This is a genomic window from Burkholderia sp. AU45388, assembly GCF_030481585.1.
Lineage (GTDB): Bacteria > Pseudomonadota > Gammaproteobacteria > Burkholderiales > Burkholderiaceae > Burkholderia > Burkholderia sola.
The window spans coordinates 57,672-171,659 of record NZ_JAUJPV010000013.1; the positions used below are offsets into that span (position 1 = coordinate 57,672).

A 113,988-nucleotide genomic window follows, 5' to 3' on the forward strand; every position below is an offset into this window, starting at 1 on the left:
GATCGCGCTGCATACGCAGATGAAGCTGTTCTACCGGCCGAAGGCCGTGCAGCCCGCGCGCGACGAGGACTGGACGCTGCCGATGACGCTGCGGGTGGATGCGGCCGCGCACAAGCTGGTGTTCGACAACCCGACGCCGTACCACGTGACGGTGGTCGACGTGAGCGCGGGCGCGCAGAAGACGCCGGTGCCGATCGAGCCGGTGATGGTGAGCCCGATGAGCACGGCCGACGTGCCGTTCAAGGCCGCGACGCCGGCGACGCTGTTCGTCACGCATATCGACGATTACGGCGGCCAGGTGGCGGTCGAGTATGCGTGCGACGCGGGTGCGTGCAAGAGCGTGAAGAAATGAGCGCGGGCATGCGCGATCGGATGGCGCCGGCGGCTTGGTTGCGCTGGGTCGTACTCGCGCTGCTGATCGCGGCCGCGCAGCCGGCGTGGGCGCTGCGCTGCCTGACGAACAGCGGCGCGACGTCGTTGACCGAGCCGATCGGCGGCGTGGCGTCGTATCCGACCGACGCGCCCGACGGCTACGTGATCTGGGTGTCGCCGGTGCGCACGACGTCCGGATATTGCTACAAGGATCTGGGGGACGCCGGCAGCCTGAAGGTTGTCGACAACGTCTACTTCTACGCGAATCCGAATCGCACGGACCCTGTCGCGTGGGGGCTCGAGATCGGCATCCGCTACAAGGGCGTCGATTATTTCGACAAGACCAGCAATCGCGGCGGCGGGGTGTTTACCGGCTATGCGGTGCCGCCGTGCAGCCGGTACGACTTCGACCGCGGGCGTTGCCAGCGCACGAACATCAGCATCGACTACCAGGTCGTCGTGCGCAAGAAGGGCAACTGGGTCCAGCCGCCGAGCGATATCTACACGGTGTTCCAGTTCGACGGCGAGTTCGGGCTGAATGCGTTCGGCACGAGCTTCCAGTACCGGCTGAGCGGCCTGCGCAACCTCAAGCCGACGCCGTGCTTCGTCGACGTGCTCGTGACGCCCGAACCGGGCATCGTCAATTTCGGGCAGGTGCAGGCGGCCGGTAACGGCTTCATGCCGGCGGTGCCGCGCAAGCGGTTCTCGTTGTCGTTGACCAAGAAATGCAACGTCGCGGTGCGGGTGGACGGGTATTTCGAAACGAGCTTTCCGGTCCAGAACGGCTTGCTGGTGCCGGCGAAGGACAGCAATTTCGGGATTGGCATCGAGGATGGCCAGGGCAAGGCCATTCCGTTCAACCAGCAGTTCACGCTGGCTCAGTTCGCGTCCAACGTGATGAACCAGAGCGTGCCGATGGACGCGGTGCTGAAGTCGTTCGGCCCGCCGAAGATCGGACGATTCGATGCGACGGCGACGATCCGGTTGTTCATCTACTGACGGCGGGGGGGCGCGGCGGCATGCGTGCCGTCGGATCGCGGAAACAGCTTGCCGGCGTCACGCAAGCCGTGCGGATCGCGCGGCCGGCGTCGCGCGTCGATGCAGGGCGGGGCCGACATCATGGACCTCGGCCGTTTCGGCCGTCCGGCAATTTCCTTTGGCGCGGAAAGCTTGCCGTGCTCCGCGGACACCTCGCGTTCATCCCGTCCGTCAACGCGGACATTCCGGCAATTGATCAGACAAATCCCGACAATTCAAAGGGTCATCTCGTAATCGGATTGAGAATGATTTGCGTTTACGTTAAATTCCCTTATCTCGGAATTTGACGGAGCAGATCGATGGCGATGGCGGAAGTGCTCGACCGACCGACGGCGGCAGCGGCAAACCCGTTCCTCGGCAGTTATCCGGACTTGCCGGCGCGCGCCGCGCCGCGCGTGCGCCGGGCGTCCGAGCCCCGTGCGCAGGGCGCGCTGCTCGACGTGCTGATCTCGCATCGCGCGATGCTCGTCAACGTCGCGCGCGGCTTCGTCGGCTGCGCGAGCCGCGCGGAGGACATCGTGCACGACGTATTCGTGAAGCTCGTCGAATTCCCCAATCAGGACGCGGTGCGCCAGCCGGTCGCGTACGTGACGCGGATGGTGCGCAACGCATCGATCGACGCGTGCCGCCGGCAAAGCCTCGAAAACGTCTATCACACCGAAGAGGACGACGGCTTCGACGTGCCGTCGCCCGAGCCGACGCCGGAAGCCGCGCTGATGACGCGCGACACGCTGCGGCGCGTGTGGGCCGCGCTCGACGACCTGCCGGCGCGCAGCCGGGCGGCGTTCGAGATGGTGCGGCTGCGCGAGGAGACGCTGCAGACCGCGGCGCGCGCGCTGAACGTGTCGCAGACGCTCGTGCATTTCATGGTGCGCGACGCGGAGCGCCACTGCGCGGAATGCCTCGACGCGTGCCACCGCGGCGTCGCCTGCCCGGTGTTCCTGGGCGGTCGCGCACGGCGGCGGTAAAAAAACGCGCCGCCCAACCGTCTATCAGACAGGAGCGGCCGAATGCGCCGCTTCGCTTCCTTCAACCGCCCAGCGATTTCCGATCATGACGCAAGCCCCGACGCCTTCCGCCGACACCGACGATCTCGTCTATACGGTCGTCATCAACGACGAAGAACAGTATTCGATCTGGCCGACGTTCCGGCCCGTGCCCGCCGGCTGGCGGGAAGTCGGCGTGAGCGGCCCGAAGGCCGACTGCCTCGCGCACATCGAAACCGTCTGGACCGACATGCGCCCCGCGAGCCTGCGCCGCGCGATGGACGGCGAGCGCGCGACGCGCGCGTCGTGACCCGTTGCGCCGCATGTGCGGCGCGTCACCTGAAGAGGACGTTGCATGACCCTGCTTTCGTTGCCGACGCTCGACGACCTGCGTATCGAGCCGGGGCTGCCCACCGTCGTGTCGCCGCGCGGCAACGACGGGATGTCGATCGACGACGTCGCGCCGCTCGCGCGCGAGATCGCGGCCGACACGCTCGAACGGGCGGGCGGCGTGCTGTTCACGGGCTTTCGCGTGCCGTCGATCGACACGTTCCAGCAATTCGCGGCCTCGTTCGGCGATCCGCTGATCGGCTATGAATACGCGTCGACGCCGCGCAGCCAGGTCGAGGGCGCGGTCTACACGTCGACCGAATACCCGCCGCACCGCGCGATTCCGCTGCACAACGAGCAGTCGTACACGCGCGAATGGCCGCTGCGGATCTGGTTCCACTGCGCGCTCGCCGCGCCGAAGGGCGGGGCGACGCCGATCGCGGACAGCCGCGCCGTGTACCGCGCGCTCGATCCGGCGCTCGTCGCGCGCTTCGAGAAACGCGAGCTGCTGTACGTGCGCAATTTCGGGCAGGGGCTCGATCTGCCGTGGCAGCAGTCGTTCGGCACCGACGAGCCGGCCGAGGTCGAGCGGATGTGCGCGGCGCGCGGCATCGAATGCGCATGGCGCACGGACGACGACGGCGAGCTGCTGCTGCGCACGCGGGAACGCTGCCAGGCCGTCGCGCGTCATCCGCGCACGGGCGAGCGCGTGTGGTTCAATCAGGCGAACCTGTTTCACCTGTCGGCGCTCGACGACGACATGCAGGAAGCGCTCGTCGACGCGGTCGGGCTCGAGAACGTGCCGCGCAACGTGTATTACGGCGACGGCGAACCGCTCGAGGCCGATGCGCTCGCGCAGATCCGCGGCGTGCTCGACCAGCAGCGCATCGTGTTCCCGTGGCGCACCGGCGACGTGCTGATGCTCGACAACATGCTGACCGCGCATGCACGCGACCCGTTCGAGGGGCCGCGCAAGGTCGTCGTCGCGATGGCGCAGAGTTACACGGTCCCGCGCGACCGAACGGAGGATTGATGACGCGTAGTACCGCCGCGCTTGCCGCGCGCGGGCTGTCGGTGGGATATCGCGACCATGTCGTGATCGACGGGCTGGACCTGTCGATCGCGGCCGGCCGCGTAACCGCGCTGTGCGGACCGAACGGCTGCGGCAAGAGCACGCTGCTGCGCACGCTCGCGGGCCTGCAGCCCGCGCGTGCCGGCCAGGTCGACGTGAACGGCAAGCCGCTCGCGTCGTTTCGCCGTCGCGCGCTCGCGCGCGAGCTGACGATGCTCGCGCAGTTCAACCAGATTCCGTCGGGCCTCACGGTGCGCGAGCTCGTCGCGTACGGGCGCTATGCGTACGGCGGCTTCCTGCGCGGCCTGTCGCGGGCCGATCATGCGGCGATCGACGAGGCGCTCGACACGAGCGGCCTCGCGGGCGACGCGGAACGCGACGTCGGCGCGCTGTCGGGCGGCGAACGCCAGCGCGCGTGGATCGCGATGGCGCTCGCGCAACAGGCGCCGATCGTGCTGCTCGACGAACCGACGACCTATCTCGACATTCATCACCAGCTCGACATCCTCGATGCGCTGCGTGCGCTGAACCGCGCACGCGGGCTGACGATCGTATGGGTGCTGCACGACCTGAACCAGGCGGCCGCGTACAGCGACGAGATCGTGCTGATGCGCGCGGGCCGCCTCGTCGCGCAGGGCACGCCGGACGCGATGCTCGATCCGGCGCGACTGCGCGCGGCGTTCGGCGTCGAGATGCTGAAGCTCGCGCATCCGCAGACGGGCGCGCCGATGTGCGTGCCGGCCTACGGGCCGTCGACCGACGGCGCGCCGCCACAGGCGGCCGGCGTCTTCGACCGGGATCTCGCCGTATGACGACGTTCGCGATGCGCAAGCGCCTCGCGGCGACGGGCAGGGGCGCGGCGAAGGGGCGGGCCGGCGCGATCGCGTTCGGCCTCGTCGCGCTGATCGCGCTGCTCGCGGCGCTGCGGATCGCCCCCGATCTGCGCGTGTGGTGGGCCGCGGCGCCCGGCAGCGATGCCGCCGCGCTCGCGCACGTGTTCCTGTTCGACCTCAACCTGCCGCGCGTCGCGGCCGCGCTCGTCGCGGGCGGCTGCCTCGGCATCGCCGGCGCGCTGTTCCAGTCGCTCACGCGCAATCCGCTCGCGTCGCCCGACCTGCTCGGCGTGACGGGCGGCGCCCAGCTCGGGCTGCTCGCGGCGATGCTGGTGCCGGCGCTGGCGGGCGTCGCATCGGTGCCGCTGTTGTTCGTGTGCGGGCTCGCGGCCGCCGCCTGCGCGATCGTCGCGGCGGGCGGCTGGCGCGCGACGCCGTTGCGGCTCGTGCTCGCGGGCAGCGTCTGCATGCTGCTGTTCGCGGCGCTGTCGACGCTCGTGCTCGCGTTCTTCGAGCAGAACATCGCGGGCGCCGCGCTGTGGACCAACGGCAGCCTGTACCAGCCGGGCGCGACGGGCCTCGCGCTCGCCGCGCGCTGGCTCGTCGTGCCGCTCGTCGCGCTGCCGTTCGTGATCCGGCCGCTGAATCCGCTCACGCTCGGCGACGATGCGGCGGCCGCGGCCGGCGTGCGCGTCGATGCGACGCGGCTCGCCGCGACGATCGTCGCGGTCGCGTTCACGAGCGTGGCCGTCAGCATCGCGGGCCCGCTGTCGTACGTCGGCCTCGTCGCGCCGAACCTGCTGCGCCAGGTGCGCGGCGCCCGCGCGGCGCGGCTCGGTGTCCTGGTGCCGCTGTCGGCGCTCGCCGGCGGTGCGCTCGTGCTCGTCACCGACAGCGCGGTGCTCGCGTCGGGCCTCGATGAGACGCTGTCGACCGGCGTCGCGATCGCACTGGTCGGCACGCCGCTGATGCTTGCGATGATCCGGCGCGGCGCCGCGTGGTCGGGCGTGCTGCACGCGGATGCCGAACGCGCCGCGGGCGGCGGCTCGACGCGGCTCGTCGGCTGGCTCGAACGGCCCGGCTGGCCGTTGCGCACCGTGCTGTTCGTCTTGGCGGGCGGCCTGGTCGTGTTCGTCGGCGTGTCGGCCGGCCCCGAATGGCTGTCGCCCGCGCGCTGGTCGGCCGCGCTGTCCGGTCACGACGCGCTCGCGCGGATGCTGATCGACCTGCGCATGCCGCGCCTGCTGTGCGCGCTGCTCGCCGGTGCGTTGCTGGCAGTCAGCGGCGTCGCGATGCAGAGCGTCGTGCGCAATCCGCTCGCGGGCCCCGAAGTGCTCGGCGTGACGCAGGGCGCGGGGCTCGTCACGCTGTTCGCGTTGTCGACGTGGCCGCTGATGGGCCATGCGACGCTTGCCGCCGCCGCGCTGATCGGCGGCGGGCTGTCGCTCGCGATCACGCTCGCGCTGAATCACCGCCATCGCTACGCGCCGCTCGCGGTTGCGCTCACCGGCATCGTGATCGGCGCGCTGTGGACCACGCTCGCGCAGTGGCTGATCACCCAGGAAAGCGTGCAGCCCGCGCGCTTCGTCGTGTGGCTCGTCGGCGGCACGTACGGCCGCAGCTGGGGCGAGGTGTCGATGCTGCTGCCGTGGTGCGTGCTCGCGGTGCCGGTGTTCGCGTGGCTCGCGAAACCGCTCGACATGCTCGCGCTCGGCGACGATCAGGCGGCCGCGCTCGGCCTGCCGGTGGCCGCGCTGCGGCCGCTCGCGCTGACGATCGCGACGCTCGCCGCGTGCGCGGCCGTCGCGGCGGTCGGGCCGGTCGGCTTCATCGGGTTGATGGCGCCGCACGTCGCGACGATGCTCGGCGCGCGCCGGCATCGCACGCGGCTGTGGCTCGCGGCGGCATGCGGCGCGCTGATCCTCGGCGTCGCGGATCTGGCGGCGCGCACCGTCGTCGCGCCGCGCGAAGTGCCGGCCGGCGTGCTGACCGCGCTGATCGGCGCGCCGTACCTGCTCGGGCTGCTGATTCTCGAGGGGCGCCGCGCCCGGCGCGCGGGGCGATGACGCCGGCGCTCGACGGCGCGCGCGCCACGCGCTTTTCGGCGTTCGCGCCGGAACCGTTCGCCGAGCACCTCGACGTCGTGTGGCTCGGCATGCCCGACGACGCGCATGCGCCGGGGCGCGTCATCGTGCCCGTCAGCGCGTTGCCCGCGCACCGCGACGCCGTGCTCGGCGCGATGGTCGACCATTACGGCGGCGATCCCGCGCAGCATGCGCGCGCGCTGATGTCGCAATGGAGCAAATACTATTTCGGCCGCGCGGCGCCGGCCGGCGTCGTCGCCGCGCTGACGCTCGGCCGTCCGCTCGACATGACGCCCGAACGCACGTTCGTCGCGCTCGACGACGGAATGCCGGCCGCGCTGTATTTCGCGAGCGATGCGCTCGGCGCGCCGTGCGACGAACCCGAGCCGCGCTATGCGGGGCTCGTCGCGCATCTCGGCGCGGTGATCGACCTGCTCGCGGCAATGGGCCGCGTCACGCCGCGCGTGCTGTGGAGCAACGCGGGCAACCTGCTCGACTATCTGCTCGATACGTATCGTGCGCTGCCGTGCGCGGCCGATCCCGTCCGCGATGCGGACTGGCTGTTCGGTTCGGCCTGCGTGCGCGGCGAATCGAATCCGCTGCGCCAGCCCGTGCGCGATGCCGTGCCGCGCTCGCCGCTGCTGCCGACGCCGTTTCGCGCGCGCCGCGTGTGCTGCCTGCGCTACGAAATTCCTGGAGAAACGCAACTGTGTGGAAGCTGCCCCCTGCTACTGACGATGGACGACGCGGCGCTGGCCGGGCAGGACGCGATCCGGTGACGCACGCCGGCCGCCGGCATGTGCTCGGCACGCTCGCGGCCGCGCTCGGCGCCGCGTGGTGCGGCGCGTTTTCCGCATCGGCCGCCGCCGCTTCCGTGGCCGGAGGTGCCGGCGGTGCGCAGGGCGGCGTGTCGCTGGCCGGCAATCCCGTCGTGTCGCAGGCCAGCGCGAGGATGCCCGTGAGGCCGCAGCGCGTGGTCGCGCTCGACTTCATGTTCGCGGAAAGCGTGATCGCGCTCGACCTCGTGCCGGTCGGGATGGCCGATACCGCGTTCTACCCGGGCTGGCTCGGCTACCGCAGCGAGCAGCTCGCGCACGTGACCGACATCGGCTCGCGGCAGGAGCCGGGGCTCGAGGCGATCGCGGCGGTCAAGCCCGACCTGATCATCGGCGTCGGTTTCCGGCACGCGCCGATCTTCGACGCGCTCGACCGGATCGCGCCGACGATCCTGTTCCAGTTCAGCCCGAACGTGTCGGAAGACGGCGTGCCGGTCACGCAACTCGACTGGATGCGGCAGATCTTCCGGACGATCGGCGCGGTGACGGGGCGCGACGCGCGCGCGCAGGCGGTCGAAGCGCAACTCGACGCCGGCATCGCGCGCAACGCGGCGCGGCTCGCGGCCGCGGGCCGCCACGGCGAGCGCGTCGCGCTGCTGCAGGATCTCGGCTTGCCCGATCGTTACTGGGCCTATACGGGCAACAGCACGTCGGCGGGCCTCGCGCGCGCGCTCGGGCTCGATCCGTGGCCGCGGAAGCCGACGCGGGAGGGCACGCTGTACGTGACGTCGGCCGATCTGCTGCGGCAGCGTGACCTGGCCGTGCTGTTCGTGACCGCGTCGGGGATGGACGTGCCGTTGTCGTCGAAACTCGATTCGCCTGTATGGCGTTTCGTGCCCGCGCTGCGTGAGCACCGGATCGCGCTGATCGAGCGCAATATCTGGGGATTCGGCGGCCCGATGTCGGCGCTGAAGCTGGCCGACGTGATGACCGATACGATGCTGAAGCTGCCGCGTTGAGCGCCGGGCGCGCTTCGAGCCGCGGACGACGCTGCATTTGACGGGCAGGGCGCGGCGACCGGCCTGACGACGCGCGGTTTCCGCCTTTCCGTTTCGCCATACGTCAGTCGAATTCCCCGCTGAAACGAAAATCGCCGACTCGCTGCCATCGCAGCGTGTCGGCGATTTTTTCGATCGACCGCGGTGTCGTGTTACGCGCTCAGCGCATCGACGCCATCCTGCGCACGCAGGCGTGCCGGTTGCGTGTCGCTGACGATACGCCCGTTGTCGAGCTTCAACAGACGGTCGGCGAGATCGAAATAGCGGTCGTCGTGCGTGATCACGATCACGGCCTTGCCGCGCGCGCGCAGCTCGGGCAACAGTTGTTCGTAGAACACGGCCTTGAACGACGGGTCCTGGTCGGCCGCCCATTCGTCGAACAGGTAGAACGGGCGATCTTCCAGGTAGGCGACGACGAGCGCGAGCCGCTTGCGCTGCCCGGTCGACAGCGCGCGCGTCGAAAACGCGCCGTCGACCACCTTCACCTTGTGGTCGAGCGCGAGTTTCGCGACGAGCGCGTTCGCCCGCGCATCGGCCTGCGCGCGGGACGGATCGTCGGGGTCGACGATGCCGAGCAGCGCATCGAACAGGTGGAAATCGTTGAACACCGCGCTGAAGCGCTGCCGATAGGCCGCGCGCTCGCGCCAGCCGATCGTGCGGCCGTCGACCTCGATCGTGCCTTCTTCGGGCTCGTACAGCCCCGTCAGCACCTTCGCGAGCGTCGTCTTGCCGCTGCCGTTGCCGCCGACGATGAACACGAGTTCGCCCGGCTTGATCGTCAAATCGATCGGCCCGATGCTGAACATCCGTTCGTCGCGCTCGTGGAAATACGCATGCGTGACGCCGCGCAGCGTGACCGCGCCGGCCGGCGGCACGTCGGGCGCATCGGCCGCGGGCGGCACCGTGCGCAGCGCGCCGAACTCGGCCATCACGCCTTCGATCCGCGTGAGCGACACGCGCGCCGCGTTGACGGTCGGCAGGTTGTTCAGCAGGCCGTCGAGCGGCACGAGCATGAACAGGAACACGACGACGTAGCCGGCGGCCGCGGCCGGGTCGGCATGCACGCCGAGCTGCGGCCAGAACGACGCGACGCCGAGGAATACGTAGAACAGGAAAATGATCCAGCCGACCCCGACCGCATACGCGCTGAACGCGCGGCGGCGGTGGTCGCGCACTTCGCCGATCGCGGCGCCGAGCTGGCCGTCGACGAACTGGCGGGCGCGCGCATCGTGCAGCTTCAGCTCCTTCGCGCCGGAGAACAGCGAGCCGAGATAGCCGAACAGGCGGTCCTGCGCCTGGCCGGCGGCTTCGAGCGCCGCGATCGCGCGGCGGTCGCCGGTGTGATAGCCGAGCGAGCCGGCGACGATCGCGGCCAGCGCCAGCAGGCACACGGGCCAGGACAGCCACGCGAGATAGCCGAGGCAGCCGAACACGATCGAGCCGTGCATGACCAGGTTCGGCAGCGCGAAGAACAGCATCGACACGTTGGTCGCGTCGTCGGTCAGCACCGACTGCACGGGCGCCGCGCCGATCCGCTCGATGTCGCGCAGTTCGGCCGCGCCGACGCGCCGCGCCAGATGCACGCGCAACCGCGCCATCGTGTCCTGCGACAGGCGGGCGAACAGCGTGCCCGACACGATCCGCGTGACGAGCGCGATCACCGCGCACAGTGCGAAGCGCCACGCGAGGGACGCATCGGCGGCGCCCGGTTGGGACAGCGCGCGGTTCAGCGTCGCGACGAGCAGCACGCTCGCGACACCGTTCAGCACGCAGGCGGTCAGCGCCAGCGTGAGCGACACGCGGCTTTCGCGCAGCAGCGCAAGGATCAGGCGCGCCGCGGGGCGGCCGGGGGAAGCGTCGAGGGACGGCGGGGAAGAAGGCTCGTGGGCGGCTGTCATCGGCAACGTCGGTAAAGGGAAGGCAGGCAATAACGCGAAAAACGGCAAATCCGGCGCGAAAGCGGCGGGCGGGGCGAACCCCGTTCCGGCTTTCCTCCCTGATAGACGAACGGGCCGCGCAAATATTTAGCGACATCGTCAAAAAAAAGCGGTCGCACGCATTTTGCGCACAAAGCGGTAAAAAATCGGCCGCGTCGTTCGTCACACCAGTGAAGCCGCCCCAAGCGGCCCCGAGACTTGGCCGAAGCGGCCGGACCGAAGGATTTCACGCACATGACGAGTTTCCCGACTGCGCTGCATCACCGAATCCGCGAACTGGCGCGCATCGCGCCCGACGCGCCCGCCATCGCGGTGCCTTTCCAGAACGACCTGCGCCTGTCGCGCGGTGCGCTCGACGCACGCGCATCGCAACTCGCCCGGCGCCTGCGCGCGGCCGGCGTCGGCGCCGAAGTGCGGGTCGGCGTGTGTGTCGAGCGTTCCGGCGACCTGTTCGTCGCGCTGCTGGCCGTGCTGAAGGCCGGCGGCGTGTTCGTGCCGCTCGATCCGCGCCATCCGGCCGCGCGCCTCGACTGGATCGTGCAGGACGCGCAATTGCGCCACGGCATCGTCGACGCCGCCGGCCGCGCGGCGCTCGGCACGCCGTTCGAACACGCGTTCGACGCAACGGAGAAGGCATCGGGCGTCGCGCAGAATCACGCGTTCGATGACGACATCGTGACCGTGCATCCGCGTTCGGCCGCCTACATGATCTATACGTCGGGTTCGACCGGCACGCCGAAGGCGGTGGTCGTCGAGCACGGGCCGCTCGCCGCGCATTGCGACGCGCTCGCGGCCGCGCTGCCGATCGAGGCCGGCGACCGTCTGTTGCATTTCGCGTCGGTCAACTTCGACGCCGCGCACGAATGCTGGCTCGCGCCGCTTGCGGTCGGCGCCGGCATCGTCGTGGCGCCGCCGCAGCCGTTCGCGCCGGACGCCGCGCATGCGCTGATGGTGCGCGAAGCCGTGAACGTCGCCGCATTTCCGCCGGCGTACCTGCGCGAATTCGCGGCCGTCGCCGCGCGCGACGGGGTGCCGCCGGCCTTGCGCGTGCTCGCGTTCGGCGGCGAAGCGCTGCCGCAGCAGGCGTTCGAATTCGTGCGCCGCACGTTCCCGGCAGTACGCCTGATCAACGGTTACGGGCCGACCGAAGCCGTGATCTCGCCGATGCTGTGGCCGGTCGAACCGGGCGAGACGCCGGTGCTGGCCGCCGACGACGCATTTGCGTCGCTGCCGATCGGCCGCGTGATCGGCCCGCGGGTCGCGCGCATCGACGGCGCCGACGCCGCTGGGGTGGGCGAGTTGCTGCTCGGCGGCGTGTGCGTCGCACGCGGTTATCACGGTCGCCCGGCGCTCACGGCCGAGCGTTTCATTCCCGATGCGGACGGTGAACCCGGCGCGCGCGTCTATCGCACCGGCGACCTTGCACGCCTGCGCGACGACGGCGCATACGATTATCTGGGCCGCCTCGACGATCAGGTCCAGGTGCGCGGCGTGCGCGTGGAGCCGGCGGAAATCGCCGCGTGCCTGCGCTCGCACCCGGCCGTGGCCGACGCGGCGGTGATCGCCGACACCGCCAATGGGCCGACGCGGCTGATCGCGTGCGTCGCGCTGCGCGCGGCGGCCGACGATGCCGCATTGAAGGCGCACGTGGCCGCGCAATTGCCGGCCGCGTGGCAGCCGCACCGGTTCGTACGTTGCGACGCGCTGCCTTATACGCTGAACGGCAAGCTCGACCGTGCCGCGCTGCGCGAGCGGATTGCCGCCGCGCGCGAAACGACGCAAGCTGCAGGCGAGGCGCCACGCACGCCGACCGAACAACAGATCGCGGATATCTGGCAAACGCTGCTGGGCCTCGACGTCACGCCGTCGCGCGACGATCGTTTCTTCGCGCTGGGCGCCGACTCGCTCGCCGCGATGCAGTTGCAGGCCGCGATCCGTGCCGCCGTGCGCGTGAATCTGCGGCTCGACACGCTGTTCGCCGATCCGGCGCTCGCCGAACTGGCCGAAACCGTCGATCGCGCGGAACGCGAGACCGGCGAACCGCTGGCCGCGATTGCCGCGCGCCGCGCGCCGGCCGATGCGGCCGCGGCGGGTGCGCCGTACGTCGATCGTGCGGCATCGCTCGCGCAGCAACGCTTCTGGGTGCTCGCGCAAACGCGCGACGCCAGCGCCGCGTATCACATCGCCGCGCACTGGACGATCGACGGCGTGCTCGACCGCGACGCGCTGCAGCGTGCGCTCGATCACGTGATCGGGCGTCACGAAGCATGGCGCACGACGCTCGTCGACAACGACGACGGCGTCGTGATGCAGCGGATTCACGCGCATCTGCCCGTGTCGATCGCCGCGGTCGACCTGCGCGAACAGCCGCCGGCTGCCCGCGACGCGCAAGCCGCGCGTCTTGCCGAGCGCGACGCGGCCGAACCGTTCGACCTCGCGCGCGGCCCGCTGCTGCGCGCGACGCTGGTCGCGCTCGCGGACGACCGTCACCGGCTGCTGCTGACCGCGCATCACGCGATCACCGATGGCTGGAGCTCGCGCTGCGCGTTCGACGAACTGTCGGCGGCGTACCGCGCGTATGCCGAAGGCCGCGAACCGTCGCTGCCCGCCTTGCCGATCCAGTACGCCGACTACGCGGACTGGCAGCGCGACATGCTGGCCGGCGGCGAGGGGGAGCGCCAGCTCGACTACTGGCGAGGCGCGTTGCGCGACGTGCCGGGCCCGCTCGCGCTGCCGGTGGATCGCCAGCCGGGCGCCGCACGCACGCTGCACGGCGCGCGCGTATCGGTGCGCCTGCCCGATGCGGTCGCGGCCGACGTGCGGCAACTCGCCCGCGACGCGCAGGCGACCGTCTTCACGGTGCTGCTGGCCGCGCTCGACGCGTGGCTGTCGCGCCTGACCGGCGAAACGGACGTCGTCGTCGCGGTGCCGGTCGCGCATCGCCAGCGCCCCGAAACGCGTGCGTTGCTGGGGCTTTTCCTGAATACGGTCGCGCTGCGCGTGCGCGTGGCGCCGACGCTGCCGTTCCGTGCGCTCGTCGACGCGGCGCGTACCGCGGCGCTCGATGCGGTCGCGCACCAGGACGTGCCGTTCGAGCGCGTCGTCGACGCGGTGAAGCCGCCCGTCAAGCGCGGCGACGAATGGCTGCGCGTGAAATTCGCGCAGCAATTCGACGCACGGCACGACAGCGTGCTGCCGGGCGCCACGGCGGTCGCGACGCCGGGGCCCGATCTCGCCGCGCGCTTCGATTTCGCGCTGGATTTCACCGACGACGCGAACGGGATCGAACTGGTCGCGGCCTATGCGACCGACTGCATCGATGCCGATACCGCGCGTGCCTGGCTCGACAGCTATGCGGCGCTCGTCGCGTCCGCCGCGCATGAGCCGCATGCGACGACGGCCGCGCTGCCGTGCGATGCATCGGCTGTGTCGCGCCAGCCGCGCGACGGCCGTGCACTGCGCGTCGAACATGCCGACGTCGTTGCCGCATTCGCGCGGCAGGCGGCCGCGTATCCGCATCGCGTCGCGCTCGCCGACGCATCGGCATCGCTGACGTTCGCCGAACTCGACGACGCATCGAACCGCATCGCGCGGGCGCTGACGCAACGCGGCGTGGCCGCCGAAGCGCCGGTCGTCGTCTGCATCGAGCGTTCGGCGCGTTTCGTCGTCGGCCTGCTGGGCGCGCTGAAAGCCGGCGCGCTGGCCGTGCTGCTCGACCCCGCGCAGCCGGCCGCGCGTCTTGCGGCTGCTGCTGCCGACTGCGGCGCGCGCTGGGCGCTCGTCGCCGAGCCGGCCGCGTGGCCGGCCGGCATCGACGCGCAGCCGCTCGACGTCGACGCGCTCGCGCAGGACGCGACGCTTGCCCATGCGGCCGGCGCGCGCGTCGCGCCGCACCCGGAACAGGGCGCGTACCTGATCTACACGTCGGGCTCGACCGGCACGCCGAAGGGCGTCGTCGTGTCGCACGGCGCGCTGGCCGACTACGTGCAGGGGATGCTCGACGAACTCGCGTTCGCGCCCGACGCATCGTTCGCGATGGTGTCGACCGTCGCGGCCGACCTCGGCCACACGACGCTGTTCGGCGCGTTGTGCGCGGGCCGCACGCTGCACCTGCTGCCGGCCGCGTGCGCGTTCGATCCGGACCTGTTCGCCGACGAAATGCGCCGCCGTGAAGTCGGCGTGCTGAAGATCGTGCCGAGCCACCTGCAGGCGCTGCTCGATGCGCGCGTGCCGGCCGACGTGCTGCCGCGCCACGCGCTCGTGACGGGCGGCGAAACGCTCACGTGGGCGCTCGTCGCGCGGCTGGCCGCGCTCGCGCCGGCCTGCCGCGTGATCAACCATTACGGGCCGACCGAAGCGACGGTCGGCGCGATCGCATGCGACACCGCGTCGATCGCCGCCGATGCGCGCGATCCCGCGAGCGGCGTGCCGCTCGGCCTGCCGTTGCCGAATGCGCGCGCGCTGGTGCTCGACGCGTTCGGCGCATGCGTGCCGGCCGGCGCGACCGGCGAGCTGTATCTCGGCGGCCCGGGCGTCGCGCGCGGCTACCTCGGCCGCCCGGCGCAAACGGCGGAGCGCTTCGTGCCCGATCCGTTCACGCCGGGCGCGCGGCTGTATCGCACCGGCGACCGCGTGCGGTTGCGTACGGACGGCCGCGTCGCCTTCCTCGGCCGTATCGACGATCAGGTGAAAATTCGCGGCTACCGTGTCGAGCCGGGCGAGGTGAGTGCGGCCGTGCGCGCGGCCGGCCCGATCGCGCAGGCCGAAACGCTCGCGATCGAGCACGATGGCCGCCTGCGGCTCGCGACGTTCGTCGTGATGCGCGACGGCGCCGCGTTCGACGAAGCGGCCTTGCGTGCCGCGCTCGCCGCGAAGCTGCCCGACTACATGGTGCCCGCGCAATTCGTCGCGCTCGCGCGTCTGCCGGTGACGGCGAACGGCAAGATCGATCGCGCGGCATTGCGCGAACTGGCCGTCGCGCCGGTTGCAGCCGCGTCCGGCGATGCGCCGCAAGGCACGATCGAAACGGTGCTCGCCGACGTCTGGCAGGCCGTGCTGAAGGCGCCGAAGGTCGGCCGAGACGACAATTTCTTCGAACTCGGCGGCGATTCGATCCTCGTGCTGCAAGTGATCGCCCGGGCGCGCAAGCGCGGCGTGCGCTTCACGCCGAAGCAGCTGTTCGACGGGCCGACGGTCGCCGAACTCGCGCGCATCGCGAAAACGGATGACACGGCCGTCGCCGCGCAGCAGCCGGCGAGCACGGTCGGAACGACACATGCAACACCGGCTGACACGCCGATCCTGACGCCCGCGCAACAGCGCTTCTTCGCGCTCGATATCCCGCGCCGTGGCCACTGGAACCAGTCGGTGTCGTTCGATGTGCGCGGCACGTTCGACGCGGACGCATTCGCACGCGCATTCGACGCATTGCTCTCGCATCACCACGCATTCCGCCAGCGCTTCGCGCGCGGCGCGGACGGCGCGTGGCACGCGAGCGACGCGGCGAAGCCGTACGACGCGCTGCCGTTCGTCGAAGTCGTCGCACGCGACGAAGCCGACGCGCTGGCGCGCTTCGATGCGCTGCAACGCCGTCTCGACCTCGGCAACGGGCCGCTCGCCTGCGCGTGCGCGGCACGGCTGCCGGACGGTTCGACGCGACTCTATCTGGCAATTCACCATGCGATCGTCGATGGCGTGTCGTGGCGCATCCTGCTCGACGACCTGGACACGGCCTATCGCGCCGCATGCGAACGCACGCCGCTCCGCTTGTCGCAGCCGGGCCTGCGTGCGGACGCCTGGGCCGCACGGCTCGCCCGCGCGGCGACGGAGCAGGCGTCGCCGTTCGCGGGCGAAGCCGCCTACTGGGCCGGCATGGCGCAGGGCGACGACATCGTGCCCGATCACGCCGACGCAGCGGCGACGAACGCCGATGCGGCCGTCGTCGTGCAGACGATCGACGCGGCATTGACCCGCGCCGCGCTCACCGACGCGCACGCGGCCTATCGCACGCAGACGATCGAGCTGCTCGGCGCGGCGCTCGCGCTGGCGCTGGCCGGCACGAGCGGCGCTGCATCGTGCCGGGTCGAACTCGAAGGACACGGCCGCGAAGCGCTGTTCGACGATGCGGATGCCAGCCGCACGATCGGTTGGCTGACGAGCCATTACCCGGTGACGCTGCCGGTCGAGGCGACGGCCCGCGACACGCTGTGCGCGGTCAAGGACACGCTGCGCGCGGTGCCGCACAAGGGGCTCGGCTTCGGCGTGCTCGCGCACTACGGCGATGCGGCCACGCGTGCGACGCTGGCTGCCGTGCCGCGCCCGCGCGTCACGTTCAACTATCTCGGCCAGTTCGACGCGCCGCGCGATGCGACGCTCGTCCCGCGTTTCGGCGGCACGGGTGTCGAGCGCGATCCTCAAGGGCCGCTCGGCAATACGCTCGCGATTCATGCGTACCTCGACACGGACGGCGACGGCGCGCGCACGCTGAAAGTGCATTGGGTCTACGGTGCGCCGCAATTCGAACGCGCGACGATCGACGCGTTCGCCGCACGCTTCGCGGCCGCGCTGCGCGAACTCGTCGACGCATGCGCGTCGCGCATCGCGCATCGCGGCGCCGGCGCGACGCCGGGCGATTTCCCGCTCGCGCAGGCCGCCGGACTCACGCAGGCCGCGATCGAACGCGCGCCGCTCGACTGGCGCGCGATCGACGACGTGTATCCGCTGTCGCCGATGCAGCAGGGCATCCTGTTCCATGCGTTGTTCGCGCCCGGCCACGCGAGCTACGTGAACCAGCTCGTCGCGACCGCGACCGCGCTGGACGCCGACCGGCTCGCGGCCGCGTTCGACGCGTCCGTCGCGCGTCACGACATCCTGCGCACGAGCGTGATGCCGGACGAGGCCGCGCCGCTGCAGTGCGTGCATCGTCACGCGCGCATGCCGGTCGAGCAGCTCGACTGGCGCACGCGCGGCGACACGCTCGACGCCGATTTCGACGCGTGGCTCGCGGCCGACCGCACGCGCGGGTTCGACTGGCGCGAGCCGCCGCTGATGCGGCTCACGCTGATCCGCGTGACGGACGATGCGTGGCGCGTCGTCTGGACGCGCCACCACGTGCTGCTCGACGGCTGGAGCACCGCGCGCCTGCTCGCCGACGTGCTGCGCGACTACCGCGACCCGGACGCCGTGTCGCCGTTCGCGAGCCGCCCGGCGCTGCGCTATCGCGATTTCATCGCATGGCTCGGCACGCGCGACCGCGACGCCGACGAGCGCTTCTGGACCGAGCGCCTGGCGCGGCTCGACGCACCGACGCTGATCGCTGAGCGCACGGCCGACCGCGCGGAGGCCGAGATGGTCACGTGGCGCGCGACGCTCGATGCCGATACGACGGCGCGCGTCGCGCAGACCGCCCGCGCGCTGAAGCTGACCGTCAACACGCTGGTGCAGGGCGCGTGGGCGCTCGCGCTGCAGCGGATGACGCACCAGCCGGCCGTCGCGTTCGGCGCGACCGTCGCCGGCCGTCCCGATGCGCTCGCGGACGTCGACTCGGTGCTCGGCCTCTTCATCAACACGCTGCCGGTCATCACCGCACCGGCGCCGCGGCAACGTGCGGCCGACTGGCTGCAAACGCTGCAACGCGAAAACGCGGCGGCCGCCGAACATGCGCACACGCCGCTCGCCGACATCCAGCGCTGGGCGCGCGGGTCGGGCGGCGCACTGTTCGACACGCTGGTCGTGTTCGAGAACTATCCGGTCGAGGAATCGGTGCGCGACGCCGATCCGCGCGCGCTGGCGTTGAGCGGCGTACGCAGCATCGAGGCGACCGATTTCGCGCTGACGCTCGTGATCGAGAGCGGCGCCGAACTGACGATCGACTACGGCTACGACACCGCACGCGTCGATGCGCGTCAGGTCGCGACCTGGCATCGCGCGTTTGCCTGCGCGCTCGATGCGCTGGCCCGTACGCCGGACGCGCGGCTCGGCACGCTGTCGATCGCCGACGAGGCGACCCGCGATGCGCTGGCGGCTGCGCAGGACACGGCGCAAACCTGGCCGGACGCGCAACGTCAGCCGCTGCATCTGCAATTCATGGACGCCGCACGCGCGACGCCCGACGCGACCGCACTCGAATACGCGGACGCTCACGGCCGCGTGCAGCGCTCGACCTATCGCGAACTCGACGCCGCTACGTCGCGCATCGCCGCCGCGCTGCGCCGGCGCGGCGTGCAGCCCGACACACCGGTCGCGCTGTGCGTCGAGCGCTCGTTCGACATGGTGATGGCGCTCGTCGGCGTGCTGAAGGCCGGCGCCGCGTACCTGCCGGTCGATCCAGACTATCCGGCCGAGCGCATCGCATACCTGCTGCGCGATGCGCGGCCGGCCGTCGCGATCACGCAGGCGCATCTGCGCGAGCAGGTCAAGGCCGCGCTGGGCGAGGGCGCCGACACGCCGTTACTGACGGTCGCGGATCTGCTGGCCGACGAAGCGGGCGAGATCGACGACGCAACCATCGCGATCGACGACGCGCAGCTCGCGTACCTGATCTACACGTCCGGCTCGACCGGCAAGCCGAAGGGCGCCGGCAACACGCACGGCGCGCTCGCGAACCGGATCGCGTGGATGCAGCACGCGTACCGGCTGACGCGCGACGACGTCGTGCTGCACAAGACGCCGTTCGGCTTCGACGTGTCGGTGTGGGAATTCGTGTGGCCGCTCGCAATCGGCGCGAAGCTCGCGATCGCCGCGCCGGGCGACCACCGCGACCCGGCGCGCCTGGCCGCCGCGATCCACGCGCACGGCGTAACGGTGCTGCATTTCGTGCCGTCGATGCTCGCCGCGTTCGCCGCGTATCTCGACGATTTCTCGGCCGCCGCGCAATGCGACAGCGTGCGCCTGATCGTCGCGAGCGGGGAGGCGCTGGCGCCCGAACTCGTCGCCAAGATGGCGCGATTGCTGCCGAACGCGACGCTCGTGAACCTGTACGGGCCGACCGAGGCCGCGATCGACGTGTCGCACTGGACCTGCGGCCCCGACGACGCGCAGGCGGTCGCGGTGCCGATCGGCCATCCGATCGCGAACCTGCAACTGCACGTGCTCGATGCCGCATGGCAGCCGGTGCCGGCCGGCGCGACCGGTGAACTGTATCTCGCGGGCGCGGGCCTCGCGCGCGGCTATCTCGGCCGTCCGGCGCTCACCGCCGAGCGCTTCGTGCCCGATCCGTTCGTGCCGGGCGCGCGCATGTACCGCACCGGCGACCTCGCACGCCGACGCGCGGACGGCGCGCTCGACTACCTCGGCCGCGTCGACACGCAGGTGAAGCTGCGCGGCCAGCGGATCGAGCCGGGCGAGATCGAGGCGCTGTTGCGCGCGGCGCCGGGCGTCAACGATGCGGTCGTGATCGTGCGCGACGAGCAACTGATCGGCTATGTCGCGCGCGGCGACGCCGGCCCGCTCGACCGTGCGGCGCTGCTCGACGCGCTGCGTGCGCAACTGCCGGCGTACATGGTGCCGTCGCAGTTGATCGAGCTCGATGCGTTGCCGGTCACGCCGAACGGCAAGTGCGACCGCCATGCGCTGCCCGCGCCGGTGCGCGAAGCGACCGAAACCGTCGAACTCGCGACCGATACCGAGCGCGCGCTCGCGGCAATTTGGCAACGCGTGCTGCACGTGGACGCGATCGGCCGCGACGGCGATTTCTTCCTGCTCGGCGGCCACTCGCTGCTCGCGACGCAGGCCCATGCGCAGGCGAACCTGCACTGGGGGCTCGCGCTGCCGCTGCGCACGCTGTTCGACACGCGCACGCTCGCGCGCTGCGCGCAAGCGATCGACGCGGCCTGCGCGGCACGCGGCGCGACCGATGCGGCGAGCGCGATCGACGCGCTGCTCGGCGAACTGGAAACCCAATAAGGACGACGGATGACGAAGGTTCAACCCGACTGGCTCGCGCTCGCGACGCGTTTCGCGCAACTGCCCGACGCGCAGCGCGCGGTCTTCATCGACAAGCTCGGCGCGGCCGGCATCGACTTCCGCGTATTGCCGATTCCGCCGCGCACGCCGCGCGGCGATCGCGTGCCGGCGTCGTTCGCGCAGACGCGGCTGTGGCTGCACGCGCGGCTGATCGATGCGCCGGACGCGTATCACATCACCGAGCGCCTGGCGCTGACGGGGCCGCTCGACGTGCATGCGCTGCGTCTGGCATGCGATGCATTGATCGCGCGCCACGAGGCGCTGCGCACGACCTTCGACGAAGCGCAGGACGGCGTCGCGCAGACGATCCACGCACCGCTGCGCTGCCCGTGGCGCGAAACCGATCTCGAAGCGCTGCCGGACGCGCAGCGCGCGGCGCGCGCCGAAGCGGTGGCAACGGCCGATGAAGCCGAGCCGTTCGATCTCGGCACGGCGCCGCTCGTGCGCGCGCACCTGGTGCGCTTCGACGCGACGCATCACTGGCTCGCGCTGACCGTGCATCACATCGTGTCGGACGGCTGGTCGTCGGGCGTGATGCTGTTCGAGCTTGCGGCGTTCTATCGCGCGTATGCGTCGGGCGAACCGGTGCCGCTCGCGCCGCTGCCGATCCAGTACGCCGACTACGCGCTGTGGCAGCGCCGCTGGCTCGATGCCGGCGAGCGCGACCGTCAGCTCGCATTCTGGCGCGAGCGGCTCGATCCGCAGCGCGGCGTGCTGACGCTGCCCGGCGCGTCCGCGCGGCCGGCCCGTCGCAGTGTGCGCGGCGCGCGTCATGTGTTTTCGCTCGACGCGCGTATCGGCGCGCAGTTGCGTGCGTTCGCGGCGGCGTCCGGCGCGACGCCGTTCGCGGTGCTGCTCGCCGCGCTCGATGCGCTGCTGGCGCGCGCGACCGGCGACGCGCGGATCTGCGTCGGCGTGCCGGCCGCGAACCGCGAACGCGCGGAAGTCGCCGGCCTGATCGGCTTCTTCGTCAACACGCTGGCGATCGACGTCGACGTGCCCGCGCACGGCGATTTCTCGTCGCTGGTCGCGCGTACGCAGCGCGCGCTCGTCGACGCGCAGATGCACCAGGACGTGCCGTTCGAGCAGGTGGTCGACGCGCTCGGCGTGCCGCGCAGCGCGAGCCACCATCCGCTGTTCCAGGTGATGGCCGCATACGGCGAACGCCGCGCGCTGCCGCCGCTCGGCGCGGCGTCGGCCGCGCTGCTGCCGTCGGGCACGCCGTCCGCGAAATTCGACCTGACGCTGTCCGTCGAGGCGACGCCGGACGGCACGTTCGACGCCGCCTTCATCTACGCGCTCGACCTGTTCGACGCGGATGCGATCGCACGGCTGGCCGCGCGCTTCGTCACGCTGCTGACCGATGCGCTCGCGCGTCCCGAGATGCCGATCGGCGATCTCGACTGGCTGCCCGCCGACGAACGCGCGCAGCTCTTCGCGTGGAACGCGCCGGCCGGCGCGACCGACGCCGAGCCGTTCGTACCGGTGCATGCGCGCATCGCCGCGCATGCGCACGCGCGGCCCGACGCACGTGGCGTCGCCGATATCGACCGCGCGTTGACGCGCGGCGAGGTCGATGCCCGTGCCGCACGTTTGGCGCGCCATCTGGTGGCGGCCGGCGTGCGGCCCGAGATGCGCGTGGGCGTCGCGCTGCAGCGCTCGGTCGACCTGCTCGTCGCGCTGATCGCGGTGCTGAAGTCGGGCGCCGCGTTCGTGCCGCTCGATCCGGCTCATCCGCGCGAACGGCTCGCGCAGATCGTCGGCGATGCCGCCATCGCGCACGTGCTGACCGACGCCGCGAGCGCCGCGTCGCTGCCCGAATTGCCTGAACTGCGCATCTGGCGCGCGGACGCAATCGATGCGCTCGACGAAGCCGCGCACGTCGCGCTGCCGGACGTGCTGCCCGGCCATGCGGCGTATGCGATCTACACGTCGGGATCGACCGGCAAGCCGAAGGGCGTGATCGTCGACCACGCGTCGTTCGCGCTGCATTGCGCGGCGATCGCCGAGCGCTACGGCGCGGGCGAGAACGACGTGTTCCTGCTGTTCCAGTCGGTCAATTTCGACGGCGCGCACGAAGGCTGGTTTTCGCAGTACATGTCGGGCGCCGCCGTGTCGGTGACGGCCGACGTGCTGTGGCCGCCCGCGCAGACCTGCGCGATGATGATCCGCGACGGCGTGACGATGACCTACGTGCCGCCCGGCTGCGCGGCCCAGCTCGCCGAATGGGCGCTCGCGCACGGTGCGCCGCCGACGCTGCGTTCGCTGACCGTCGGCGGCGAGGCGACGTCGCGCGAGGCGTTCGCGATGCTGCGCCGCGCGCTGCCGAACGTGCGCGTGGTCAACGGCTACGGCCCGACCGAAACGGTCATCACGCCGACGTTGTGGATGTTCCGCCCCGGCGACGATCTCGCGAAGCTCGGCGACGCCGCATATCTGCCGATCGGCACGCTGGTCGGCGCGCGCACCGCGCACGTGCTCGACGCGCGGCTGCATCCGCTGCCGGTCGGCGTGATCGGCGAACTGTACCTGGGCGGCGAGGGCATCGGCGTCGCGCGCGGCTACCTGGACCGCCCGGCGCTGACGGCCGAGCGTTTCGTGCCCGATCCGTACGGCGCGCCGGGCGCGCGGCTGTACCGTACCGGCGATCTCGTGCGGCGCCGCGCGGACGGCGTATTCGATTTCATCGGCCGCGTCGATCACCAGGTGAAGCTGCGCGGCCTGCGCATCGAACTCGGCGAAATCGAAGCGCAGCTCGCCGCGCACGACGCGGTGCGCGAAGCCTGCGCGGTCGTGCACGGGCAGGGCGCGCTCGCGCAGCTCGTCGCGTACGTCGAGTTGACCGCCGAAGCACAGGCGGCCGCGCAGCCGGTCGAAGCCGCGACGCTCGACGCGCACCTGCGCCGCACGCTGCCCGACTACATGGTGCCCGCGCAACTGATCGTGCTCGACGCGCTGCCGCGCAACGCGAACAGCAAGGTCGACCGGGCGCGGTTGCCCGCGCCGGTGCGTGTCGAACGCGCGTACGAAGCGCCGCACGACGGCGACGAAGCCGCGCTCGCGGCGATCTGGTGCGACGTGCTGAATCTGGAGCGCGTCGGCCGCGGCGATCACTTCTTCGATCTCGGCGGTCATTCGCTCGCGGCCGTGCGCGTCGCGACGCGCGTGGCCGAACGGCTCGGCCGCGACGTGCCGGTGCGCGCGCTGTTCGAGGCGCCCGTGCTTGCGCAATACGCGCGGCAAGTGGCCGATGCGCCGCGCGCCGCGCATTCCGGCGCCACCGCACCGGGCGTGGCCGTGGCCAAACCGGACGCGCACGGCGTGTGGCCGCTGTCGCCCGCGCAGCTCGGCCTGTGGTTCCTGTGGCGCGCGCAGCCGGACAGCGCCGCGTACAACATTCCGGTCGCGCTGCGCGTGCGCGGCCCGCTGGACGTCGATGCGCTGCGCGCCGCGTTCGCGGAGGCGGCGGCCGTGCATCCGGCGCTGCGTGCGCGGCTCGTCGTCCGCGACGGCGCGCTGCCGGGCCAGCGGATCGACGCGGACGTTGCCGTCGATCTGCCGGTAATCGACCTGTCGGCGCAAACCGATGCGCTGGCTCGCGCGGCCGCGCTGACCGACGCGGATGCGCTCGCCCCGTTCGACCTCGCGGCCGACGCGCCGCTGTGGCGCGCTCGCGTGCTGCGGCTCGGGGCGGACGATCACGTGCTGTCGGTGACGATCCACCACATCGTGTCGGATGGCGAATCGATCGAGCTGTGGCTCGACGCGGTGCGCGCCCGCTATGTTGCCCGCGTGCAACGCAGCGCCGCGCCGGCCGATCGAGCCGTCGAACCGGCCGCGCAACCGCTCGTGCTGCCCGCGCCGTGCCATCCGGCGCGCGTCGCGTACTGGCGCGATGCGCTCGCCGATCTGCCGTCGCGCGTATTGCCGCAGCGCGCCGACGCGCCGGCCGTGCCGCAATGGCGCGCGGCCCGCATCGCGTTCGAATTCGATGCGCCGCTGATTCGCGCCGCGCGCGACGCCGCGTCGGCCTCGCATGCGACGCTGCCGATGCTGCTGCACGCGGCGCTCAACACCGCGCTGTTCCGCGCGACGGGCGTGGCCGACCAGCCGGTCGGCGTGCTCGCGTCGACGCGCGAGCTCACGGGCGACGCGGCGCGTACCGCGCTGGGCCTCTTCATCAACTCGGTCGTCGTGCGCACGCGGATCGATCCGGCCGCGCGCCGCGCGGACGTGCTGGCGCAGGTGCGCGACACGGCGCTCGCCGCGTATGCGCATGCCGACGTGCCGTTCGCCGACGTCGTGGCCGCGCTGCGTGCGCCGCGCGCCGCGCGGGCCAATCCGCTGTTCCAGGTGATGTTCAACTACCTGCGTCCGACCGGCGCCGCCGCGCGCGACTGGGCCGGCCTGTCGCTGGCCGGATTCGACGACGTGCGCCATCGCGTCGTGTTCACGCTGGAGCTGGACGTCGTCGAGCATCCGGACGGCCGCGTGAGCGCCGCGTTTTCGTATGCGGACGAACTGCTCGCGCGCGATTTCGTCGAGACGCTCGTCGATCTGTATCACGACGAAGTCGCGCGTTTCGCCGGTGCGTCGCAGGCGGCGCTCGGCGGACCCGATGCGCACGCCGCCACGCACGCGGCGTCCGGCGCACGTACCAACGCCGCGACACCGCTCCACGCAAAGCCGTCGCATGCCGCCGCCGTGCTCGCCGCGCTGTGGTCGGACACGCTCTCGACGGCCGCCCCCGAGCCCGATGCGGACCTGTTCGAAGCCGGCGCGACGTCGTTCGACGTCGTGCGCTTCGTCGACGCGGCGAGCCGTGCCGGCCATGCGCTGACGGTCGCCGACGTGTTCGCGGCGCCGACGCTCGCGGCGCTCGGCGCGCGGCTCGATGCGCACGCGGAAGCGGGGCAGGAGGCGCGTCATGCTGGCTGAAGTGCGCCCGGACGGATTCACGATGCTCGATACCTACCGCCTCGCGTTCGCGGACGGCCTGTTCGCCGCGCGCGACGGCGCGGAGATCCGCGTCGCGCAGGGCGACGGGATCGGCGCGCAGTTGCTGCGCGCGCAGCTCGGCGACGACGGCGCGCTGCGCCTCGTCGCGTACAACCATCGCGCGGCGCCGGCCGACCAGCGGCGGGCGCTGCTGGCCGCACTGGCCGCGGCGTTCTCCGACAGCGCGCGCCACGCGGCGATCCGGCTCGACCCCGCCGCATGGCCGGCGGTCGCGCTCGACGCGCTGCGCGCGAGCGGCGTGCTGGCCGACGGCGGCCGCTGCATGCGCGACGGCTGGGCGCAACAGGCCGACCTGTGGCGCGCCGGCCCGCATCTGCCGTGCGCGACGCTGCCGACCATCACCGACGGCCGGCGTCATCCGCGCCGGCCGCCCGCCCCGCGCGGCGACGTCTATGCGCGCGACCTGCCGGCGCTCGGCGTGCGCTTCACGCTGCGCGGCTGGCAGCCGGCGGAAGACACCGAGCGGCTCGCGCGCTGGTTCGACGAGCCGCGCGTGCGCGACGGCTGGCCGGGCGCACGGCCCGCGCAACACAGCGCGCAAGGCGCGCAGGAAGCCGACCCGCACGTGACGCCGCTCGTCGGCTGTTTCGACGGCGAGCCGTTCGCGTATTTCGAGGCGTTCTGGCTGAAGGAGGACGCGCTCGCGCCGCACGTCGCGGCGCGCGACTACGACCGCGGGCTGCGGATGCTGGTCGGCGAGCCGCGCTGGCGCGGCGCGCACCGCGTGGCCGGCTGGCTGCCGTCCGTCGTGCATTACCTGTTTCTCGACGACCTGCGTACCGAAGCGGTCGGCTGTGCCGTTCCGGCCGGCCACACGCGGGTTGCCGACCATCTCGCGCGGCATGGCTTCGCGCGGCAGCGCCGTCTCGCGCTGGCCGACGCGCAGCCGCTGTGGATGCGCACGCTGCGCGAGACGTTCTTCTCCGGCCGTCACGTCTGACGGGCCGGATTCACCGATAAAGGGAGCTGAGACATGCAGAGAGAAACCGTATTCGACCTGATCGGCGTCGGCTTCGGGCCGTCGAATCTGGCGCTGGCCGTGCGCCTCGCGGAGCGCAGCGGTGCGCACACGCTCGCCCATTGCTTCATCGAGCGCCAGCCGGAATTCGGCTGGCATCGCGGGATGCTGCTCGACGACTGCCGGATGCAGATTTCGTTTCTGAAGGATCTCGTGACGATGCGCGATCCGAAAAGCCGCTACACGTTCATCAACTACCTGTTCGAACGCGGCCGGCTGAACGAATTCATCAACCTGAAGAACTTCTATCCGACCCGCGTCGAATTCCACGACTACCTGAGCTGGGTGGCCGACGCGTTCGACGATCGCGTCCATTACAGCGAGACCGTGCTGGGGATCGAACCCGTGCGCGGCGACGGCGCGAAGATCGACGCACTGCGCGTGCTGTCGCGCGACGCGGCCGGCCACGAGCGCCAGCGCGTCACGCGCGCGCTGTCGGTCGGCGTCGGCGGCACGCCGGCGATTCCCGATGCGTTCGCCGCGCTCGGCCGCGACCGCGTGATCCATTCGTCGACGTATCTGGCCGACATCGACCGGCTCGTCGCGTCGCCCGACGGCGAACGCCGCCGCGTCGCGGTGATCGGCGCGGGGCAGAGCGCGGCCGAGGTGTTCATCGACCTCGCGCGCCGCTTCCCGCACGTCGACGCGAGCCTCGTGATGCGCGCGGGCGCGCTGAAACCGGCTGACGACAGCCCGTTCGTCAACGAAATCTTCAGCCCCGAATTCACCGACGTCGTTTATGCGCAGCCGCACGACGCGCGCCGCGCGCTGCTCGAGCGCTATCGCGACACGAACTACGCGGTGGTCGACCGGCCGCTGATCGAGCAGATCTACGAAATGCTGTACCTGCAGCGCATCGACGGCACGCCGCGTCATGCGCTGCTCGCGAACACCGCGATCGAGGCCGCGGTGCGCACCGCCGACGGCCGCATCGAGCTGACGCTGCGCGACCGGATGAGCGGCGCCACGCGCGTCGAGCGTTTCGACGCGCTCGTGCTCGCGACCGGCTACCGCCGCGACACGCATTCGGCGCTGCTCGAAGGGCTCGCGCCGCACCTGGGCGATGCGCTCACGCGCGGCGAGGTCACGCGCGACTACCTGCTCGCGACGCCCGAGCACTTCGCGCCGCGCATCTACCTGCAAGGCTGCTGCGAAGACAGCCACGGCCTGTCCGACACGCTGCTGTCGGTACTGGCGCGCCGCGCCGACGAAATCTGCGCGTCGCTCGAAGACGGGATCGCGCCCAGGCATGACGAAGGCGCGGCCCGGGCCACGCACGAACAACGACCGAACAACGGGGTGAGCGCGGGCCGGATGGCCTTCGCTCTTTGACAAAGGCGCGGTCGGAGACCGCATGAAAAAGTGGAGCAGAAGAAGATGGAGTGGGCAACAGGCACGCGTTTGCGTGCGATCGCAGCCGCAGCAAGCGTGGCGTTCGGTACGGCAGCGGCAGGGCACGCCTATGCCCAGACGGCGCCGGCCGTGAACGCAGGCGCCGCGGCGTCGGCCAGCAGTGCACAAAATGGCGCGGCGGCGAATACGTCGACCGCCGCGCAGAACGGCACGCTGCCGGCGATCACCGTCAACGCGGCCTCGGAGGGCGACGGCACGGTCGGACTCGTCGCGAAGCGCAGCACGACCGGCACCAAGACCGACACGCCGCTCAACGAGATCCCGCAGACGATCAACGTCGTCACCGCGCAGCAGATCGAGATGACCGGCGCCACCGACGTGAACGCGGCGCTGCGCTACGTGCCGGGCTTCTCGTCGTACGGGTCGGACAACCGCTCCGACTGGTACGCGGCGCTGCGCGGCTTCACGCCGACCGCCTACGTGAACGGGCTGCAGGTGCCGAACACGATCAATCTCGCGAGCTGGCGCGTCGATCCGTACATGATCGACAGCATCAGCGTGCTGCGCGGGCCGACCTCGGTGCTGTACGGCGCGGGCGATCCGGGCGCGATCATCGACGTGCACACCAAGCTCGCCGACGGCGAGCGCGTGCGCGAGACAGGCGTGCAGATCGGCAACTACGCGCGCAAGCAGTTCATGATCGACGTCGGCGACAAGCTCGACCCGGACGGCAAGTATGCGTACCGGTTCGTCGGCGTCGCGCGCGACGGCAACGCGCTGACCGGCCCGAACAACGACCAGCGCGTCGCGCTCGCGCCGTCGTTCCGCTGGCGCCCGGACGCGGATACGTCGCTGACGCTGTCGGCGACCTACCTGCAGGACTGGGGCGACATCTCGTCGAACTTCATGCCCGCGCAGGGCACGGTGCTGCCGAACCCGAACGGCCAGATCAACAAGGACATCTACGAAGGCGACGGCAGCTTCAACTACTACCGCAAGAAGCAGTGGTCGGTCGGTTACCAGTTCGAGCGCAACCTGACGCCGGCCTGGACGTTCCGCCAGAACACCCGGCTGATGCACCTGTCGCTGGACAACGGCTCGGTGTTCGGCAACGGCTTCGTGGACGGCAGCACGACCGACGTGTCGCGCTGGGCCGGCGTGTTCCAGATGAACTACAGCCGCTTCGACATCGACAACAACCTCGAGGGCCGGTTCGCGACGGGCCCGCTGCAGCACACGCTGCTGCTCGGCTTCCAGTACAACCGGCAGACCGCGACCGACAGCGAATGGCTCGCCGCCGCGCCGCCGCTGAACATCTACAACCCGGTGTACCAGCCGGTCACGACGGCGGTGTTCACGCCCGACGCGACGTTCCGCACCAACACGTACACGACGATGAACACGTTCGGCCTGTACGCGCAGGACCAGGTCAAGTGGGACCGCTGGACGCTGACGCTCGGCGGCCGCGAGGACTGGGTCAACATGCGGCAGGACGACCGCGCGGCCGGCACGTCGACGAAGGCCGACGTGACGGCGTTCACCGGCCGCGTCGGCCTCACGTACCAGGGCGACTACGGGTTGTCGCCGTACGTCAGCTACGCGACGTCGTTCAATCCGCTGATCGGCGTGAACCTGCTCGGCGGCGGACTGCCGCAACCGACGCGCGGCAAGCAGATCGAAGCCGGCCTGCGCTGGCAGCCGCCCGGCAAGAACCTGATGCTGAACGCGGCGATCTACCAGATCAACCAGACCAACGTGCTCACGTCGGCGCTGCCGAGCCAGGACCCGACCGGCACGAAGTCGGTGCAGACGGGCGAGGTGCGTTCGCGCGGGATCGAGCTGAGCGCGACCGGCAAGGTCACGCGCAACCTGTCGGTGATCGCGTCGTACGTCTATCAGGACGTGAAGAACGTGCAGGCCAACGACGTCTCGCTGAACAACTGGCCGGTCGACATTCCGCGGCCGCGCCAGATGGCGTCGCTGTGGACCGACTGGACCTGGCACACCGGGCCGCTCGCCGGCTTCGGCCTCGGCGGCGGCATTCGCTACCAGAGCGCGTCGGCCGGTGCGGCCGACAACTCGTTGACGGTATCGAGCGTCACGCTGTTCGACGCGGGCCTGCATTACGACGTGCGTAACTGGCGCTTCGCCGTGAACGGTACGAACCTGTTCAACCGCCATTACATCAGCGGTTGCCAGTCGGCGAACGTCTGCGTTTTCGGGACCGACCGCACGGTGATCGCCACCGCGAAATACAACTGGTGACGTCGCGCGCCACGGCTCGCCGGCCGGCCCTCGCGGCCGGCGCGGGCCGCCGCAGCGCCTTCGTCCGCTTTTTTCCACGACGCATCCATGCCGAAGAAAAATCTCGTCTACATCCAGTCGCTGCGCAACGGCGCGGCCGATCGCGCCGGCCAGCCGGTCGCTTATCGAGGCGGCACGCGCTACATGAAGGCGCCGCTCGAATTCCTCGTCGAGCGCCTGAACGATTCGCCGCTCGGCGAACGTTACACGCTGCAGGGCGTGATCGTCGACGACGACGAAGGCTCGCCGGCCGATCGCGCGAAAGTGGCCGATTACGGTTTCGCGCGCACGCCGGGCCGCCCGTGGATCGTGCCGGAAGGCCTGACGGTGCAGGGCCGGCCGGTCGACGAACTGTTCTGTTCGATCCCGTCGACGTACCGGCGGCTGCCGCGCGACGCGCGTGAGCGCGTGGCCGGCAAACAGGCGTTCGAGCGCCGCCTGCTCGAGCGCCTGCTCGAACTCGACGCCGACATCGTCGTGCTCGACGGGCTGCTCGTGATCCTCGACGAACTCGTGCGGCCGGGCGCGCGCTTTCACCGGCGCATCGCGAACATCCACCCGGGCATCACCGCCGACGATTCGCCGTACCAGCGGCGCGGCGCGTGGGCGACGCTCGACGCGCTGCACGGCGCACGCGGCGAACGGGTCGACTGGGCCACCGGCACGACGTCGTCCATCGAGCCCGTGACGATGACGGGCGCGTCGTTCCACTACGTCGACAACGGTATTGATTCCGGCGAGGTGATCTGCGACGTGCTCGACACGCCGATCGCGCCGGACGACACGATTCTCGAACTGCGCTGGAACAACTTCCAGCGCAGCCTGTTTCCGGCGCTCGAGCGCGGGCTGCACGTGCTCGCCGATCGCCACGACGCGGGAGCACTGTGATGCAAGACACGCTGACGAAACCGGCCGGCGCCGCCGACGCCGTCGAAGATGAAGTGGCCGCCGCGCTCGACGGCGCCGTGCACGGGCAGGCGGCGGCCGTCGTCGAGCATGCGCTCGACGCATGGCGGCCCGACGACGCACCCGACGCGCTGCTCCCGACGCTGGTGGCGCTGTTCAACACCGACACGCGGCTCGACGCGGCGACGGTCTCGGTGCCGCTCGGCGGCGCCGATGCGGCGGCCGTGGCGTCGTACGTGGCGCGTGCGGTGCGCGAAGGCGTGATCGACGGCGCGCAGGTCGCGGGCGACACGCTGCGGCTCACCGTGTCGCGCACGACGTTCTGGCAGAATCCGCGGCCGTGGCTGAAGGCGCCCGCGTCCGGCGGGATGCCGCTGCGCTACGCGATCACGAACGGCCATCGTCATCCGGTGCGGCCGCCGTCGCCGGCCGGCGAGATCTATGCGCGCCCTATGCCGCAGGTCGGGATGACGTTCAGCCTGCGTACCGTCGACATCGACGCGCACGCGGACCTGTTCAGCGGCTGGATGAACCTCGACCGCGTCGCGCATTTCTGGGACCAGCGCGGCACGCGCGACGAGCATGCGGCGTATCTCGCCGAACGGCTGGCCGACCCGCACATGCACCCGATGATCGGCTATTTCGACGACACGCCGTTCGGCTATTTCGAGTTCTACTGGGCGAAGGAGGACCGCCTCGCGCCGTTCTACGACGCGCACGACTACGATCGCGGGCTGCACCTGCTGATCGGCGACTCGCGGTTCCAGAGCGCCGGCAAGCTGCATGCGTGGTGGAGCGGGGTGCTGCACTACATGTTCGTCGACGAACCGCGTACCCAGCGGCTCGTCGGCGAGCCGCGCGTCGATCACGTGCGGCATATCGCGTACATGCATCGGCTCGGGTTCTATACGCTGAAGGAATTCGATTTTCCGCACAAGCGCGCGGCGCTCACGGTGATCGAGCGCGAGACGTTCTTTGACACTTTCCGGTTGCCGTGAGAGGGCGGGCGCGCGGCGTCGGTGCGACGGCGTGCGCGGCCTGGCGATGCGCATGCATCGGCCGTCCGGTATATGGACCGCGCGGCCTGCGTCATGAAGAATGGATCGCTCCTCTCATCGACGACAGGCCGGCAGCATGAATCAGACATCCTCGACGGCGTGGGACGCAGCGGAGAATTCGCGTCCCGCCAAATTGACATATGCCAGCATATGTCTAGAATGGGCGCATCGTACTCCCATGGAGTGGCTCATGCGCACTGTTTCCATTTTCAAGAACGCCCGTAACCAGGCAATCCGCATTCCGAAGGACATGGAGTTCGAGGGCGTCACGGAACTCGAGATCCGCCGCGAGGGCGACACACTGCTGTTGCGGCCGGTCCGTCCCACGTGGCTGTCGTTCGCGAACGAACCGCTGGCCGATGCCGATTTCCTGGCCGAACGCCCGGCCGTCATCGAATCCGGTCGCTTCGACCTGTCCGGCGATGCCGATGCGCCGTCGGAGTCCCACCGGTGACCACGCTCTATATGCTCGATACGAACATCTGTTCGTTCATCATGCGCGAGCGGCCGCCCGTGGTGCTGTCACGGTTGCAGTCGTGCGTCCACGCGCAGCACCGGATCGTCGTGTCGGCCGTGACCTATGCCGAGATGCGCTTCGGCGCGGTGGGCAAGAAAGCGTCGCCGAAGCATGCGGAACTCGTCGCGGCCTTCGTTGCGCGGCTCGACGGCGTGCTGCCGTGGGATGCGGCGGCAGTCGACGCCACCGCCGCGATTCGCGCGGATCTCGCCGTGCGCGGCACGCCGATCGGCGCAAACGATGCGTCGATCGCCGGGCATGCGATCGCGGCCGGCGCGGTGCTGGTCACGAACAACGGCCGCGAATTCGGTCGTGTCGCGGGGTTGTCTGTCGAAGACTGGGCAGCTTGAGCCGGACGGGCTGTGGCGTCGTCATCTTGCCGGGGTGCGTCACGTCACACGTCGCGCGCGAGCGGAGCGGCAAGAAAAGCGCCACGGAACGCGTCGAGATACCGGTCCGCGTCGTCGTTGAATTCACCCGGCAACAGTGCGAACGCACGCGCCAGCAGATCCTGCCCGAGCATTGCGTAAATCGCGTCGTCGGATAACAGCGCGTGAATGGCGTCGTGCGTCTGCGGCAACGCGATCTGTTTCGCATCACGCGCCAGCAACGCCGCTGCCGCCAGCGCCGGCTGGAAACCATGCAGTTCTACGAGATCGGGCGCAACGTCCCAGATCCGCTCAGGATGTCGCGCGCGGTCGCGCCGGCAACGACGAATGCCGCGTCGAGCCGCGCGCAGGCCGTGCCGACCGCCTGCAGTAGCGCGACCGCCGCCGGCTCGAGCGGCCGGCGCGCGTCGATTTCAAGCGGGCGGGTGGGCGAGGTATCGGTCATGGATGTGTTCGGCGGCGGCAAGATTGCGGCTGTCTCTGGACGAGACGAGATCCGCGTAGATCAACAGCGGCGGCACGAGCGGTACGTCCTGCTCGCGCCAGTCGAGCGTCGGCGACGGCGGCCAGAACGCCTCGAGCAGCTCGACGTCGCCGTGCTCGTCCGGGCGCAGGCGGGCTTGCAGCAGCAGGCGGTTCGGCGCGGCGCCGTGCGTATAGACGGTGATCGTCGCGGGCTTCAGGTCGTGCGTGAGCAGATCGGCCGCCGCTTCGCCGCCGAGCCGTGCATCGAACACGGCGAAATCGAAGCCGCGCCACCAGTCGGGTGCGATCGCGGCAAACCGCCGGGCCGGCAGTTTCGCGCGCAGGCGGCTCGGGTACAGCGCGACCCATTCCTGCAGGAAGCGCGGCCAGTCCGGCATCAGCCGTTCGCCGTTGCGCCGCTGCGCGACGAGGCCGCGCGCGATCAGGTCGTCCATCGCGAGGTTGACCGTGCCGAGCGCGACGCCCGACGCGGCGGCGATCGCGCGGTACGGCTGCGCGACGAGGCCAGGCTGCGTCGCGAGCGCGAACATCACGGCGAGCCCTTTCGGCGTGGTCGCGCGCGACGCCTGACGGCGCGGCGTGCGGGCAGGTTTCGGCCGGCCCGAGATCATCACGGTGGCCTCCGGCTGGATCAGGCTCGCATTGCCGGCGGTATCGAGAAACGGGATATCGTGCTCGGTCAGGCGGGCGGCCAGTTCGGCAGAAAAATAAGGCGCGACCAGCATCAGCGGCCGCTCGCCCGGCACCGGCGTGCCGCCGCGGCGACGCAGCGCCGCGAGCGCGCCCTGCATCGAGTCGATGCTGATGCTCACGGCCACCGGCATCTCGAAGGTCTGCCCGGCGATGTCGAAGCGGATCATCGCGTCGGCGCGCGCCCGGTACGCCGCCGGCACGCGCACGGGCCGCGCATCGAAGCGCCGGGTCGCGCGCGCGAACGCGGCACAGGCCGCGTCGAGCACGTGCTGTTCCGACATCGGGAGGGAGGCATTCGCGGGCATCACGGAGAAGCGCTTGTTCATTGTTTTGTCAGCGTATACAAAAAATGTACAGCCGTCAAAAAAATGAACAAACTTTCTCAAGCCTTTGATGCGAAAGGGTTGTTTCGGGGCGATGAGTCGCAACCAACGATAACCTCCGTGTGAAAATTCGAGCCTGAACACAGAGTGTCGCGCGTAACGAACGCACGCGGCAGTCGTCCGGATGGGAGAGGCGATTCGACCGGCAATCAATAGTTGCTGCCGTGACGACTTTCTGTCTGTCCGGTTGCCGCTCAACACACTATCCTGTCTGCACCTTCCCCACCGCACTTCAGGAGACGACACCGTGACGCACAGCGTGATTCCCGCAGGCCTCGCCGACGAAATGATCGAGATCCGGCGCCGCATCCACGCTCATCCCGAACTCGGTTTCGAGGAATTCGCGACGAGCGACCTCGTCGCCGAGCAGTTGCAGTCGTGGGGCTACGTCGTGCATCGCGGGCTCGGCGGCACCGGCGTCGTCGCGCAGTTGAAAGTGGGCGAGGGCCGGCAGCGCCTCGGCCTGCGCGCGGACATGGACGCGCTGCCGATCCACGAAACGACGGGCCTGCCGTACCAGAGCACGATCGCGGGCAAGATGCACGCGTGCGGCCACGACGGCCACACGGCGATGCTGCTCGCGGCCGCGAAGCACCTCGCGCGCGAACGCCGCTTCTCGGGCACGCTGAACCTGATTTTCCAGCCGGCCGAGGAAGGGCTCGGCGGTGCGAAGAAGATGCTCGACGAAGGGCTGTTCGAGCAATTTCCGTGTGACGCGATCTTCGCGATGCACAACATGCCGGGCTTCCCGACCGGCACCTTCGGTTTCCTGCCGGGGCCGTTCATGGCGTCGTCGGATACCGTCGTCATCGACGTGCAGGGCCGCGGCGGCCACGGCGCGGTGCCGCATCGCGCGATCGATCCGGTCGTCGTGTGCGCGCAGATCGTGCTGGCGTTGCAGACGATCGTGTCGCGCAACGTGTCGCCGCTCGACATGGCGATCGTCACGGTCGGCGCGATCCATGCGGGCGACGCGCCGAACGTGATTCCCGATCGCGCGCAGATGCGCCTGTCGGTGCGCGCGCTGAAACCCGACGTGCGCGACCTGCTCGAAACGCGCATCAAGGAGGTCGTCCATGCACAGGCGGCCGTGTTCGGTGCGACCGCGACGATCGACTATCAGCGCCGCTATCCGGTGCTCGTCAACGATGCGGAGATGACCGCGTTCGCACGCGACGTCGCACGCGAATGGGTCGGCGAAACCAATCTGATCGACGGGATGGTGCCGCTCACCGGCAGCGAGGATTTCGCGTTCCTGCTCGAGAAACGGCCGGGCTGCTACCTGATCATCGGCAATGGCGACGGGGAGGGCGGTTGCATGGTGCACAACCCCGGCTACGACTTCAACGACGCGGCATTGCCGACCGGCGCGTCGTACTGGGTCAAGCTGGCCGAGGCGTTTCTGGTGTGACGGAGGAGGCGAGACATGCGGCACAGGGCCGACCATCGGCCCACTTAAGCGGGGCGAATGCAAAATGTACCGACATCTGTAGCCACGCCCGTCGAATGCTGTAGTCGCTACAAAGCAGCGCTCCATCTCGACAGGCTTCGTGCCGCGTCATGCAGGCACGACATCGATCGTTCAGAACGCTTCCCCACCGAACAGCGCCACGACCGCATCCGGATTCGACGGCCAGTACATGTGCATGTACGTCGCGACGATCGCCCCCGCGCGATAAACGGCTTCGCCGCTGCCGGCCGCGCCATCGGGCCGGATGGCGGTCGCGACCGGCGCCAGCGGCGTATCCAGTCGCGAATAATGAAACGTATGGCCGCGCATCGGCCCGGTGCGCGTATCGAGCTGCTGCATGCCGAGCGCCGCGAACCGGCGTTGCATCGTCGCACGCCCCGGCAGCAGGCCGAGCATCGGCGTGGTCGAGCCGTCCACGTCGGTCAGCGATTCGCACAGATACACCATGCCGCCGCATTCCGCGACGATCGGCCTGCCGGCTGCCGCATGCGCGCGAATCGTCTGAGCCGTCAGGGCATTCGCCGCCAGCGTCGCCGCATGCAGTTCCGGATAGCCGCCCGGCAAAAACAGCGCGTCGCAATCGTCGGGCACGGGTTCGTCGGCGAGCGGCGAGAAGAACCGCGGCTCGGCACCGAGCGTCTCCAGCAACGCGAGATTGGCCGGATAGATGAACGAAAACGCCGCATCGCGCGCCACCGCGATCCGCTTGCCGGCCAGCGCGCGCGGCAGCGGCGCGGCCACGTCCGGTTCCGCGAACGCGACGGCAGGCGGCAACTCGGCGAGTGCGGTTTGCGCGAGCACATCGGCCGCGCGATCCAGCCGTGCATCGAGATCGTCGATATCGGCCGGCTGATGCAGCCCGAGATGCCGCTCCGGCAGCGCGATGCCCGCATCGGCCGGCACGTGCCCGAGCCAGCGCAACGCGTCGGGCAACGCCTGTTGCAGCAATTCCGCGTGCCGCGCCGACCCGACGCGGTTCGCCAGCACGCCGTGAAACGGCACCTCGGGCCGGAACCGCGCGAGCCCGAATGCGATCGCCGCGAACGTCTGCGCCATCGCCTTCGCCGAAATCACCGCGACGACCGGCACGCCGAACGCGACCGCGAGATCGGCGCTGCTCGGCGTGCCGTCGAACAATCCCATCACGCCCTCGATCAGGATCAGGTCCGCGTCGCGCGCGGCGTCGGCGAGCAGCGCGCGGCAACCGGCCTCGCCGACCATGCCGAGATCGAGCGCATGCACGGGCGCACCGCTCGCGCGTTCGAGCAGCATCGGATCGAGAAAATCCGGTCCGGTCTTGAACACGCGCACACGGCGGCCGAGCCGACGGTGCAACCGCGCGAGGCCGGCCGTCACCGACGTCTTGCCCTGTCCGGACGCGGGCGCGCTGACGAACAGCGCGGGGCAGGCCGGCATGCTCAGAACTCCACGCCGCGCTGCGCCTTCACGCCTTGCTCCTTGTACGGATGCTTGACGAGCCGCATTTCGGTGACGAGATCGGCCGCATCGATCAGCGCATCGGGCGCGTGCCGGCCGGTGACGACGACGTGCACCGATTCCGGTCGAGCCGTGAGCGTCGCGAGCACTTCGTCGAGCGGCAGGTATTCGTACTTCAGCACGGTGTTCAGCTCGTCGAGGATCACCATCCGGTAATCGCCGCTTTCGATCATCCGGCGCGCCTCGTCCCAGCCCTTGCGCGCGGTCGCGATGTCGGCGTCGCGGTTCTGCGTGTTCCACGTATAGCCGTCGCCCATCGTCACGAAATCGCACTCCGCGACCGCGCCGAGGAAATCGCGCTCGGACGTATGCAGCGCGCCCTTGATGAACTGCACGACACCGAGCCGCATGCCGTGGCCGAGCACGCGCACGGCCATCCCGAACGCGGCCGTGCTCTTGCCCTTGCCGTTGCCGGTGTGGACGATCAGCAGGCCCTTTTCCTGGGTGGCGGCGGCCTGTTTCTTTTCATGGCCGGCGCGGCGGCGTTCGGTCATCCGTTGATGGGATTCGGCATCGGTCTTCATCGGGAGTCGTCCTGTCGAAAGCGGAATAAAGGTTCAGAGCGGGCCGGCGAGCGCAACCGTCACGCCGCCCAGAATGGATTTGGGGCCGAGCAGCCGGCCATGCGGCGCCGCGAGCTGCGCGCACGGCTCGGCCACGCCCGCGACGCCGAAACGCGCAAGCGCGGCCGCCGACGGAGCGCTCGACGCGCATTCGGAACAATTCGCAATCCGCGCCGCATCGAACGCGACGAGCGGCCAGCCGCGGCGCGCGCACAGCGTGCGCAGCGCACGAGCGCGCGCCTTGTCGGCGAGCGTCGCGACGAGCGCCGGTTCGGCGGCCGGACAGCGCGCGAGCGCGGCGCGGATCGCGGCATCGAGTTGCGCGGCCGTGACGCCCGCGCGGAAACCGACACCGAGCGCGACGCGCATCATGCGCGGCCACCGAGCGCCACACGCACCGCCGGATCGTCGGCGAGCGCCGCGACGCGGCCGATCACGACGATCGCCGGCGAACCGATACCGGTTTCGGCGACGCGCTCGACGAGCGTATCGAGCGTCGCGAGGACGTGGCGCTGTTCGGGGCGCGTCGCGTTCTCGATCGCCGCGCACGGCGTGTCGCCGGGCAGGCCGCCGTCGCGCAGCGCCGCGGCAATCGCGTCGAGCCGGCGGATGCCCATGTAGATCACGATCGTCATGCGGGTGGCCGCGAGCGTGCGCCAGTCGGGCTCGTCGGCCCCCGCGCCGTGGCCGGTGACGAAGATCACGCCCTGCGCGTCGCCGCGGTGCGTGACCGGGATGCCGAGCGCGGCCGGCGCGGCGATGCCCGCGGTGATCCCGTTGACGACTTCTGCCGGGAAACCCGCCGCACCGAGCGCGATCAGCTCCTCGCCGCCGCGGCCGAACACGAACGGATCGCCGCCCTTGAGCCGCGCGACGCTGCGGCCCGCGCGCAGGTGCGCGAGCATCGCGGCGACGATTGCCTCCTGCGGCGTCGACGCATGGCCGCCACGCTTGCCGACGTGCTCGATCAGCGCATCGGCGCGCGCGTGGCGCAGCACGTCGGGGTTCACGAGATCGTCGACGAGCAGCACGTCGGCCGCGCCGATCGCGCGCACGGCCCTGAGCGTCAGCAGGTCGGCGTCGCCGGGGCCGGCGCCGATCAGCCACGCGCGGCTCATCGCGCGCGACACGGCGCGCACCGTGTCGAAACCGTGAAGCAGGGAAGGCGGGCGGCACATCGGCGGCCGGCGGGCAGGCAGTGCATGTCGGAACGGGCAAAATCCGCGCGAGCGCGGGGGGAATGCGCACCCGATCCGTTCCCCGCGGATCGGGCGTTCGGCGAGCATCGCGCTCGCCCCTTGCGTCGGCCGGTATCCGGGCTGGCCGCTTGCCAGGCCGCAGCCTTCCCGCCCGGTCGAAGGGCAGTGGCATCGCGGGCGGCCTGGGCGCACGCGCGGGAAAGCGCGTGGCGCGGGCGGCGTACCGTTGCGGGGACAGCACAGGCCGGGCGGATATCCGCCTCCTGTTTCCCGTTTAACTGCATGCACGGAATGCGCATGCGAGCACCGAACGCGGCGCATACGATAGCACAGCGTGCATCGGGCGCGAGGCCGGCGAACCGCGCCCGTATCCGTCCGGGACGCAATCCTTGGGAGAGCCACCGCGCATCCGTAATATTGGTGTGCAATCATCTGGCCGGCGTCATGAGCAAGGCTCAGGCCTCGGGTGGCCGGTCGCACCAAGCTGACGAGAGCCATACCAAAATCGGCTCGCTCTGCCGGACCTGCAGGGCGATGGCCACTACCACTACATCGCGAAGTGCCGCGCCTATGGCGAACGTACGCAGATGGACAACCTCCAGTCGGGCCGGTTATGCACTCGCGATCGGCATGCTGGTCGTTTCGGCAGGATTGGCGCTGGAAGCGTGGCCGCTGGTCACGACGACCGTGCTGGCGCAATCGGTTGCCGGGCTGGGGACGCAAGTCGTGCAGCAGATCGACGTCGTGTTCGATTCGGCGGCCAGGACGCTTGCCGACGTGGATGCCTCGCCGTACGCGGACTGCTCGCCGCAGGATTTGCGCCTGTTGCGATCGGCTTCCGTGCGGTCGAAGTACGTCAAGGACGTCGGACGCCGGTCGGGCGCCGCTCTGCTCTGCACGACGATGCTGGGCATGCTGCCCAGGCCCTTTTCTCCGAAGCGGCAGCCATTCCGGCTGACCGACACGATGTCGGCCTTCTGGACCGTGCCGTTGTTGTCGAGCCCCGACACGCTGGGGCTCGTGGTCGCGGGAAGGCGGGCGAACCTGCTGATGGATCTGGACGCCTTCAGGGTACTGCCGCCGTCAGGCCTGCACTACTTGATCGGGCTCCGCGGCCACCCGACCGCGCGCGTCATCGGGCTCGATGCGCGCGGTGTCCCGGCGTACGTCGATGCCGGCCAGGTGCCGGGGTTTCGGGACGGCAAATCGTTCTGCTCGGCCCGCGTGCCGGTGTGCGCCATCGTCGTCGTGACGCCGCAAGCGCAGGCCAACGCCAGCCGGCACGCCGCCTGGCTGCTCGGGATCGCCGGCGGCGCGGCGGGCTGCTGCCTGGGGCTCGGGGCGCTGATGCTGCACCGACGCTGGGCCGCGCTTGCTGCGCAGATACGTCGAGCACTGGCAAACGGACAATTTGTCCTGCGCTATCAGCCGATCGTCGCGCTGGGCGCGTCGTCACGGATCGTCTCCGCCGAAGCGCTGATCCGCTGGATCGACGGGCCGGCCGCACCCGACGTGTTCATTGCCGAGGCAGAACGCGCCGGAATGATCGTGGACGTCACGGCCTTCGTCGTGCGCACCGTCCTGCGGGAGATGCGTGCGCTGTTCGACAACGCGCCGGACTTTCGCGTGACCGTCAACATCAGCGCGCCCGAGTTGCGGGACGGCAGCCTGATGGCGACGCTGGACAACTGCTGGCCGGCCGGATTGCCGCGCAAGCATGTCGGTTTCGAGCTGACCGAACGGTCGACCGTGGAACTGCCGGAAATTGTGCCGGCGCTTCGGCAATTGCGCGACCTCGGGCATCCCGTCTACATGGACGATTTCGGCACGGGCTACTCCAGCCTCAGCCTGCTTCAGCATCTTCCGATCGACTACATCAAGGTCGACCGTTCGCTGCTGCCGGCCACGCCGCAGCACGACCGCACCTCGATCATTCCGGAGATCCTGGCGATTGCCCGTCGGCTCGGGGTCGGCGTCGTCTTCGAGGGCGTCGAGACCCGTGAGCAGGCGCGCATGCTCGACATGCCGGGGCAGTCGGTCTATGCGCAGGGCTGGTATTTCGGGCGCCCCGATACGGTCGAAGCGCTGCAAGGCGCGATCACGGCGCAATCGCTGCGAACAGGCTGAGCATCGGACCGAAAACCCGGCCGCGACCCGCGCTCGCATGGGCTCCCGCACGGCTCGCCTTGACGCTCCCGGCCCCGCCGCCTACACTCGCACGCGTTTTGGTGCTCGCGCGCGCCGCTCCGGCGCGTGCAGTTAAACGGGAAACAGGGAGCCTGCCTGCACCGCAGTCGAGCCAACCTGTGCTGCCCCCGCAACGGTAAGCGAACGCGTCGCGCGCAAGCGCCACGCAGCGCCGCTTCGCCGCATGCCCCGCGCATGCGGACGACCGCCACTGGATGCCGCGCATCCGGGAAGGCGAAGCGGCGTGTTCGTCAGCCCGGATACCGGCCTAAACGTTGGGGTTCAGCGCCGCGGGGAGGCGGCGCATCGTCCACGGCCGCAGCCGGCCCGACGCCCGGTGTTCGATGCTTGCTCCGCCCATCTGCCGCCGCACGCACGTGCGCGACCGGCGCGGCGAACGGCAGGCGACGCGGGCGAGGCAGGCGGCAGCCGTGTTGGCATTCACGATGTCGACCGTTCGCAAGGAAGCACCATGCCCGATCCATTGTTCCGCCCGTCCCGCGGCTGTCCGGCCGGACTGCGCGGCGACCTTCCCGCGTACCGCCCCGTGAATGGCCGCGCCGCCCCCGACGCGACGATCCCGTCCTGATTCCCTCTTCGACACCGGACCTACCATGACCCTACGCAAGCTGCCCGTCACGATCGTCACGGGCTTTCTCGGCAGCGGCAAGACGACGCTGATGCGGCACATCCTGCAGCACGCCGAAGGCCGCCGCATCGCGGTGATCGTCAACGAATTCGGCGAGCTCGGCATCGACGGCGAAATCCTCAAGGGCTGCGGCATCGGCTGCGACGATGCCGACGGCGCCCAGGGCGAGGCCTCGGGCCAGTTGTACGAACTCGCGAACGGCTGCCTGTGCTGCACCGTGCAGGAGGAGTTCTATCCGGTGATGGAAGCGCTCGTCGAGCGCCGCGCGGACATCGATCACGTGCTGATCGAAACGTCGGGCCTCGCGCTGCCGAAGCCGCTCGTGCAGGCGTTCAACTGGCCGACGATCCGCAACAGCTTCACGGTCGACGCGGTCGTGACCGTCGTCGACGGGCCGGCCGCCGCGAGCGGCCAGTTCGCGGAAAACCCGCAGGCCGTCGACGCGCAGCGTCGCGCCGATCCGAACCTCGACCACGAATCGCCGCTGCACGAATTGTTCGCCGATCAACTGTCGTCGGCCGATCTCGTGATCGTGAACAAGGCCGACCTCGTCGGCGACGCCGAATTCGCGCAGATCGAAACCGCGATCCGCGAGGAAATCCCGCCGCAGGTGAAGATCGTGCGCGCGACGCGCGGCGAGCTCGATCTCGCGATGCTGCTCGGCCTCGAATCGGCGTCGGAGGACACGATCCACCTGCGTCACGACCATCACGGCTCGGCCGACGACGGCGATCACGATCACCATCACGACGATTTCGATTCGGTCGTGGTGTCGGGCGACGCCGGCACGCGCGAAGCGACGATCGCCGCGTTGCAGCGGGTGGTCGAAACGCACACGATCTATCGCGCGAAAGGCTTCGCCGCGCTGCCCGGCGCGCCGATGCGGCTCGTGATCCAGGGCGTCGGCCGCCGTTTCGACAGCTATTTCGACCGCCGCTGGCAGGACGGCGAAACGCGCGCGAGCCGCTTCGTGCTGATCGGCGAGGATCTCGACGCGGCCGCGCTGCAACGTGCGTTCGACGCCGCGTGCGCGGCCGAGCCGCAACAGGCGTAACGCACGATGCATCTGTTGCGCACCACGCCGGGCGGCTTCGTCGACGATACGCAAGGCGTCGTCCGGATCGACCAGCAGCCGGCCGACATCGTGATCCTGAGTTCGGCCGACACGACGCTGTCGCTGCTCGCGAGCGTCGTGCCGCACTTGCCGGCCGGGTTCCCGAGCGTGCGGCTCGCGAACGTCACGTTCCTGCGGCAGCCGGCGTCGGTCGATTTCTACGTCGACGACGTGCTGCGCCACGCGAAGACGGTCGTGATCGATCATCTCGGCGGCGAAGCGTACTGGCCGTACGGGATCGAGCAGGCCGTGTCGCTCGCGTCGAAGCGCGGGCAGCAGCTCGCGATGTTCTCGGGCGACCTGCAGGAGGATCCGAACCTCGTCGCGAAGAGCACGGTCGAGGCCGAGCTGTGCCGGCTGTGGTGGCGCTACCTGCGCGAAGGCGGCGTGCACAACGCCGACGCGCTGTTGCGCAGCATCGCGTTTCACACGCTCGGGTTCGGTGAAGCACCCGAACCGCCGCGCCCGCTGCCGGCCGCCGCGCTGTATCACCCGGCGCGCGACCGCGCGAGCGTCGACGACTGGCGGCCGCGCTGGACGCCCGACGCGCCGGTCGTCGCGATCCTGTTCTATCGCGCGCACTGGCAGGCCGCGAACACGGCCGTGTTCGACGCGCTGGCCGATGCGCTCGTCGACGAAGGATTGAATCCGCTGCCGATCGCGGTGACGTCGCTGAAGGACGCGGTGAGCCGCGAGGTCATCACGCAGCTGTGCGATACGCACGGCGTCGCGCTCGTGCTGAACACCACCGCGTTCGCGGCCGGCGCGATCGACAGCCCCGAGCACGACGTGCTGGCCGGCGACGCGCCGGTGCTGCAGGTGATCCTGTCCGGCGGCAACCGCGACGCATGGGTGGCCGACAACCAGGGCCTGCATGCACGCGACATCGCGATGCACGTCGCGCTGCCCGAAGTCGACGGGCGCATCGTCACGCGCGCGGTGAGCTTCAAGGGGCTCGCGTATCGTTGCCCGCACACCGAGGTCGACGTCGTGCGCTACCAGCCGGACGCGGAGCGGATCGCGTTCGTCGCGGCGCTCGCGCGCGGCTGGTGCCGGCTGCGTACGCTGGATAGCGCCGACAAGCGCATCGCGCTGATTCTCGCGAACTATCCGCAAAGCGAAGGGCGGATCGGCAACGGCGTCGGGCTCGACACGCCGGCCTCCGCGCTGCGCGTGCTCGCGGCGCTGCGCGATGCGGGCTATACGGTGGCCGACCTGCCGCCCGACGGCGACGCACTGATTGCCCAACTCACCGAAGGCGTGACCAACGATCCCGCCGTGCGCACGCTGCGTCCCGCGTTTCAGAGTTACGCGCTGGCCGACTACGTCGTGCGTTTCGCGCGGCTGCCGGCGGCCGTGCGCGACGCGCTGAACGAACGCTGGGGGCCGCCCGAAGCCGACCCGACGCTGCGGCAACAGCGCTTCACGATCGCCGGCTGGCGCGCGGGCAACGTGTTCGTCGGCATCCAGCCGTCGCGCTCGCGCGACGAGAACGACTATGCGAGCTACCACGATGCCGACCTCGTGCCGCCGCACGCGTATCTCGCGTTCTATTTCTGGCTGCGCGATGCGTATCGCGTCGACGCGGTCATCCATCTCGGCAAGCACGGCAATCTCGAGTGGCTGCCGGGCAAGAGCGTCGCGCTGTCCGACGCGTGCTGGCCCGACCTGACGCTCGGGCCGCTGCCGCACCTGTATCCGTTCATCGTCAACGATCCGGGCGAGGGCAGCCAGGCGAAGCGCCGCGCGCAGGCCGTGATCGTCGATCACCTGATGCCGCCGCTCACGCGCGCGGAAAACTACGGCCCGCTGCAGGATCTCGAACGACAGGTCGACGAGTACTACGAAGCGCTGATGGTCGATGCGCGGCGCGCGAAGCTGCTGCGCAAGACGATCCTCGCGACGATCGCCGAGCATCGTCTGCATGACGAACTGAGCGTGTCGCCGCCGCGCGATGCGGGCGACGAGGATGCGCTGCTCACGCGCGTCGATGCGTGGCTGTGCGAATTGAAGGAAGCGCAGATTCGCGACGGATTGCACGTGTTCGGCGCGTCGCCGGTCGAGCGCCAGCGGCGCGACACGCTGCTCGCGCTCGCACGCTTCCCGGTTGGCGACGGCAAGGGCGAACGGGCCGGCCTGATCGGCGCGCTCGCGCGCGATCTCGCGCTCGGCGACGATTTCGACCCGCTTTCGGCCGACTGGGCCGCCCCGTGGACGGGGCCGCGGCCGGCCGTGCTGCAAACGCTCGACGCGTCGCCGTGGCGTCATGCGGGCGATACGCGCGAGCGGCTCGAACGGCTTGCGCAGCATTGGCTGAACGCCGTGTGCGGGGCCGCTTCGGAAGATTCAGGCATCGACATGCCGCCGCCCGGCGAATGGCAGCATACGCTCGCGGTGATCGAACGCGTGCGTTCGACGCTGTTGCCCGCGCTCGACGCGTGCGGCGGCGAGGAAATGCGGCAGTTGCTGCGCGGGCTCGACGGCCGCTTCGTGCCGCCGGGGCCGAGCGGCTCGCCGTCGCGCGGCCGTCCCGACGTGCTGCCCACCGGCCGCAATTTCTACTCGGTCGATACGCGTGCGGTGCCGACGCAGGCCGCCTGGTCGCTCGGCCTGAAATCCGCGCAGCAACTGATCGAGCGCCATCTGCAGGATCACGGCGACTATCCGCGCGCGATCGGCTTGTCGGTGTGGGGGACGGCCACGATGCGCACGGGCGGCGACGACATCGCGCAGGCGTTCGCGCTGCTCGGCGTGCGGCCGAAATGGGCGCACGGCAGCCATCGCGTGACCGACTTCGAGATCCTGCCGATCGAGATCTTCGACCGGCCGCGCATCGACGTGACGCTGCGCGTGTCGGGTTTCTTCCGCGATGCATTCCCGAACCTGATGCACCTGTTCGATGCGGCCGTGCAGGCGGTCGCCGCGCTCGACGAGCCCGAGGCACTGAACCCGATCCGCGCGCGCATCGAGCGCGAACGGGAGAAGTGGGTCGCGCAGGGCGTGGCGCTCGATGAAGCACGGCGCCGCGCCGGCTGGCGCGTGTTCGGCGCGCGGCCGGGCAGCTACGGCGCGGGCCTGCAGGACCTGATCGACCAGCGCCGCTGGCAGACCGACGCCGATCTCGCGGATGCCTACCGTCAATGGGGTGGCCATGCGTACGCGCAGAACAGCGCGGGCGACGCGGCGCACGACGTGTTCGGCGAGCGGCTGGCGACGATCGACGTCGTCGTGCAGAACCAGGACAGCCGCGAGCACGACATCCTCGATTCGAACGACTACTACCAGTTCCAGGGTGGAATGACGGCGGCCGTGCGGCACCTGTCGGGGCAGCAGCCGAGCATCTATCACGGCGACCATGCGAACCCGGTCGCGCCGAAGATGCGCACGCTGCGCGAGGAAATCGCGCGCGTGATCCGCTCGCGCGTCGTCAACCCGAAATGGCTCGACGGCGTGAAGCGTCACGGCTACAAGGGCGCGGCCGAACTCGCCGCGACCGTCGACTATCTGTACGGCTATGACGCGACCGCCCGTGTGCTGTCCGATCACCAGTACGCGCTCGTCGCCGACGCGTACCTGTTCGACGACGCCACCCGCGCGTTCCTCGAACGGCACAACCCGAAGGCGCTGCACGGCATCTGCGAACGCTTCGTCGAAGCGATGCAGCGCGGGCTGTGGCAGCAGCCGGGCCACTATCGCGAGCGGATCGAAGCGATCTGGCTCGCCAGCGAACAACGTCAGGAAGGAGAACGGCGATGACCGATCCGACGACGCACCGCGCCCGCGCGGTTTTTCCGTTTGCGGCCCTCGTCGCGCAGGACGCGTTGCAGCAGGCGCTGCTGCTTGCCGCGATCGACCCGTCGCTCGGCGGCGTGCTCGTCAGCGGCCCGCGCGGCACCGCGAAATCGACTGCCGCGCGCGGCCTCGCAGAGCTGTTGCCGGAAGGGCAGTTCGTCACGCTGCCGCTGTCGGCGAGCGACGAGCAGGTGACGGGCACGCTCGATCTCGCGCATGCGCTGGCCGAAAACGGCGTGCGCTTCCGCCCCGGCCTGCTCGCGAGGGCGCATCTCGGCGTGCTGTACGTGGACGAAGTGAACCTGCTCGCCGACGGGCTCGTCGATACGCTGCTCGACGTCGCCGCGAGCGGCGTGAACATCGTCGAGCGCGATGGCGTGTCGCATGCGCACGACGCGCGCTTCGTGCTGGTCGGCACGATGAATCCCGAGGAGGGCGAGTTGCGTCCGCAACTGCTCGACCGCTTCGGGCTGATGGTCGAGCTGGAGAATTGCTTCGACGCCGCGCAGCGCGAACGGATCGTGAAGGCGCGTCTTGCGTTCGATCTCGATCCGGACGCGTTTCGCGCGCGTCACGCGGCTGCCCAGCGGGAGCTCGCGGAGCGGATTCATGCGGCGCGCGCGCGACTGCCGACGCTGGATTTCGACGATGCGGTCCACGCGCGCGTCAGCGCGCTGTGCATCGACGCGGCCGTCGACGGATTGCGCGCCGATCTCGTGATGCTGCGTGCCGCGCGGGCGCTGGCCGCGCTGGAGCAGGCCGACGCGGTGACGGTGTCGCATGTGGCGCGCGTGGCCGAAGCCGTGCTTCGGCATCGGCGCCATGCGGGGCCGCCGCCGTTGCAGCAGTCGCCGCAGCACGACGGTGAGCGCGACGATCGTGTGCGGCCGGATACACCCCGGCAGCCTGACAAGCGACAAGGCGACACCGACGACAAAGCGGCCGACGCGTCCGCATCGCAAGGCGACTGGGGCTACCTGCCGCCCGAACCGGCCGGGCTGCGCGACGTGAAAAGCGTGGTGCCGCTGCCGCTAAAAAAACGCTGAGCCATCGAGCCGGCGCCGCCGCGAACGGGATTCGCGGTCCTCGATGGCAGGCAGGCGCGGCCGCGCGCGTGCCGGGCACGGTGCGCGCCGGCACGGCCGTCGCGTGGCCGGCGACGCTCGCCGCGAAACGCGGCGGCCCGCTGCATCGCGAGCATCTGCGCTACGGCAAACGCGCGGGCGCGCCGCACGCGCTGCATTGCTTCGTGCTCGACTGTTCGGCGTCGATGTTGTCGCACGAGCGGCTCGCGCTCGCGAAGGGGCTGATCGTCGCGTATTTCGATCAGGCCGCGCGCGAGCGGGTCGAAACCGCGCTGGTCTGCTTCGGCGGCAACGGCGCCGCGCGGCGCTTCGGTCCGGCCGTGCCGCGCTGGTGGAATGCGCGCTGGCTCGAGCCGGTCGACGGCGGCGGCGGCACGCCGCTCGCGGACGGTATCGCGACCGCCGCGCGGCTGCTTGCCCGCGCCGCTCGCCGCGAGCCCGGCAAGCAGCGCTGGCTGTGGGTGCTGTCCGACGGGCGCACGCGCGAGATGCCGGCCAAACCCGCGGCGGCCGATCACGTCGTGTTCGTCGACTTCGACGATGCGGCCGTGCGGATCGGGCAGGGCGCGCGGCTCGCCGCGGTGTGGGGCGCGCAGTGGGTGACGGCCGACGCGCTGCGCACGGATCTCGCCGGCTGATGGCCGGCACGGCGGTGCGCTATGATCGGCGTTTGCGCTTCTGCCCACTGGAAACTCCCGCCATGCAAGTACTGGTCGATGCCGACGCATGTCCCGCCGTCATCAAGGACATGCTGTTTCGCGCCGCGCGTCGGGCCGAAATCCGCGTGACGCTGGTCGCGAACCAGTTTCTGCGTACGCCGCCGTCGCCGTTCATCAAGGCCGTGCAGGTGCCGGCCGGCTTCGACGTGGCCGATGCGCGCATCGTCGAGCTGGCCGAAGCCGGCGACCTCGTGATCACCGCCGACATCCCGCTGGCCGCCGCCGTGCTCGACAAGGGCGCGCACGCGCTCGACCCGCGCGGCAACTGGTTCAGCCGCGAGAACATCGAGGAACGCCTGTCGACGCGCGCGATGATGGACCAGTTGCGCAGCGCGGGCATCGACACGGGCGGGCCGGCGCCGTTCAGCGCGCGCGACGGCAAGACGTTCGCGTCGCAGCTCGACCGGTTCCTCGCGCGGCACGGCAAGCCGTAACGGCATGCGTCTGCGCGCGGCGAGGATGCGGGTTCGCGCCGACGCTGCTATCGTTGGACGAGAACCCCAGCACAGGAGCGCACGCGTGTCACTGACCCAACTTCTCGTTCCGACCTATACCCAGATGCTGCGCGCACTGTCCGCGTGGCTCGACAAGGCCATCGCGCACCGGCAGGCCGCGGGCGACGAGCCCGACGCGGCGATGACGCTGAGGCTCGCGCCCGACATGTATCCGCTCGCCGCGCAGGTGCGCTTCTCGTGTTTCCAGGCGATGGAGCCGGTTCACCGGCTGCGCGGCGAACCGCTGCCGGCGGCATTGATCGCGTTGCGCGAGGCCGGCTGGAACGCCGATGCGCAACCCGGCTCGCCGGCCGATGCGCAGGCGCTCATCGCCGGCACGCTCGCCTTTCTCGGCGAACTCGCACCGGATGCGCTCGATGGCGGCGCAACGCTGCCGATCCCGCTCGAGATGTCGAACGGGATCGCGTTCGACATGACCGGCGAACAGTACGCGCGCGACTGGGCACTGCCGCAGTTCTACTTTCACGCGATCGCCGCATACGCGATCCTGCGCCATCACGGCGTCGAACTCGGCAAGGCCGATTACGTGCCGCACATGCTCGCGTACGTGCGGCCGGGCACGATTCCGCAGGGTTGAGCCGGCCCCAGGCGGCGCGAAGCGACATGGCACGCGCTCTGTTCATCTGCAGCCGCAACCGGCTGCGCAGCCCGACGGCCGAAGCGGTGTTCGCCGCGTGGCCGGGCATCGAAACCGATTCCGCGGGCCTCGCGCCCGACGCGGACGTGCGGTTGTCCGCCGAGCAACTCGACTGGGCGGACATCGTGTTCGTGATGGAGCGCGCGCACAAAGCACGACTGTCGGCGCGATTCGGCGCGCATCTGAAGCACCGGAAGATCGTCTGCCTCGATATCCCCGACCGCTACGCGTTCATGCAGCCCGAACTCGTCGCGCTGCTCGAACGCAAGGCCGGGCCGTTCCTGCGCGGGTAATCGCCGCCATCCGTGCTCGAGCCCGGGCCGGGATCGACCTCAGCGAAGGGGCGGGCTCGCGAATGCGGAAAAACAGTCGAGCCGCAGCAGCTCGATGATCCTGCGTGTCGGCACGCTCGCCCGGAGCGTGTCGAGCCGGTCGACGGCGAACCACTTGCAGTGGGCGATCTCGTTGCTCGCGCGCGGTGTCAGGTGCGCCGGCACGTCGGCCACGAACACGTGATGCAGCTTCGTCAGCCCGCCGAACTGCACCGCGTAGTCGAGCGCGAGCCCCTCCAGCCGCGTTTCCTCCGCGAGCTCCCGCCGCGCGGCTTCGAGCGGCGTCTCGCCGCGCCGGATCGTGCCGCCCGGCAGCGACCAGCGCGCGGCGGTGCGCGCGACCAGCAGCACGCTGCTACGCTGACGGCACACGATCGTGGCGCGCTCCTTGATGACGGCGAGGGTATCCGGCCCGGTGCTCATGGTCTGGCAAGACAGGTGCTGAAGCGTGGAGAGAAGTGCACGCCGGCGGCCGTTGTCCGACAGCAGGCGGCGACGGCATGCAAGCCGCCGCGCCGATGTTACCGGCCGTTCGTGACAGTTCCGTGCACGGCCGTCGCGCCACGGACGGCCACTCACGCGTGCGTGTAGATCCCGCTGCGCGTCGGCTTCGCATGGCGCGAACGGCGGCGCGTGTGAACGGCACGCCGGTGACGAGGCGACGGCGCCGTGACATGCCGGCGTGCGGGCGCGGGCCGGGCGGTGGACGCGCTAGCGTGCGGCGCGGCGCCCGGCATCCCGGTTTGTCCTTCGCCGAAATGGAAAGTCTGGTTTTGCGCGTGCGCGACGCCCAGCATCGACGCCAGCACGAAGGCCGCCAGCCACAATCGTTTCATGAATATTCCGCCTCGTATCGTCCGGGATGAACGTGGGCCGCCAGCTTAACGAACGGCGGGGCGTCACCGCAACCGGCCCGCGTTCGGCGTCGTCGCTATTGGCGAGCAACGACGTGACCCGCGGGGCAGCGGGGTCCCTCCGGGGTTGACAATGCAATTCTTGAGTGTGAATATAAATTCACACTCAAGAATTATTTGTCGAATCCGGAGAAGCGGAGCGCAAGCGCCGGGCCACCGGAACTGGCAGTCCGATCGACCGGAACCAGGAGCGAGACGCATGGCGGAACACGAGCAGCAGGGCGCGCTGGCGGGATTGCGCATCATCGATCTGTCGCGGGTGCTGGGCGGCCCGTACGCGACCCAGATCCTCGCCGACCACGGCGCGGAGGTGATCAAGGTCGAACCGCCATCCGGCGACGAGACGCGCACGTGGGGCCCGCCGTTCGACGGCGACACCGCGTCGTATTTCCTCGGCGTGAACCGCAACAAGCTCGGCATCGCGCTCGACCTGACGCAGCCGGCCGATCGCGAGCGGCTGCTCGGCCTGCTCGAACACGCGGATGCGCTGGTCGAGAACTTCAAGATCGGCACGATGGAGCGCTGGGGGCTCGGGTTCGACGCGTTGCATGCGCGGTTTCCGCGCCTCGTTTATTGCCGCGTGTCGGGTTTCGGCGCGGACGGCCCGCTCGGCGGGCTGCCGGGCTACGACGCGGCCGTGCAGGCGCTCGCGGGGCTGATGAGCGTCAACGGCGAAGCCGGCGGCGCACCGCTGCGCGTCGGCGTGCCGATCGTCGATCTCGTCACGGGGCTGAACGCGGCGCTCGGCGTGCTGATGGCGCTGCGCGAACGCGACGCGAGCGGGCGCGGCCAGTTCGTCGAATCGACGCTGTTCGACTGCGCGCTGTCGATCCTGCATCCGCATACGCCGAACTTCTTCCATTCGGGCAACGCGCCCGTGCGCACCGGCAACGCGCATCCGAACATCACGCCGTACGACAGTTTTCCGACGGCGGGCGCCGACATCTTCCTGGCGGTGGGCAACAACGGGCAGTTCGCGGCGCTGTGCGACGTGCTCGGCACGCGCGACTGGCTCGACGATCCGCGATTCGCCGACAACCGCGCGCGCGGCCAGCACCGCGCCGCGCTGCGCACGCTGCTCGAAACGGCGCTGGCCGCGCACGACGGCGCGACGCTCGCCGAGCACCTGATGCGCCGCGGCGTGCCGTGCGCGCCCGTGCTCGGGCTCGATGCGGCGCTCGACCATCCGCATGTCGCGCACCGGCAGATGAAGGTCGAGCTGGGCCGGCATCGCGGCATCGCGTCGCCGATCAAGCTCGGCCGCACGCCGGCCACGTACCGGCGGCCGCCGCCCGCGCTGAACGAACATGGGGCGCAGGTGTTTGCGGGCGATAACGGCAACGACGGCCCCCGCCGCACCTGACCGGCATCGCCGCCGCCAGCCGTGCCGTACCGCGGCGCAGGGCCGTGCGCGCCGGCATACCCCCATTCGGACATCACGCCGGCCCGCGCATCGACCCGCATCGACCTGCGCACCGGCTGAAGAGGAGACGCATCATGCTCGCATGGATCGGCGCGATCGCCATCGTCGCGCTGTTCGGCCTGATCATCACGAAGCGGTTGTCGCCGCTCGTCGCGCTGATCGTCGTGCCGGTGGCCGCGTCGCTCGCGGCCGGTTTCGGGTTGCAGACCGGCAAGTTCATCGTGCACGGCGTACAGAACATCGGCCCGATCGCCGGGATGTTCGTTTTTGCGATTCTGTTTTTCGGGATCCTCACCGATGCGGGGATGCTCGATCCGATCATCGCGGGTGTGCTGCGCGTGATCGGCTGCCATCCGCCGCGCATCGTGATGGGCTCGGCGCTGCTCGCGCTGCTGATCCATCTCGACGGCTCGGGCGCGGTCACGTTTCTCGTCACGCTGCCCGCGATGATGCCGCTCTACACGCGGCTCGGAATGGATCGCCGCATCCTCGCGTGCGTCGCATCGATGGCGGCCGGCGTCAACTTCCTGCCGTGGGTCGGGCCGATGCTGCGCGCATCGGCCGCACTGCACATTCCCGGTTCGGCGATCTTTACGCCGATGATTCCGGTGCAGATCGTCGGGCTCGCGTTCGTGTTCGGCACCGCGTGGGTGCTCGGCGTGCGCGAGGCGAAACGGCTCGGGCTCGACCGTGCCGGCGCGGCCGCGCTCGCGATCGCGCCGCGCGAGCTGACCGACGCCGAACGCGCATTGCGCCGGCCGGGACGCTTCGGGATCAACGTCGCATTGACGCTCGTCGTGCTCGTCACGCTGGTGTCGGGCATCGTCGACCCGATGGTGATGTTCATGCTCGGCACGGTCGCCGCGCTGGTGATCAACTATCCGGACGTGCGGGCGCAGCGCGAGCGGATCGACGCGCATGCGAAGGCCGCGCTGATGATGGCGAGCGTGCTCCTCGCGGCCGGCGCGTTCACCGGCATCATGCCCGGCACCGGGATGCTGAAGGCGATGGCCGAAGTCGTCGTCGCGCACGTGCCCGTCGAGCATGCGCGCCACATGCCGTTCGTGCTCGGGCTGCTGTCGATGCCGCTCAGCCTGCTGTTCGATCCCGATTCGTTCTACTTCGGCGTGCTGCCGGTGCTCGCGGAGAGCGGCAAGCTGCTCGGCGTGCCGCCGATCCAGATGGCGCAGGCCGCGCTGCTCGGCCAGATGACGACGGGCTTTCCGGTGAGCCCGCTCACGCCCGCGACGTTCCTGATCGTCGGCCTGACCGGCGTCGAGCTCGCCGAGCACCAGAAATTCACGATTCCGTTCCTGTTGGCCGCCACCGTGCTGATGGTCTTCGCCGCGGTGATCGTGGGCGTGTTTCCGTTGTGAGCGCCCGGGACCTGCCGCTTCGTGCCGATGCGTCCGGCGCGCAATCCCGCGCAGGACCATCGTTCGAAGCGGAAACCCTGGCGCCCCCTGGCATTTTCTTGAGAGCGGCGCGGCCGCTCGGCTTTTTCCGGGAGAGCAATCCATGCAGTTCGACCTGACCGACGACCAGCGCGCGATCGAAAGCGCGATCGAGAAAATCTGCGCGCGCTTCGGCGACGACTACTGGCTCGAACGCGATCGCGCGGGCGGGTTTCCGGCCGATTTCCACGCGGCGCTCGCCGAGGCCGGCTGGCTCGGCATCGCGATGGACCCGGCCTACGGCGGCGCCGGGCTCGGGATGACCGAGGCCGCGCTGATGATGCGCGCGATCAGCGCGTCGGGCGCCGGCCTGTCGGGCGCGTCGGCCGTCCACATGAACATCTTCGGGCTGAACCCGGTGCAGGTGTTCGGCAACGACGCGCAGAAGGCGCGCTTCCTGCCGCCGCTGATCGCGGGGCGCGACAAGGCGTGCTTCGCGGTGACCGAACCCGACGCGGGCCTCGACACCACGCACCTGAGCACGCAGGCGCGCCGCGACGGCGATCACTACGTGCTGAGCGGGCGCAAGATCTGGATCTCGACCGCGCAGGTGGCGAACAAGATGCTGATCATCGCGCGCACGACGCCGCTCGACCAGGTCGCGAAGCCGACCGACGGGCTGAGCCTGTTCTATACCGACCTCGATCGTACCCGCGTCGAGGTGCGCGAAATCGACAAGATGGGCCGCAAGGCGGTCGATTCGAACATGCTGTTCATCGACAACCTGCGCGTGTCGCGCGACGACCTGATCGGCAACGAAGGCGACGGTTTCCGCTATCTGCTGCACGGGTTGAACCCCGAACGGATCCTGATCGCGGCCGAGGCGATCGGCCTCGGGCAGGCCGCGCTGCGCCGCGCGACGCAGTATGCGTGCGAGCGCGTGGTGTTCGGCCGGCCGATCGGGCAGAACCAGTCGATCCAGCATCCGCTCGCGCAGGCGTGGATGCAGCTCGAGGCCGCGTGGCTGATGGTGATGAAGGCCGCGACGCGCTACGACACGGGGCAATCGTGCGGCGCGGAGGCGAACGCCGCGAAATACCTCGGCGCGGAAGCCGCATTCCAGGCGTGCCAGACGGCGATCGCGACGCACGGCGGGATGGGGTACGCGAAGGAATATCACGTCGAGCGCTATCTGCGCGAGTGTATGATTCCGAGGCTCGCGCCCGTGAGCCCGCAACTGATCCTGTGCTACATCGCGGAGAAGGTGCTCGGGCTGCCGAAGTCGTACTGACCGTACCGCCCCGGCAGGCCGCCCGGCGCGCGGTTTCCCGTTCCGAATCAAGCGCTCGTCATGGACGTCAAACTCGTTGCCCGCACGCTCGACCTGTTCGAGCTGTTCGCCGCCGAACGGCGGCCGCTGCCGCTCACCGAACTCGCGCGCCTGCTCAACGTGCCGGCGTCGAGCTGCCTCGCGATGGCGCGCACGCTCGTGAGCCGCGGCTACTTGTACGAAGTGCGCAAGCGCGGCGGCTACTACCCGACGCGGCGCCTGCAGACGGTCGCCGCCGCGATCGACGCGACCGATCCGGTCGTCGACATCGTGCATCCGCACCTCGTCGCGCTGCGCGACGCGAGCCGCGAAACGGCCGTGCTCGGCAAGATCCAGGGCGCGTCGGTCACGTATCTCGACGTCGTCGAATCGGAGCAGGCGATCCGCTATACGCGCCAGCCGGGCGAGCTGCGGCCGCTGCACGCGAACTCGATCGGCAAGGCGATCTTCGCGGAACTCGCGAGCGACGCGCAGCAGGCGCTCGGCGCGCAACTGCCGTTCGAACGCTTTACCGACGCGACGGTGGCCGATCTCCCGGCGCTCGTCGCGCAGGCCGCGCGGTTTCGCGAACTCGGCTGGGCGGAGAACTTCGGCGAGAGCGCGCCCGAGCTGTCGGCGATCGCGGTCGCGCTGACGCTCGACGGCGACTGGTACGGGCTGTCGGTCGTCGGGCCGACCGAGCGGATCCGCCAGCATCGCGACACGCATGCGGCGCTGCTCGTCGACGCGAAGGCGCGGCTGCTGGCCGAACACGCGCGCGGGTAGGGCGGCGGCGCGCGCCGGCGGCGGCAGAGGGCCGTCGCCGGCGTGCGGTCCCGCCACGCCGGCAACGCCCCGCCGCGCGTCACGCGCGAGCGCGTCGCACCGTCACGACTTCACCCACACGCCGCCCGCGCTCGGGTTGTCGCCCTGCGTCCACCATTTCGCGCAATACTTCGCGCCCTGATACGTCACGCACGTGCCGCCCTGATAGGCGGTCGTCGCCGACCACGTGGGCGTGCCGCCGTTGATCGGCTTCCATACGGCCGCCTGGCCGGGCACGTCGCCCTGCGTCCACCACTGCGCCTGATACGTCGTGCCCTGGTAGGTGACCGTCGCGCCGGCCGTATAGACCTGGCCGGCCGCCCACGGTGCGCCCGGCTGCGGCGTGCCGCCGTCCGAGCCGCCGCCGTAGTTCGGGTCCTGCGTGACGCCCGCGCCCCACTTGCCGTCGAGCTTCTTGAAGATCGTCGCGAACGCGTACGGCTGCTGCGCGACGCCCGAGCAGGTCGGCGACGCATACGTGCCGCCGGACGGGCACGCCTGATCGCGGCCGACCGACCAGTTGCCGAAGAAACCGTAGCCGTTCGCGACGGCCGCGTTCAGCACGGTCTGCGCATTCGCGAGCGTGAAGGTTTCACCCTGCACGTCGTTGACGCCGATCATCGGCGTGACGCCGACCATCTGCCACAGCTGCGCGTTGGTCTTCGGCTGGCCGGCGGATTTGAACGCGGTGTCGAGCTGCGAATAGAGTGCCTGCGCGGCGCTGATCGCGGCGGCGCCCATGTCGATGTTCGCGGGGCCGTAATCCATCGCCATCACGTTGACCGCGTCGAACGTGGCCTTGTTCGCGATGGCCGCGTTGACGACGTTCACGCCGTCCTGCGTGAGCCCGGTCGGCATCGTCGGCAGCGTCAGCGTCACGTGCAGCGGCTTGCCCTTCGCCGCGTAGTCGGCCTGCAGTTGCGCGACCGCCTGGAAGTTGCGCGCGACCGCCGCCGTGTCCTGCTGCGACGCGCCCTCGATGTCGAAGTCGACATGCGTGAGGCCGTACGTGTCGATCACCGTCTGGTACGCGGTCTTCAGCGCGGGGACCGTCGAGCACGCCTGCATCAGCGGCGTGCCGTTCGCGCCGCCGAACGACACGGCGACTTCGCCGCCTTTCGCGCGGTAGCTGGCGATCGACGTGGACAGCGCGGTCAGCAGGCCGCCGCTCGCGCCGTTGCCGATCGGCTGCACGCCGCCCCACGACGGCACGCAGCCGTTGCCCGCGACCACGAACGCGAGCGTGAACTGCTGGATGCCCTGGCGCACGCCGATCTGGTCGACCAACGGCGTGGGATAAAGCGTCACGTCGACAAAGGGCGCATAGACGCCGGCACCTTGCGACACGCTCGCCATCGCGAGCAGACAACCCGCGGCAAACGCACGCGGAATGAAACGCGGCAACACATTGTTGTTCGTTCTGTGTTCTCCAAGTGGAAGAGGGATACGCTGGCCTGCGTATCGTCGCCGGCGGGAAAAGCACGTGTCCCGCCGGCGGCGTGCCTATCTTGGAGGATTCGCGTCGAATAGGAAACTTAGGTGTTCTTCTTTTTGTTATTCGATTCTCGATACGTAACGAACTTGCCGATTCGGTCGAATATCGAAACGCGCGGATGGCATTTTTTCCGATCGATCGCACGACGCCGCGCGGATGGACCGGTTCCAGCGAACCGGCGACGCGCCGGCATGTCGATGAACGGCTCGCTCGCACGCCTGTGCGTTCACATTCGTGCGAATGCCGCCGGATGCGGTAGGTATGCGCAACCCGGCGGGCGCAGCGGCGTTCAGCGATACCAGCGCGGCGTATAGACCCATTCGCGTGCGTTGCCGATCGCGAAGCGCCGCGTGGTCGACGAGCCGACGATCACCATCGTGCGCATGTCGACCTGGTCGCCGCGCAGCGCGCCGAGGGTCGTCGTCGAAAGCGTCGCGCCCGGCCGGCCGATGTCGCGGCCGAGCACGACCACCGTCTCGGCCGCGCGATGCGCGCGCACGATGTCGAGCGCCCGGTCGAGCTGCCACGGCCGCGCGCGCGAAATCGGGTTGTAGAACGCCATCACGAGATCGGCTTGCGCCGCGTGCCGCAGACGCGTTTCGATCGCGTCCCACGGCTTCAGGTTGTCCGACAGCGAGATCGCGCAGAAATCGTGGCCGAGCGGTGCGCCGGCCTGCGCGGCCGTCGCGAGCGACGCCGAGATGCCGGGCTCCACGCGCAGGTCGACCGCGGCCCAGTGCGGGTCGCGGGCTTCATCGAGCGCTTCGAGCACGGCCGCCGCCATCGCGAACACGCCGGGGTCGCCCGACGACACGACCGCGACGCGCCGGCCCTCGGCCGCCAGTTCGAACGCATGGCGCGCGCGCTGCATTTCCTCGCGATTGTCGGTGCCGTGCACGCGCTGGTCCGCCCGAAACGGGCCGGCCATGTTCACGTAGGTCGTATAGCCGAGGATGTCGGTCGCGTCCGCGAGCGCGGCGCGCGCGGCCGGCGTGAGCCAGGCGCCGCCGCCCGGGCCGAGGCCGAGTACCGTCAGGCGGCCGCGCGCGCGGCCGAGCGTGGCCGGATCGACCGGATGGGATGCGATCGCGCACGCGAGGCCGTTCGATGCTTCACGCAGTGTGTGGGCGACGCGTAATGCGCGGCCGAGCAGCGTGGCGGCGTCCGCGGGCGTGTCGCGATCGGGACCGCTATCGTCATCGACGAAACGCAGCGGCACGTCGAGCGTGTGCGCCGCTTCTTCCAGCGCGGGTTCGCCGATCGCCGACGCGGGCGCGACGATGGCCGCGAGCGCCAGCCGCGCGAGGCCCTGGGCGTCGAGCGTGGCTGCGATGCGCGCGGCCAGCGCTTCGTCTGCATGCACGACATCCGCCGCGACGCCGACCACCACGCTGCGCGGATGAATCACGAGTTCGTCGTGCGCGCCGCGCCACGCATCGGGCGTCACGCGAATCGCGTGTGCGGCCGCGGCATCGCGCGGCAGCGCGACGTCGTCGAGCCACGGCGCGGCGCCGTCGATGCGCGTCGACGCGCCCGCGAGCAGGTCGGACACGAAGCGCTTGCCCTGCGCGAGATCGGCGAGCGCATAGCCTTCCGGCGGATTGAGCACGCACGCGCCGAAGCGCAGTTCGCCGCTCGTCGTGATCGCCGGCGCGACGCCCACGCATTCGGCGATTTCGCGCGCGATCACGTTGACGCCCGTCAGCCCGCCGAGCAGCGGCACGACGGCCGAGCCGTCCTCCGCGACCGCGAGCACCGGCGGCTCGACGCCCTTGTCGGCGAGTGCGGGCGCGAGGCAGCGGATCACGATGCCGGCCGCGCACAGCGCGACGATCGGCGAGCCGCGCGCATAGAGTTCACGCAGATGCGCGCCGAGTTCGTCGAACGGCACGTCGGCGTCGACGCGCGACGCGAGACCATGCACGCGCGCGCCCGGGTAACGCGCCTGGATACGTCGCGCGGTATCGAGCGCGCCCGCGCCGAGTATCACGATCGCGGGCGGCGTCGTCATCCTTGCCATTTTTCCCCCGGCACGACGAGCAGCGAGAAATATGGCGACGCCATCGGATCGACTTCGTCGAGCGGCACGATGCGCTGGTTCGCCATCGTCGCGCGCTCGACGTACAGCGCGCGCTTCGCGAGCCCGAGTGCGTCGAGCACGCGCCGCACCTTGTCGAAGTTGCGGCCGAGCTTCATCACGACGGCCGCGTCGGCCCGCGCGAGCCGCTCGCGCAGTTCGTGCTCGGGCAGCACGCCCGACAGCACCGACAGGCTCTGGTTGCGATAGACGAGCGGCTGGCCGAGCACGGCCGTGCCGCCGAGCATCGCGCACACGCCCGGGATCACCTCGGTCTCGTAGCGCGGCGCGAGGCGGTCGTGCAGGTACATGTACGAGCCATAGAAGAACGGGTCGCCTTCGCAGATCACCGCGACGTCGCGGCCTGCATCGAGGTGCGCGGCGACGATCTCGGCCGCGGTGTCGTAGAAATCGGCGATCACCGTCTCGTAGCACAGCGGCGGCGGCAGTGCCTCGGTCGTCACCGGGTAGACGAGTGGCAGTTGCGTCTGCCCGTCGAGCAGGTGCGCCTCGACGATGCCGTACGCGTTGCCTTTCTTGCCCTTCGCGACGAAATACGCGACCACGGACGCCGCCTGCAGCACGCGCAGCGCCTTGATCGTCATCAGTTCGGGGTCGCCGGGGCCGACCCCGACGCCGAACAGCCGCCCACGCGCGCGCGTCATTCGACCTCCGTCGCGAGCGCATTCACCGCGGCGGCGGCCATCGCGCTGCCGCCGCGCCGGCCGAGCAGCGTGACGTACGGCACGCCGCGGCTGTCGGCGTCGAGCGCCGCCTTCGATTCGGCCGCGCCGATGAAGCCGACCGGGAAACCGAGGATCAGCGCGGGGCGCGGCGCGCCGGCGTCGATCATGTCGAGCAGGTGGAACAGCGCGGTCGGCGCGTTGCCGATCACGACGACGCTGCCCGCGAGATGCGGCCGCCACAGTTCGAGCGCGGCGGCCGAACGCGTGTTGCCGACGCGTTGCGCGAGGTCGGGCACCTCCGGCTCGCCGAGCGTGCAGATCACGCGGTTGGCCGCGGGCAGCCGCGCGCGCGTGATGCCTTCGGCGACCATTCTCGCGTCGCACAGGATCGGCGCGCCGGCCGCGAGCGCGGTCCGGCCGGCCGTGCCGGCGCCGGCGGAAAAACGCAGGTCGTACACGACGTCGACCATCCCGCTCGCGTGGATCACGCGTACCGCGAGTTTCTCGAGATCGGGCGGCACCTGCGACAGGTCGGCCTCGGCGCGGATCGTCGCGAACGACTGGCGGTAGATTTCCTGCCCGTCGCGAATGTAGTCAAGCATCGGTGGTGTCCTGGCTGCGCCGCGCGTCCATGAGTCGGACCGCGGCCTGGTCAATCGTCAGACGGCGCGCGAGCGGGGCGCCGAGGCCCGCGGCCGCGTCGCGCCGATAAAGGTCGTAGTGTTCGGGCGCCACCGCGACGAGCGTATGCGTGGCAGCGTGCGGCAGCGCGCAGTGGCGTTCGCAACCGGTCAGATGCACGTCGAGCGGATGGCCGATGCGCGCGGCAAGCACGCGCGCGTCGTGTTTCGTGTCGGCGCGCGCTTTCGCGCAGCCCGCGCTGCCGGTGCAGGCAACGAGGGTCGCCAGCGGGTCGGACGCCGCGCACACGAGGCCGAGCGACGCGAGGGCTTCGCGCGTCGCCGCCGCACGCTCGTTCGGCACGCCGTGCATGAACACCCCTTGCCACGGCGTCATCGACAGCGTGCCGTCGCCGTCGGCTTCGGCCAGCGCGGCGAGCCGCTCCAGTTGCGCCGCGTCGAGCCGCCCGAGCGCGAATTGCGCGCCGACGCTGCAGCGCGCCGCGTCGCGCGACGGGTATGCGCCGAAACGCGACGCGGGGTCGGCACGCGTGCGCCGCCAGCCGGCAAGCGTCGGATCGGCCGCGAGCGGGAAGGGCAGGTAGCGTTGCGCGCGCGCGAGCAGGGCGGGTTCGCCGCACGTCGACAGCAGCGCGCGCATCCGCGCGACGTCGGCCGGCGCGAGATCGAGGAACGCGAGCAACAGCGCGCGAACCAGTGCGACGCCTTGATCGATCGACACGTCGACCGACGCGGGCCGGTCGCCGTGCGCCACCGGCGGACAGCCGGCCAGCCCCGCCGCGAGACGTACCGCGCCGTCGCCGCGACGCCACGCGGCGAGCCAGATGTCGTGCGGATGATCGAGCGCCGCGACCGCTTCGCCGCCGTCGAGCTGGATCGAGAATTTCGGCGACAGTTCGCCGCGGCGCGGCTCGCTCGCGAGCATGTCGAGCAGCGGCACGGCGAGCGCACGGCTATCGACGAGCGCGGCCGCGTCGTGCCCGGCGAGCGGGCTGAGCAACACGTTGCGGACGTCGTCGCTCGCCGCGAGCGCGGCCGCATCGAAGGCGGTATTGTCGGCGCTCGTACGCGGGCCGAGCCCCGCGTCGAGCAGCGCGCGCGCGAGCGCATCGGCCGCGCCGTCGCGAATGCCGCGCAACTGGAGATTCGCGCGATTGGTCGCATCGATCTCGCCGGAGCCGTACCGGCGCGCGGCGGCGGCGATCGCGCGCGCCTGGCGCGCGTCGAGCCGGCCGCCTGGCAACTTGATCCGGCACAGCCCGCCGTCGGCGGCCGCGACCACGCGCACGAGCCCCGGGCAAGCCGACGGGCGCACGACGGGCGACGCAGGAATCGAATCGGGGGCGGAACTCAACGGGATACCGGAACAGTGTGGCGCCGCGGCCAACGCATCGGTACACCCCGCCCGACGCCGACTGGCACGCACGCACTTTCTGGCCGGCAGGTCTCCTGGCTGACAGGTCGGCGCCGCCTCCCGGCCTTCCCGGTGAAACCAGTGGCATGAGGGGGAGATCGGCTCGCTGTCTACAGTTGCGGGGGCAGCCACAGCGGCGCGCGGTGCGCCCTGTGTTCCCTCTTCGGCCCCGAGGGGCACCGGCGAACGAACGGCCGTAGGATACCCGATTTTCGCGGCGATCCTGCATCGGCGGTGTGCGCTGCAACGGTGTCGCAGCATGGCTGTGACGACCGGCGTGCGGTTGCGCGGATGGTACGATTGGCGGCTCGACATTCGATCGGCGCGACGCCCGGTATCCGCGATGATGAAACTCGGCAGGACGGAGCTGTTCGGCATCGGAATCGCACTGGCCTTGCTGGGCCTGCCCGCATGGATGATGCTCGCGGGCATGCTGATTCCGTTTGCGCCGTCCGCCGAATGGCCGAAGAATGTCGGGCTCGCCGGCCTCGCGGCGCCGATCGCGGCAGGTGGAACCTACCTGTTCAGGAAAGGCGGCGTGCGACCGCTCGCATGGCTGCTGCTCGGCTGGCTGCTGGTCGCGGCGATCGCCGGACTGTATCTGGCGATGGTGATGTGGATCGGCGGCACGCCGCGCGGCTGACCAGGAGCGTGGCGGCATCGTCCGTGGCGCCAATGCCGCGGCACGGAAACGGATCGATGCGCGGCAGCTCGGCGGCTGCGCATCGCTACACACGGTATGAAATCGAACGATGGGGAAGGGTGCATGACGGCGTGGCTGACGGTAGTGGGCATCGGCGACGACGGTTACGCGGGGCTCGGACGCCACGCGCGGCGCGCGTTGCTCGATGCGACGCATGTGGTTGGCGCGAAACGGCATCTCGACATGCTGCCCGCGCGGCTGCGCGCCGAGCGCGAAGCATGGCCGTCGCCGTTCGACCTGTCGGGGCTGCTCGCGCGCCGCGGCGCGCCCGTGTGCGTGCTCGCGAGCGGCGACCCGATGCTGTTCGGCGTTGGCGCGACGCTCGCCCGCGAGCTTTCCCCGGACGAATGGCGCGTCCTGCCGGCGCCGTCGTCGCTGTCGCTCGCGGCCGCACGCCTGGGCTGGGCGCTGCAGGACGTCGGTGCGGTCTCGCTCGTCGGGCGTCCGCTCGCGACGCTGGCCCGCCACCTGCTGCCGGGCCGGCGCCTGTTCGTGTTGAGCGCCGACGGCCGCACGCCGGCCGCGGTCGCCGCCGAACTTGCCGCCCGCGGCTTCGGGCCGACGCGCATCAGCGTATTCGAACATCTGGGCGGCCCGCTCGAGCGGCGGATCGACGGCCTCGCGCAAGACTGGAACATCGACGAAACCGCCGCGCTCAATCTCGTCGCGCTCGACTGTCGGGCGAGCCCCGACGCGCCGCGCCGCGCGCTCACGCCCGGGCTGCCCGACGACGCGTACCGCCACGACGGCCAGCTCACCAAGCGCGACCTGCGCGCGATGACGCTCGGTCGCCTCGCGCCCGCGGCCGGCGAATTGCTGTGGGACGTCGGCGCCGGCAGCGGCTCGATCGGCATCGAATGGATGCGCGCGCATCCATCCTGCCAGGCGATCGCGATCGAAGCGCATGCGGAACGGCAGCGCTTCATCGAACACAACCGCGATACGCTCGGCGTGCCGGGCCTGCAACTCGTTTCAGGCCGTGCGCCCGATGCGCTCGCGGGGCTCGCCGCGCCCGACGCGATCTTCGTCGGCGGCGGCGCGACCGCGCCCGGCGTGCTCGACACGTGCTGGGCGTCGCTGAAACCCGGTGGGCGGCTGGTCGCGAACGCGGTGACGCTGCAAGGCGAGATGGCGCTCGCCGCGTGGCGCGATGCGCACGGCGGCACGCTCACGCGCGTGTCGCTCGCGCACACCGAACCGCTCGGCCGTTTCGACACGTGGCGGCAACCGCTGCCGGTCACGCTGTACGACGTGCGCAAACCCGACACGACAGACGCAGCCGGCTCGTCGAATATGTCGAATCCGTCGAACCCAATGGACGCGTGATGCGCGACGAAACCCCCGAACAGCCCGCGCCGCTGCGCTTCGGCTACACGACCGGCAGCTGCGCGACCGCGACGTCGCTCGCGGCCGCGCGGCTGCTGCTGGTGGGCCACGCGGACGACGCGGTCGAGATCGTGCTGCCGAAGGGGCAGCGCGTGATGATGCGGCTCGAATTCTGCCGCGCCACGGCTGAAGGCGCTGAAGCCGGCACGATCAAGGATGCCGGCGACGATCCGGACGTCACGCACGGCGCGCTGGTCTTCGCGCGCGTCGCGCTCGCGGCGGCGTCCGGCGTGCGTTTTCATGCGGGGCCGGGCGTCGGCACGGTCACGCGCGCGGGGCTCACGCTGCCGGTCGGCGAACCGGCGATCAACCCGGTGCCGCGCCAGATGATGACCACGCACCTGGAAGCGCTCGCCGCCGAACACGGTTACACGGGCGGTTTCGACGTGACGATCGGCGTCGAAGGCGGCGAGGCGCTCGCGCTGAAGACGATGAACCCGCGCCTGGGTATCGTCGGCGGGCTGTCGATCCTCGGCACGACCGGCATCGTGCGGCCGTTTTCGTGTTCGGCCTATATCGCGTCGATTCATCAGGGTATCGACGTCGCCCGGGCGAACGGCATCGCGCACATCGCCGCCTGCACGGGCAACGCGAGCGAGGATGCGATGCGCGCGCACTACCGTCTGCCCGACATGGCGCTGATCGAGATGGGCGATTTCGCGGGCGCGGTGCTCAAGCACCTGCGGCGCGCGCCGGTCGCGCGTCTGTCGATGTGCGGCGGCTTCGGCAAGCTGAGCAAGCTCGCGGCCGGCCATCTCGACCTGCACAGCCGCCATTCGAGCATCGACCTGCCGCTGCTCGCGCAGTGGGCGGCCGAAGCCGGCGCGAGCGAGGCGTTGCAGGCGACGATGCGCGCCGCGAACACGAGCCAGGAAGCGTTGAAACTCGCGCAGGCCGACGGCGTGCCGCTCGGCGATCTCGTCTGCACGCATGCGCTGCGGGTGGCGCGCGACATCGTGCCGCCGTCGGTCGCGGTCGAGATGTTCGCGATCGACCGGCAGGGCCGTTTCGTCGGGGAGGCGCGATGAGCCCACGCATTCTGCTGCTCGGCGGCACCGGCGATGCGCTGAAAATCGCGCGCGCGCTCGGCCCGCATCACGTCTACAGTCTCGCCGGTCTCGGCAAGACGCCCGACGATCTGCGCTGCGACGTACGCGTCGGCGGTTTCGGCGGCGCAGCCGGGCTCACCGCGTATCTTCGCGACGCCGGTATCGGCCTCGTGATCGACGCCACCCATCCGTACGCCGCGCAAATCAGCGCGAACGCCGCGACGGCGACGCGCGACGCAGGCGTGCCGCTGTGGGCGCTGCGCCGCGCGCCGTGGACGCCGCAACCGGGCGACGACTGGCGGATGGTCGACGATTGGGCCGGCATCGAGGCCGCGCTCGCGCCGTTCAGGCGCCCGCTGTTCACGCTCGGCCGCGAGCCGCTCGCGCATCTCGATGCGATCCCGCCGCACCAGTTCTGGCTCGTGCGCTGCCTCGATGCGCACCCCGGCAACGCCCGCGCGCAGGTGCTCGCCGCGCGCGGGCCGTTCACACCCGACGGCGAGCGTGCGCTGTTCGCGCTGGCGGGCATCGACGTCGTCGTCAGCAAGAACAGCGGCGGCGCGGCCACCGTGGCCAAGCTCGACGTCGCGCGCGAACGCAGGCTGCCGGTCGTGATGCTGCGCCGGCCGCCGCTGCCCGATGCCGACCGCGCGTTCGACTCGGTCACGGCGCTCGTCGATGCACTCGATCCGGCCGCGCGCGCGTGACGCGACGCAGCGGGCCATCCCACGAATTGACGGAGAAATTTCGATGACGGTGTACTTCATCGGCGCGGGCCCCGGCGACCCGGAGCTGATCACGGTAAAGGGCCAGCGCCTCGTGCGCACATGCCCGGTGATCCTGTATGCGGGCTCGCTCGTGCCGGCCGCCGTGCTCGACGGCCATCGCGCGGAGCAGGTCGTGAACACGGCCGAGCTCGACCTCGATGCGATCGTCGCGCTGCTCGCCGCCGCGCACGCGAAAGGGCAGGACGTTGCGCGCGTGCATTCGGGCGACCCGTCGCTGTATGGCGCGATCGGCGAACAGATCCGCCGCCTGAAAGCACTCGGGATTCCGTACGAAATCGTGCCGGGCGTGACGGCCACGGCCGCGTGCGCGGCGACGCTCGGCGTCGAGCTGACGCTGCCCGGCGTCGCGCAGACGGTGATCCTCACGCGCTTCGCGGGCAAGACGACGATGCCGGAAGGCGAAGCGCTCGGCGCGCTCGCCGCGCATCGCGCGACGCTCGCGATCCATCTCGGCGTGCGCCATCTCGCGCGCATCGTCGACGAAGTGCTGCCGCATTACGGCGCCGATTGCCCGGTGGCGGTGATCTATCGCGCGAGCTGGCCCGACGAGGAACGCGTGACGGGCACGTTGGCCGACATCGTCGGCAAGGTGCGCGGCACGCAGATCGAGCGCACCGCGCTGATCCTGATCGGGCGCGTGCTCGACGCAGAAGGATTCGCGGATTCGACGCTGTACGCGAGCGCGGGCTGAACGCGCCTGCGCCGTGGAGCCGAGTATCCGGATGGGCCGCGACGATATTCCTGGCGCGAGCATGCCCGGGACGACAGCCTGCATGCAGGCGCCCGCGCCGCTAGCGAGCGGCGTCGCTCAGGCCCGCGCGACGTGCCGCGCCAGCTTCGGCGCAAACCCGGCCGCCAGCGCGAACAACACGGCACAGAGGCATGCCATCGCGATCCACGCGGGCGTCAGGTCCGCGAGATGCTGGCGCACGATGCCGGCCGCGAACGGAAACAAGCCGGCGATCAAATAGCCGACACCCTGCACGAACCCCGTCAGCGACGCGGCGTCGGCCGGCGTGGCCGCATGGTCGACCGTGACGATCAGCGACAGCGGAAACAGCGCGCCGATTCCCGCGCCGAGCAGCAGCGCGGCCGGCAATGCAAGTGCTTCCGGCGCGGCCAGCATCACCAGCAACCCGAAGAACAACGACGCAACCGCCGCATGCAGCGCGGGCCGGCGATCGGGCAAGCGATCGATCGTCGCGGAAATCGTGAGTCCCGCGACAACTTCCGCGAGCGTCACGCCGCCGAGCAGGCTGCCGGCCGCGGTCGGCGACCAGCCGAGCCGCATGTAGTACGGCGGCAGCCACGCGAGCACGAGCGTGTACGCGCCCGTCGCGATGCCGAAGAACAGCGCGAGCCGCCAGGCGCGCGGCGAACGCGACGGCCGTGCATTCGATACCGACGCCGGCCCGGCGGCAAGCGCGTCGCCGCCCCGGCTGGCCAGCGGCCAGGCCAGTGCGGCGAGCGCCGCCGGCAACGCCCAGCCCGCGAGCGCGGCGAGCCAGCCCCAGCGCGCCGCGGCGAACGGCGCGATGACGCTCGCGAGCACCGCGCCGCCCATGATCGACGTCGAATAGACGCCCATCGCGCCGCCGATGCGCGTCGCGAAATGCGCCTTCACGAAGCCGGGCAACAGCGCCTGCACCATCGCGATCCCGACGCCCGCGCAGCACGCGCTCGCGAGCAGCAGCCACGCATGCTGCGCACCGACGCGCGACGTGCAGGCCAGCCCGATCAGCGCGACGCCGAGCCACACGCCGACCGCGATCCCGGTGACGCGCTGCAAGCGCCGCGCGCTCAGCGCGCCGAGCCCCATCAGCAGGATCGGAATCGTCGTCAGCAGGCTGGCCGCGCCGTCGCCGATCTCCGTCGCGCGCTGGATCATGTCGAGCAGCGGGCCGACCGCGGCGAGCGCCGGCCGCAGGTTCAGCCCGACGAGCACGATCGCGGCGAGCCGCCATCCGGGGGAAGTGAAGCGATTCATTGCATGGCCCTCGATATCGATGCGCGGCTGCCCGCGGGGCGCCGCGCGTTTTCAGGTAAAGTATCTCGACATCAAGATAATCGCCGATTTATCTCGACGTCAAGATAACTGGCGAGCCGAGGAGGGTTAATGGATCGAGCCGAGCATGCGCTCGCGCAATGGCGCGCCGAGCGTCCGGATCTGGACGCGACGTCGATGGTGGTGATGGGGCGGTTGCAGGAAGCTGCGCTCGTGATCGCGCGCGACCGTCTCAATCCGCTGTTCGCGCGCTACGGCATGCAGCCGGGCGAATTCGACGTGCTCGCGACGCTGCGGCGCAGCGGCGCGCCGTTCGCGCTGACGCCAACCGCGCTGTACGACGCGCTGATGATGTCGTCGGGCGGGATGACCGCGCGCATCGACCGGCTGCAGAAGGCGGGCTGGGTCGAGCGGCGGCCGAACCCGGCCGACGGGCGCGGCACGCTCGTCGCGCTGACGGATGCCGGGCGGGCGCTGATCGATGAAGCGGTTGTTGCGCATATCGACAATCAGCGTGCGCTGCTGGCTGTGTTGTCGAGGGCGGAACAGGCGCAGTTGTCGAAACTGCTCGGAAAGCTGCTGGCGGGGCTGGAAGGAGCGACGCCGGAAGGGGGGGAAGGGACGCCGCGTTGAAGAATGCGTGATGGAAACGTACGCGGCGGGCAAAAAAAGCTATTCGTGAATTTTCGTGGATGTCGCTTGCCGACCCGAAGCGGTCACCGGATCAAATTATTTGTGAAGGACCGTTCGCGATCAATAGCGGCCGTTTCGCGCATATCGGGGGGCCGTGAATGGCCTCTGGCCTGCTCCTCATTGCCCAACGCCATCGCGAGCTTCGTTCGATCGAGCTCGCCTTCCCACGCCGATACCGCGATCGTCGCTACACCATTGCCCACGATGTTGGTCAACGCCCTGCATTCGGACATGAAGCGATCGATGCCGAGGGTCAGCACCATCGCGCTGACGGGAACGGTCGGCACCACGGACAGGCTCGCAGCGAGCGTGATGAATCCCGCGCCCGTCACGCCCGTCGATCCCTTCGAGGTCAGCATCGTGACAAGCAACAGCGTGAGTTGCTGCGCAAACGACAAATGTGTGTTGGTCGCCTGTGCGAGAAACAGCACGGCGAGGGTCATGTAGATGTTAGTGCCATCGAGATTGAACGAGTAACCGGTCGGCACGACGAGCCCCACCACGCCGCGCGGGCAACCCAGGCGTTCGAGCTTGTCCATCAGTTGCGGCAACGCCGCCTCGGACGTCGATGTACCTAGCACGATCAGCAATTCGTCGCGGATATAAGCGAGAAAGCGCCAGAGACTGAACCCGCACAGACGCGCGACGATGCCGAGCACGACAGCCACGAACACGAACGCGGTGAAATAGAACGTGCCGATCAGCTTCAGCATCGGCAGCAGCGAACCGATGCCGTAACGGCCTATCGTGAATGCCATCGCCCCGAAGGCGCCGATCGGCGCGAGACTCGTGACCATCCGGACGATGCGAAAGAATGCCTTGGACAAGGTTTCGATCATCTGCGTGACGGGCGCTGCGGGCCCGCCCATCAGTGCGAGCGCCGTGCCGAACAGCATCGCGATCAGCAGCACGGGAAGGATGTCGCCCTGAACCAGCGCGCCGAGAAACGTGTCGGGTATCACATGCGCTATAAATCCGGCGATGCCGTCGCCATGCGCCGCCTGCGCCGCATAGCCTGAAACGGCGCGGGCATCGAGCGTCGACGGATCGACGTTGAAGCCGTTGCCCGGCGCGATCACGTGCGCGGCCAGCAAACCGATCCCTAGCGCGAGGGTCGATGCGACCTCGAAATAGAGCAGCGCCTTGCCGCCGACGCGGCCGACTTTCTTCATGTCCTGCATGCCCGCGATACCCGTCACGACCGTGCAAAAAATCACCGGCCCAATGACCATCCGCACGAGTTTGATGAACAGATCGCCAAGCGGCTTCAATGCAATCGCCGCGTGCGGCGCGAAATGGCCGAGCAGCACGCCGGCGACGATGGCCGCAAGCACCTGCACATAGAGAATCGTGTAAAACGGTTTGCGCTTCATGTGTCTCCTCCATTTTCGAGGCAAAGGGATGCCCTTCCCTTCTTCGGTCGGAAGGGAATCGGCTTGGCTAAAGCAGGGAACCCGCTGCGTCGCGCGGCGGTTGGATGCTTACATCACTTGCGCCCAGGGATGCCGCGCAAAATGCGCCTGTTCGAACGCTTCGATTGTGGAGAGAGAGTCGAGCGTCAGATCGACGGTATCCATGCCTTCGATCACCATGCGCTTGTGGCGCGCACCAAGCGGATACGCATACTGCTGGTCCGACGCGGACCTCACCGTCTGCTGTTCGAGATCAATCGAGATCGATGTGCCGGGCGTTGCGATCGCCTCGCGCGTCAACGCATCGACGGCATCGCGATCCAGTTGCACGAGCAGCAGACGGTTATTCATCGCGTTGGAATAGAAGATTTCCGCGAAGCTCGGCGCGATCACCGCCTGAAATCCGTATTGCTGCAAGCCCCACACCGCATGCTCGCGGCTCGATCCGCAGCCGAAATTCGCGCCGCCGATCAGGATGCGCGCGTTCGCGTAAGCGCTCCGGTTCAGCACGCAGTCCGCGCGAGCTGCGCCTCGCCCGTCGAAGCGCAGGTCGTACAGCAGACCGTCGGCGAGACCTGTTTTGTCGATGATGCGCAGAAACTGCTTCGGCATGATCTGGTCGGTGTCGAGGTTGTCGATCGGCAACGGGGCGGCGATGCCTTCGATGATCGTGAGTCGCGTCATGATGCATATGCCTCCAGTGTGCGGACATCGGTGATGCAGCCGGTCAGCGCGGCAGCCGCCGCCATGGCCGGACTCATCAGATGCGTGCGGCCGCCGCGTCCCTGGCGGCCTTCGAAATTGCGGTTGGTGGTGGACGCGCAGCGTTCGCCGGCTTCGAGTATGTCGTCATTCATCGCAAGACACATCGAGCAGCCCGGCTCGCGCCATTCAAAGCCCGCATCGATCAGCGTCTTCGCGATGCCTTCCTGTTCGGCGGCACGACGCACGCTGCCCGAACCCGGCACGACCATCGCGCGCACGCCTGGCGCGACGCGCTTGCCGCGCACGATCGCGGCCACCGTGCGCAGATCTTCGATGCGCCCGTTGGTGCATGAGCCGATAAACACGCGGTCGATACGGGTGCCGGCAATCGGCCGGTTGGGGGCGAGTCCCATGTAGTCGAGCGCGCGGCGCAGCGAGGCCGCGGCTTCCGGGGTCGATTGCACGGTTTCGTCGGGGATCGGCTGATCGATGGCGACCGCCTGATCGGGACTCGTGCCCCAGGTGACGAACGGCGCGATGTTCCACGCGTCGAAGCGGTGTTCGACGTCGAAGTGTGCGCCCGTGTCAGACTGCAAGTCGCCCCAGTCTTCGAGTGCAGCTTCCCAGGCTGCTTCGTCGAGTGAAGGCGCGTGGGTGCGCACGTAGTCGAAGGTGGTCGCGTCCGGCGCGATCAGCGCGGCGCGCGCGCCCGCTTCGACCGTCATGTTGCACAAGGTCATGCGCGCCTCGGCCGACAGCGATTCAATTGTCGAACCTGCGAATTCCACGGCATACCCGCGCGCGCCTTGCGCGCCGATCCTGCCGACGATCCAGATGACGACGTCTTTTGACGACGTGCCGTACGGCAATGCGCCGTCGATCGTGATGCGCATGGTCCGCGCAAGCCGGTACACAAGCGTTTGCGTCGCGAGCACGTGCTCGACTTCCGACGTGCCGATGCCGAAGCCCAATGCGCCGAGCGCGCCGTAGGTGGTGGTGTGGCTGTCGCCGCACAGCACGACCATGCCGGGGCGGATCAGGCCGAGTTCCGGCGCGACGATATGTTCGATGCCTTGCAGCGGATCGTCCGCTGCAAAGAGCCGGATGCCCGCGCGCGCGCAATTGCGCGCCAGGTTCTGCGCCTGCAACAGCGACGCCGCATCGCGAATTACGCGCGGCGACTCCGCATGAGTGGGAATGATGTGGCTCACGACGGCGAGCTGCTGATGCGGACGGCGCACGGCGCGGCCACGTGCATCCAGTGCGCTGAACGCTTGCGGGCTGGTGTACTCGTTCATCAGATGCAGATCGACGTACAGCAGTACGTTTTGTTCGTCGATACGCGCGACGGTGTGCGAATCGACGAGTTTCTGGTAAAGGGTTCGGTTGGACATCGGCTTACTCGCTGAGAAAAGGCAGCACGCGTTCAAGCAACAACTCCGGCGCTTCTTCCGGAATGTAGTGGCCGCAAGGCAGGGCTTCGCCCTGCAGGTTCGTTGCATACGCCTGCCACTCGGCGAGCGGCTTGAAGCATTGCTCGATCACACCTTGCGCGCCCCACAACGCCATGAACGGGCAGACGATGCGCTGCCGTGAAGCGAGCGTCGCGCGATCGTGCTCAAGGTCGATCGTGACGCTCGCGCGGTAGTCCTCGCAGATGCCGTGCGCCGTTTCCGGATCGGACAGGCAACGCAGATATTGCGCGTAAGCGTCGGCCGCGAACGGCGCGAGGCCGGCGCTGCGCGCGCCGATCGTCTGTTTGAGATAGAGATCGGGATCCGCGAGGATCAGTGTCTCCGGAAACGGCGCGGGACGCACCAGCATGAACCAGTGCCAATAGGCGCGCGCGAAGTCGAAGGAAGTCTGCTCGTACATCGCGAGCGTCGGCGCGACATCGAGCGTCACGACGCGCGTCACCGCATCCGGATGATCGAGCGCCATGCGCGCCGCGACCCGCCCGCCCCGATCGTGGCCGATCACCGCGAAGGTCGCGTGGCCGAGACTACGCATCAGTTCAATCTGATCGAGCGCCATGCGGCGCTTCGCGTAGTTCGCGTGATCGGCAGCGCCCGGCGGCTTGCCGCTGTCGCCGTAGCCGCGCAGATCGGCGGCGATCACCGTGAAATGCTCCGCCAACGCGGGCGCGACCCTGTGCCAGATCGCATGCGTTTGCGGATGCCCGTGCAGGAGCAGGAGCGCGGGGCCGCGCCCGCCCTGTATGGCGTGAATGCGTACATCGTCGACAGTCGCCGACACGTTCCTGAAGCCTTCGAACATGGTTGTCTCCTGATCTTGATTCGAGTCTAATTGATGAATCATGCGATTTGGTTTCCTGAAATTCATTCCGGTCGTAACTTTAAGGAACGAATCAACAAACGATATGGAGCATTGAAATGGATGGTTTCTCGGACCTGAATCTGTTCGCGCTCGTGGCGCGGCATCGGAATTTGGCCGCTGCCGCGCGCGAACTGGGCGTGACGCCGCCCGCGATCAGCAAGCGGCTTGCGCAACTGGAACGGCGCCTCGGCGTGCGCCTGATGAACCGCACGACGCGGCGTCTGAGTCTTACGCCGGAGGGCGAGCTCTACCTGTCGAACGGCTCGCGCATTCTCGACGAGTTGTCGGAACTGGAGCATCTCGTCACGCAAAGCCGCGGCGAGCCGACGGGACTTCTGCGTGTGAATGCTTCGTTTGGATTTGGCCGGGCGCGCATTGCGCCGGCGGTGTCGGAATTCGTCGCGCGCTATCCCGCGATGAAGATTCTGCTGCATCTGACCGACCGCCCGATGAGTCTTCAGGACGAGGGCTTCGATCTCGGAATTCGCTTCGGCGAGGTGCCGGATGCGCGCATCAACGCGCGGCTCCTGCTCGAAAACAGGCGCGTGGTGTGCGCGTCACCCGGCTATGTAGCGCGGCATGGCGAGCCTTCCGTGCCGCACGATCTCATACGGCACGCGTGCATCGTGTTGCGCGAGAACGAGTCGGCGTACGGCACGTGGCATTTTTCCCGCGGCAAGCGGGCGGAGACTGTCAAGGTGGATGGCGCATTGTCCAGCAACGACGGCGGCGTCGTGCTGCATTGGGCGCTCGAAGGGCGCGGGATTGTCGTGCGATCGCAGTGGGAGATCGCGGAGCACCTAGCGAGCGGCGAACTCGTTTCGTTGCTCGCGGACTGGGCATTGCCGGACGCCAATATCCATGCGATCTATCTGGAGCGCAACCAGCTTTCGGTCAAGCTCAGGACATTTGTTGACTTCCTGGGCGAGTATTTGCGCAGGCCGGCGAACCTTGCGTGACACGCTATCGTTGTGAGCAGCGAACCGGGCTCACACGTGACGAATCTGACTTTCGGGTGACCGCTTTCGAAGGTTGATGGGACATCCGAACGACGCTTGATGGCCGAACACCGACAGCCTTCCCAGCTTTCCCCGAAAATTCGCGATGCCCACAAAAAGCCCGCCGCACAATGCGACGGGCGTCGCAGGTTGCAGGCGCAGGTGGTGTGCCCGCGTGACCAATCACCCCCGCGCCGGAATATTGAGCCCCCGCTCGACAGCCGGCCGCGCAACAAACGCGTCGAGCACCCGCTTGACGTGCCGGAATTCGCCGAACCCGACCAGATCGCCCGCCTCATAGAAACCGACCAGGTTACGCACCCACGGAAAGATCGCGATATCGGCGATCGTGTAGGTATCGCCCATCACCCACTGGCGGTTCGCGAGATGCGCGTCGAGCACGCCGAGCAGCCGCTTCGATTCGGCAACGTAACGGTCACGCGGGCGCTTGTCCTCGTAATCGCGGCCGGCGAACTTGTGGAAGAAGCCGAGCTGGCCGAACATCGGCCCGATGCCGCCCATCTGGAACATCACCCACTGGATCGTCTCGTAGCGGCCCGCGAGATCCTTCGGGATCAGCTGCCCCGTCTTGTCCGCGAGATAGATCAGGATCGCGCCCGATTCGAACAGCGGCAGCGGCTGGCCCTCGGGGCCGTTCGGATCGACGATCGCGGGGATCTTGTTGTTCGGGTTCAGCGACAGGAATTCGGGCGACAACTGGTCGTTCGTGTCGAAGCGCACGAGGTGCGGCTCGTACGGCAGGCCGGTTTCCTCGAGCATGATCGACACCTTGACGCCGTTCGGCGTCGGCAGCGAGTAGAGTTGGAGGCGGTCGGGATGCTGGGCCGGCCACTTTTGCGTGATCGAGAAGGCGGACAGGTCGGGCATGAAGGTTCGCTCGTCGAAGTGAATGATCCGCGCTGCGCCCGTGCCGCCTCGCTCACGCACGGTTCGCGACGCGGCGGCCGGGCGCAGCGCGCCGAAAGCGCCCACTGTAGCCGATCCGGGAAATCGATGCAGGGGTCGGCCGGCCGCCGACGAGTCGGCTCGAGAGCCGTGCTTGGCGTCGCGCCGATGCCGCCAGACACGACGCGTAGGGCGCCTCCGTTGGCCGACGGACCGCAGGCGGCCCCGCACATTTCGCCTCCCATCGAGATACGACGTCCTACACGTCTTGCAAAACAACCCCGCAACTGCCGACAAAGTCGAGCACCGCGCAATTCATCGACAAACGGAAGCTTTTTGTCAGGGAAAGTCCCGCCCCGCATCCGGCTGTTTTTTGTTGACCGACATCGTATAACACCGTCATGATTTCCTGACAAGAAAAGTCCCATCCACCGACCGAAGTGAGGAGACATGAACACCACCCCGATCGCTCGCCGCGTCCGCCGGATCGCACTCGCCCTGGGCTTCACGCTGTCGGCCGCCTCAGCCGTTGCCGCCCCCGTATCGCTGAACATCGTCGACGTCGCAGGCAATCTGCAACTGACGCAGAAGGCCATCGAGGCATTCAAGGAGAAGAACCCGACCCTCGTCGCGAACGTCACGTTCACGAACGCGCCCGCGCCGCAGTTGCCGGGCAAGATCAAGGCGATGCAGGCGGCGGGGCGCTCCGACATCGATCTCGTACTGACGGGCACCGACGCACTGGCCGCCGGCATCGAACAGAACCTGTGGCAAAAGCTGCTGCCCGACAACGCGGCCGCGTTCCCCGGCGTGCTCGACAAGTACGCGCCCGGCCCGCGCAAGATGCAGGATCTCGCGCAGGGCTACGGCCTCGAAGTGACCTACATGCCGGCCGGCCCGCTGCTCGAATACAACCCGGCGAAGGTCAGCGACCCGCCGAAGACGCCCGATCAGTTGCTCGCGTGGTGCAAGGCGCATCCGAACAAGCTGATCTATGCGCGCCCGGCGAACTCGGGCCCCGGCCGCACGTTCCTGATGGGGTTGCCGTACGTGCTCGGCGACAAGAATCCGCAGGACCCGATCAACGGCTGGGACAAGACCTGGGCGTTCCTGAAACAGTTGAACGACTGCGTGCCGTACTACCCGGGCGGCACGTCGGCGGTGATGAAGGAGCTCGGCGAAGGCACGCGCGACATGACGGTCACCGTCACCGGCTGGGATATCAACCCGCGCGCGCTCGGCATCGTGCCGGCCGAATTCAAAATCCAGGCGTTTGACAACATGACGTGGGTGAACGACGCGCACTACATGGTGATCCCGAAGGGCGTGCCGAAGGAAAAGCTCGACGTGCTGTTCAAGCTGATGAATTTCCTGCTCGAGCCGGCGCAGCAGGCGATGACCTACGACGACGGCTACTTCTATCCGGGCCCGGCGGTGAAGGGCGTGACGCTCGAGATGGCGCCCGCGCACAGCCAGGAAGTGATCAGGAAATTCGGCCGCCCCGAATACGCGAAGCTGCTCGCCGATCGCCCGCACGTGCAGCCGCTCAACGCGCAGGCGATGGTCGCCGCGTTCCAGAAGTGGGATCGCGAGATCGGCTCGCAGAAATCGAAGTGACGGCTGAACCGGCGGGCGCCGCGGCGCCCGCGTCGATGGAGTTCGTGGAATGAAGCACAGTTTCGAACGGTTGCGGCTCGACGGCGTGTGCCGCAGTTTCACCAATGCGCAAGGCGCGCAGGTCGCCGCGCTGAGCGGCCTCGACCTCGAGATCCGGCGCGGCGAGTTCATCGCGCTGCTCGGCCCGTCGGGCTGCGGCAAATCGACCGCGCTGAATTGCATCGCCGGGTTGCAGCCGCTCACGCGCGGCGGCATCTGGCTCGACGACACGCGCATCGACGTGCTGCCACCCGAGCGTCGCGGCTTCGGGATGGTGTTCCAGAACTACGCGCTGTTTCCGCACATGTCGGTGCTCGACAACGTCGGCTTCGGCCTCAAGATGCGCGGCGTGGCGAAGCAGGAAACGCGGCGGCGTGCCCAGCAAGCGCTCGAACTCGTGCAGCTCGTCGGTCACGAAGGCAAGCTGCCCGGGCAACTGTCGGGCGGCCAGCAGCAGCGTGTCGCGATCGCGCGCGCGATCGTGATCGAGCCGCCGCTCGTGCTGATGGACGAGCCGCTGTCGAACCTCGACACGAAACTGCGCATCGAGATGCGCGCCGAGATTCGCCGCATCCACACGCAGCTCGAACGCGCGACGATCTACGTGACGCACGACCAGGACGAGGCGCTGTCGATGGCCGACCGCATCGTCGTGATGAAGGAGGGCGTCGTGCAGCAGGTCGCGTCGCCGAAGGACGTCTACACGCGCCCGCACAACCTGCACGTCGCGCGCTTCATGGGCTATCGCAACGTGCTGCCGTTTACGCTCGAAGGGATGGCCGGCGACGGCGTTCGAGTGACAGCCGGTGGCGTACGCCTCGTCGGCGTGCCGATGGCCGGCTTCGATGCGAAGGACGTGATGGTCGCGCTGCGCCCGGACGACGTCGAGCGCGCGGAAGCCGGTGCCGACAATGCGTTCGACGCGACCGTCGAGACGGTCGAGTACGGCGGCCGCGACTTGCTGATCCGCGCGATCACGCCGTTCGGTGCGATCTGGGCGCGCGTGGCCGGCGAGTTCGCGCAAGGCGAGGCGCTGCGGCTGCGCGTGGCGCCGGCGCGCACGCTCGTCTATGCGGGAGACGCGCAATGAACGGTCCGCGCAAGCCGGCGCGCGAGGCGGCGTGTACCCCGGAGGCCGCATGAGCACGCTCGCGACCAGCGGCGCGCCGCGCGACGCGAAAGCCTGGCTCGTCACGCCGGCGCTCGCGTTCATTGCCGCGCTGTTCGTCTATCCGTTCGCGTACGGCCTCGTGCTGTCGTTCCAGCCGACGAACGGCGGCGGCGCGCTCGCGAACTACGTGCAGTTCTTCACCGACACCGCGATGTGGTCGACCGTGCTCGTCACGCTGAAGCTCGCGGTGCCGGCCACGCTGCTCAACGTCGGCATCGCGGTGCCCGTCGCATTCGCGCTGCGCCGCCATTCGCCGTACCAGAAGTTCGTCACGACGCTGCTCGTGATTCCCGTCACGCTCGGCACGGTGCTCGTCGCCGACGGGATGCTCACGTATTTCGGGCCGAACGGCTGGTTCCCGCAGGCGCTGCAGGGGCTGCACCTGTACACCGACGAAGTGCGCCTCACGCACAACTACTGGGGCGTGCTGCTGTCGCTGATCGTGTCGGGTTTTCCGTTCGCGTTCCTGCTGATGCTGTCGTACATCAGCGGCATCGACCCGACGCTCGCGCGCGCGGCCGCGACGCTCGGCGCGAACCCGTGGCAGCAGTTCCGCCAGATCTATCTGCCGCTGCTCGTGCCGGGGCTCACTATGGCCGCATGCCTGTCGTTCGTGCAGGCGTTCTCGGTGTTTCCGTCGGCCGTGCTGCTCGGCGCGCCGGCCGGCCCGACGCGCGTGATCTCGATCGCGGCGGCCGAAGCCGCGTTCGAGAGCTACGACTATTCGCTCGCGTCGGCGATCGCCATGGTGATGGGCTTCGTGCAGTTGCTGGTGGTCGCGTCGATGCTCGGCGCGCGCCGCTTCTTCTATACGGGCGCGGTGACGGGAGGCAAGGGCTGATGGCGACCGACAATCATGCCGCTCGCACGTGGCCGCCGAAGCACGATGCGCCCGATGCGCGGCCTGTCGATGCAAGGAAACCGCACCGGATGAAAAGCAACCTCGCCGGCCGCGCATGGAAGGCGCTGGTCTGGGGGCTGATGGCGTTCTTCCTGCTGAACGTGATGCTGCTGATCGCGACCGTCGCGGTGAACTCGGTCGCGACGCGCTGGTTCGGCACGCCGTTGCCGCAGGGCTTCACGCTGCACTGGTATGCGAAGGCGTGGGAAGACTTCCAGCTCGCGAGCGTGCTGTGGGTGACCGTCGAGGTCGTCGGCGCGGTCGTGCTGCTGTCGATCGCGCTCGGCGTGCCGGCCGCGTATGCGCTCGCGCGCGTGCAGTTTCGCGGCAAGCGCTTCGCGCTGCTGGTGTTCCTGCTGCCGCTGATGGTGCCGCCCGTCACCTACGGGATTCCGATGGCGACGGTGATGTACAAGATCGGGCTCGCGGGCACGCTGCCGGGCGTGATCCTCGCGAACCTCGTGCCGGCGCTGCCGTTCGTGATCCTCGTGATGACGCCGTTCATCGAGCAGATCGACCCCAATCTCGAAGCCGCCGCGCGCATCTTCGGCGCGAACACGTGGCGCTATTTCCGCTATGTGCTGCTGCCGCTGCTGGTGCCCGGCATGCTCGCGGCCGGGTTGCTCGTGCTGGTGCGCACGATCGGGATGTTCGAGCTGACGTTCTTCACCGCGGGCCCGAGCACGCAGACGCTCGTCGTCGCGCTGTATTACGCGGTGTTCTCGACCGGCGTGCGCGCGCCGCAGTCGATCGACGCGATGGCGATGATCTACATGGCCATCACGCTCGTGTGGGTCGTGATCGCATTGCAGTTCGTCAGTCCGACCCAGCTCGTGAGCCGCGTGAAGCAGGAGCGGCAGTAGGCGAGGGCGGCAACGGACGCGCCGCCGCCATGCAATTGGTTACAAATGGATACCGCGCACGACACGCGGACGTTGCAGACTACGCGGCGTTCACCCGATCGACGGATATCCATGAAGTTTCAAACGCTGTTGACACTCGCTGGCGCCTCGACCTTGCTCGCCGCCTGCAACCTGCTTCACGAGGGGCCCGGGTCGAGCGACGTCGACGCCGCGGTGCGCCGTGCGCTCGAAGCGGAAAACCACGGCGGGCTGAACGCGCTGTTCGGCCAGCCGTTGCCCGTGTCGGCCGACGTGATCTCGGCGAAACCCGACGGCGACTGCAAGAAGCTCGGCGATCGCACGTACTCGTGCGACGTCGTGGTCACGTGGCGCAACGCCGATTATTCGCCGTCGCGCGCGAACCTGACCTTCGTGAAGGCGGCCGACGGCGCGTGGCAGACGTCGGGCGTCGACGCGGCGCTCGTGACGGGCACCGCGAAATCGCTGATCGACCATATCGGCAAGGCATGGCCGGGCAATGCGGCGAGCGGCGCGTCGGCGCCGCAGTGACGCGCGGGCGGCGAGCCTTCGTTCCGTTCCCCCGGATAAACAGGCTCGGCCTTGCCGGCCGCGCCGCGGCGCTTCCCCTCCGATAAAAAGGGCGCGAGCACCGCACCTATCTCGTTTGAGCGCATCCTCGGTATGCAGGCAGGGTTATAGGGAAAACCCTTATCTCAAGGTATAATTCCGGCCATGAGAGAAAGGTCATACCATGCCTGAACGCTTCCAAACCCTTGAAAAATTTGTGTTTTCCCTCGTCGTGATGTCCGCCGTCGTGTGCTCGGCCTTCCTCGCGTACGAGCGTCACCCCGAGATCAAGATCGCACTGCATGAAGGCGAAGCGCTGATGCGCGAGAGCGCCAAGTATTCGGTCATCTGCTCGCCGTCCAAGGTCGATCCTTGCGTCGAGATGTCCGCTTACTGAGCCGGCTTTCCGCTTTTCGGCCTTGCGCGATGTCACTGCCGGTCTGAATACCCTGAAGTCGTCTCGTCACGTATTCGGAAACCCGCCGCAAGACAGCGCGAATGCACGACCCCGTTACGTGCCGCGTCGCTGGCGTAAGCAGTCCCGCGTTCCGTCGGCCCCGCTTCGAGCAATCGAGCGGGGCCGTTTCGTTTGCGTGTGTCACACGACGTGCTGCGGTTCTCCGCTGACAAATGCGGCGACGTTGTCGACGAGCTGATCGGCCAGCGCCTGCATCGCTTCGTCACTGGCCCATGCGACGTGCGGGGTCAGGATGAACGCCGGATGCGACAGGATCGCGTGAAACGGATGCGCGGCCGGCAGCGGTTCCTGCGTGACCACGTCGAACCCGGCGCCCGCGATCTGCCCCGACTGCAACGCGTCGACGAGCGCGCTTTCGTCGACGAGCCCGCCGCGCGCGGTATTGATCAGCAGCGGCCGGCGCGCCATCCGCGCGAACGCGTATGCGTCGATCAGATGCCGCGTCGCGAGCGTGAGCGGGCAGTGCAGCGTGATCACGTCGCTCACGCGCAGCAGCGTGTCGAGCGGCGCATGACCGTCGCCCGCCGCGTCGCCGTGCGCGGCGAACAGCACGCGCATGTCGAGCGCCCGCGCGATGGCGGCCACCGCGCGCCCGAGCACGCCGTCGCCGACGATCCCGATCGTCGAACCGGCCAGGTCGCGAATCGGATGATCGAAGAAGCAGAACTGCCCGCTGTCGAGCCAGCGCCCGGCGCGTACCGCGTCGCGGTACGCGACGAGGCTGCGGCGCAGCGCGAAGATCAGCGCGAACGTGTGCTCGGGCACCGTACGCACCGCGTAGCCGCGAATGTTGCTCACCACGATTGCGCGCGCCGCACACGTATCGAGATCGACGATATCGGTGCCGGTCGCGGCGATCGCGATCATCCGCAACCGCCGCGCGTCGGCGAGGGTCGTCGCGTCGAGCCGCACCTTGTTCGTCACGACGATGTCCGCATCGCGGATGCGCGCCGCGACTTCGTGCGCGGCCGTGCGGTCGAATGCCTGCGCCACGTGCGGAAACGGAAACGGCTTCAGCACGGTCTGCGGCGACAGCGTCGCGCGGTCGAGCCACACGATCTTCGCGGGAGAGGAAACGGAAAACATGGCGGGTCTCGCTGACAGGCGCCCGGTGGCGCGGAACGGATCCGATTCTGCCGGCGGCGCGCGCGCCGTCGTTTGACCGTTGCGCGAGCGCGCTTTCCCGGATGGAAAGGCTGACGCGCCACGCGTCGCCGACACCGCGCTCGCGCTGTCGCGCGCCTTTCCGTTTCGGAAAGGCGGGTTGACCATCGATCGATTTTCACCGGACGCGAACGCCGTCATGATCGCCGTCATCGACAACACGATTTCATCGGAGACAGTCATGACACGCCCCCTGGACGGCATCCGCGTGCTGGAGCTTGGCCAACTGATCGCCGGGCCGTTCGCGGGCCGGATGCTCGCCGAATTCGGCGCGGAGGTCATCAAGGTCGAGCCGCCCGGCGTCGGCGATCCGCTGCGCAAATGGCGGCTGCTGCACGACGGCACGTCCGTTTGGTGGGCCGCGCAGTCGCGCAACAAGACCTCGCTCACGCTCGACCTGCGCACGCCCGAAGGGCAGGACGTCGTGCGCCGCCTCGTCGCCGACACCGACGTGCTGATCGAAAACTTCCGGCCCGGCACGCTCGAAGGCTGGGGGCTGGGCTGGGACGCGCTGTCCGCGATCAACCCGGGGCTCGTGATGCTGCGCGTGTCGGGCTTCGGGCAGACGGGCCCGTATCGCGACCGCCCCGGCTTCGGCGTGATCGCCGAGGCGATGGGCGGCCTGCGCCACCTGACCGGCGAGCCGGGCCGCACGCCGGTACGCGTCGGCATCTCGCTCGGCGATTCGCTGTCGGCGCTGCACGGCGTGATCGGCGTGCTGCTCGCGTTGCGGCATCGCGAACAGCAGGGCGGCAACGGGCAGGTCGTCGACGTCGCGCTTTACGAATCGGTGTTCAACATGATGGAAAGCCTGCTGCCCGAATACGCGGCGTTCGGCGCGGTGCGCGAGCCGGCCGGCAGCAGCCTGCCGGGCATCGCACCGACCAACGCGTACCGCTGCCGCGACGGCCGGTACGCGCTGATCGCCGGCAACGGCGACAGCATCTTCCGGCGCCTGATGGAACTGATCGGCCGGCCCGATCTCGGCAACGATCCGGCGCTCGCGCACAACGACGGGCGCGTCGCCCAGGTCGCGCGCATCGATGCGGCGATCGGCGAATGGAGCGCACGCCACGATCTCGATGACGTGCTCGCCGCGCTGAACGACGCGCGCATTCCGTCCGGGCGCATCTACGACGTGGCCGACATCGCGGCCGATCCGCACTACCGTGCGCGCGACATGATCGTCGACGCCGCGCTGCCCGACGGCACGCCCGTGCTCGTGCCGGGCATCGTGCCGAAACTCGACGCCACGCCCGGGCGCATCGAGCGGCCGGCGCCCGCGCTCGGCGCGGATACCGATGCGGTGCTCGAATCGCTCGGCATCGATGCGGCGACGCGCGACGACTGGCGCACGCGCGGCGTGATCTGAAACAACCTCGGGGACGAAGACATGACCGGCCATCCGCAACGACTCCATATCCACGAAGTCGCGACCCGCGACGGTTTCCAGAACGAAGCGGCGTTCGTCGACACCGACGACAAGATCGCGCTCGTCGACGCGCTGAGCGCCTGCGGCTACGCGAAGATCGAGGTCACGTCGTTCACGTCGCCGAAGGCGATTCCCGCGCTGCGCGACGCGGAGGCCGTGATGCACGGCATCGCGCGCGCGCCGGGCGTCGTCTATACGGTGCTCGTGCCGAACGTGCGCGGCGCCGAGCGCGCACTGTCGTGCGGCGTCGACGAGGTCAACCTCGTGATGTCGATGAGCGAGAGCCACAACCGCGCGAATCTGCGGATGACGCGCGAGCAGTCGTTCGCGCAGTTGCGCGACGTGATCGACGCGGTGCGCGGCACGGGTGTCGCGATCAACGTGTCGCTGTCGACCGCGATGGGCTGCCCGATGGAAGGCGACGTGCCGGCCGAAACGGTGCTCGCGTGGATGCAGCGCTTCGCGGATCTCGGCGTGCACGGCTTCACGCTATGCGACACGACGGGCATGGCGTTTCCGTCGCAGGTGCGCGACTTGTCCCGCCGCGCCCGCGAGCGCTTCCAGGCGTTGCAGCTTACGCTGCACTTCCACAACACGCGCGGGATGGCGCTCGCGAACACGCTCGCGGCGCTCGACGCCGGCATCGACCGCTTCGATGCGTCGCTGGGCGGGCTCGGCGGCTGCCCGTACGCGCCGGGCGCGACCGGCAACGCCTGCACCGAGGAACTCGTGCACATGCTCGAACTCGACGGCTACGATACGGGCATCGATCTTGCGGCCGTGCTCGCCGCGTCGGTGCGGCTGCCCGCGCTGATCGGGCACGACGTGCCGAGCCAGCTCCTGAAGGCCGGGCGCCGCTCGGACCTTCATCCGCCGCCGCGCGCCGACGCCGGCGACATGCCCGCGCAACGCGCTTTCTCGTGAACGTCAACAGAAACAGGAGCGAATTCCATGGCGCTGATCGACCACCTCGATCATCTCGTGCTGACCTGCGTCGATCCGGAGCGGACGAAGCATTTCTACACCGAGGTGCTCCAGATGCAACTCGAAACCTTCGGCGCGGGCCGGCTCGCGTTCCGTTTCGGTAACCAGAAGATCAACCTGCACGTGCGCGGCGCGGAATTCGAGCCGAAAGCGCACGTGCCGGTGCCGGGCGCGCTCGATCTGTGCTTCATCGCGTCGGTGCCGCTCGACGACGTGATCGCACACCTGCGGCGCGTCGACTGGCCGATCGTCGAAGGGCCCGTCGAACGCACGGGCGCGACGCAGAAGATCCGCTCGGTCTACGTGCGCGATCCCGACCTGAACCTGATCGAAATCTCCGAACCGATCTGATCCGACGGCCGCGCGCGCACCGGCGCGCTGCGCGCCCGCCGCCACGGTCCTTCGCCGAAAGCGGACAGGCAGGCGCCGCGCCCGCCGATTCCGGATAGCCATGCGTGGCCGCGCTGCGGATAATGGCGCCACGGCGTCGGCGCGGCCGCCGCCTTCGCCGCGCGCACGGAATTCGCCCGCCGCGCGCATCCGCAACCCGATCCAGGCGCCTCCCGAATGACGATCCTCTATCGCGGCATGGACCGCACGGCGCTCGACGCCGCGTACCTGAACACGAAGGCCGTTCCCGATTTCCCCGCGCTGCTGGCGTCATGCCAGGCGCGCAGCGCGGCGCTGTACGCGGCGACGCCCGGCCGCCGCGACCTGCGTTACGGCGCGCGACCCGCGCAGCGCTTCGACTGGCTGCCGTGCGGACAGCCCGACGCGCCGCTGTTCGTGTTCATCCACGGCGGCTACTGGCAGCACTGCACGAAAGAGGATTTCGCGTATGCGGCGAGCGGGCCGCTCGCGCGCGGCTACGACGTCGTGCTCGCCGAATACACGCTCGCGCCGGTCGCGACGATGACCGATATCGTCGGCGAAATCGGCGCGCTGCTCGACCATCTCGCGGCCGACCCCGACGGCCTCGGCATCGCGGGGCGGCCGATCCACCTGAGCGGCCATTCGGCGGGCGGCCACCTGACGGCCATGCATCGCGCGCATCCGGCCGTCGTGTCGGCGCTTGCGATCAGCCCGCTCGTCGATCTCGAACCGATCGCGCTGTGCTGCCTGAACGACAAGCTGCAGCTCACCGCACACGAAGTCGACGCATACAGCCCGCTGCGTCACGTCGGGTCCGGCGCCCCGACCGTCATCGCGGTCGGCGACGCCGAACTGCCCGAACTCATCCGGCAAGCAGACGTGTACGCGACGGCGTGCGAAGCGGCCGGCGAGCGGGTCGCCCGCGCGTGGCTGCCCGGCATGCAGCACTTCGCGGTGCTCGACGATCTCGCGACGCCGGACGGCGCGATGCTCGCCGCGTTGCACGCCATCGCGCCGCGCTAGCCGCGTCATATCGTGCCGTATCGTGCGTGTCGTGCATATCGCACGCGCAAGGCCCGGGCGTATGATCGGCGTCAGGCCGGTGCGCTGACCGCATACCCGGCATGGCCCTCCAGGATCCCGACATGGTGAACCCGCTTCATTTCGATCTGCAGTCGCTGCGCGTGTTTGCGCTCGTCGCCGAGCACGGCAGCCTGACGAAGGCGGCCGAACACGGCCAGCTCACGCTGTCCGCGGTCAGCAAGCGCATCGCCGAACTCGAAAGCGTGACCGGCAGCGCGCTGTTCGTCCGGCACGCGCGCGGCGTGGAGCTGACGCCCGCGGGCCGCGCGCTGCTCGATCATGCGGCGAAGGTAATCGAGCAGGTGAACCGGATGGCGCACGAGATGAGCGACTACGTCGCCGGCGTGCGCGGCCATATCCACGTGTGGACCAACACGTCCGCGATCGTCCAGTTCCTGCCCGCCGATCTTGCGGCGTTCCTCACCGACAACCCCGGCATCAAGGTCAGTCTCGAGGAGCGGCTGAGCCACGAGATCGTCGACGCGCTCGCGTCGGGCAAGGCCGATCTCGGCGTATTCGCCGACAACGTGCCGGCGCCCGGCATCGAACGGCGGTTGTACCGGCGCGACGAACTCGTGCTGCTCGTGCCGCGCACGCACCGGTTCGCCGCGCGCGACAGCATCCGCTTCGCGGATACGCTCGACGAGGACTACGTGGGCCTGAGCGACGGCAGCTCGCTGCTCGCACGGATGACCGATGCCGCGTTCGCGGCCGAGCGCTCGCTGAAGCTGCGGATCCAGGTATCGAATTTCGACGGCGTGAGCCGGATGATCGAGGCCGGCCTCGGCATCGGCGTGCTGCCGCGCGACGCGGTGACCGGCGAGCGCGCGGCGCGGCTCGGTGTCGTGACGCTCGACGACGCGTGGGCGACGCGCACGCTGTGGGTCGGCGTGAAGGCCGGCACGGTGCTGACGACCGACGTCGCGAAGCTGTTCGATTTCATGTCGGCGCGGTGAATGCGAGGACGAGATGAAACGGCGACGCGCGGGCATGCGCCCGTGCGCGCCGTGCCGTTCGCCGCGTCAAACCGGATTGATCTCGTCCTGGCTGCGCCGCGTGGTCAGCGGCCCCAGCACGCGCAGCGTGACGGCGACGACGCCGAGCGCAACCGAGATCACGCCGAACATCGCGCCCGCACCGTAATTGACGAGCACCGGCAGCAACACGAACGGCAGCGCGCCGCTGACGATGCGCGACAGCGCATAGGTGCTGCCGATCGCCGTCGAGCGCACGCGCGCCGGGAAGATCTCGGCCTGGTACACGTGATACGCGTTGCTGAACACGTTCGACGCGCACGTCGTCAGGAACCCGAAGCCGACGATCAGCACGGTATTGCCCGAATACGCGAAGCACAGCCCGAACACCGCGATCGATACGATCGACACGATCACGAGCGTGCGGCGCTCGATCCAGTTGAGCAGCGGAATCGACAGCAGCGAGCCGATCGGGTAGCCGATGAACGATAGCGCGATGAACAGCGTGCTGTCCGTCACGTCGAAACCGCGGCTCTTCACGACCGTGCCGGCCAGCGTGCCGAACCCGTAATAGCCGAAACCCTGGAACAGGTGAAAGATCCCCAGCATCAGGTAGCGCGCGCCATACGGTTGGCGGCGCAGCAGCGCGATGCGCTCGCCGAGCCCGAGCGGCCGCTGCGGCTCGACCGGTTCCGCGAAGTGTTCGGGCACGCGCACGCCGGCGCTTTCCGCGAAGCGCCGCAACGCCGCATGCGCATCGGCCGCGCGGCCTTGCGCGAGCAGCCAGCGCGGGCTTTCCGGCAGCCGGTGCTGGACGAACAGCACGTACACGGCGCCGAGGCTGCCGATCGCGAGAATGATGCGCCAGCCGGCCACGCCCGCCACGTGCAGCGGGTTCAGCCACAGCGCGAGAAAGCCGACGAGCGGCACCGCCACATACGAAGTCGTATAGGCCCACGCGGCGAGCCGCCCACGCTTGTCCTTCGGCAGGATTTCGGAGAGGAAACTGTCGGCGACCGGATAGATCGCGCCGACGCCGATGCCGGTCAGGAACCGGCATGCCACGAGCATGTCGGCGTTCACCGAGAACGCACCGACCAGCGAGAACGCGCTGTACCACCCGAGCGTGAGCAGGAACGCCTTGCGCCGGCCGATACGGTCGGCCAGGCTGCCAAGGCACATCGCGCCGACGAACATGCCGATGAACGCGGACGCCAGCAGCAGCTTGAAATCGGCGCTTTGCCGGCTCAGCCCGTACTCGTGCTGCAACGCGGAGCCGATCGTGCTGACGAGAAAAATCTCGTACATGTCGAAGAACAACCCGATGCCGATCACCCAGACGACGAATCGATGCAATGCACCGACCGGCAGATCGTCCATGAAATCGCCGAGCATGACGCGGCGGGCGGGGAGGGCCGCTGCGTCGACGCCGATGCTAGCGCCTGCGGCGGCGGTCGGCGGGCGGGCGGACGCGGGTCCGCCCGCGTGGCCGTCGAGGTCGAGGGATTGGCTGTTCATGGTGTCTCCTGATTATCGATATGCGGTGTTGCGGGCTCTCGCCGTTCGCGACCGGCGTAACGGGTCTGCCGCGCGGCGCGACGACAGGCATCGCCGGGCTCGCGCAAGCGCCTGCCATGCGGGTTGCGCCGATCGTCCGATACATGGTGGGCAAATCGGCGGCACGTGATAATTGAGGATGTCTCAAGCCTCCTTTCCCGAGCAGAAAGGGTCGGGCGCGCGTGGGGGACAGGATGCGCGCGGCAGGCCGTTGCGGCCTGCGTGACACGGGTGACTTGCCGGAAACGGGGTGCGCCCGCACGGCCGGGCGGGTGGGGAAAACCATGAGAGTCGGGTCGTCAGACCGCTTCGCGCACCATGGCGGAAAGCGTGGTCCGGCAGAACACGACGAATATCCTGGGGCCGAAACAGGAAATGCGCCGCATGCGTGCCGACACTTCGGCTGCCGAGCCGTTCGCGGCGCCCGAACGCGAAACGCGCGCGGCGATCGAGCGGACGCAACGGGTGCGGGACCGATCGCGCGAGCCGTGGATTTGCAATGTCCTGTATCTCCACCGACCGCCGATACAGTGAGATACACCGCCCGCGCTCAGGTTCGCTATAAAGCAGGCATGACCGCTTTGGAGTCCATCATGTCTGCCACCTGGTTCAAAGGGTCCTGCCATTGCGGGACCGTCAAATTCGAAGTCGTGACGGCGATCGCGCCGGCCATCCGCTGCAACTGCAGTCTGTGCCGCCGGCGCGGCGCGTTGATGAGCCCGATGTTCGCCGCCGCCAACCTGACGATCGTCGAAGGCGAGAGCGCACTGACGTGCTATCGCTTCAACACGCACACGGCGCGTCACTATTTCTGCAGCCGGTGCGGCGTCTATCCGTTCCACCAGACCCGCAAGGATCCGGCGTGCTGGCGCGTCAATCTCGGTTGCCTGGACGGCGTCGATCCGTACGCGCTCGACGCGACGGTCGCCGATGGCGCGAGCCTCTCCGTCGTGGAGGACGCATGAAACGCTGGCTGATGATCCTGCTGTTTGCCGCGGGCGGCCTCGCGACCGAAATCGCACATCCGGTGCAATGCACGTTGCTGTCGATGAGCCGTCGGCCAACCGGCAAGCGCCGCAAGCCGGGCTGAGCGCGCCGCGCCTCAGCCGATCGCCCCCGATTATCATGCTTCCGATAAGATCGCATGCGATATATAATGCGATTGTCTGCGACCGTTCGTGTCGCTGGAGGAAGTCCATGAAGCCGACCGAAACCCCGTCGTCTGCCGCGCCGAAGCTGTCCGAGTTCCTGTGCTTTGCGATCTACTCGGCGAACCTCGCGTTCGGCAAGGCGTACAAGCCGATTCTCGACGAGCTCGGCCTCACGTATACGCAGTACATCACGATCATCGCGCTGTGGGAGCAGGACAACCAGACCGTCGGCCAGCTCGGCGAGAAGCTGTTCCTCGAATCCAATACGCTGACGCCGATCCTGAAGAAGCTCGAGGCAATGGGCTATCTGGAGCGGCACCGCGATCCGTCCGACGAGCGCCAGGTGCTCGTCAGCCTGACGAAAAGCGGCCGCCGCGTGCGCGAGAAGGGGCTCGACATGAACCTGGTCGAAGCGACCGGGCTGAAGCCGGACGAGTTCGCGAAGGTGCAGAAGGCGATCGTCACGCTGCGCGGCAACCTGATCCGGTCGACCGAAGCATGAAAATACTCAGGCGCCGCAAGCGGCCGACGCGTGCATCGCGCCGGCCGCATTGTCATGCGCGCGCCTCGTCCAGCACCAGCAGGTGCATCTCGCGTCGGACGGCGAAACCGAGCGCGAGATAGCGCTCGATCGCCACCCGGTTCGTCGTGAGGACGTGCAGGAAGGGCGTTTCCGCACGCGCATCGATCGTCGCGATCAACGACCGGATCAGCCGCGCCGCCAGCCCTTGCCGCCGAAACGCGGCATCCACGCACACGGCGCTGATCTCGGTATATCCGTCCACCTGCATCCGCTGGCCGGCCATCGCGGCCAGCCTGCCGTCACGGCGCACGCCGATGTAATGGCCGAGCTCGAACGTGCGCGGGCCGAACGGGCCGGGCTGCGCGGCGGCGGTCAACGCGAGCATGTCGGGCACGTCGGCTTCACCGAGCGGAACATGCTCCGGTTCGGGTGCCGGGTCGAACGTCCGTTGCCACATCATTTGAAGCAACGTCGCGCGCCGAATCACCGACAATCCCGCGGGCGGCTCGATCTCGTCCGGCGTGACGAGCGCCGCCGGCCCGTGTGCCGCAATCAGCATGCGCAGTGCGTCGAATGACGCCGGGCTCGGCTCGTCGATCGCGGCAAATGGCGCGATGGCCGTCGGGAACCGCAACGCGCGGCCGTCGCCGAGCGCAAAGCGGCGTTGCCTGCCCGTCAGCGCATTCCAGACGACCCGGTCGAGCACGTGCGCATCGCCTGTCGTGTTTCCGGTCGTGGCGTCCGGCATCGGCGGCTCCTTGGTGGAAGATGGGATGCCGCACAGAATAATCCGGGATGGGCCGGGGCAGATAGCACCGTCGACGCGGATCCATGCAATATAAAAAAGCGTACGCGATTACATCGCATACGCTTTATATGACGGACTTCGGCGGCGAATTCGCCGTACCGTGCTCAATGTCCGAAATAGACCGAGCGCTCGGCGGTGCGCGGCGCGATTCGGCTGCCCGACTGCGTGGCGCCGCCGGCGTCGCTGCCGTAACCGGCCGCCTGCGTATCGGCCGCGACGGCGCCGTCGTCGCGAATTCGTTTCAGCGCCGTCTGGATGTTGTCCGGGTAGTTCGGATCGTTCGGGCGATTAGGCTGGTAGCCGGCTTGCTGCAACGCGGCCAGTTCCGCACGCACCTGCGCACGCGTGACGGTGCTTTCGCTTGCAAAAACCGGTGCGGCGACGGTGGCCGATACGGCAACGAGAAGGGCGGCAATCAGTTGGGACTTCATTATTCACCTCGATGGAAAAGGAATTCAGGGAACGCACCGCACGCCGGCCATCGGCGCCGTTCGCGCGTTCGTTCAATGGCCGAAGTAGATCGAGCGCTCGGCCACGCTTGCGACATACCGGCGGCCGGATTGCGTCGCGGTGTCGCCGTTGCTGCCATAGCCGGCAGCCGGTGCATGGGCCGCGACGGCATCGTCGGCGTGGATCTGCGTCAGCGCCGCCTGCAGATCGTTCGGGTAGGTGGCGTCGGTCGCGCGATTCAGCGGATAGCCGGCCTGTTGAAGCTGCGCGAGTTCGGCGCGCACCTGGGCACGCGTCACGGTGGCTTCATTGGCAAATGCCGGAGCGGCAACGGCAGACGAAACGGCGACGAGCAGGGCGGCGATCAATGGGGTTTTCATGTTTCACCTCGATGGAAAAGGAATCGGGAATTCGGAAGGGCGGCGCTCGGCCGCCCGATGCAACGTTCAGGCGATCCGGATATCGACGTCGATGTTGCCGCGCGTCGCCTTCGAATACGGGCAGGTCTGGTGTGCGGCGTCGACGATGCGTTGCGCGACGTCGCGCTCGAGCCCCGGCACGCTCACGTTCAGCCGGGCCTGCAGGAAGTACGCGTTGCCCGCCGTGCCGAGATCCACTTCGGCGTCGACTGCGAGATCGGCCGGCAGCGTCACCTTCTCGGCACGCGCTGCAAGCTGCATCGCGCCGATGAAGCAGGCCGACCAGCCGGCTGCGAACAGCTGTTCCGGGTTGGTGCCGGTGCCGGCGCTGCCCGGCGACGACAACTGGATGTCGAGACGACCGTCGGAACTGCGCGCCGCGCCGTCGCGGCCGCCGGAAGTCGTATGCGTCTTGCCCGTGTACAGCACTTTGCCGATCTTGCTCATCGTTTGCTCCGTCAGTCGAGGTTTGTTTCATATGCGATTCGATCGCATGCGATGCAGTTTCCGCTTGGCGACCTCCGCCGTCAAGCGGATTCGATTAAATCGCATACGATATTTTGTATTTCAATGTATCTGAAACGTGTAACGCCTTGCCTGACAAGCTTTTCGGATGATCCGGCCCCGATGCGCGGTGCGCCGGCATGCGTGCCGGATGCCGGGCAGGGCCTGCCAAAACGCCCGGTGGGGCGGATGCGGCCCCGCAGGGCTTGTGGAAGTGTTGTCCGGCCTCGGCAGCCGGTCACGGCCCTTCGTGCTGCTGTACCCGCATGCGCGCTTTCTGTCGTCGCGCGTGCGGGTGTTCGTCGACTTTCTCGTCGAACAGCTCGTGCATGCGCCTGCCAGCCGGACAGCCGGCCCGCGCGGCAAACGCGCCGGCGGGTCGCGATAGACGCACCGGCTCGCGGCTTCGACGCCGCTGCTCAATGCCCGGCGCTCTGACCGCCGTCCACGTGCAGGATTTCGCCGGTGACGAACGGCGCCGAATCGAGATACAGGATCGCACCGACGATATCGCTCATTTCGCCCATCCGGCCGACCGGATGCAGCGACGCGAGCGTCGCATGCGTATCGGGCGCATGTATCGGCGACTTGATGACGCCGGGCGACACCGCATTCACGCGAATGCCGGCCTTCGCATACTCGATCGCGAGCGACTTCGTCGCGGCATTCAATCCGCCTTTGGTCAGCGACGCGAGCACCGACGGTACGCTGCTGTTCGTATGGTCGACGAGGCTCGTCGTGGTGCTGACCACATGGCCGGTGCCATGCTTCTGCATCGCGGCGATCGCACGCTGCGTGACGTGGAAGAAGCCGTTCAGGTTGACGCTCGCGATCTGCGCGTAGTCGTCCGCGGTGTATTGCGTGAACGGCTTCGCGATGAAGATGCCCGCGTTGTTGACGAGCGTGTCGACACGGCCGAAATGTTCGATGGCCGCATCGACCACGCGGCGCGCGACAGCCGGGTCGCCGATGTCGCCCGCGACGGTGACGAGATCGGAGGCGTCCGACGGGCCGATCGAACGGGACGTCGCGACGACCCGATGGCCGCGTGCCCGGAATGCGTTGACCGTTTCCGCCCGATGCCTTGCGATGCGCCGGTGACGATGACGACTTTGGATGCGCTCATGATGTACCTCGACAGGTGAATGGTGTTCGGTCTCGGTGCCGACCGGATCGATGAATCCGATGGGCAGACTGTAGGCGTGCCGGTCACGATTTCGAACACCCTCCATGGAGCAACAGTCTTGCGTCGCGGGAACAAATGACGAGAAAGAGGTGAGGGTCTGCGGCGATCGCCGCGCTGGAGTCGGGTACGCCGCCGTTGTACCGGCTGTTCGCCCAGTCGGCACGCCACGTCGCACACAAGCGCGTCGATGCGCGCCGGGAGCATTCCGGCGCGGGCGGGATCTGGCCTGATGGACTGATTTTCCGGCAGCTTGAAGCGTCGATTCGCTGGCTACGCAAACGCGTAGTTGGATAAGAAAATACCGCCATCCGGATAACTTTTCTTATCACAATAGCACTATCGATAATCCAAACTCGTCGTTTCAAAAACGCGCGTGACGCCGGGCGTGCGGTCGATTCGAAGGGGAGGGAAGTGAACGCGCCGTCACGCCGGCGCGTTCATCCGCGCAAACAGCAGCGTCAACACCTCCGCCGTTGCGTGCGCGACGCCGTGTGCGGTCGTATCGACCAGCGCATGCGCGCATTCGCGATACAGCGGGTCGCGCAGCCGGTACAGCGCGATGAGCGTCTGCCGCGGCTCGCCCGCTTGCAGCAGCGGCCGACACCGCGCGTCGTCGCGCGTCCGCCGCCACAGCACATCGGGGTCCGCATGCAGGTAGATCACGCTGCCGCGTTCGCTGAGGCGCACGCGGGTGCGCGGATTCAGGACCGCGCCGCCGCCGGTCGCCACGACCACGTTCGCGCGCTGCGTCAACTCGTCGACGATCTGCGTTTCGAGCAACCGAAAGCCGCCTTCGCCGACGAGGTCGAACAGCGCGGCGACCGAGCGCCCCGTGCGCCGCTCGATCTCGTCGTCGCTGTCGGCGAACGCCCAGCCGAGCGAAGCCGCGAGCGCGCGGCCGAGCGTCGATTTGCCCGCGCCCATCATGCCGACCAGAAACGCGCGCCCGCCGGCCGTCGCGACGGCGGTGTTCATAACCGTCGCGCGAGCGGCCAGCGCGCCCGCGTCGCCATGCAGATCCGTCGCGCGCGCACCGCGTCCGACAGCGTGTCGAGCGCCGCGCCGGTCGATGCGTCATCGGCGTCGAGCAGCGCGCCGAGTATCGGCTCGTCCGGATCGCCGGCTGCGATGTGCTCGGCCGCATCCGCCGCGATGGTCCGCGGCGTGCGTTCCGCTATCGCGTCGCGCTCGGGCCGCCGCCACTTGCCGTGCAGATCGCGCCATCGCACGACCAGCCCGGCGAGCAGCGCACCGCCCGGCACGGCCGCGTCGTCGGGTGCCGTCGCCGAGCCGTCGGGCGTCGTACACCGTGTGACCCAGCTCGCGAATTCGAGCAGCGACGCATCGTGGGTGACCGTCGCCGCATCGAGCGCGACGGCCACGCCGGCGTCCCGCAGCCGGCCGAGCAGCGTGCGCACGCCGTCGTGCGCGCCACCGCACGGCTGCAGCAGCACCTCCAGCTCGTCCTCGTGGCGGGACGCGAGCGCACGGTGCCGCTCGAGCGCAGCCGGCTCGAGCAAGGCCTGCGCCGCCTGCCGGACGATCACGATCGCGCGATCGTCCCGCCGCTCCACGATCGCGCCGATCCGGCGCCGGGCGCGCGCCACCGCGCAGCTCACGTGTCGCTCCCGAACGGATGCGCACGCATCACAGCGACCCCTGGAATTCGAGCACGCGCGTCTTGAATTCGTCGGGCACGGGCAGCGTCGTGTTGTTCACGTAATCGAACATCACGTGCGTCGACACGCCGCGCGCGACGATGGTCTGGTCATCGCGCTCCATCAGGTGTTCGAGATCGAAGCTCTTGCTGCCGAAGCGCACGATGCTCGAGCGAATGGTCAGGTTGTCGCCGAATTGCGCCGGCGCGAGGTACTCGCACTGCGTCTTCACCATGATGTGCGGCAGTTTCTCGCTGCGCGGCAGGCCGAGCAGGTCGAACATGTAGCAGAGATACGAATGCTGCAGGTAGTCGTAATAGACGGGGCTGCTCACATGCCCCATCGAATCCGTATCGCGATACTTGACGTGAATGGGGGTTTCGTAATGTCGTTTCGACATGGTGACTCTCCGCGATGACTGGGTTGATTTATATTTTCGAGCCCGAACGGCCTGTCGAGCATCCGAAAATTAATCGAACGAATATCGGGTCGCCACTATCAGAACGAATAGCGACGCGTGGCGGAAAGTCGCACCAGCCTCCATTCCCCTCTTCAGAATCACATCCGCATTTTCGAATTAAACCCGATTCACGCGCCATTTCGCACACTGCAAACGTTCTCAAGCCGGGTTCCCCGATTATCGGACCCGACGCTTATTCTTCTCATTCATAACGTTATGAATGAGAAACTGATAAATATGTTAGTTGCGCATCGAAAGCGCCATTCAATACAGTCGCGCTGTAGTAAAAAATCCCGCTCATTATCGACAGGAGGGCAGTCCCCATGCATGCAAACGCCTGGACGACAAACCGCGACCCCGTGCTGCGCTTGCCGTCCCCTGCGGATCTGGCCGGCGCACTGCCGCCGGCGTCGCGCGCGTCGCGCACCGTTCATACGACCCGCCGCGCGATCGTCGACGTGCTCGACGGCGCGGACGACCGGCTCGTGATCATCGCCGGCCCGTGCTCGATACACGATCCCGACGCCGCGCGCGACTACGCGGCACGGCTCGCGCTGCAACGCGCGCGCTTTGCGGACGAGCTGGAAATCGTGATGCGCGTGTACTTCGAGAAGCCGCGCACGACGGTCGGCTGGAAGGGGCTGATCAACGACCCGTTGCTGGACGGCAGCGACCGGATCGACGTCGGGCTGCAGACGGCCCGCGCGCTGCTATGCGACGTCAACGGCACGGAGATGCCGGCCGCGACCGAGTTTCTCGATCCGCTGTCGCCGCGCTACCTGGCCGATCTGGTCGCGTGGGGCGCGATCGGCGCGCGCACCGTGGAGTCGCAGGTGCATCGCGAGCTGGCGTCGTCGCTGCCGATCCCGATCGGTTTCAAGAACGGCACCGACGGCAATGTCCAGGTCGCCGTCGATGCGATGCGCGCGGCGGCGCACGCGCACCGTTTCCTGTCGATCGATGCCGACGGCCGGCTATGCGCGAGCGTGTCGCAAGGCAATCCGCATACGCACGTCGTGCTGCGCGGCGGGCGCGAGCCGAATTTCGACGCGGCCGCGGTGCATGCCGCCTGCGAGCGGATGACGACCGCGCACGTCGCGCCACGCGTGATGATCGACGTCAGTCACGGCAACAGCCGCCGCCAGTACCGGAACCAGCTCGCCGTCGGCGCGGAAGTCGCCGCGCAGGTGGCGGCCGGCGATACGCGCATCGTCGGCGTGCTGATCGAGTCGAACCTGATCGAAGGGCGGCAGGACCTCGTGCCCGGCGTGCCGCTGCGCTACGGGCAGAGCATCACGGACGCGTGCCTGTCGTTCGCCGATACCGCGCGGCTGTTCGAGACGCTCGCGCACGCCGTGCGTACCCGGCGACGCGGCCATGCGCTGCCGCCCGGCGCGGAGTTCGCGCACGAGCCGCTGCTCGCCTGCTGCGCGTGAGCGGCCCGGCGCGATGCGCTCAGACAGCGGCTTCGTCATGGATCCGCGTCGCGTCGCCGGCCCACGCATCGCGATAGCGGGCCAGCCAATGTTCGGCCTGCGTCGGCGCGCCGGCGACGATTGCGTCGAGCGGCGCGAGATACATCGATTCGTCGCGGCCGGCCGCATCCGTGCGCGCCCGCGCGCGCAGGCCGCGATGCGCGATCGCGAGCGCATCGGCCGCCATCGCGCGTAACGACCGGCCGCCGGCCGGCGTGTCGAGCCCGGTGCGCGGCACGTCGCGACGCAGCGCGAGCAGCGTGCCGCGGTCGATCTCGGCGGCCAGCGTCTCGGCTTCCGACAGCGCGGCCGGATCGTACAGCAGGCCGGTCCAGAACGCGGACAGCGCGACCATCATGTCCGGCGAGCCGGCATCGGCGCCGCGCATCTCGAGATAGCGCTTCAGCCGCACCTCGGTGAACACCGTCGTCAGGTGGTCCGCGAAATCGCCCAGCGTCGGCATCTCGCCTTCGAGATGCGGAATGCGCCGCCGCATGAAATCGCGGAACGTGTGCCCGGTCGCGTCCGCGTAACGATCGCCGCGCCGCACGAAGTACATCGGCACGTTGTCGAGCAGCCAGCTCACGTAGCGTTCGAAGCCGAAGCTGCGCGACAGGAACAGCGCCGGCACGCCGCAGCGATCGCCGTCGGTATCGAGCCACGTGTGGGCGCGCGTCGACAGCAGGCCCGACGGGTGGCCGTCGAGGAACGGCGAATTCGCGAACAGCGCGGTCGCGACCGGCTGCAACGCGAGCGACACGCGCAGCTTGCGCGCCATGTCGCTTTCCGATGCGAAATCGAGGTTGACCTGCACGGTGCAGGTGCGCTGCATCATGTCGAGCCCGCGCGTGCCGACGCGCGGCATGTAGCGCCGCATGATCGCGTAGCGCTGCTTCGGCATCCACGGCAGCGCGTCGCGCGACAGGTGAGGGTGAAAGCCGAGCGGCACGCAGCGCAGGCCGAGCGGGTCGCATGCCGCACGGGCCGCGGCGAGGTGCGCGTGCAGTTCGGCGTGCGTGTCGTGCAGCGTATCGAGCGGCGCACCCGACAGTTCGAGCTGGCCGGCCGGTTCGAGCGAGATCGCGGCGCCGTCGCGCTGGATCACGCCGACGGTCTGCCCGGCATCGACGATCGGCGTCCCGTCGCCGCGCAGCCGCGCCAGCACCTCGGCGATGCCGGCCGGTCCTTCATAACGCGCAGCCGCGTGCGTCGCGCGGGAAACGACGAACTTCTCGTGCTCGGTACCGATCCGGAACTGCGCGGCCGGCTTGCAGCCGGCGGCGAGATGATCGGCGAGCTGCTGCTCGGAGACGATCGGCGTGTTGTCCGATCCGACGGCATTCGACATCGACACCCTCCACAGGTCACATTGGGCGACCGACCGGCCGGTCGCACGGCGACTATAGCGACGTCGACGCGCGCGCAGTACTGGCAGGGGTGATAGGGGGCCGGGCGATGCCGCGCGGCATTACGGTTGCTTGCGCTTCGCGAAGTAGTGCGCGGGCGAATCGCCGAACGCGCGGCGGAACATCGCGATGAAATTGCTCGGCGTCGCATAGCCGAGCGCGTCCGCGATGTTGGCGACGCTGTCGCCGTTCGCCAGACGTTCGAGCGCATGCGTGAGCCGCGCCTGCTGCCGCCACTGCGCGAAGCTCGTGCCCGTTTCGGCGACGAACAGCCGGCTCAGCGTGCGGGCGGACAGCCCGGCCCATTCGGCCCACGCGTCGAGCGTCCGGCTGTCGTGCGGCTGCCCGAGGATCGCGTTGGCGATCCGCAGCAACCGCCGGTCGTGCGGCATCGGCAAGTGCAGCGGTTCGTGCGGCGCGCGGCGCATCTCGTCGAGCAGCACGACGCTCATGCGCGCCTGCTCGAGGTCGAGCCGGTCCTGGTCGGCCCACGACACGGCGCGCCGCACGAGCGCACGCATCAGTTCGCTGATCGCGATCACGCACGGCTGGCCGGGCATCCGGCGGCTCGCGGCCGGCGCGATCACGACGCTCCAGCCGCTCAACGCGCCGCTGATGCTGACCTTGTGCTGCTCGCCCGGCGGAATCCAGCCCGCGCGATGCGGCGGCAGCAGCCACGAACCGTGCGGCGTGCGCACGTGTGCGAACCCGCTTTCGACGCAGAACACCTGGCCGCGCAGATGGCTGTGCCAATCGACCTCACGCGTGCCGAGCTGGTAGGCGTTGCTGCCGTCGTCCTCGCCCCAGACGGCGATCAGCGACGGGCCGTCCGCGCGTTCGCTCGGATCGGCGTCGGCGCGTTGCACCGCGCGGGCGGGAGAAGCTTCTCGGATGGGCATGGCCGGAATTCATTATTTTTTGTCTAAACAACATTATCAGCTTTGCCGGGGAGCGTCCAACAATGCGTGTCGTGTTCAAACCAAAACGAATCCGAGGAATGCGATGCATGCAGCACTTGCTCCGCCGCCACGCGATGCCGTCGCGCCGCGCGTCCTGTCGCGAATGGCCGTCGCCGTCGTGCTCGTCATGCTCGGCGCATGCGCGAGCCGCGACGGGCTCACACCCGCCGGCACGCTGCGCGGCGCCGATACGCTCGCCGCATCGCGCAGCCTCGCGCAGGCGCCCGTCGCCGACTGGCCGGCCGCCGACTGGTGGGTTGCGCTGAACGATGCGCAGCTGAACGCGCTGATCGACGAAGCGCTTGCCGGCAATCCCGATCTCGCGACCGCCGATGCGCGTGCGCGCGAAGCGCAGGCGCTCGTGATCGAAGCCCAGGCTGCCCGCTTGCCGCACCTCGTCGGCCGCGCCAGCGCGAAAGGGGAACGCACGTCCGGCACGCAGTTCTCGACGGCCGAGGGCGGCGGTTTCTTCAGCCACACGCGCGAGATCAATCTCGGCCTGAGCTGGGATCTCGATCTGTGGGGCGGCCGCCGCGCGGCGTGGGAGGCCGCGCTCGGCGAAGCGCGGGCCGCGCGGATCGATGCACGGGCCGCGCGCGTGCTGCTATCCGTCAACGTCGCGCGCGCCTACGTGAATCTTGCCTATGCGTTCGATCAGCAGGACGTCGCGCGGGCCGAATACGACCGCGCCGACGAAGCGCTGTCGCTCACGCGTCAGCGTGTCACGAAAGGCATCGACAACGTCGCGCAGCAGCGCCAGGCCGAAAGCGAAGTCGCGGCCGCGATGCGCGAGCAGGCACGTGCGGCGCAGGCGATCGACAGCGCGCGCATCGCGCTCGCGATCCTGCTCGGCGCCGGCCCCGATCGCGGTCTCGCGCTCGTGCGGCCCGCGCCGCTGCCCACCGCCGCGCTCGCGGTGCCGGCCGACCTGCCGGCCGCGCTGCTCGGCCGGCGCGCCGATCTCGTCGCCGCACGCTGGCGGGTGGAAGCCGCGAGCCGCAACGTCGCGGCCGCCCGCGCGGACTTCCTGCCCGACGTGAGCCTCACCGCGCTGATCGGTCTCGCGACGCGCGGCGGCGCATCGCTGTTCCAGGCCGCCTCGCGCACCTACAACGTCAGCCCGGCCGTGAGCCTGCCGATCTTCGACGGCGGCGAACGGCGCGGCGTGCTGCGCAAGCGCGACGCGCAATACGACGTCGCGGTCGCCAGCTACAACAAGACGCTGATCGGCGCGATCGGCGAGGTGGCCGACGATCTGCACCGGGTGCATTCGCTCACGGTGCAGGCCGATGCGCAGCAGCGCGCATTCGACGCCGCCACCGACGCATGGCGGCTCGCGGATGCGCGCTACCGGGCCGGCGTCGGCAGCTACCTCGATGCGCTCGTCGTACGCCAGCAATTGTTGATCGCGAGCCGCGAAGTCGCCGCGTTGCGCGCCCAGCGCGCGGACCAGTCGCTGCAGCTCGTCGCCGCGCTCGGCGGCGGCTTCCACGCCGAGCCGGACGACGTCGCGCTCGCCGCCACTCCTTCCCACCGTCCTTGACATCGAACCATGAGCAGCGACAACACCTTGCAGACTCCCGCGCGGCCCGCGACCACCGATCCCGCCACTGCCCGGCAGCCCCCGTCGGCCGACCACACCGGTGCGCCGCGCGCGCCAGGCGGGTCGGACGCCCGCACGCAACCGGCGCCCGGCGGCGCCGCACCGGCCACGCCGCCGCCCGCACGACGCAAGCACCTCGTGCGTGCGCTCGTCGGCGTGTTCGCGCTCGGCATCGTCGGCTGGGGCATCTGGTACGGGCTCGTCGGCCGCTGGTACGAATCCACCGACAACGCATACGCGCAAGGCAACGTCGTCGAGCTGACGCCGCAGGTGACGGGCACCGTCGTGTCGATCGACGCGGACGACGGCGACCTCGTTCGCGCCGGCACGCCGCTCGTCCGTCTCGACGCGAGCGACGCGCAGATCGCGCTCGCGGCCGCGCAGGCCGACCTCGCGGCCACGGTGCGCAAGGTGCGCGGCCTGTACAGCAACGAGCGCGGGCTCGCGAACAGCATCGACGGCGCACGCGCCGACCTCGACGCGCGGCGCACCGCGCTCGACAAGGCGAAGGCCGACTACCGGCGCCGCGAGGATCTCGGCCGCTCCGGCGCGATCTCGCGCGAGGAGCTCGCGCATGCGCTCGACACGCTGACGTCCGCGCAAAGCGCGTACGCCGCCGCGCAAAGCGCGCTCGCGACGTTGAGCGAACAGCACCAGACGAGCAAGGCGCTCGTCGACGACACCGCGGTCGCGTCGCATCCCGACGTTCAGGCCGCGGCGTCGCGGCTGCGCGCCGCCTATCTGGCCCGTGCGCGCACCGACATCGTCGCGCCCGTCACCGGCTATGTCGCGAAGCGCACGGTGCAGGTCGGGCAGCGCGTGTCGCCGGGCGTGCCGCTGCTCGCGGTCGTGCCGCTGCGCCAGTTGTGGGTCGACGCGAACTTCACCGAAAAGCAGCTCGAGCACATGCGGATCGGCCAACCGGTCGAGCTGAGCGCCGACCTGTACGGCGACGCCGTGCGTTATACGGGCCGCGTGCAGAGCCTCGGCGTCGGCACCGGCAGCGCGTTCTCGCTGCTGCCCGCGCAGAACGCGACCGGCAACTGGATCAAGATCGTGCAGCGATTGCCGGTGCGCATCGAACTGACGGACCCGTCGCAACTCGACGCGCATCCGCTGCGCATCGGCCTGTCGATGCATGCGCGCGTCGACCAGCACGACCGCAGCGGTGCGATGCTGTCGCATCGCGCGCAGGATACGCCGGTGTTCCGGACCGACGTGTACCGCGACGAACTCGCGCGCGCCGACAGCCTGATCGCCGACGTCGTGCATGCGAACCTGCCGGCGGCCGCGCGTACGGAGCGTGTGCGATGAGCGGCCCGATGCCGGCCGCGGACGCCGGCTTTCGTCCGTCGAGCGTCGCGCTGACGACGTTCGGCCTCGCGCTCGCGGTGTTCATGCAGGTGCTCGACGGCACCGTCGCGAACGTGTCGTTGCCGACGATCGCCGGCAACTTCGGCGTCAGCACGACGCAGAGCGCATGGGTCGTCACGACGTTCTCGGTCAGCAATGCGATCGCATTGCCGCTGACCGGGTTTCTCGTCAAGCGTGTCGGGCAGGTCCGGCTGTTCGTGTGGGCGACGCTGGCGTTCACGTTCGCGTCGCTGCTGTGCGGCCTCGCGCAAAACCTGCCGCAGCTCGTCGCGTTCCGCGCGCTGCAGGGCCTCGTGGCCGGGCCGATGATCCCGACCACGCAGGCGCTGATGCTGTCGATCTACCCGCCGCAGCGGCGCGGCTTCGCGCTGTCGATGATCGCGATGGTGACCGTCGTCGCGCCGATCGCGGGCCCCGTGTTCGGCGGGTGGGTGACGGAACATTATTCGTGGCGCTGGGCGTTCCTGATCAATCTGCCGATCGGCGTGTTCGCCGCGATGTGCGTGTTCGCGCAGATGCGCGCGCGCGTCGAGACGACGGTCGCCGCGCGTGTCGACTACGTCGGTCTCGCCGCGCTCGTCGTCGGCGTCGGCGCGCTGCAGATCGTGCTCGACAAGGGGAACGAAGCCGACTGGTTCAACTCGACGTTCATCGTCGTGATGTCGGTGGTCGCCGCGTTCGGGATCGCGCTGTTCCTGATCTGGGAACTCAACGAGCCGAACCCGATCGTGAATCTGCGGCTGTTCGCGCATCGCAACTTCGCGGCCGGCACGCTGACGCTGGTGCTCGCGTACTCGGCGTTCTTCGCGGTCAACGTGATCGTGCCGCAATGGCTGCAGCGCACGCTCGGCTATACGGCGTTCTGGGCCGGGCTGGCCGTCGCGCCGATGGGCGTGATCCCCGTGCTGATGACGCCGTTCATGGGCAAGTACGCGCCGCGCTTCAACATGCGCGTGCTGGTGTGCTGCGCGTTCGCGATCCTCGGCACGTCGTCGTTCCTGCGCGCGGGCTTCGTGCCCGACGTCGACTTCACGCACATCGCGCTGATCCAGCTGCTGCAGGGCCTCGGCCTCGCGCTGTTCATCATGCCGATCAACAGCATCCTGCTGTCCGACCTGAAGCCGGACGAGATCGCCGCGGGCTCCGGCCTGTCCACGTTCCTGCGCACGCTCGGCGCGAGCTTCGCCGTGTCGATCACGTCGTTCCTGTGGGACCGGCGCGCGATCCTGCATCACGCGCAGCTCAGCGAACACCTGAGCACGTTCGATCCGGCCGTTCGCGCCGAACTCGCGCAGCTCGGCGGCGGCGATCCGCAACGCGCGGCGACGCTGCTCGGCAACCTGGTCGACGCGCAGGCATATCAGATTTCGTTCAACGACGTGTCGTTCGCGCTCGGCTGCGTGTATCTCGCCGTGATCGCGGTGGTGTGGCTCGCCCGCCCGCCGTTCGGCCCCGGCGCCGCCGCGAAACGATGAAGCGGGCGCCGCGCGGCCCGTTCCGACCCATGCTGTTCAATTCGATGGAGATTGACCCGATGCCTACCCACCACGCTCAGAACGCGCCGTCCGCGCTGGCGGCGCTCGCCGTGTTCGACGTCACGGAATTTCCGCTCGTCGTCGTGCGCAACGATGCAATCGCATCCGCCGGCTACGCGCAGCGCTGGCTCGACGACATGCACGCGCTGATGCGGCACGGCGAGCCGTTTGTCATGATCTTTCCGCCGGCCCGCCCCGACGAGCCGCACGACGACCGCAAGGAGCGCGGCATGTGGCTCAAGCAGAACCGCGCCGCGCTCGCCGCGGTTTGCCGCGCGCTCGTGTCGGTCGAACCGGACCCGCGCGAGCGTGAAGCGGCCATCGCCAACGCGGCCGGCATCGAAAAGGCGTTCGGGATTCCGTTCGACGTGACGGCTTCGCTCGACGACGCGAAGCAGGCGGGTCGGCGACGCTTGACGGAGGCGGTCTAGCGCGGCCCGTTCGCGCGCAACGCCTCGAACCGGTTGCGCAAGTCCGCCTGATTGCAGATTCCAGCTAATAAACGGGGTGGCTTGTATGAAAGGACTGGATTGCCTGAAATGGTTGGTACCCGGCGACACGGATGCGTCATGGCAGCGGATGACCGACGCGGCCGCCGGCATGGGATTCGACAAGGTCGTGCTGATCGTGTTGCCGTTTACCGGCGCATCGTTCGATCTCGCGCGCAAGTGGAGCAGCGGCGTGCCGGGCTGGACGGCGCTGTACCGGCAGCGGCAGTTCGACCGCATCGATCCGACGCTGCAACATTGCTTCCGCTCGGCGCTGCCGCTCGTCTGGGACGACACGCTGTTCGGGCTGGCCGGGCAACGGCCATGCTACGAAGCGGCGGCCGCGTACGGCATGCGCAGCGGCGTCGTGCTGCCCGTGCGCGGCCCGAAGGGGGAGGTCGGCATGCTGTCGTGCGCGAGCGCGGACGATCTCGCCGCCACGCGCGAGCGCTGCGACCGGCATCTGGCGGCGCTCACGCTGTTGCGCGACATCGCCTGCGAAGCGATCGCGGGCACGCGCTGCCACACACCGCCCGACAGCGTGCCGCGCCTCAGCCGGCGGGAAGTCGAATGCCTGCGCTGGCATGCGGCCGGCAAGACCTCGTGGGAAATCGGCCACATCCTGAACGTGACCGAGTCGTGCATCAACTTCCACTTCATGAACATCCGCCGCAAGTTCAACGTGTCACGTCGGCACGAAGCCGTGCTGCGCGCGGTCGAGTGGGGGCTGATCAGCATCTCCGACGTGACGGTGCCGACCTGACGCTGATGCCGGCGTCTCGTCGAGCCAGCGGTCGAGAAACGCGCTGAGCCACGCGGCCGTCGCGCGATCGTGCCGGTGGCCTTCGCTGGCCTGCGTCGCCAGATCCTGCGCGCCGGGCGCCGTCAGCTTGTGCGCGGCCGCGGTGCTCCAGCGCCGCATCATCGGATAGCTCACTTCCGGATGGAACTGGACGCCGTACGCGCGCGGCCCGTAACGAACCGCCTGGTTCTCGAAATGCTCGCCGGTCGCGAGGATCTCGAGCCCGGCCACGCGCTCGAAGCCCTCGCGATGCCACTGGTACACGTGCGACGGCCATGAACCGAGCCGCCGGCCGGCTGGCGTCGCGGCGATCGGCCAGTAGCCGATTTCCGCGCGCCCGTCGCGATGCGCGTTCACGCGGCCGCCCAGGTGGCGAATCATCATCTGCGCGCCGAGGCAGACGCCGAGAAACGGCGCCGCCTCGCGCAGCGGCACACCGATCCAGTCGATCTCGTCGCGGATCCAGCGATCGCCGTCGTTGGCGCTCATCGGGCCGCCGAACACCACGGCGCCCGCATGGTCGGCGAGCGTCGCCGGCAACGGATCGCCGAGCGGCGGGCGGCGGATGTCGAGCGGATGGCCGCGGGCGGCGAGCAGCCGGCCGATCCGGCCGGGGCTCGACTGCTCGCGATGCAGCACGATCAGGATCGGACGAAGGGCTAAGTGCGTCATGTCGTGTGGTCGGTAGAAGGTCAGCCCGGCTGGCCGCGCAACGCGTCGAACGACACCATCACCTGTTCGCGGTAGGCGGGCCGTCGGCACAGGCGGGCGTACCAGGCCTCGACGTGCGGCAACGGCGGCCGCTCGACGTCGAGCGAAAAATAGCGGAACAGCGTCGCGCCGGCCGGGATGTCGGCCAGGCCCGGCGACGCGCCACCGAGAAACGGCTGGGTCGACAGCAGCCGGTCGAGCAGCCGGTAATGCGTCGCGCTGCGTGCGGCCTTGTCGAGCACGATCGCGTCGTCGCGCCGCTCCGGCGGCGTTCGCACGAGTGCCCAGAACAACCCGGTCATCACGTCGGGTTCGAGCGCGGTCTGCGACCAGTCCATCCAGCGCTCCGCGCGGGAACGGGCGAACGTGTCGCGGCACCAGAACGGATTGTTCGGCACGCGCGCGGCCAGATAACGCAGGATCGTGTGCGACTCCCACACGACGTCGCCGTCCCAGTCGATCACCGGAATCCGGCAGGTCGGATTCAGCGCCGCGAATGCGGGCGTCTGCAGCGAGCCGTGCTCGCCGCCGACCGCAATATGCCGGTAAGGCAGGCCGAGCTCGCCGATGAGCCACAACACCTTCTGCACGTTGAACGACGTGCGGCGGCCCCAGACGGTCAGCATCGCGCGGCATCCTCGCAGGCGGCGATCGACGCGCATGCCGCGTAGCGGTCGAGGCCCGCCGCAAGATCGGCGATCAGGTCGCCCGCATCCTCGAGGCCGATGTGCAGGCGCACGCCGCGGCTGCCGGACGGCCAACGCGCCGCGAGGCCGTGCGCATCCAGCTCGAACGGCAGCGCGAGGCTCTCGTAGCCGCCCCACGAATAGCCGAGCCCGAACAACGCCAGGTGATCGAGAAACGCGTCGATCGCATGCGCGGGCGCCGGCTGCAGCACGACCGAGAACAACCCGGACGCGCCGCGGAAATCGCGGCGCCACAGCGCGTGGCCGTCGTCGCCCGGCAACGCCGGATACAGCACGCGCTGCACCTCGGGACGCCGCTCGAGCCAGCTCGCGACCGCGAGCGCGTTGCGCTGGTGCTGCCGCAACCGCACGCCGAGCGTGCGCAACCCGCGCAGCGCGAGATACACGTCGTCGGGGCCCGCGCACAGTCCGAGATCGCCATGCAGTTGCTTCAGCGCGGGCCATGCGCGCGCGTTGGCCGACACCGTGCCGAGCATCGCATCCGAGTGCCCGACCAGATACTTGGTGCCGGCCTGGATCGACACGTCGATCCCGAACGCGTGCGGCTGAAAGAACAGCGGCGTGGCCCAGCTGTTGTCCGCGATGACCTGCGCGCCGTGTGCATGCGCGAGCCCGACGAGGGCAGGGATGTCGTGCATGTCGAACGTGTAGGAGCCGGGCACCTCGACGTACAGTGCGCGCGTGTTCGGACGAAACGCGGCGGCGACCGGCGTGCTGCCGTCGTACCACGTCGTCTCGACGCCGAGCCGCGCCAGCACGCCTTCGCATGCGTGACGCACCGGACCGTACACCGATGCGGTCATCAGCAGATGGTCGCCGGGCTTCAGGCACGACAGCAACGCGAGCGTGCATGCAGACAGGCCCGACGGGCACAGCACCGCGCCGGCGCCGCCTTCGAGGCTCGTCACCGCGCGCTCGAGCGCGTCCGTCGTCGGCGTGCCGCGACGGCCGTAGATATACGGCTGCGTGCGGTTCAGCAGATCCGACACCGTCGGGCTGAGCACGGTCGACGCGTGGTACACGGGCGGATTGACGAAGCCGTGCCACGCGGCGCTGTCGCGGCCCGCGTGCGCGAGCCGCGTGTCGTCGTGCAGGCGGTCGTGCGCGCCGTCGCACGCCGGCGACGGCGGTTCGTCAGGCGTCACGGCCATAGTGCACACCGCTCCCAGTGCTCGCCGGCGCGACGATAAGCCTGCCGCGCGAACCGGCGCGAACTGTCGGCCCGCCAGAACTCGACTTCGTCGGGTGCCAGCGCATACAGGTGCCAATCGGCCGACACGAGCGCCGGATCGGCGGCCAGCCGTTCGAGCTGCGCGTCGATCGCACGCGTCAGGTCGGCCGGATCGTCGAGCCGTTCGCTTTGCCGTCCGGCCAGGATGCTCGCGCGCGACCGCTCGGGGCGGCTCGCGAAATCGGCATGGCCTTCGGCGTCCGGCAATCGCTCGACCGGGCCGCTCAGCCGGATCTGGCTCGCGATCGCGGGCCAGTAGAACGTCAGCGCCGCGAACGGCCGGTTCGCGAGCTGGCGCCCCTTGGGACTGCGCGCGTTCGCCGCGAAATGCCAGCCGCGAGCGTCGAGGTTCAGCAGCACGACGGAACGTGCATCGGGCCGTCCGTCCGGGTGGACCGTCGACAGCGTGCTCACCTGCGGTTCGAGCGCGCCCGCGGTCACGGCCTCGTCAAGCCAGCGTTCGAACTGCGCGTGCGGCGTATCGGCCCAGTTGTCGGCCGGCACGTGCGGTGCGGCATACGCGAGGGTTTTCAGCGCCTTCAGGCGCGTGGCGATCGTATCCATGGCGACACTCATGCGATGCCGAATTGCGTCGCGCGGGCGATCAGCCGATGCGCGGCGAGATAGTCGGGGACTTCCGCGAGGAAGCCGTCGACGACGGCGGCGGCCACGCGGCGGCCGCCGGAGGTACGCCGCGCGTGATCGAATGCGTCGATCACGCGGCGGGCGACGGCGACTTCATCGGCCGTCGGCGTCAGCACGCGATTGACGACCGGCACGAACTGCGCGTTGACGATCGCCTTCGCCTGGTAGCCGAGGCCGCGCGACACGCGCATGTCGAGTTCCGCGCCTTCGTTGTCGGCATAGCTGTACGGGCAGTCGATCGCGGTCACGCCGACCGCCGCGCATTCGACGCGAAAGCGCGAGCGCACGTAGTCGAGCTCGCGGCCCGCACGGGTGCGTTCCGCGCACATGTCGGCCACCATGTCCTCGGTCGCGACGAGCACGGCCGACACACGCGGGCTCGAGCGCGCGATCGCCATCGTGTTCACGAGGCCGAGCGTCGTCTCGACGTTCGGCACCAGTTCGGTCGAGCCCGGCGCGATGTCGTATTCGCGCTCGAAGCGCGTGACGGCCTCGTCGAGCGCGACGACCTGCTCGGGCGTCGCCACGTACGACATCATCACGATGTCCGGGCGGCCGCGCATCGCGGCGCGCAGGTCGTCGATGCCGCCCGCGTCGAGCGGGTTCACGCGCACGGACGCCAGCACGCCGGCGTCGCGCCAGCCCGCGAGCACGCGCTCGCTCAGTTCGCGCGCGGCCGGGCGCCGGTCGGGAGGGGTGAAGGTTTCCAGTTCCTGGATCAGCACATCCGCGCCGCTCGCGGTGCCTTCAACGAGCGCATCGTGATCGGCGCCGGCGAGAAACAGCCAGGAGCGGCGCAGGCGGGAAGGGCGTCGGTTCGTCGGTGTCATGCGTGGTTTCCTGTAGGGCGCATGGAGCGCGTGGCGATGGCGCGGCACTCAGCCGGCGCGCATCATCTGGTTGAAGATGTTCTTGCGATGCATTTCCTCGGTGCCGCCGACGCTCATGAAGCCGAGCGCGTCCGACGCGAACGCGGCCATGGGCCCGGCCTGATAGCCGAGGCTGCCGTACAGCCGCACGAGACCGATCGCGCCGTCGACGAGATCCTGCGCGCCGACCAGCTTCGCGATCGAGCACGTCATCAACGCCTGCGGGTGATCCGTCAGCAACTGCGCGAGCGCGCCGCGCGCGAGCCACGTGCCGCGCTCGATGCCGATCCGCAGGTCGACGAGGCGGCGCTGCACGTACTGGTGGGCATCGATCGTGCTGTCGAAGCTGCGTCGCTCGCGGCAATAGCCGATCGCATCGCGCAGATAGGGCGCCGTCACCTGGGCCGCGACCAGGCCGTAATAGAGACGGCCGAGCGAGATGATGTCGATCAGGTTGCCGAGCCCGGCGCCCGGTTCGCCGAGCAACTGGCCGCGCGTAATCGGACAGTCGTCGAAATGCAGCGCGCCGGTGGGCAGGTCTTCGAGGCCGAGCTTGCGGTCGGGCACGGCCACCGTCATGCCCGGCTGGTCGCGATCGACGATCACGAGCGCGGTATTGCGCCGGCCCGGCGTTTCGATGCGCGTGACGACGAGGATGAAACGCGCAAGCGGCGCATGCGCGATATTGAATTTGCTGCCGGTCAACCGGTAGCCGTCGCCGTGCTCGGCGAGCGTCGTCGCGATGCTGCGTACGTCGGTGCCGGTGCCCGGCTCGGCAATCGCGGTTGCGCTCAGTTCGCCACGCAGGATCGCGCCGAAATAGCGGTCCTGCTGCGCCGCCGTGCCATGGCGCTCGAGTGCGCGCACCATGCCGGCCTGCGCGATCACCGACAGCAGCAGCGCCGGGCGGCGGATCGACGACGCAAGCCCTTCGAGCGCCGCGGAAAAATGCCACCAGCCGTGACCGTCTCCGCCATACGTCTCGGGCACGATCATGTCCCACAGCCCTTCGTGCCCGAGCCGCGTCCAGCCGGCTTCGTCGAATGCGGCGGGGGCGCGGCCGTCCTGCTCCACGGCAGCGGCGATCCCCGCGCCGATCTCGCGAAACCGCGCAAGCGTCGCGTGCTGTTCCTGTGTCCAGTCGAATGGCATCTGTCCTCTCCGGTCGAAGCGGCGCGGCCTTCGACGGCGCGCCAGCGATGACGACAAGGTTAAGGGGGCAGGGACAGCGCAGGTACTGGCAGTAGTGGTAGTTGCAGGGCGAATGAGCGGTTTGGCGGGATCGGCGATATGTCGCATTTCAGCCTCGCTGCACGTCCTCCGCCTGATCGGACGCCGCCTATAATCGCTATCAGCTTTTCCAGTAAATCGTGCTGACCAGGGTGGGGGTGTCCAAATGGGAAAGTGCCGTCGCATCTGTTCGCGCTTCGTCCTCGCAAGCTCGATCGCTGGTCTGACAATACTGGCGGGGCCGGGACACGCGCACGCCGAGGAGGGTCCTTCGCGCTCGCCGAGCGGGCCCCAACCATCCGGGAGAACGCTCAACGTCTATGCGGTGTATGGCGGCGGACGCGCGACCGAGGGCGGCGACATGCATTGGCGTGCGTACGAAGTCGGCTTCGGCGACGTCTTGAATGACTACCTCTCCGTCTACCTTGCATATTTGAACGAGGGGCATCCGCTGGATCACCACCGTGACGGTTTTGCCGCCCTGGGTTCGTTTCGTTGGCCGGTCGGCAGTCGTGTGGCGCTCGAATTTTCGGCGGGCCCGTATTTCAGCATGGACACGACGCATGTCGACGGCCAGCCACGCAACGACAAGCGCTGGGGCGTACGCGCGTCGGCAGCGGTGCGGTATTACGTCGTTCCCAACCGCTTCTTCCTCAAGCTGCAGTACAACCACGTCCAGATGATCGGCGGATTCAATTCCGACGCGGTGCTCTTCGGTATCGGCTCGGATTTCGGCGGCGATCCGGGCCCGGCGTTTTCGGACGGCAAGACGCAGGTCGGCGTTTGGGCCGGGACGTCGCAGACGAACCGTCCTCAAGTGCCGATCGAGAAGGGATACATGGTCGAAGTCAAGCGGCCGCTCGGCAATGCGTGGGCCTATTCGGCCAGCTTCATCTATGAAGGCAACAATGGCGTTGCCGGCCGACGCGGCGTGGCCGCGCAATTGTGGTACGTCGCGCCGATCAGGAGCAAATGGACGCTTTCGGCAGGCGTCGGTCCGTATCTGTCGCGGGATCGGAACGATGTTTCGGGCACGACACGACTCAATGCGTTGCTCAGCGCGCAAGTGGCCTATCAGATCACGAACGATTGGGCGGCAAGCTTGCGCTTCAATCGTGTCGCAACCGGCAACGACAAGGATCAGGACATGTTCATGGTCGGCGTCGCGCGCAATTTCTAGTTCCGGCGAATGACCTTGAATCGGTGCAGTTCGCGCATCGTCGGCGTCACCCATCCGGCGAGCTGCATGGCCGGCTCCCGCGCGAAAGTATTCGAAGCTTTCGCTCGCAGTTGGGCGCTCGAATTCAAAGCGCGCGGTATCGGGGCCAATGTGATGAGTCCAGGCTCCGTCGACATGCCCAGTCTTTCCAGATTGGGTATCGACGCAGCCGATCGCCCCGCGTAATTGCACCCATCAATCGTCAGTCAAGGCGCGACGATATCTGGCGACGTACTTGGCCTGAGCGATGACTTTCCCGTGCATCTGATAGGCGACGAGCGCAGGACTCGCCGCCGACGCTACGTCAATTTTTGCCACGTCCAGGGCCGACGCCGTCACGACATATCGATGCGATGCCCCCTCAGGCGGGCAGGGCCCACCGTATCTGGATTCGCCAAAGTCCGTCAACGTCTCGACCGCGCCCGCCGGCAAGAACGTCGGATTGCCGGAAGCGCCTTTTTCGATCGACGACGTCGAAGGTGGAATATTGACGATCGCCCAGTGAGTCCAGCCGAGGCCGCCGGTCGGCGCATCGGGGTCGAAAATTGTCACGACGATGCTCTTCGTGCCGCGCGGAACGTGAGTCCACGAAATGCGCGGCGAAACGTTCCGACCGTGACAGCCAAAACCTCCGTACACATGTTCGTTCGTGAAGTGTCCGCGACTGAGGTCATCGACCCTGATGGTGAACGGCGCCGCGCCGGCTGTCGCCGGGATGACCGCTAGTGCTGCTGAAGTGCATAGCAGCGCGGGAAATAAAATTCTCGATCGCATGATGTGCTCCGTTGAAGGGTGGGAATTCAGTACGCCGGTATCAACCGTATCGTGTAGCGATTCGCGTCGGAAGGCAGATTCGCGAACCACGATGTTGCCTTCGCTGCAACGCCGCTGGCAGGACTTTCAGTCGATTCGATCGTCGCTCGTGCCGGCGACTATTGACGAAAAAGCCGCCGCGAGTCATGTGAGCTCGCGGCAGTTCTCCGGCAACCGTCAAGGCACCTATACGACGATGGTCGAGAGTCGAGTATCGATCAGTAGTCCCACTGCACCGGCACGAAGCGGAAACCTTCACCGCGCTTCGCAATGTGACCGATGGAAGGGAACGCGACATGTGCCGCGGCCAGCAGTGCGCCAGATTCAGCCGCTTCGTCGAGCAACGCCATGCGGACGTCGATAGCGCCTTCAGGATCATGCTCGAAGCCATTTTGCCAATCGGGATTGTCGAAGTTGACTTCGAAAATCGCATCGCCCACGAACGTGAGTTTCTCGCCGTTGGACGCGATGTCCACGACGCAGTGTCCCGGCGTGTGACCACCCGTCACGCGGGCCGACACGCCCGCGGCGACTTCCACGGTCCGATCGAACTGCGCGATGTTCTCGCGATAGAGTTCCACGAACTTTGCAGCAGCCTTGCGCAGCGCGGGAGGTACCGCTTCCGGCATCACCGTCTTGCTGAAGTCGGGGTTTTTCCAGAATTCAATTTCCGGGGCCGACACGTGAATGCGCACGTCGTGGCGCAGCTTGGCCTTGACGCCATCGACGTTCAGTCCGCCGACATGATCCATGTGCATATGTGTAATCACGATATCGGTGATCGCCGCCAGGTCGATGCCGGCCGCTTCCAGACGCATCACCGACCGACCGGCGCGCGAGAAGTATTCGAATCCGTCACCCACGCCCGAGTCGATCAGGATCAGGCGTTCACCACTACGCACGAGCGCGATGTTCAGTGCCCAGTCGAACATGTCGCGCTGGAGGAAACGACCGTCGAACCATTCGTTGCGGTCGGCTTCGCTCACGTTGGTCGACATGGTGGACGTCGGCAGCGGCAAAACGCCGTCGCTAATCAACACGACGTCGACGTCGCCCACGCGCACG

At 69.2% G+C, this 113,988-nt stretch carries 98 protein-coding genes, 4 pseudogenes and 3 riboswitches (2 of these 105 running past the window's edge); of the genes and pseudogenes, 62 read left to right on the forward strand and 40 right to left on the reverse strand.

Going from position 1 to position 113,988, the window contains the following annotated elements; translation table 11 throughout:
• The 9 genes from QZM72_RS20720 to QZM72_RS20760 all read left to right on the forward strand — a co-directional run.
• Positions 1-352, forward strand: partial view of a molecular chaperone gene (locus QZM72_RS20720; protein WP_301739059.1) — the final stretch only. The gene continues 395 nt to the left of window position 1, outside the view; 352 of the gene's 747 nt are visible here — the last part of the coding sequence; its start codon lies beyond the left edge, outside the window; it ends in the stop codon at positions 350-352.
• The gene (locus QZM72_RS20725; protein WP_301739060.1) at positions 349-1,371 is read left to right on the forward strand and encodes a fimbrial protein; all 1,023 of its coding nucleotides are present in this window, start codon (positions 349-351) and stop codon (positions 1,369-1,371) included. The genes QZM72_RS20720 and QZM72_RS20725 overlap by 4 nt, the downstream gene beginning before the upstream one ends.
• Before the next feature lie 338 nt (positions 1,372-1,709).
• Positions 1,710-2,378 carry an RNA polymerase factor sigma-70 gene (locus tag QZM72_RS20730; RefSeq protein WP_301739061.1) on the forward strand — a complete coding sequence of 223 codons (669 nt, stop codon included), beginning with the start codon at positions 1,710-1,712 and terminating at the stop codon, positions 2,376-2,378.
• An 85-nt stretch (positions 2,379-2,463) separates the two neighbouring features.
• Complete coding sequence (locus QZM72_RS20735; protein ID WP_006476052.1) at positions 2,464-2,706, forward strand: MbtH family NRPS accessory protein; 243 nt, start codon at positions 2,464-2,466, stop codon at positions 2,704-2,706.
• A gap of 45 nt (positions 2,707-2,751) precedes the next feature.
• On the forward strand, positions 2,752-3,759 hold the full coding sequence (locus tag QZM72_RS20740; protein ID WP_069620685.1) for a TauD/TfdA family dioxygenase: 1,008 nt from the start codon (positions 2,752-2,754) through the stop codon (positions 3,757-3,759).
• Positions 3,759-4,610 (forward strand): ABC transporter ATP-binding protein, encoded by an 852-nt coding sequence (locus QZM72_RS20745; protein WP_301739062.1) that lies wholly within the window; start codon positions 3,759-3,761, stop codon positions 4,608-4,610. Before QZM72_RS20740 ends, QZM72_RS20745 begins: the two co-directional genes overlap by 1 nt.
• Positions 4,607-6,697, forward strand: coding sequence for a Fe(3+)-hydroxamate ABC transporter permease FhuB (gene fhuB / locus QZM72_RS20750; protein ID WP_301739063.1), 2,091 nt, complete (start codon positions 4,607-4,609; stop codon positions 6,695-6,697). The genes QZM72_RS20745 and fhuB overlap by 4 nt, the downstream gene beginning before the upstream one ends.
• On the forward strand, positions 6,694-7,494 hold the full coding sequence (gene fhuF, locus QZM72_RS20755) for a siderophore-iron reductase FhuF (protein ID WP_089467406.1): 801 nt from the start codon (positions 6,694-6,696) through the stop codon (positions 7,492-7,494). Before fhuB ends, fhuF begins: the two co-directional genes overlap by 4 nt.
• Positions 7,491-8,510: an ABC transporter substrate-binding protein gene (locus tag QZM72_RS20760; RefSeq protein ID WP_301739064.1), complete on the forward strand. Its 1,020-nt coding sequence runs from the start codon at positions 7,491-7,493 to the stop codon at positions 8,508-8,510. The genes fhuF and QZM72_RS20760 overlap by 4 nt, the downstream gene beginning before the upstream one ends.
• Positions 8,511-8,701: 191 nt before the next feature.
• Here the strand turns inward: QZM72_RS20760 and QZM72_RS20765 are convergent, their stop codons facing one another.
• Complete coding sequence (locus tag QZM72_RS20765; protein ID WP_301739065.1) at positions 8,702-10,447, reverse strand: cyclic peptide export ABC transporter; 1,746 nt, start codon at positions 10,445-10,447, stop codon at positions 8,702-8,704.
• A gap of 273 nt (positions 10,448-10,720) precedes the next feature.
• Here QZM72_RS20765 and QZM72_RS20770 point away from each other — a divergent pair, with 273 nt between their 5' ends.
• The 9 genes from QZM72_RS20770 to QZM72_RS20810 all read left to right on the forward strand — a co-directional run bounded on the left by QZM72_RS20770 (position 10,721) and on the right by QZM72_RS20810 (position 32,974).
• The gene (locus QZM72_RS20770) at positions 10,721-20,389 is read left to right on the forward strand and encodes a non-ribosomal peptide synthetase (protein ID WP_301739066.1); all 9,669 of its coding nucleotides are present in this window, start codon (positions 10,721-10,723) and stop codon (positions 20,387-20,389) included.
• 9 nt (positions 20,390-20,398) lie between these two features.
• Entirely contained in the window at positions 20,399-25,387 is a 4,989-nt protein-coding gene (locus QZM72_RS20775; protein WP_301739067.1) for a non-ribosomal peptide synthetase, read from the forward strand.
• Positions 25,377-26,408, forward strand: coding sequence for a GNAT family N-acetyltransferase (locus QZM72_RS20780; protein ID WP_301739068.1), 1,032 nt, complete (start codon positions 25,377-25,379; stop codon positions 26,406-26,408). Before QZM72_RS20775 ends, QZM72_RS20780 begins: the two co-directional genes overlap by 11 nt.
• A gap of 33 nt (positions 26,409-26,441) precedes the next feature.
• Complete coding sequence (locus tag QZM72_RS20785; RefSeq protein WP_089467411.1) at positions 26,442-27,818, forward strand: lysine N(6)-hydroxylase/L-ornithine N(5)-oxygenase family protein; 1,377 nt, start codon at positions 26,442-26,444, stop codon at positions 27,816-27,818.
• A gap of 45 nt (positions 27,819-27,863) precedes the next feature.
• Entirely contained in the window at positions 27,864-30,104 is a 2,241-nt protein-coding gene (locus QZM72_RS20790; protein WP_089467952.1) for a TonB-dependent siderophore receptor, read from the forward strand.
• 87 nt (positions 30,105-30,191) lie between these two features.
• Positions 30,192-31,031: a N(5)-hydroxyornithine transformylase PvdF gene (locus QZM72_RS20795; protein WP_301739069.1), complete on the forward strand. Its 840-nt coding sequence runs from the start codon at positions 30,192-30,194 to the stop codon at positions 31,029-31,031.
• On the forward strand, positions 31,031-32,047 hold the full coding sequence (locus tag QZM72_RS20800; RefSeq protein WP_301739070.1) for a GNAT family N-acetyltransferase: 1,017 nt from the start codon (positions 31,031-31,033) through the stop codon (positions 32,045-32,047). Before QZM72_RS20795 ends, QZM72_RS20800 begins: the two co-directional genes overlap by 1 nt.
• A gap of 250 nt (positions 32,048-32,297) precedes the next feature.
• Positions 32,298-32,561 carry a type II toxin-antitoxin system VapB family antitoxin gene (gene vapB, locus QZM72_RS20805; protein WP_301739071.1) on the forward strand — a complete coding sequence of 88 codons (264 nt, stop codon included), beginning with the start codon at positions 32,298-32,300 and terminating at the stop codon, positions 32,559-32,561.
• A complete protein-coding gene (locus QZM72_RS20810) occupies positions 32,558-32,974 on the forward strand; it encodes a PIN domain-containing protein (RefSeq protein WP_301739072.1) in 417 nt (138 codons plus the stop codon). The genes vapB and QZM72_RS20810 overlap by 4 nt, the downstream gene beginning before the upstream one ends.
• A gap of 44 nt (positions 32,975-33,018) precedes the next feature.
• On the opposite strand, the pseudogene QZM72_RS20815 reads toward QZM72_RS20810, so the two are convergent.
• Positions 33,019-33,458 (reverse strand): annotated as a pseudogene (locus QZM72_RS20815) (hypothetical protein).
• A complete protein-coding gene (locus QZM72_RS20820; protein WP_301739131.1) occupies positions 33,427-34,497 on the reverse strand; it encodes a type IV toxin-antitoxin system AbiEi family antitoxin in 1,071 nt (356 codons plus the stop codon). The pseudogene QZM72_RS20815 and the gene QZM72_RS20820 overlap by 32 nt, the downstream one beginning before the upstream one ends.
• A gap of 325 nt (positions 34,498-34,822) precedes the next feature.
• On the opposite strand from QZM72_RS20820, the gene QZM72_RS20825 reads away from it, so the two are divergent.
• Complete coding sequence (locus QZM72_RS20825) at positions 34,823-35,986, forward strand: M20 aminoacylase family protein (protein WP_301739073.1); 1,164 nt, start codon at positions 34,823-34,825, stop codon at positions 35,984-35,986.
• 171 nt (positions 35,987-36,157) lie between these two features.
• Here the strand turns inward: QZM72_RS20825 and QZM72_RS20830 are convergent, their stop codons facing one another.
• The 4 genes from QZM72_RS20830 to cobA are packed head-to-tail and all read right to left on the reverse strand — an operon-like array spanning position 36,158 to position 39,224.
• On the reverse strand, positions 36,158-37,462 hold the full coding sequence (locus QZM72_RS20830) for a cobyrinate a,c-diamide synthase (protein ID WP_301739074.1): 1,305 nt from the start codon (positions 37,460-37,462) through the stop codon (positions 36,158-36,160).
• 2 nt (positions 37,463-37,464) lie between these two features.
• Positions 37,465-38,067 carry a cob(I)yrinic acid a,c-diamide adenosyltransferase gene (cobO, locus tag QZM72_RS20835; RefSeq protein ID WP_089467418.1) on the reverse strand — a complete coding sequence of 201 codons (603 nt, stop codon included), beginning with the start codon at positions 38,065-38,067 and terminating at the stop codon, positions 37,465-37,467.
• Positions 38,068-38,100: 33 nt separating this feature from the next.
• Positions 38,101-38,478 (reverse strand): cobalamin biosynthesis protein, encoded by a 378-nt coding sequence (locus QZM72_RS20840; RefSeq protein ID WP_301739075.1) that lies wholly within the window; start codon positions 38,476-38,478, stop codon positions 38,101-38,103.
• Entirely contained in the window at positions 38,475-39,224 is a 750-nt protein-coding gene (gene cobA / locus QZM72_RS20845) for a uroporphyrinogen-III C-methyltransferase (protein ID WP_301739076.1), read from the reverse strand. Before cobA ends, QZM72_RS20840 begins: the two co-directional genes overlap by 4 nt.
• A gap of 169 nt (positions 39,225-39,393) precedes the next feature.
• Positions 39,394-39,631: riboswitch (cobalamin riboswitch) on the reverse strand.
• 304 nt (positions 39,632-39,935) lie between these two features.
• Between cobA and QZM72_RS20850 the strand changes: the two genes are divergently transcribed.
• The 8 genes from QZM72_RS20850 to QZM72_RS20885 all read left to right on the forward strand — a co-directional run bounded on the left by QZM72_RS20850 (position 39,936) and on the right by QZM72_RS20885 (position 50,296).
• A complete protein-coding gene (locus QZM72_RS20850) occupies positions 39,936-41,432 on the forward strand; it encodes an EAL domain-containing protein (RefSeq protein WP_301739077.1) in 1,497 nt (498 codons plus the stop codon).
• An 82-nt stretch (positions 41,433-41,514) separates the two neighbouring features.
• A riboswitch (cobalamin riboswitch) is annotated at positions 41,515-41,779 on the forward strand.
• A gap of 327 nt (positions 41,780-42,106) precedes the next feature.
• The gene (cobW, locus tag QZM72_RS20855; RefSeq protein WP_089467422.1) at positions 42,107-43,195 is read left to right on the forward strand and encodes a cobalamin biosynthesis protein CobW; all 1,089 of its coding nucleotides are present in this window, start codon (positions 42,107-42,109) and stop codon (positions 43,193-43,195) included.
• A 6-nt stretch (positions 43,196-43,201) separates the two neighbouring features.
• Complete coding sequence (gene cobN / locus QZM72_RS20860; protein WP_301739078.1) at positions 43,202-47,011, forward strand: cobaltochelatase subunit CobN; 3,810 nt, start codon at positions 43,202-43,204, stop codon at positions 47,009-47,011.
• Positions 47,008-48,093 (forward strand): ATP-binding protein, encoded by a 1,086-nt coding sequence (locus tag QZM72_RS20865; protein WP_089467424.1) that lies wholly within the window; start codon positions 47,008-47,010, stop codon positions 48,091-48,093. Before cobN ends, QZM72_RS20865 begins: the two co-directional genes overlap by 4 nt.
• Before the next feature lie 68 nt (positions 48,094-48,161).
• Positions 48,162-48,770, forward strand: a complete 609-nt coding sequence (locus tag QZM72_RS20870) for a VWA domain-containing protein (protein WP_301739079.1) — start codon at positions 48,162-48,164, stop codon at positions 48,768-48,770.
• Positions 48,771-48,832: 62 nt separating this feature from the next.
• Positions 48,833-49,285, forward strand: a complete 453-nt coding sequence (locus QZM72_RS20875) for a YaiI/YqxD family protein (RefSeq protein ID WP_060172200.1) — start codon at positions 48,833-48,835, stop codon at positions 49,283-49,285.
• Between the two features lie 25 nt (positions 49,286-49,310).
• Positions 49,311-49,943 (forward strand): DUF1993 family protein, encoded by a 633-nt coding sequence (locus QZM72_RS20880; protein ID WP_301739080.1) that lies wholly within the window; start codon positions 49,311-49,313, stop codon positions 49,941-49,943.
• A 26-nt stretch (positions 49,944-49,969) separates the two neighbouring features.
• Positions 49,970-50,296, forward strand: a complete 327-nt coding sequence (locus QZM72_RS20885; RefSeq protein WP_301739081.1) for a low molecular weight protein tyrosine phosphatase family protein — start codon at positions 49,970-49,972, stop codon at positions 50,294-50,296.
• 39 nt (positions 50,297-50,335) lie between these two features.
• Here the strand turns inward: QZM72_RS20885 and QZM72_RS20890 are convergent, their stop codons facing one another.
• Both QZM72_RS20890 and QZM72_RS20895 read right to left on the reverse strand, forming a co-directional pair.
• Positions 50,336-50,758 carry an NUDIX hydrolase gene (locus QZM72_RS20890; protein ID WP_089467427.1) on the reverse strand — a complete coding sequence of 141 codons (423 nt, stop codon included), beginning with the start codon at positions 50,756-50,758 and terminating at the stop codon, positions 50,336-50,338.
• Between the two features lie 152 nt (positions 50,759-50,910).
• Complete coding sequence (locus QZM72_RS20895) at positions 50,911-51,171, reverse strand: hypothetical protein (RefSeq protein WP_301739082.1); 261 nt, start codon at positions 51,169-51,171, stop codon at positions 50,911-50,913.
• A gap of 277 nt (positions 51,172-51,448) precedes the next feature.
• Here QZM72_RS20895 and QZM72_RS20900 point away from each other — a divergent pair, with 277 nt between their 5' ends.
• The 4 genes from QZM72_RS20900 (at position 51,449) to QZM72_RS20915 (ending at position 56,161) form a co-directional block, all read left to right on the forward strand.
• Entirely contained in the window at positions 51,449-52,612 is a 1,164-nt protein-coding gene (locus QZM72_RS20900; RefSeq protein ID WP_301739083.1) for a CaiB/BaiF CoA-transferase family protein, read from the forward strand.
• 134 nt (positions 52,613-52,746) lie between these two features.
• A complete protein-coding gene (locus tag QZM72_RS20905; protein ID WP_301739084.1) occupies positions 52,747-54,048 on the forward strand; it encodes a CitMHS family transporter in 1,302 nt (433 codons plus the stop codon).
• A gap of 142 nt (positions 54,049-54,190) precedes the next feature.
• The gene (locus tag QZM72_RS20910; protein ID WP_301739085.1) at positions 54,191-55,357 is read left to right on the forward strand and encodes an acyl-CoA dehydrogenase family protein; all 1,167 of its coding nucleotides are present in this window, start codon (positions 54,191-54,193) and stop codon (positions 55,355-55,357) included.
• Between the two features lie 60 nt (positions 55,358-55,417).
• Positions 55,418-56,161 (forward strand): IclR family transcriptional regulator, encoded by a 744-nt coding sequence (locus tag QZM72_RS20915; protein WP_301739086.1) that lies wholly within the window; start codon positions 55,418-55,420, stop codon positions 56,159-56,161.
• 102 nt (positions 56,162-56,263) lie between these two features.
• On the opposite strand, the gene QZM72_RS20920 is transcribed toward QZM72_RS20915, so the two are convergent.
• The 5 genes from QZM72_RS20920 to cobG form a co-directional block, all read right to left on the reverse strand.
• A complete protein-coding gene (locus QZM72_RS20920) occupies positions 56,264-57,556 on the reverse strand; it encodes a chitinase (protein ID WP_301739132.1) in 1,293 nt (430 codons plus the stop codon).
• A gap of 428 nt (positions 57,557-57,984) precedes the next feature.
• Positions 57,985-59,706 (reverse strand): precorrin-3B C(17)-methyltransferase, encoded by a 1,722-nt coding sequence (gene cobJ / locus QZM72_RS20925; protein WP_301739087.1) that lies wholly within the window; start codon positions 59,704-59,706, stop codon positions 57,985-57,987.
• Positions 59,703-60,437 (reverse strand): precorrin-2 C(20)-methyltransferase, encoded by a 735-nt coding sequence (locus QZM72_RS20930; RefSeq protein WP_089467435.1) that lies wholly within the window; start codon positions 60,435-60,437, stop codon positions 59,703-59,705. The genes cobJ and QZM72_RS20930 overlap by 4 nt, the downstream gene beginning before the upstream one ends.
• On the reverse strand, positions 60,434-61,060 hold the full coding sequence (locus QZM72_RS20935) for a precorrin-8X methylmutase (protein WP_089467436.1): 627 nt from the start codon (positions 61,058-61,060) through the stop codon (positions 60,434-60,436). The genes QZM72_RS20930 and QZM72_RS20935 overlap by 4 nt, the downstream gene beginning before the upstream one ends.
• Positions 61,053-62,414 carry a precorrin-3B synthase gene (gene cobG / locus QZM72_RS20940; protein ID WP_301739133.1) on the reverse strand — a complete coding sequence of 454 codons (1,362 nt, stop codon included), beginning with the start codon at positions 62,412-62,414 and terminating at the stop codon, positions 61,053-61,055. Before cobG ends, QZM72_RS20935 begins: the two co-directional genes overlap by 8 nt.
• Positions 62,415-62,520: 106 nt before the next feature.
• A riboswitch (cobalamin riboswitch) is annotated at positions 62,521-62,712 on the reverse strand.
• Positions 62,713-62,772: 60 nt separating this feature from the next.
• Between cobG and QZM72_RS20945 the strand changes: the two genes are divergently transcribed.
• The 5 genes from QZM72_RS20945 to cobM all read left to right on the forward strand — a co-directional run bounded on the left by QZM72_RS20945 (position 62,773) and on the right by cobM (position 67,130).
• The gene (locus QZM72_RS20945; RefSeq protein WP_144030074.1) at positions 62,773-63,156 is read left to right on the forward strand and encodes a hypothetical protein; all 384 of its coding nucleotides are present in this window, start codon (positions 62,773-62,775) and stop codon (positions 63,154-63,156) included.
• Positions 63,157-63,279: 123 nt separating this feature from the next.
• A complete protein-coding gene (gene cbiE, locus QZM72_RS20950) occupies positions 63,280-64,542 on the forward strand; it encodes a precorrin-6y C5,15-methyltransferase (decarboxylating) subunit CbiE (protein ID WP_301739088.1) in 1,263 nt (420 codons plus the stop codon).
• Complete coding sequence (locus QZM72_RS20955) at positions 64,542-65,630, forward strand: cobalt-precorrin-5B (C(1))-methyltransferase (protein WP_301739089.1); 1,089 nt, start codon at positions 64,542-64,544, stop codon at positions 65,628-65,630. Before cbiE ends, QZM72_RS20955 begins: the two co-directional genes overlap by 1 nt.
• Positions 65,627-66,358 carry a cobalt-precorrin-6A reductase gene (locus tag QZM72_RS20960; protein ID WP_301739090.1) on the forward strand — a complete coding sequence of 244 codons (732 nt, stop codon included), beginning with the start codon at positions 65,627-65,629 and terminating at the stop codon, positions 66,356-66,358. Before QZM72_RS20955 ends, QZM72_RS20960 begins: the two co-directional genes overlap by 4 nt.
• Positions 66,359-66,401: 43 nt before the next feature.
• The gene (gene cobM / locus QZM72_RS20965; protein ID WP_089464757.1) at positions 66,402-67,130 is read left to right on the forward strand and encodes a precorrin-4 C(11)-methyltransferase; all 729 of its coding nucleotides are present in this window, start codon (positions 66,402-66,404) and stop codon (positions 67,128-67,130) included.
• Between the two features lie 117 nt (positions 67,131-67,247).
• Here cobM and QZM72_RS20970 read toward each other — a convergent pair whose 3' ends face one another.
• Positions 67,248-68,426 (reverse strand): MFS transporter, encoded by a 1,179-nt coding sequence (locus QZM72_RS20970; RefSeq protein WP_089467442.1) that lies wholly within the window; start codon positions 68,424-68,426, stop codon positions 67,248-67,250.
• 129 nt (positions 68,427-68,555) lie between these two features.
• Here QZM72_RS20970 and QZM72_RS20975 point away from each other — a divergent pair, with 129 nt between their 5' ends.
• A complete protein-coding gene (locus QZM72_RS20975) occupies positions 68,556-69,077 on the forward strand; it encodes a MarR family winged helix-turn-helix transcriptional regulator (protein WP_089467443.1) in 522 nt (173 codons plus the stop codon).
• Positions 69,078-69,160: 83 nt separating this feature from the next.
• Here the strand turns inward: QZM72_RS20975 and QZM72_RS20980 are convergent, their stop codons facing one another.
• The 4 genes from QZM72_RS20980 to QZM72_RS20995 form a co-directional block, all read right to left on the reverse strand.
• Positions 69,161-70,510: a dicarboxylate/amino acid:cation symporter gene (locus QZM72_RS20980; RefSeq protein WP_089467444.1), complete on the reverse strand. Its 1,350-nt coding sequence runs from the start codon at positions 70,508-70,510 to the stop codon at positions 69,161-69,163.
• Positions 70,511-70,618: 108 nt separating this feature from the next.
• Positions 70,619-71,233 carry a 3-isopropylmalate dehydratase small subunit gene (leuD, locus tag QZM72_RS20985; protein ID WP_089467445.1) on the reverse strand — a complete coding sequence of 205 codons (615 nt, stop codon included), beginning with the start codon at positions 71,231-71,233 and terminating at the stop codon, positions 70,619-70,621.
• Positions 71,230-72,648 carry a 3-isopropylmalate dehydratase large subunit gene (leuC, locus tag QZM72_RS20990; RefSeq protein ID WP_089467446.1) on the reverse strand — a complete coding sequence of 473 codons (1,419 nt, stop codon included), beginning with the start codon at positions 72,646-72,648 and terminating at the stop codon, positions 71,230-71,232. The genes leuD and leuC overlap by 4 nt, the downstream gene beginning before the upstream one ends.
• A 4-nt stretch (positions 72,649-72,652) precedes the next feature.
• A complete protein-coding gene (locus QZM72_RS20995) occupies positions 72,653-73,531 on the reverse strand; it encodes an alpha/beta fold hydrolase (protein ID WP_089467447.1) in 879 nt (292 codons plus the stop codon).
• Between the two features lie 116 nt (positions 73,532-73,647).
• Between QZM72_RS20995 and QZM72_RS21000 the strand changes: the two genes are divergently transcribed.
• Positions 73,648-74,550, forward strand: a complete 903-nt coding sequence (locus QZM72_RS21000; protein ID WP_089467448.1) for a LysR family transcriptional regulator — start codon at positions 73,648-73,650, stop codon at positions 74,548-74,550.
• Between the two features lie 222 nt (positions 74,551-74,772).
• On the opposite strand, the gene QZM72_RS21005 is transcribed toward QZM72_RS21000, so the two are convergent.
• Positions 74,773-75,477 carry a glutathione S-transferase N-terminal domain-containing protein gene (locus QZM72_RS21005; RefSeq protein ID WP_301739091.1) on the reverse strand — a complete coding sequence of 235 codons (705 nt, stop codon included), beginning with the start codon at positions 75,475-75,477 and terminating at the stop codon, positions 74,773-74,775.
• Positions 75,478-75,945: 468 nt separating this feature from the next.
• On the opposite strand from QZM72_RS21005, the gene QZM72_RS21010 reads away from it, so the two are divergent.
• The 6 genes from QZM72_RS21010 to QZM72_RS21035 all read left to right on the forward strand — a co-directional run bounded on the left by QZM72_RS21010 (position 75,946) and on the right by QZM72_RS21035 (position 81,050).
• Positions 75,946-77,112 carry an ABC transporter substrate-binding protein gene (locus tag QZM72_RS21010; RefSeq protein WP_301739092.1) on the forward strand — a complete coding sequence of 389 codons (1,167 nt, stop codon included), beginning with the start codon at positions 75,946-75,948 and terminating at the stop codon, positions 77,110-77,112.
• Positions 77,113-77,161: 49 nt separating this feature from the next.
• Positions 77,162-78,241 (forward strand): ABC transporter ATP-binding protein, encoded by a 1,080-nt coding sequence (locus QZM72_RS21015; protein WP_301739093.1) that lies wholly within the window; start codon positions 77,162-77,164, stop codon positions 78,239-78,241.
• A gap of 49 nt (positions 78,242-78,290) precedes the next feature.
• Positions 78,291-79,163, forward strand: a complete 873-nt coding sequence (locus QZM72_RS21020; protein ID WP_301739094.1) for an ABC transporter permease — start codon at positions 78,291-78,293, stop codon at positions 79,161-79,163.
• Positions 79,163-80,086 (forward strand): ABC transporter permease, encoded by a 924-nt coding sequence (locus QZM72_RS21025; RefSeq protein ID WP_060318577.1) that lies wholly within the window; start codon positions 79,163-79,165, stop codon positions 80,084-80,086. The genes QZM72_RS21020 and QZM72_RS21025 overlap by 1 nt, the downstream gene beginning before the upstream one ends.
• 111 nt (positions 80,087-80,197) lie before the next feature.
• Positions 80,198-80,635, forward strand: a complete 438-nt coding sequence (locus QZM72_RS21030; RefSeq protein WP_301739095.1) for a hypothetical protein — start codon at positions 80,198-80,200, stop codon at positions 80,633-80,635.
• A gap of 202 nt (positions 80,636-80,837) precedes the next feature.
• Positions 80,838-81,050: a hypothetical protein gene (locus QZM72_RS21035; RefSeq protein WP_006497261.1), complete on the forward strand. Its 213-nt coding sequence runs from the start codon at positions 80,838-80,840 to the stop codon at positions 81,048-81,050.
• A gap of 201 nt (positions 81,051-81,251) precedes the next feature.
• On the opposite strand, the gene QZM72_RS21040 is transcribed toward QZM72_RS21035, so the two are convergent.
• On the reverse strand, positions 81,252-82,217 hold the full coding sequence (locus QZM72_RS21040) for a D-2-hydroxyacid dehydrogenase (protein WP_301739096.1): 966 nt from the start codon (positions 82,215-82,217) through the stop codon (positions 81,252-81,254).
• Between the two features lie 259 nt (positions 82,218-82,476).
• Between QZM72_RS21040 and QZM72_RS21045 the strand changes: the two genes are divergently transcribed.
• From QZM72_RS21045 to QZM72_RS21065, 5 genes are all read left to right on the forward strand, one after another.
• Complete coding sequence (locus QZM72_RS21045) at positions 82,477-83,667, forward strand: CaiB/BaiF CoA-transferase family protein (RefSeq protein ID WP_089467960.1); 1,191 nt, start codon at positions 82,477-82,479, stop codon at positions 83,665-83,667.
• 21 nt (positions 83,668-83,688) lie between these two features.
• A complete protein-coding gene (locus tag QZM72_RS21050; protein WP_301739097.1) occupies positions 83,689-84,651 on the forward strand; it encodes a hydroxymethylglutaryl-CoA lyase in 963 nt (320 codons plus the stop codon).
• 27 nt (positions 84,652-84,678) lie between these two features.
• Positions 84,679-85,062 (forward strand): VOC family protein, encoded by a 384-nt coding sequence (locus QZM72_RS21055; RefSeq protein WP_034207330.1) that lies wholly within the window; start codon positions 84,679-84,681, stop codon positions 85,060-85,062.
• 216 nt (positions 85,063-85,278) lie between these two features.
• Positions 85,279-86,106 (forward strand): alpha/beta hydrolase, encoded by an 828-nt coding sequence (locus QZM72_RS21060; RefSeq protein WP_089467453.1) that lies wholly within the window; start codon positions 85,279-85,281, stop codon positions 86,104-86,106.
• Positions 86,107-86,228: 122 nt separating this feature from the next.
• The gene (locus tag QZM72_RS21065) at positions 86,229-87,122 is read left to right on the forward strand and encodes a LysR family transcriptional regulator (RefSeq protein WP_089467961.1); all 894 of its coding nucleotides are present in this window, start codon (positions 86,229-86,231) and stop codon (positions 87,120-87,122) included.
• 66 nt (positions 87,123-87,188) lie between these two features.
• Here the strand turns inward: QZM72_RS21065 and QZM72_RS21070 are convergent, their stop codons facing one another.
• A complete protein-coding gene (locus QZM72_RS21070) occupies positions 87,189-88,658 on the reverse strand; it encodes an MFS transporter (RefSeq protein ID WP_089467454.1) in 1,470 nt (489 codons plus the stop codon).
• Between the two features lie 357 nt (positions 88,659-89,015).
• Here QZM72_RS21070 and QZM72_RS21075 point away from each other — a divergent pair, with 357 nt between their 5' ends.
• The 4 genes from QZM72_RS21075 (at position 89,016) to QZM72_RS21090 (ending at position 90,350) form a co-directional block, all read left to right on the forward strand.
• Positions 89,016-89,231: a hypothetical protein gene (locus QZM72_RS21075; protein ID WP_301739098.1), complete on the forward strand. Its 216-nt coding sequence runs from the start codon at positions 89,016-89,018 to the stop codon at positions 89,229-89,231.
• A 59-nt stretch (positions 89,232-89,290) separates the two neighbouring features.
• Entirely contained in the window at positions 89,291-89,662 is a 372-nt protein-coding gene (locus QZM72_RS21080; RefSeq protein WP_301739099.1) for a GFA family protein, read from the forward strand.
• Entirely contained in the window at positions 89,659-89,787 is a 129-nt protein-coding gene (locus tag QZM72_RS21085) for a hypothetical protein (protein WP_256979608.1), read from the forward strand. Before QZM72_RS21080 ends, QZM72_RS21085 begins: the two co-directional genes overlap by 4 nt.
• A gap of 107 nt (positions 89,788-89,894) precedes the next feature.
• The gene (locus QZM72_RS21090) at positions 89,895-90,350 is read left to right on the forward strand and encodes a MarR family winged helix-turn-helix transcriptional regulator (RefSeq protein ID WP_012328506.1); all 456 of its coding nucleotides are present in this window, start codon (positions 89,895-89,897) and stop codon (positions 90,348-90,350) included.
• Between the two features lie 52 nt (positions 90,351-90,402).
• On the opposite strand, the gene QZM72_RS21095 is transcribed toward QZM72_RS21090, so the two are convergent.
• The 4 genes from QZM72_RS21095 to QZM72_RS21110 all read right to left on the reverse strand — a co-directional run bounded on the left by QZM72_RS21095 (position 90,403) and on the right by QZM72_RS21110 (position 92,495).
• On the reverse strand, positions 90,403-91,119 hold the full coding sequence (locus tag QZM72_RS21095; RefSeq protein WP_301739100.1) for a GNAT family N-acetyltransferase: 717 nt from the start codon (positions 91,117-91,119) through the stop codon (positions 90,403-90,405).
• 164 nt (positions 91,120-91,283) lie between these two features.
• The gene (locus tag QZM72_RS21100; protein WP_301739134.1) at positions 91,284-91,613 is read right to left on the reverse strand and encodes a DUF4148 domain-containing protein; all 330 of its coding nucleotides are present in this window, start codon (positions 91,611-91,613) and stop codon (positions 91,284-91,286) included.
• A 69-nt stretch (positions 91,614-91,682) separates the two neighbouring features.
• Complete coding sequence (locus QZM72_RS21105) at positions 91,683-92,009, reverse strand: DUF4148 domain-containing protein (protein WP_301739101.1); 327 nt, start codon at positions 92,007-92,009, stop codon at positions 91,683-91,685.
• Positions 92,010-92,075: 66 nt separating this feature from the next.
• Complete coding sequence (locus QZM72_RS21110) at positions 92,076-92,495, reverse strand: organic hydroperoxide resistance protein (RefSeq protein ID WP_301739102.1); 420 nt, start codon at positions 92,493-92,495, stop codon at positions 92,076-92,078.
• A gap of 262 nt (positions 92,496-92,757) precedes the next feature.
• Between QZM72_RS21110 and QZM72_RS21115 the strand changes: the two are divergent.
• Positions 92,758-92,940, forward strand: a pseudogene (locus tag QZM72_RS21115) (LysR family transcriptional regulator); the annotation flags it as partial.
• 31 nt (positions 92,941-92,971) lie between these two features.
• On the opposite strand, the pseudogene QZM72_RS21120 reads toward QZM72_RS21115, so the two are convergent.
• The 4 genes and pseudogenes from QZM72_RS21120 to QZM72_RS21135 form a co-directional block, all read right to left on the reverse strand.
• Positions 92,972-93,678: pseudogene (locus tag QZM72_RS21120) on the reverse strand (SDR family NAD(P)-dependent oxidoreductase).
• 483 nt (positions 93,679-94,161) lie between these two features.
• Positions 94,162-94,713, reverse strand: a complete 552-nt coding sequence (locus QZM72_RS21125; protein ID WP_301739103.1) for a shikimate kinase — start codon at positions 94,711-94,713, stop codon at positions 94,162-94,164.
• Positions 94,710-95,357, reverse strand: a complete 648-nt coding sequence (locus QZM72_RS21130; RefSeq protein WP_144030076.1) for a hypothetical protein — start codon at positions 95,355-95,357, stop codon at positions 94,710-94,712. The genes QZM72_RS21125 and QZM72_RS21130 overlap by 4 nt, the downstream gene beginning before the upstream one ends.
• A 28-nt stretch (positions 95,358-95,385) precedes the next feature.
• Positions 95,386-95,796 carry a thioesterase family protein gene (locus QZM72_RS21135; protein ID WP_089467464.1) on the reverse strand — a complete coding sequence of 137 codons (411 nt, stop codon included), beginning with the start codon at positions 95,794-95,796 and terminating at the stop codon, positions 95,386-95,388.
• A gap of 383 nt (positions 95,797-96,179) precedes the next feature.
• Between QZM72_RS21135 and QZM72_RS21140 the strand changes: the two genes are divergently transcribed.
• The gene (locus QZM72_RS21140; RefSeq protein ID WP_301739104.1) at positions 96,180-97,292 is read left to right on the forward strand and encodes a 3-deoxy-7-phosphoheptulonate synthase; all 1,113 of its coding nucleotides are present in this window, start codon (positions 96,180-96,182) and stop codon (positions 97,290-97,292) included.
• 19 nt (positions 97,293-97,311) lie between these two features.
• Here the strand turns inward: QZM72_RS21140 and QZM72_RS21145 are convergent, their stop codons facing one another.
• Together QZM72_RS21145 and QZM72_RS21150 are read right to left on the reverse strand one after the other, a co-directional pair.
• A complete protein-coding gene (locus QZM72_RS21145) occupies positions 97,312-98,679 on the reverse strand; it encodes a glutamate--cysteine ligase (RefSeq protein ID WP_301739105.1) in 1,368 nt (455 codons plus the stop codon).
• 120 nt (positions 98,680-98,799) lie between these two features.
• Positions 98,800-99,636: a helix-turn-helix domain-containing protein gene (locus tag QZM72_RS21150; RefSeq protein WP_301739106.1), complete on the reverse strand. Its 837-nt coding sequence runs from the start codon at positions 99,634-99,636 to the stop codon at positions 98,800-98,802.
• Positions 99,637-99,739: 103 nt separating this feature from the next.
• Between QZM72_RS21150 and QZM72_RS21155 the strand changes: the two genes are divergently transcribed.
• From QZM72_RS21155 to QZM72_RS21175, 5 genes are all read left to right on the forward strand, one after another.
• Positions 99,740-101,239, forward strand: a complete 1,500-nt coding sequence (locus tag QZM72_RS21155) for an efflux transporter outer membrane subunit (RefSeq protein ID WP_089467468.1) — start codon at positions 99,740-99,742, stop codon at positions 101,237-101,239.
• 9 nt (positions 101,240-101,248) lie between these two features.
• Positions 101,249-102,613: an efflux RND transporter periplasmic adaptor subunit gene (locus tag QZM72_RS21160; RefSeq protein ID WP_301739107.1), complete on the forward strand. Its 1,365-nt coding sequence runs from the start codon at positions 101,249-101,251 to the stop codon at positions 102,611-102,613.
• Positions 102,610-104,148, forward strand: coding sequence for a DHA2 family efflux MFS transporter permease subunit (locus QZM72_RS21165; RefSeq protein ID WP_089467470.1), 1,539 nt, complete (start codon positions 102,610-102,612; stop codon positions 104,146-104,148). Before QZM72_RS21160 ends, QZM72_RS21165 begins: the two co-directional genes overlap by 4 nt.
• A gap of 59 nt (positions 104,149-104,207) precedes the next feature.
• Complete coding sequence (locus tag QZM72_RS21170) at positions 104,208-104,639, forward strand: hypothetical protein (RefSeq protein WP_089467962.1); 432 nt, start codon at positions 104,208-104,210, stop codon at positions 104,637-104,639.
• Between the two features lie 85 nt (positions 104,640-104,724).
• Entirely contained in the window at positions 104,725-105,459 is a 735-nt protein-coding gene (locus QZM72_RS21175) for an autoinducer binding domain-containing protein (RefSeq protein ID WP_089467471.1), read from the forward strand.
• Here QZM72_RS21175 and QZM72_RS21180 read toward each other — a convergent pair.
• From QZM72_RS21180 to QZM72_RS21205, 6 genes are read right to left on the reverse strand one after another with little or no spacing between them, the layout of a single operon-like run.
• Positions 105,382-106,170 carry a glutamine amidotransferase gene (locus QZM72_RS21180; RefSeq protein WP_089467472.1) on the reverse strand — a complete coding sequence of 263 codons (789 nt, stop codon included), beginning with the start codon at positions 106,168-106,170 and terminating at the stop codon, positions 105,382-105,384. The genes QZM72_RS21175 and QZM72_RS21180 overlap by 78 nt on opposite strands.
• Positions 106,171-106,190: 20 nt before the next feature.
• Entirely contained in the window at positions 106,191-106,835 is a 645-nt protein-coding gene (locus tag QZM72_RS21185) for a glutathione S-transferase family protein (RefSeq protein ID WP_089467963.1), read from the reverse strand.
• Positions 106,829-108,067, reverse strand: coding sequence for a cystathionine beta-lyase (gene metC / locus QZM72_RS21190; RefSeq protein WP_301739108.1), 1,239 nt, complete (start codon positions 108,065-108,067; stop codon positions 106,829-106,831). The genes QZM72_RS21185 and metC overlap by 7 nt, the downstream gene beginning before the upstream one ends.
• Complete coding sequence (locus QZM72_RS21195; RefSeq protein WP_179233389.1) at positions 108,058-108,711, reverse strand: pyridoxal 5'-phosphate synthase; 654 nt, start codon at positions 108,709-108,711, stop codon at positions 108,058-108,060. The genes metC and QZM72_RS21195 overlap by 10 nt, the downstream gene beginning before the upstream one ends.
• Positions 108,712-108,719: 8 nt before the next feature.
• Positions 108,720-109,622 (reverse strand): CoA ester lyase, encoded by a 903-nt coding sequence (locus tag QZM72_RS21200; protein ID WP_089467475.1) that lies wholly within the window; start codon positions 109,620-109,622, stop codon positions 108,720-108,722.
• A 48-nt stretch (positions 109,623-109,670) separates the two neighbouring features.
• Positions 109,671-110,813, reverse strand: a complete 1,143-nt coding sequence (locus QZM72_RS21205) for an acyl-CoA dehydrogenase family protein (RefSeq protein ID WP_301739109.1) — start codon at positions 110,811-110,813, stop codon at positions 109,671-109,673.
• 244 nt (positions 110,814-111,057) lie between these two features.
• Here QZM72_RS21205 and QZM72_RS21210 point away from each other — a divergent pair, with 244 nt between their 5' ends.
• Positions 111,058-112,071 (forward strand): hypothetical protein, encoded by a 1,014-nt coding sequence (locus tag QZM72_RS21210; protein ID WP_301739110.1) that lies wholly within the window; start codon positions 111,058-111,060, stop codon positions 112,069-112,071.
• 69 nt (positions 112,072-112,140) lie between these two features.
• Positions 112,141-112,293: pseudogene (locus QZM72_RS21215) on the forward strand (short-chain dehydrogenase); the annotation flags it as partial.
• 12 nt (positions 112,294-112,305) lie between these two features.
• Here the strand turns inward: QZM72_RS21215 and QZM72_RS21220 are convergent.
• Complete coding sequence (locus tag QZM72_RS21220; RefSeq protein WP_301739111.1) at positions 112,306-112,884, reverse strand: YbhB/YbcL family Raf kinase inhibitor-like protein; 579 nt, start codon at positions 112,882-112,884, stop codon at positions 112,306-112,308.
• 257 nt (positions 112,885-113,141) lie between these two features.
• Positions 113,142-113,988 carry the 3' portion of an MBL fold metallo-hydrolase gene (locus tag QZM72_RS21225; RefSeq protein WP_301739112.1) on the reverse strand. The gene runs 86 nt beyond the window's last position, so the window shows 847 of its 933 coding nt (coding positions 87-933); its start codon lies off the right edge, out of view; its stop codon occupies positions 113,142-113,144.

Coding starts and splice junctions, on each gene's coding strand:
- QZM72_RS20800 (WP_301739070.1), top strand. CDS start 31,031: ATGCAAGACACGCTGACGAAACCGGCCGGCGCCGCCGACGCCGTCGAA.
- QZM72_RS20890 (WP_089467427.1), bottom strand. CDS start 50,758: ATGAGCACCGGGCCGGATACCCTCGCCGTCATCAAGGAGCGCGCCACG.
- QZM72_RS21185 (WP_089467963.1), bottom strand. CDS start 106,835: ATGCTGACCGTCTGGGGCCGCCGCACGTCGTTCAACGTGCAGAAGGTG.
- QZM72_RS21025 (WP_060318577.1), top strand. CDS start 79,163: ATGGCGACCGACAATCATGCCGCTCGCACGTGGCCGCCGAAGCACGAT.
- QZM72_RS21200 (WP_089467475.1), bottom strand. CDS start 109,622: ATGACACCGACGAACCGACGCCCTTCCCGCCTGCGCCGCTCCTGGCTG.
- QZM72_RS21030 (WP_301739095.1), top strand. CDS start 80,198: ATGAAGTTTCAAACGCTGTTGACACTCGCTGGCGCCTCGACCTTGCTC.
- QZM72_RS21095 (WP_301739100.1), bottom strand. CDS start 91,119: ATGCCGGACGCCACGACCGGAAACACGACAGGCGATGCGCACGTGCTC.
- QZM72_RS20875 (WP_060172200.1), top strand. CDS start 48,833: ATGCAAGTACTGGTCGATGCCGACGCATGTCCCGCCGTCATCAAGGAC.
- QZM72_RS20840 (WP_301739075.1), bottom strand. CDS start 38,478: ATGATGCGCGTCGCGCTCGGTGTCGGTTTCCGCGCGGGCGTCACGGCC.
- QZM72_RS20905 (WP_301739084.1), top strand. CDS start 52,747: ATGCTCGCATGGATCGGCGCGATCGCCATCGTCGCGCTGTTCGGCCTG.
- QZM72_RS20785 (WP_089467411.1), top strand. CDS start 26,442: ATGCAGAGAGAAACCGTATTCGACCTGATCGGCGTCGGCTTCGGGCCG.
- QZM72_RS20790 (WP_089467952.1), top strand. CDS start 27,864: ATGGAGTGGGCAACAGGCACGCGTTTGCGTGCGATCGCAGCCGCAGCA.
- cobN (WP_301739078.1), top strand. CDS start 43,202: ATGCATCTGTTGCGCACCACGCCGGGCGGCTTCGTCGACGATACGCAA.
- vapB (WP_301739071.1), top strand. CDS start 32,298: ATGCGCACTGTTTCCATTTTCAAGAACGCCCGTAACCAGGCAATCCGC.
- QZM72_RS20820 (WP_301739131.1), bottom strand. CDS start 34,497: ATGCCCGCGAATGCCTCCCTCCCGATGTCGGAACAGCACGTGCTCGAC.
- QZM72_RS21055 (WP_034207330.1), top strand. CDS start 84,679: ATGGCGCTGATCGACCACCTCGATCATCTCGTGCTGACCTGCGTCGAT.
- QZM72_RS20995 (WP_089467447.1), bottom strand. CDS start 73,531: ATGTTCGAAGGCTTCAGGAACGTGTCGGCGACTGTCGACGATGTACGC.
- QZM72_RS21075 (WP_301739098.1), top strand. CDS start 89,016: ATGGCGGAAAGCGTGGTCCGGCAGAACACGACGAATATCCTGGGGCCG.
- QZM72_RS21160 (WP_301739107.1), top strand. CDS start 101,249: ATGAGCAGCGACAACACCTTGCAGACTCCCGCGCGGCCCGCGACCACC.
- leuD (WP_089467445.1), bottom strand. CDS start 71,233: ATGACGCGACTCACGATCATCGAAGGCATCGCCGCCCCGTTGCCGATC.
- QZM72_RS21010 (WP_301739092.1), top strand. CDS start 75,946: ATGAACACCACCCCGATCGCTCGCCGCGTCCGCCGGATCGCACTCGCC.
- QZM72_RS21205 (WP_301739109.1), bottom strand. CDS start 110,813: ATGCCATTCGACTGGACACAGGAACAGCACGCGACGCTTGCGCGGTTT.
- QZM72_RS20885 (WP_301739081.1), top strand. CDS start 49,970: ATGGCACGCGCTCTGTTCATCTGCAGCCGCAACCGGCTGCGCAGCCCG.
- QZM72_RS21050 (WP_301739097.1), top strand. CDS start 83,689: ATGACCGGCCATCCGCAACGACTCCATATCCACGAAGTCGCGACCCGC.
- QZM72_RS20980 (WP_089467444.1), bottom strand. CDS start 70,510: ATGAAGCGCAAACCGTTTTACACGATTCTCTATGTGCAGGTGCTTGCG.
- QZM72_RS20850 (WP_301739077.1), top strand. CDS start 39,936: ATGCTGGTCGTTTCGGCAGGATTGGCGCTGGAAGCGTGGCCGCTGGTC.
- QZM72_RS21175 (WP_089467471.1), top strand. CDS start 104,725: ATGAAAGGACTGGATTGCCTGAAATGGTTGGTACCCGGCGACACGGAT.
- QZM72_RS21140 (WP_301739104.1), top strand. CDS start 96,180: ATGCATGCAAACGCCTGGACGACAAACCGCGACCCCGTGCTGCGCTTG.
- QZM72_RS21110 (WP_301739102.1), bottom strand. CDS start 92,495: ATGAGCAAGATCGGCAAAGTGCTGTACACGGGCAAGACGCATACGACT.
- cobO (WP_089467418.1), bottom strand. CDS start 38,067: ATGAAGACCGATGCCGAATCCCATCAACGGATGACCGAACGCCGCCGC.
- QZM72_RS21145 (WP_301739105.1), bottom strand. CDS start 98,679: ATGTCGAATGCCGTCGGATCGGACAACACGCCGATCGTCTCCGAGCAG.
- cobM (WP_089464757.1), top strand. CDS start 66,402: ATGACGGTGTACTTCATCGGCGCGGGCCCCGGCGACCCGGAGCTGATC.
- QZM72_RS20915 (WP_301739086.1), top strand. CDS start 55,418: ATGGACGTCAAACTCGTTGCCCGCACGCTCGACCTGTTCGAGCTGTTC.
- QZM72_RS20975 (WP_089467443.1), top strand. CDS start 68,556: ATGGATCGAGCCGAGCATGCGCTCGCGCAATGGCGCGCCGAGCGTCCG.
- QZM72_RS20935 (WP_089467436.1), bottom strand. CDS start 61,060: ATGCTTGACTACATTCGCGACGGGCAGGAAATCTACCGCCAGTCGTTC.
- fhuB (WP_301739063.1), top strand. CDS start 4,607: ATGACGACGTTCGCGATGCGCAAGCGCCTCGCGGCGACGGGCAGGGGC.
- cobW (WP_089467422.1), top strand. CDS start 42,107: ATGACCCTACGCAAGCTGCCCGTCACGATCGTCACGGGCTTTCTCGGC.
- QZM72_RS20910 (WP_301739085.1), top strand. CDS start 54,191: ATGCAGTTCGACCTGACCGACGACCAGCGCGCGATCGAAAGCGCGATC.
- QZM72_RS21220 (WP_301739111.1), bottom strand. CDS start 112,884: ATGCGATCGAGAATTTTATTTCCCGCGCTGCTATGCACTTCAGCAGCA.
- QZM72_RS20770 (WP_301739066.1), top strand. CDS start 10,721: ATGACGAGTTTCCCGACTGCGCTGCATCACCGAATCCGCGAACTGGCG.
- QZM72_RS21210 (WP_301739110.1), top strand. CDS start 111,058: ATGGGAAAGTGCCGTCGCATCTGTTCGCGCTTCGTCCTCGCAAGCTCG.
- QZM72_RS21070 (WP_089467454.1), bottom strand. CDS start 88,658: ATGAACAGCCAATCCCTCGACCTCGACGGCCACGCGGGCGGACCCGCG.
- QZM72_RS21045 (WP_089467960.1), top strand. CDS start 82,477: ATGACACGCCCCCTGGACGGCATCCGCGTGCTGGAGCTTGGCCAACTG.
- QZM72_RS20900 (WP_301739083.1), top strand. CDS start 51,449: ATGGCGGAACACGAGCAGCAGGGCGCGCTGGCGGGATTGCGCATCATC.
- QZM72_RS20960 (WP_301739090.1), top strand. CDS start 65,627: ATGAGCCCACGCATTCTGCTGCTCGGCGGCACCGGCGATGCGCTGAAA.
- QZM72_RS21170 (WP_089467962.1), top strand. CDS start 104,208: ATGCCTACCCACCACGCTCAGAACGCGCCGTCCGCGCTGGCGGCGCTC.
- QZM72_RS21060 (WP_089467453.1), top strand. CDS start 85,279: ATGACGATCCTCTATCGCGGCATGGACCGCACGGCGCTCGACGCCGCG.
- QZM72_RS20945 (WP_144030074.1), top strand. CDS start 62,773: ATGGCTGTGACGACCGGCGTGCGGTTGCGCGGATGGTACGATTGGCGG.
- QZM72_RS20725 (WP_301739060.1), top strand. CDS start 349: ATGAGCGCGGGCATGCGCGATCGGATGGCGCCGGCGGCTTGGTTGCGC.
- cobJ (WP_301739087.1), bottom strand. CDS start 59,706: ATGACGACGCCGCCCGCGATCGTGATACTCGGCGCGGGCGCGCTCGAT.
- QZM72_RS21020 (WP_301739094.1), top strand. CDS start 78,291: ATGAGCACGCTCGCGACCAGCGGCGCGCCGCGCGACGCGAAAGCCTGG.
- QZM72_RS21000 (WP_089467448.1), top strand. CDS start 73,648: ATGGATGGTTTCTCGGACCTGAATCTGTTCGCGCTCGTGGCGCGGCAT.
- QZM72_RS21125 (WP_301739103.1), bottom strand. CDS start 94,713: ATGAACACCGCCGTCGCGACGGCCGGCGGGCGCGCGTTTCTGGTCGGC.
- QZM72_RS20830 (WP_301739074.1), bottom strand. CDS start 37,462: ATGCCGGCCTGCCCCGCGCTGTTCGTCAGCGCGCCCGCGTCCGGACAG.
- QZM72_RS20765 (WP_301739065.1), bottom strand. CDS start 10,447: ATGACAGCCGCCCACGAGCCTTCTTCCCCGCCGTCCCTCGACGCTTCC.
- QZM72_RS20865 (WP_089467424.1), top strand. CDS start 47,008: ATGACCGATCCGACGACGCACCGCGCCCGCGCGGTTTTTCCGTTTGCG.
- QZM72_RS21195 (WP_179233389.1), bottom strand. CDS start 108,711: ATGGATACGATCGCCACGCGCCTGAAGGCGCTGAAAACCCTCGCGTAT.
- QZM72_RS21005 (WP_301739091.1), bottom strand. CDS start 75,477: ATGCCCGACCTGTCCGCCTTCTCGATCACGCAAAAGTGGCCGGCCCAG.
- QZM72_RS20930 (WP_089467435.1), bottom strand. CDS start 60,437: ATGACGCGCGCGCGTGGGCGGCTGTTCGGCGTCGGGGTCGGCCCCGGC.
- cobA (WP_301739076.1), bottom strand. CDS start 39,224: ATGAGCCGCGCGTGGCTGATCGGCGCCGGCCCCGGCGACGCCGACCTG.
- QZM72_RS21080 (WP_301739099.1), top strand. CDS start 89,291: ATGTCTGCCACCTGGTTCAAAGGGTCCTGCCATTGCGGGACCGTCAAA.
- QZM72_RS20795 (WP_301739069.1), top strand. CDS start 30,192: ATGCCGAAGAAAAATCTCGTCTACATCCAGTCGCTGCGCAACGGCGCG.
- QZM72_RS20880 (WP_301739080.1), top strand. CDS start 49,311: ATGCGGGTTCGCGCCGACGCTGCTATCGTTGGACGAGAACCCCAGCAC.
- metC (WP_301739108.1), bottom strand. CDS start 108,067: ATGGCCGTGACGCCTGACGAACCGCCGTCGCCGGCGTGCGACGGCGCG.
- QZM72_RS21090 (WP_012328506.1), top strand. CDS start 89,895: ATGAAGCCGACCGAAACCCCGTCGTCTGCCGCGCCGAAGCTGTCCGAG.
- QZM72_RS21085 (WP_256979608.1), top strand. CDS start 89,659: ATGAAACGCTGGCTGATGATCCTGCTGTTTGCCGCGGGCGGCCTCGCG.
- leuC (WP_089467446.1), bottom strand. CDS start 72,648: ATGTCCAACCGAACCCTTTACCAGAAACTCGTCGATTCGCACACCGTC.
- QZM72_RS20970 (WP_089467442.1), bottom strand. CDS start 68,426: ATGAATCGCTTCACTTCCCCCGGATGGCGGCTCGCCGCGATCGTGCTC.
- QZM72_RS20775 (WP_301739067.1), top strand. CDS start 20,399: ATGACGAAGGTTCAACCCGACTGGCTCGCGCTCGCGACGCGTTTCGCG.
- QZM72_RS21180 (WP_089467472.1), bottom strand. CDS start 106,170: ATGACGCACTTAGCCCTTCGTCCGATCCTGATCGTGCTGCATCGCGAG.
- QZM72_RS21105 (WP_301739101.1), bottom strand. CDS start 92,009: ATGAAAACCCCATTGATCGCCGCCCTGCTCGTCGCCGTTTCGTCTGCC.
- QZM72_RS20745 (WP_301739062.1), top strand. CDS start 3,759: ATGACGCGTAGTACCGCCGCGCTTGCCGCGCGCGGGCTGTCGGTGGGA.
- QZM72_RS21165 (WP_089467470.1), top strand. CDS start 102,610: ATGAGCGGCCCGATGCCGGCCGCGGACGCCGGCTTTCGTCCGTCGAGC.
- QZM72_RS21155 (WP_089467468.1), top strand. CDS start 99,740: ATGCATGCAGCACTTGCTCCGCCGCCACGCGATGCCGTCGCGCCGCGC.
- QZM72_RS21150 (WP_301739106.1), bottom strand. CDS start 99,636: ATGCCCATCCGAGAAGCTTCTCCCGCCCGCGCGGTGCAACGCGCCGAC.
- QZM72_RS20955 (WP_301739089.1), top strand. CDS start 64,542: ATGCGCGACGAAACCCCCGAACAGCCCGCGCCGCTGCGCTTCGGCTAC.
- cbiE (WP_301739088.1), top strand. CDS start 63,280: ATGACGGCGTGGCTGACGGTAGTGGGCATCGGCGACGACGGTTACGCG.
- QZM72_RS21035 (WP_006497261.1), top strand. CDS start 80,838: ATGCCTGAACGCTTCCAAACCCTTGAAAAATTTGTGTTTTCCCTCGTC.
- QZM72_RS21015 (WP_301739093.1), top strand. CDS start 77,162: ATGAAGCACAGTTTCGAACGGTTGCGGCTCGACGGCGTGTGCCGCAGT.
- QZM72_RS20740 (WP_069620685.1), top strand. CDS start 2,752: ATGACCCTGCTTTCGTTGCCGACGCTCGACGACCTGCGTATCGAGCCG.
- QZM72_RS20780 (WP_301739068.1), top strand. CDS start 25,377: ATGCTGGCTGAAGTGCGCCCGGACGGATTCACGATGCTCGATACCTAC.
- QZM72_RS21040 (WP_301739096.1), bottom strand. CDS start 82,217: ATGTTTTCCGTTTCCTCTCCCGCGAAGATCGTGTGGCTCGACCGCGCG.
- QZM72_RS20735 (WP_006476052.1), top strand. CDS start 2,464: ATGACGCAAGCCCCGACGCCTTCCGCCGACACCGACGATCTCGTCTAT.
- QZM72_RS20895 (WP_301739082.1), bottom strand. CDS start 51,171: ATGAAACGATTGTGGCTGGCGGCCTTCGTGCTGGCGTCGATGCTGGGC.
- QZM72_RS20920 (WP_301739132.1), bottom strand. CDS start 57,556: ATGGCGAGCGTGTCGCAAGGTGCCGGCGTCTATGCGCCCTTTGTCGAC.
- QZM72_RS21135 (WP_089467464.1), bottom strand. CDS start 95,796: ATGTCGAAACGACATTACGAAACCCCCATTCACGTCAAGTATCGCGAT.
- fhuF (WP_089467406.1), top strand. CDS start 6,694: ATGACGCCGGCGCTCGACGGCGCGCGCGCCACGCGCTTTTCGGCGTTC.
- QZM72_RS20730 (WP_301739061.1), top strand. CDS start 1,710: ATGGCGATGGCGGAAGTGCTCGACCGACCGACGGCGGCAGCGGCAAAC.
- QZM72_RS21065 (WP_089467961.1), top strand. CDS start 86,229: ATGGTGAACCCGCTTCATTTCGATCTGCAGTCGCTGCGCGTGTTTGCG.